Annotated in this window: 93 protein-coding genes, 5 pseudogenes and 1 riboswitch (2 of these 99 only partly in view); of the genes and pseudogenes, 33 read left to right on the forward strand and 65 right to left on the reverse strand. The window is 73.6% G+C overall.

The window, feature by feature from the left end; genetic code table 11:
- The 3 genes in view from FHS37_RS07235 to FHS37_RS07245 are tightly spaced (each overlapping or abutting the next) and all read left to right on the forward strand, a layout consistent with a single transcriptional unit that may run on beyond the window.
- Positions 1–165, forward strand: the final stretch of a protein-coding gene (locus FHS37_RS07235) for a carboxymuconolactone decarboxylase family protein (RefSeq protein WP_184818243.1). The gene continues 342 nt to the left of window position 1, outside the view; the window shows 165 of its 507 coding nt (coding positions 343–507); its start codon lies off the left edge, out of view; its stop codon occupies positions 163–165.
- Positions 162–608: a carboxymuconolactone decarboxylase family protein gene (locus FHS37_RS07240; RefSeq protein ID WP_184818245.1), complete on the forward strand. Its 447-nt coding sequence runs from the start codon at positions 162–164 to the stop codon at positions 606–608. The genes FHS37_RS07235 and FHS37_RS07240 overlap by 4 nt, the downstream gene beginning before the upstream one ends.
- Entirely contained in the window at positions 605–1,327 is a 723-nt protein-coding gene (locus tag FHS37_RS07245) for an isocitrate lyase/PEP mutase family protein (protein WP_184818247.1), read from the forward strand. The genes FHS37_RS07240 and FHS37_RS07245 overlap by 4 nt, the downstream gene beginning before the upstream one ends.
- A gap of 3 nt (positions 1,328–1,330) precedes the next feature.
- On the opposite strand, the gene FHS37_RS07250 is transcribed toward FHS37_RS07245, so the two are convergent.
- The 12 genes from FHS37_RS07250 to FHS37_RS07305 all read right to left on the reverse strand — a co-directional run bounded on the left by FHS37_RS07250 (position 1,331) and on the right by FHS37_RS07305 (position 17,147).
- Positions 1,331–2,287, reverse strand: a complete 957-nt coding sequence (locus FHS37_RS07250; RefSeq protein ID WP_184818249.1) for an ABC transporter substrate-binding protein — start codon at positions 2,285–2,287, stop codon at positions 1,331–1,333.
- 1 nt (position 2,288) lies between these two features.
- The gene (locus FHS37_RS07255) at positions 2,289–4,238 is read right to left on the reverse strand and encodes an ABC transporter permease (RefSeq protein ID WP_184818251.1); all 1,950 of its coding nucleotides are present in this window, start codon (positions 4,236–4,238) and stop codon (positions 2,289–2,291) included.
- Positions 4,238–5,389: a quaternary amine ABC transporter ATP-binding protein gene (locus FHS37_RS07260; protein ID WP_184818252.1), complete on the reverse strand. Its 1,152-nt coding sequence runs from the start codon at positions 5,387–5,389 to the stop codon at positions 4,238–4,240. Before FHS37_RS07260 ends, FHS37_RS07255 begins: the two co-directional genes overlap by 1 nt.
- Positions 5,386–6,918 (reverse strand): GMC family oxidoreductase, encoded by a 1,533-nt coding sequence (locus tag FHS37_RS07265; protein WP_184818254.1) that lies wholly within the window; start codon positions 6,916–6,918, stop codon positions 5,386–5,388. The genes FHS37_RS07260 and FHS37_RS07265 overlap by 4 nt, the downstream gene beginning before the upstream one ends.
- A 145-nt stretch (positions 6,919–7,063) precedes the next feature.
- Positions 7,064–8,584, reverse strand: a complete 1,521-nt coding sequence (locus tag FHS37_RS07270) for an aldehyde dehydrogenase family protein (RefSeq protein WP_184818256.1) — start codon at positions 8,582–8,584, stop codon at positions 7,064–7,066.
- Positions 8,585–8,825: 241 nt separating this feature from the next.
- Positions 8,826–9,749 (reverse strand): serine/threonine kinase C-terminal domain-containing protein, encoded by a 924-nt coding sequence (locus FHS37_RS07275; protein ID WP_229889794.1) that lies wholly within the window; start codon positions 9,747–9,749, stop codon positions 8,826–8,828.
- A 451-nt stretch (positions 9,750–10,200) separates the two neighbouring features.
- Positions 10,201–10,554, reverse strand: a complete 354-nt coding sequence (locus FHS37_RS07280; RefSeq protein ID WP_184818258.1) for a hypothetical protein — start codon at positions 10,552–10,554, stop codon at positions 10,201–10,203.
- Complete coding sequence (locus FHS37_RS07285) at positions 10,541–12,310, reverse strand: AbeC-like domain-containing protein (RefSeq protein WP_184818260.1); 1,770 nt, start codon at positions 12,308–12,310, stop codon at positions 10,541–10,543. The genes FHS37_RS07280 and FHS37_RS07285 overlap by 14 nt, the downstream gene beginning before the upstream one ends.
- 271 nt (positions 12,311–12,581) lie before the next feature.
- Positions 12,582–13,571 (reverse strand): malate dehydrogenase, encoded by a 990-nt coding sequence (locus tag FHS37_RS07290; protein WP_184818262.1) that lies wholly within the window; start codon positions 13,569–13,571, stop codon positions 12,582–12,584.
- A gap of 512 nt (positions 13,572–14,083) precedes the next feature.
- Positions 14,084–15,247 (reverse strand): helix-turn-helix domain-containing protein, encoded by a 1,164-nt coding sequence (locus FHS37_RS07295; protein WP_184818264.1) that lies wholly within the window; start codon positions 15,245–15,247, stop codon positions 14,084–14,086.
- A 558-nt stretch (positions 15,248–15,805) separates the two neighbouring features.
- Complete coding sequence (locus FHS37_RS07300) at positions 15,806–16,303, reverse strand: DUF3017 domain-containing protein (RefSeq protein ID WP_184818266.1); 498 nt, start codon at positions 16,301–16,303, stop codon at positions 15,806–15,808.
- The gene (locus tag FHS37_RS07305) at positions 16,293–17,147 is read right to left on the reverse strand and encodes a bifunctional methylenetetrahydrofolate dehydrogenase/methenyltetrahydrofolate cyclohydrolase (RefSeq protein WP_184818268.1); all 855 of its coding nucleotides are present in this window, start codon (positions 17,145–17,147) and stop codon (positions 16,293–16,295) included. Before FHS37_RS07305 ends, FHS37_RS07300 begins: the two co-directional genes overlap by 11 nt.
- 297 nt (positions 17,148–17,444) lie before the next feature.
- On the opposite strand from FHS37_RS07305, the gene FHS37_RS07310 reads away from it, so the two are divergent.
- Both FHS37_RS07310 and FHS37_RS39175 read left to right on the forward strand, forming a co-directional pair.
- Positions 17,445–18,041, forward strand: coding sequence for a hypothetical protein (locus FHS37_RS07310; protein ID WP_184818270.1), 597 nt, complete (start codon positions 17,445–17,447; stop codon positions 18,039–18,041).
- Between the two features lie 257 nt (positions 18,042–18,298).
- A pseudogene (locus FHS37_RS39175) lies at positions 18,299–19,033 on the forward strand (protein kinase family protein).
- A gap of 94 nt (positions 19,034–19,127) precedes the next feature.
- Here the strand turns inward: FHS37_RS39175 and FHS37_RS07320 are convergent.
- Positions 19,128–20,072: a phosphotransferase family protein gene (locus FHS37_RS07320; RefSeq protein WP_184818272.1), complete on the reverse strand. Its 945-nt coding sequence runs from the start codon at positions 20,070–20,072 to the stop codon at positions 19,128–19,130.
- Positions 20,073–20,099: 27 nt separating this feature from the next.
- Here FHS37_RS07320 and FHS37_RS07325 point away from each other — a divergent pair, with 27 nt between their 5' ends.
- Positions 20,100–20,252, forward strand: a complete 153-nt coding sequence (locus FHS37_RS07325) for a hypothetical protein (RefSeq protein ID WP_184818274.1) — start codon at positions 20,100–20,102, stop codon at positions 20,250–20,252.
- Between the two features lie 7 nt (positions 20,253–20,259).
- Here FHS37_RS07325 and purH read toward each other — a convergent pair whose 3' ends face one another.
- Positions 20,260–21,819 carry a bifunctional phosphoribosylaminoimidazolecarboxamide formyltransferase/IMP cyclohydrolase gene (gene purH / locus FHS37_RS07330; RefSeq protein WP_184818276.1) on the reverse strand — a complete coding sequence of 520 codons (1,560 nt, stop codon included), beginning with the start codon at positions 21,817–21,819 and terminating at the stop codon, positions 20,260–20,262.
- Positions 21,816–22,454 (reverse strand): phosphoribosylglycinamide formyltransferase, encoded by a 639-nt coding sequence (gene purN, locus FHS37_RS07335; protein ID WP_184818278.1) that lies wholly within the window; start codon positions 22,452–22,454, stop codon positions 21,816–21,818. The genes purH and purN overlap by 4 nt, the downstream gene beginning before the upstream one ends.
- Positions 22,455–22,826: 372 nt before the next feature.
- Between purN and FHS37_RS07340 the strand changes: the two genes are divergently transcribed.
- Entirely contained in the window at positions 22,827–23,633 is an 807-nt protein-coding gene (locus tag FHS37_RS07340) for a hypothetical protein (protein WP_184818280.1), read from the forward strand.
- Positions 23,634–23,888: 255 nt separating this feature from the next.
- Here the strand turns inward: FHS37_RS07340 and FHS37_RS07345 are convergent, their stop codons facing one another.
- Entirely contained in the window at positions 23,889–25,436 is a 1,548-nt protein-coding gene (locus tag FHS37_RS07345) for a cell division protein PerM (RefSeq protein WP_221499413.1), read from the reverse strand.
- A 96-nt stretch (positions 25,437–25,532) separates the two neighbouring features.
- Here FHS37_RS07345 and FHS37_RS07350 point away from each other — a divergent pair, with 96 nt between their 5' ends.
- Complete coding sequence (locus tag FHS37_RS07350) at positions 25,533–26,750, forward strand: helix-turn-helix domain-containing protein (RefSeq protein WP_184818282.1); 1,218 nt, start codon at positions 25,533–25,535, stop codon at positions 26,748–26,750.
- Positions 26,751–26,835: 85 nt separating this feature from the next.
- Here FHS37_RS07350 and sucD read toward each other — a convergent pair whose 3' ends face one another.
- The 6 genes from sucD to FHS37_RS07380 all read right to left on the reverse strand — a co-directional run bounded on the left by sucD (position 26,836) and on the right by FHS37_RS07380 (position 35,756).
- A complete protein-coding gene (gene sucD, locus FHS37_RS07355) occupies positions 26,836–27,720 on the reverse strand; it encodes a succinate--CoA ligase subunit alpha (protein ID WP_184818284.1) in 885 nt (294 codons plus the stop codon).
- 21 nt (positions 27,721–27,741) lie between these two features.
- The gene (sucC, locus tag FHS37_RS07360; protein WP_184818286.1) at positions 27,742–28,923 is read right to left on the reverse strand and encodes an ADP-forming succinate--CoA ligase subunit beta; all 1,182 of its coding nucleotides are present in this window, start codon (positions 28,921–28,923) and stop codon (positions 27,742–27,744) included.
- A gap of 770 nt (positions 28,924–29,693) precedes the next feature.
- A complete protein-coding gene (locus tag FHS37_RS07365) occupies positions 29,694–30,671 on the reverse strand; it encodes a hypothetical protein (protein WP_184818288.1) in 978 nt (325 codons plus the stop codon).
- A gap of 182 nt (positions 30,672–30,853) precedes the next feature.
- A complete protein-coding gene (locus FHS37_RS07370) occupies positions 30,854–32,020 on the reverse strand; it encodes a VWA domain-containing protein (RefSeq protein ID WP_184818290.1) in 1,167 nt (388 codons plus the stop codon).
- A 64-nt stretch (positions 32,021–32,084) separates the two neighbouring features.
- Complete coding sequence (locus FHS37_RS07375; protein WP_184818292.1) at positions 32,085–34,457, reverse strand: DUF5682 family protein; 2,373 nt, start codon at positions 34,455–34,457, stop codon at positions 32,085–32,087.
- Positions 34,458–34,586: 129 nt separating this feature from the next.
- A complete protein-coding gene (locus tag FHS37_RS07380) occupies positions 34,587–35,756 on the reverse strand; it encodes an ATP-binding protein (RefSeq protein ID WP_184818294.1) in 1,170 nt (389 codons plus the stop codon).
- Between the two features lie 132 nt (positions 35,757–35,888).
- Between FHS37_RS07380 and FHS37_RS07385 the strand changes: the two genes are divergently transcribed.
- Complete coding sequence (locus FHS37_RS07385) at positions 35,889–37,244, forward strand: SWIM zinc finger family protein (protein ID WP_184818296.1); 1,356 nt, start codon at positions 35,889–35,891, stop codon at positions 37,242–37,244.
- Between the two features lie 112 nt (positions 37,245–37,356).
- A complete protein-coding gene (locus tag FHS37_RS07390) occupies positions 37,357–39,009 on the forward strand; it encodes a DUF5691 domain-containing protein (protein ID WP_184818298.1) in 1,653 nt (550 codons plus the stop codon).
- A 422-nt stretch (positions 39,010–39,431) separates the two neighbouring features.
- Here FHS37_RS07390 and icmB read toward each other — a convergent pair whose 3' ends face one another.
- Entirely contained in the window at positions 39,432–39,848 is a 417-nt protein-coding gene (gene icmB, locus FHS37_RS07395; protein WP_159535384.1) for a coenzyme B12-dependent isobutyryl CoA mutase small subunit, read from the reverse strand.
- A 422-nt stretch (positions 39,849–40,270) separates the two neighbouring features.
- On the opposite strand from icmB, the gene FHS37_RS07400 reads away from it, so the two are divergent.
- The gene (locus tag FHS37_RS07400) at positions 40,271–41,137 is read left to right on the forward strand and encodes an esterase/lipase family protein (protein ID WP_184818300.1); all 867 of its coding nucleotides are present in this window, start codon (positions 40,271–40,273) and stop codon (positions 41,135–41,137) included.
- Between the two features lie 298 nt (positions 41,138–41,435).
- Positions 41,436–42,998, forward strand: coding sequence for a M23 family metallopeptidase (locus FHS37_RS07405; RefSeq protein WP_229889793.1), 1,563 nt, complete (start codon positions 41,436–41,438; stop codon positions 42,996–42,998).
- Between the two features lie 117 nt (positions 42,999–43,115).
- On the opposite strand, the gene pcrA is transcribed toward FHS37_RS07405, so the two are convergent.
- On the reverse strand, positions 43,116–45,599 hold the full coding sequence (pcrA, locus tag FHS37_RS07410) for a DNA helicase PcrA (RefSeq protein WP_184818304.1): 2,484 nt from the start codon (positions 45,597–45,599) through the stop codon (positions 43,116–43,118).
- Between the two features lie 276 nt (positions 45,600–45,875).
- Positions 45,876–46,033: riboswitch (cyclic di-AMP (ydaO/yuaA leader) on the forward strand.
- Positions 46,034–46,040: 7 nt separating this feature from the next.
- Here pcrA and FHS37_RS07415 point away from each other — a divergent pair.
- Both FHS37_RS07415 and FHS37_RS07420 read left to right on the forward strand, forming a co-directional pair.
- On the forward strand, positions 46,041–47,237 hold the full coding sequence (locus FHS37_RS07415; RefSeq protein ID WP_184818306.1) for a C40 family peptidase: 1,197 nt from the start codon (positions 46,041–46,043) through the stop codon (positions 47,235–47,237).
- Between the two features lie 45 nt (positions 47,238–47,282).
- Positions 47,283–48,293, forward strand: a pseudogene (locus FHS37_RS07420) (tellurite resistance/C4-dicarboxylate transporter family protein).
- Here FHS37_RS07420 and FHS37_RS07425 read toward each other — a convergent pair.
- On the reverse strand, positions 48,271–48,624 hold the full coding sequence (locus FHS37_RS07425; RefSeq protein WP_184818308.1) for a hypothetical protein: 354 nt from the start codon (positions 48,622–48,624) through the stop codon (positions 48,271–48,273). The pseudogene FHS37_RS07420 and the gene FHS37_RS07425 overlap by 23 nt on opposite strands.
- Before the next feature lie 404 nt (positions 48,625–49,028).
- On the opposite strand from FHS37_RS07425, the gene FHS37_RS07430 reads away from it, so the two are divergent.
- The gene (locus tag FHS37_RS07430) at positions 49,029–50,090 is read left to right on the forward strand and encodes a C40 family peptidase (protein ID WP_184818310.1); all 1,062 of its coding nucleotides are present in this window, start codon (positions 49,029–49,031) and stop codon (positions 50,088–50,090) included.
- Between the two features lie 12 nt (positions 50,091–50,102).
- Here FHS37_RS07430 and FHS37_RS07435 read toward each other — a convergent pair whose 3' ends face one another.
- Together FHS37_RS07435 and FHS37_RS07440 are read right to left on the reverse strand one after the other, a co-directional pair.
- Positions 50,103–50,846, reverse strand: coding sequence for a LuxR C-terminal-related transcriptional regulator (locus FHS37_RS07435; protein WP_184818311.1), 744 nt, complete (start codon positions 50,844–50,846; stop codon positions 50,103–50,105).
- Positions 50,843–52,135 carry an ATP-binding protein gene (locus tag FHS37_RS07440; protein WP_229889792.1) on the reverse strand — a complete coding sequence of 431 codons (1,293 nt, stop codon included), beginning with the start codon at positions 52,133–52,135 and terminating at the stop codon, positions 50,843–50,845. Before FHS37_RS07440 ends, FHS37_RS07435 begins: the two co-directional genes overlap by 4 nt.
- A 179-nt stretch (positions 52,136–52,314) precedes the next feature.
- Here FHS37_RS07440 and FHS37_RS07445 point away from each other — a divergent pair, with 179 nt between their 5' ends.
- Together FHS37_RS07445 and FHS37_RS07450 are read left to right on the forward strand one after the other, a co-directional pair.
- Positions 52,315–53,793 (forward strand): PspC domain-containing protein, encoded by a 1,479-nt coding sequence (locus tag FHS37_RS07445; RefSeq protein ID WP_184818315.1) that lies wholly within the window; start codon positions 52,315–52,317, stop codon positions 53,791–53,793.
- Positions 53,780–54,007, forward strand: a complete 228-nt coding sequence (locus FHS37_RS07450; protein WP_184818317.1) for a hypothetical protein — start codon at positions 53,780–53,782, stop codon at positions 54,005–54,007. Before FHS37_RS07445 ends, FHS37_RS07450 begins: the two co-directional genes overlap by 14 nt.
- Before the next feature lie 2 nt (positions 54,008–54,009).
- Here the strand turns inward: FHS37_RS07450 and FHS37_RS07455 are convergent, their stop codons facing one another.
- Both FHS37_RS07455 and FHS37_RS07460 read right to left on the reverse strand, forming a co-directional pair.
- Positions 54,010–54,540, reverse strand: coding sequence for a DoxX family membrane protein (locus tag FHS37_RS07455; RefSeq protein WP_184818319.1), 531 nt, complete (start codon positions 54,538–54,540; stop codon positions 54,010–54,012).
- A gap of 204 nt (positions 54,541–54,744) precedes the next feature.
- Positions 54,745–56,025, reverse strand: a complete 1,281-nt coding sequence (locus tag FHS37_RS07460; RefSeq protein WP_184818321.1) for a hypothetical protein — start codon at positions 56,023–56,025, stop codon at positions 54,745–54,747.
- 231 nt (positions 56,026–56,256) lie between these two features.
- Here FHS37_RS07460 and FHS37_RS07465 point away from each other — a divergent pair, with 231 nt between their 5' ends.
- Positions 56,257–56,730, forward strand: a complete 474-nt coding sequence (locus FHS37_RS07465) for a pyridoxamine 5'-phosphate oxidase family protein (protein WP_184818323.1) — start codon at positions 56,257–56,259, stop codon at positions 56,728–56,730.
- Positions 56,731–56,739: 9 nt separating this feature from the next.
- Here the strand turns inward: FHS37_RS07465 and guaA are convergent, their stop codons facing one another.
- The gene (guaA, locus tag FHS37_RS07470; RefSeq protein ID WP_184818325.1) at positions 56,740–58,320 is read right to left on the reverse strand and encodes a glutamine-hydrolyzing GMP synthase; all 1,581 of its coding nucleotides are present in this window, start codon (positions 58,318–58,320) and stop codon (positions 56,740–56,742) included.
- Between the two features lie 369 nt (positions 58,321–58,689).
- Here guaA and FHS37_RS07475 point away from each other — a divergent pair, with 369 nt between their 5' ends.
- The gene (locus FHS37_RS07475) at positions 58,690–59,007 is read left to right on the forward strand and encodes a chorismate mutase (RefSeq protein ID WP_184818327.1); all 318 of its coding nucleotides are present in this window, start codon (positions 58,690–58,692) and stop codon (positions 59,005–59,007) included.
- A gap of 504 nt (positions 59,008–59,511) precedes the next feature.
- Here the strand turns inward: FHS37_RS07475 and FHS37_RS07480 are convergent.
- A complete protein-coding gene (locus FHS37_RS07480) occupies positions 59,512–60,741 on the reverse strand; it encodes a hypothetical protein (RefSeq protein WP_229889791.1) in 1,230 nt (409 codons plus the stop codon).
- A gap of 231 nt (positions 60,742–60,972) precedes the next feature.
- Between FHS37_RS07480 and FHS37_RS07485 the strand changes: the two genes are divergently transcribed.
- Complete coding sequence (locus FHS37_RS07485) at positions 60,973–61,977, forward strand: LAETG motif-containing sortase-dependent surface protein (RefSeq protein ID WP_184818329.1); 1,005 nt, start codon at positions 60,973–60,975, stop codon at positions 61,975–61,977.
- A 106-nt stretch (positions 61,978–62,083) separates the two neighbouring features.
- Here FHS37_RS07485 and FHS37_RS07490 read toward each other — a convergent pair whose 3' ends face one another.
- From FHS37_RS07490 to FHS37_RS07520, 7 genes are all read right to left on the reverse strand, one after another.
- Positions 62,084–63,901, reverse strand: a complete 1,818-nt coding sequence (locus tag FHS37_RS07490) for a GMC family oxidoreductase (RefSeq protein ID WP_184818331.1) — start codon at positions 63,899–63,901, stop codon at positions 62,084–62,086.
- Positions 63,902–63,945: 44 nt separating this feature from the next.
- Entirely contained in the window at positions 63,946–65,559 is a 1,614-nt protein-coding gene (locus FHS37_RS07495) for a succinic semialdehyde dehydrogenase (RefSeq protein ID WP_184818333.1), read from the reverse strand.
- A 1,250-nt stretch (positions 65,560–66,809) separates the two neighbouring features.
- Positions 66,810–68,486 (reverse strand): serine/threonine-protein kinase, encoded by a 1,677-nt coding sequence (locus tag FHS37_RS07500; RefSeq protein WP_184818338.1) that lies wholly within the window; start codon positions 68,484–68,486, stop codon positions 66,810–66,812.
- Positions 68,487–68,598: 112 nt separating this feature from the next.
- Positions 68,599–69,822: a serine/threonine-protein kinase gene (locus FHS37_RS07505; protein WP_184818340.1), complete on the reverse strand. Its 1,224-nt coding sequence runs from the start codon at positions 69,820–69,822 to the stop codon at positions 68,599–68,601.
- Between the two features lie 130 nt (positions 69,823–69,952).
- Positions 69,953–71,617, reverse strand: coding sequence for a serine/threonine-protein kinase (locus FHS37_RS07510; protein ID WP_184818816.1), 1,665 nt, complete (start codon positions 71,615–71,617; stop codon positions 69,953–69,955).
- 180 nt (positions 71,618–71,797) lie between these two features.
- Positions 71,798–74,467 carry a serine/threonine kinase C-terminal domain-containing protein gene (locus tag FHS37_RS07515; protein ID WP_184818342.1) on the reverse strand — a complete coding sequence of 890 codons (2,670 nt, stop codon included), beginning with the start codon at positions 74,465–74,467 and terminating at the stop codon, positions 71,798–71,800.
- A 153-nt stretch (positions 74,468–74,620) separates the two neighbouring features.
- A complete protein-coding gene (locus FHS37_RS07520; protein WP_184818344.1) occupies positions 74,621–76,705 on the reverse strand; it encodes a serine/threonine-protein kinase in 2,085 nt (694 codons plus the stop codon).
- A 171-nt stretch (positions 76,706–76,876) separates the two neighbouring features.
- Between FHS37_RS07520 and FHS37_RS07525 the strand changes: the two genes are divergently transcribed.
- Complete coding sequence (locus FHS37_RS07525) at positions 76,877–77,920, forward strand: serine hydrolase domain-containing protein (RefSeq protein WP_184818346.1); 1,044 nt, start codon at positions 76,877–76,879, stop codon at positions 77,918–77,920.
- A 70-nt stretch (positions 77,921–77,990) separates the two neighbouring features.
- On the opposite strand, the gene FHS37_RS07530 is transcribed toward FHS37_RS07525, so the two are convergent.
- Positions 77,991–79,697, reverse strand: a complete 1,707-nt coding sequence (locus FHS37_RS07530; RefSeq protein ID WP_184818348.1) for a glycerol-3-phosphate dehydrogenase/oxidase — start codon at positions 79,695–79,697, stop codon at positions 77,991–77,993.
- 272 nt (positions 79,698–79,969) lie between these two features.
- Between FHS37_RS07530 and FHS37_RS07535 the strand changes: the two genes are divergently transcribed.
- The gene (locus tag FHS37_RS07535; RefSeq protein ID WP_184818350.1) at positions 79,970–81,178 is read left to right on the forward strand and encodes a nucleotide sugar dehydrogenase; all 1,209 of its coding nucleotides are present in this window, start codon (positions 79,970–79,972) and stop codon (positions 81,176–81,178) included.
- Positions 81,179–81,716: 538 nt separating this feature from the next.
- Here the strand turns inward: FHS37_RS07535 and FHS37_RS07540 are convergent.
- The 4 genes from FHS37_RS07540 to FHS37_RS07555 all read right to left on the reverse strand — a co-directional run bounded on the left by FHS37_RS07540 (position 81,717) and on the right by FHS37_RS07555 (position 86,386).
- On the reverse strand, positions 81,717–82,841 hold the full coding sequence (locus tag FHS37_RS07540) for a GuaB3 family IMP dehydrogenase-related protein (protein WP_184818352.1): 1,125 nt from the start codon (positions 82,839–82,841) through the stop codon (positions 81,717–81,719).
- A 140-nt stretch (positions 82,842–82,981) separates the two neighbouring features.
- A complete protein-coding gene (gene guaB / locus FHS37_RS07545) occupies positions 82,982–84,484 on the reverse strand; it encodes an IMP dehydrogenase (protein WP_184818354.1) in 1,503 nt (500 codons plus the stop codon).
- Positions 84,485–84,643: 159 nt separating this feature from the next.
- The gene (locus FHS37_RS07550; protein WP_184818356.1) at positions 84,644–85,231 is read right to left on the reverse strand and encodes a sigma-70 family RNA polymerase sigma factor; all 588 of its coding nucleotides are present in this window, start codon (positions 85,229–85,231) and stop codon (positions 84,644–84,646) included.
- A gap of 543 nt (positions 85,232–85,774) precedes the next feature.
- On the reverse strand, positions 85,775–86,386 hold the full coding sequence (locus FHS37_RS07555) for a response regulator transcription factor (protein WP_003948568.1): 612 nt from the start codon (positions 86,384–86,386) through the stop codon (positions 85,775–85,777).
- A 380-nt stretch (positions 86,387–86,766) separates the two neighbouring features.
- Here FHS37_RS07555 and FHS37_RS07560 point away from each other — a divergent pair, with 380 nt between their 5' ends.
- Positions 86,767–87,096, forward strand: a complete 330-nt coding sequence (locus FHS37_RS07560) for a WhiB family transcriptional regulator (protein WP_184818358.1) — start codon at positions 86,767–86,769, stop codon at positions 87,094–87,096.
- A gap of 118 nt (positions 87,097–87,214) precedes the next feature.
- On the opposite strand, the gene FHS37_RS07565 is transcribed toward FHS37_RS07560, so the two are convergent.
- Complete coding sequence (locus tag FHS37_RS07565; RefSeq protein WP_184818359.1) at positions 87,215–88,111, reverse strand: LysR family transcriptional regulator; 897 nt, start codon at positions 88,109–88,111, stop codon at positions 87,215–87,217.
- 80 nt (positions 88,112–88,191) lie between these two features.
- On the opposite strand from FHS37_RS07565, the gene FHS37_RS07570 reads away from it, so the two are divergent.
- The 4 genes and pseudogenes from FHS37_RS07570 to FHS37_RS07585 all read left to right on the forward strand — a co-directional run bounded on the left by FHS37_RS07570 (position 88,192) and on the right by FHS37_RS07585 (position 92,274).
- Positions 88,192–88,872 carry an MOSC domain-containing protein gene (locus FHS37_RS07570; protein ID WP_184818361.1) on the forward strand — a complete coding sequence of 227 codons (681 nt, stop codon included), beginning with the start codon at positions 88,192–88,194 and terminating at the stop codon, positions 88,870–88,872.
- 126 nt (positions 88,873–88,998) lie between these two features.
- Positions 88,999–90,627, forward strand: a complete 1,629-nt coding sequence (locus FHS37_RS07575; protein WP_184818363.1) for a multicopper oxidase family protein — start codon at positions 88,999–89,001, stop codon at positions 90,625–90,627.
- A gap of 79 nt (positions 90,628–90,706) precedes the next feature.
- Positions 90,707–91,480 (forward strand): SDR family NAD(P)-dependent oxidoreductase, encoded by a 774-nt coding sequence (locus FHS37_RS07580; RefSeq protein ID WP_184818365.1) that lies wholly within the window; start codon positions 90,707–90,709, stop codon positions 91,478–91,480.
- 91 nt (positions 91,481–91,571) lie between these two features.
- A pseudogene (locus tag FHS37_RS07585) lies at positions 91,572–92,274 on the forward strand (ester cyclase).
- A 113-nt stretch (positions 92,275–92,387) separates the two neighbouring features.
- Here the strand turns inward: FHS37_RS07585 and FHS37_RS07590 are convergent.
- From FHS37_RS07590 to FHS37_RS07615, 6 genes are all read right to left on the reverse strand, one after another.
- Positions 92,388–92,642 (reverse strand): hypothetical protein, encoded by a 255-nt coding sequence (locus FHS37_RS07590; RefSeq protein WP_184818367.1) that lies wholly within the window; start codon positions 92,640–92,642, stop codon positions 92,388–92,390.
- 29 nt (positions 92,643–92,671) lie between these two features.
- Entirely contained in the window at positions 92,672–93,481 is an 810-nt protein-coding gene (locus tag FHS37_RS07595; RefSeq protein WP_184818382.1) for a hypothetical protein, read from the reverse strand.
- A gap of 89 nt (positions 93,482–93,570) precedes the next feature.
- Positions 93,571–93,894 carry a DUF397 domain-containing protein gene (locus FHS37_RS40965; protein ID WP_184818384.1) on the reverse strand — a complete coding sequence of 108 codons (324 nt, stop codon included), beginning with the start codon at positions 93,892–93,894 and terminating at the stop codon, positions 93,571–93,573.
- Positions 93,891–94,091, reverse strand: a complete 201-nt coding sequence (locus FHS37_RS07605) for a hypothetical protein (protein WP_229889790.1) — start codon at positions 94,089–94,091, stop codon at positions 93,891–93,893. Before FHS37_RS07605 ends, FHS37_RS40965 begins: the two co-directional genes overlap by 4 nt.
- A gap of 61 nt (positions 94,092–94,152) precedes the next feature.
- Positions 94,153–94,428 (reverse strand): hypothetical protein, encoded by a 276-nt coding sequence (locus FHS37_RS07610; RefSeq protein ID WP_184818386.1) that lies wholly within the window; start codon positions 94,426–94,428, stop codon positions 94,153–94,155.
- A gap of 454 nt (positions 94,429–94,882) precedes the next feature.
- Positions 94,883–95,275, reverse strand: coding sequence for a hypothetical protein (locus tag FHS37_RS07615; RefSeq protein ID WP_184818388.1), 393 nt, complete (start codon positions 95,273–95,275; stop codon positions 94,883–94,885).
- A gap of 162 nt (positions 95,276–95,437) precedes the next feature.
- Between FHS37_RS07615 and FHS37_RS07620 the strand changes: the two genes are divergently transcribed.
- From FHS37_RS07620 to FHS37_RS39185, 3 genes and pseudogenes are all read left to right on the forward strand, one after another.
- Positions 95,438–95,806: a hypothetical protein gene (locus tag FHS37_RS07620; RefSeq protein WP_229889789.1), complete on the forward strand. Its 369-nt coding sequence runs from the start codon at positions 95,438–95,440 to the stop codon at positions 95,804–95,806.
- A 431-nt stretch (positions 95,807–96,237) separates the two neighbouring features.
- Positions 96,238–96,615 (forward strand): annotated as a pseudogene (locus tag FHS37_RS39180) (RICIN domain-containing protein); the annotation flags it as partial.
- 45 nt (positions 96,616–96,660) lie between these two features.
- Positions 96,661–97,485, forward strand: a complete 825-nt coding sequence (locus FHS37_RS39185) for a pectate lyase (RefSeq protein ID WP_375372293.1) — start codon at positions 96,661–96,663, stop codon at positions 97,483–97,485.
- Between the two features lie 98 nt (positions 97,486–97,583).
- Here FHS37_RS39185 and groL read toward each other — a convergent pair whose 3' ends face one another.
- From groL to FHS37_RS07645, 4 genes and pseudogenes are all read right to left on the reverse strand, one after another.
- Entirely contained in the window at positions 97,584–99,209 is a 1,626-nt protein-coding gene (gene groL / locus FHS37_RS07630; RefSeq protein ID WP_184818390.1) for a chaperonin GroEL, read from the reverse strand.
- A 114-nt stretch (positions 99,210–99,323) separates the two neighbouring features.
- Positions 99,324–99,632, reverse strand: coding sequence for a co-chaperone GroES (gene groES / locus FHS37_RS07635; protein WP_037939482.1), 309 nt, complete (start codon positions 99,630–99,632; stop codon positions 99,324–99,326).
- 346 nt (positions 99,633–99,978) lie between these two features.
- Positions 99,979–100,749: pseudogene (locus FHS37_RS07640) on the reverse strand (polysaccharide deacetylase family protein); the annotation flags it as partial.
- Complete coding sequence (locus tag FHS37_RS07645) at positions 100,746–101,633, reverse strand: polysaccharide deacetylase family protein (RefSeq protein ID WP_229889786.1); 888 nt, start codon at positions 101,631–101,633, stop codon at positions 100,746–100,748. The gene FHS37_RS07645 and the pseudogene FHS37_RS07640, both read right to left, overlap by 4 nt.
- Positions 101,634–101,771: 138 nt before the next feature.
- Here FHS37_RS07645 and FHS37_RS07650 point away from each other — a divergent pair, with 138 nt between their 5' ends.
- Positions 101,772–102,956 carry a class I SAM-dependent methyltransferase gene (locus tag FHS37_RS07650; protein WP_184818393.1) on the forward strand — a complete coding sequence of 395 codons (1,185 nt, stop codon included), beginning with the start codon at positions 101,772–101,774 and terminating at the stop codon, positions 102,954–102,956.
- Between the two features lie 22 nt (positions 102,957–102,978).
- Here FHS37_RS07650 and FHS37_RS07655 read toward each other — a convergent pair whose 3' ends face one another.
- The 3 genes from FHS37_RS07655 to FHS37_RS07665 all read right to left on the reverse strand — a co-directional run bounded on the left by FHS37_RS07655 (position 102,979) and on the right by FHS37_RS07665 (position 106,039).
- On the reverse strand, positions 102,979–103,614 hold the full coding sequence (locus FHS37_RS07655; RefSeq protein WP_184818395.1) for a Uma2 family endonuclease: 636 nt from the start codon (positions 103,612–103,614) through the stop codon (positions 102,979–102,981).
- 135 nt (positions 103,615–103,749) lie between these two features.
- On the reverse strand, positions 103,750–104,871 hold the full coding sequence (locus FHS37_RS07660; RefSeq protein ID WP_221499534.1) for an LCP family protein: 1,122 nt from the start codon (positions 104,869–104,871) through the stop codon (positions 103,750–103,752).
- 115 nt (positions 104,872–104,986) lie between these two features.
- Positions 104,987–106,039: a LacI family DNA-binding transcriptional regulator gene (locus tag FHS37_RS07665; RefSeq protein ID WP_184818399.1), complete on the reverse strand. Its 1,053-nt coding sequence runs from the start codon at positions 106,037–106,039 to the stop codon at positions 104,987–104,989.
- A 137-nt stretch (positions 106,040–106,176) separates the two neighbouring features.
- On the opposite strand from FHS37_RS07665, the gene FHS37_RS07670 reads away from it, so the two are divergent.
- Positions 106,177–108,519 (forward strand): beta-xylosidase/alpha-l-arabinosidase, encoded by a 2,343-nt coding sequence (locus FHS37_RS07670; RefSeq protein WP_184818401.1) that lies wholly within the window; start codon positions 106,177–106,179, stop codon positions 108,517–108,519.
- A 577-nt stretch (positions 108,520–109,096) separates the two neighbouring features.
- Here FHS37_RS07670 and FHS37_RS07675 read toward each other — a convergent pair.
- The 4 genes from FHS37_RS07675 to tsaB form a co-directional block, all read right to left on the reverse strand.
- Positions 109,097–109,354, reverse strand: coding sequence for a hypothetical protein (locus tag FHS37_RS07675; RefSeq protein ID WP_184818403.1), 258 nt, complete (start codon positions 109,352–109,354; stop codon positions 109,097–109,099).
- A complete protein-coding gene (tsaD, locus tag FHS37_RS07680) occupies positions 109,351–110,451 on the reverse strand; it encodes a tRNA (adenosine(37)-N6)-threonylcarbamoyltransferase complex transferase subunit TsaD (protein ID WP_184818405.1) in 1,101 nt (366 codons plus the stop codon). The genes FHS37_RS07675 and tsaD overlap by 4 nt, the downstream gene beginning before the upstream one ends.
- Before the next feature lie 78 nt (positions 110,452–110,529).
- Positions 110,530–111,045: a ribosomal protein S18-alanine N-acetyltransferase gene (gene rimI, locus FHS37_RS07685; RefSeq protein ID WP_193473576.1), complete on the reverse strand. Its 516-nt coding sequence runs from the start codon at positions 111,043–111,045 to the stop codon at positions 110,530–110,532.
- Positions 111,042–111,695 (reverse strand): tRNA (adenosine(37)-N6)-threonylcarbamoyltransferase complex dimerization subunit type 1 TsaB, encoded by a 654-nt coding sequence (gene tsaB / locus FHS37_RS07690; RefSeq protein WP_184818407.1) that lies wholly within the window; start codon positions 111,693–111,695, stop codon positions 111,042–111,044. Before tsaB ends, rimI begins: the two co-directional genes overlap by 4 nt.
- Positions 111,696–111,814: 119 nt before the next feature.
- Between tsaB and FHS37_RS07695 the strand changes: the two genes are divergently transcribed.
- Positions 111,815–112,363 carry a hypothetical protein gene (locus tag FHS37_RS07695; RefSeq protein ID WP_184818409.1) on the forward strand — a complete coding sequence of 183 codons (549 nt, stop codon included), beginning with the start codon at positions 111,815–111,817 and terminating at the stop codon, positions 112,361–112,363.
- A gap of 150 nt (positions 112,364–112,513) precedes the next feature.
- On the opposite strand, the gene FHS37_RS07700 is transcribed toward FHS37_RS07695, so the two are convergent.
- The 4 genes from FHS37_RS07700 to alr all read right to left on the reverse strand — a co-directional run.
- Positions 112,514–112,735, reverse strand: a complete 222-nt coding sequence (locus FHS37_RS07700; RefSeq protein ID WP_184818411.1) for a hypothetical protein — start codon at positions 112,733–112,735, stop codon at positions 112,514–112,516.
- A 175-nt stretch (positions 112,736–112,910) separates the two neighbouring features.
- Positions 112,911–113,453 carry a tRNA (adenosine(37)-N6)-threonylcarbamoyltransferase complex ATPase subunit type 1 TsaE gene (gene tsaE / locus FHS37_RS07705; protein ID WP_184818413.1) on the reverse strand — a complete coding sequence of 181 codons (543 nt, stop codon included), beginning with the start codon at positions 113,451–113,453 and terminating at the stop codon, positions 112,911–112,913.
- Positions 113,419–114,675, reverse strand: a complete 1,257-nt coding sequence (locus tag FHS37_RS07710; protein WP_184818415.1) for an alpha/beta fold hydrolase — start codon at positions 114,673–114,675, stop codon at positions 113,419–113,421. The genes tsaE and FHS37_RS07710 overlap by 35 nt, the downstream gene beginning before the upstream one ends.
- A 120-nt stretch (positions 114,676–114,795) precedes the next feature.
- Positions 114,796–115,343: the final stretch of an alanine racemase gene (alr, locus tag FHS37_RS07715; RefSeq protein ID WP_184818416.1), read on the reverse strand. It continues 625 nt past the right edge of the window; 548 of the gene's 1,173 nt are visible here — the last part of the coding sequence; the start codon falls outside the window, past its right edge — the gene reads right to left on this strand; its stop codon occupies positions 114,796–114,798.

Genomic DNA, 115,343 nt, shown 5'->3' on the forward strand with positions numbered 1-115,343 from the left:
GACGGCTTCGTGCCGGACGAGGTGTACGGGAAGGCCGCCGAGCACTTCGAGGAGGCCGAGCTCGCTCAGCTGCTCGCCGCGATCACCGTGATCAACGCGTGGAACCGGTTCGGGGTGACCTGCCGCATGACCGCCGGCCACTACCAGCCGGGGCAGCACGCATGACGGCACGGACGACCCGTCTCGACGACGGGGTCCGCTCCGCCCTCCAGACGTTGAGCGCCGTCGCCAAGAAGGGTTTCGGCGACCCCGCGCTCGCCGAGCTGGTCCAGATCCGCGCCTCGCAGCTCAACCACTGCGCGTTCTGCCTGGACATGCATCTGGAGATCGCCCGCAAGCAGGGGGTGAGCGAGAGGCAGCTCGATCTGCTGGCCGCCTGGGAGGAGGCCGGGGACGTCTTCGACGAGCGGGAGCGGGCCGCGCTGGCGCTGACGGAGGCGGTGACGGTGCTGACGGAGGGGTTCGTGCCGGACGAGGTGTACGAGCGGGCCGCCCGGCACTTCGACGGCACCGAGCTCGCCCATCTCATCGCGCTGATCACCGTCATCAACGGCTGGAACCGGCTGATGGTCGGCCGGAGGATTCCCCCGGGGAGCATCGAGTGGTGAGCAGGGCCGACACCTTCCGCGCGCTGCACCACCGCCGCGCGCCGGGGGATCCCCTGGTCCTGCCCGGCCCGTGGGACGCGGCGAGCGCCCGGGCGTGCGTCGAGGCCGGTTTCCCGGCGCTCGCGACGCCCAGCGCCGGGGTGGCGGCCTCGCTCGGGTACGAGGACGGCGAGACGCCCGCCGACGAGATGTTCGCGGCGGTCGCGCGGATCGTCCGGGCGGTGGACGTGCCGGTGTCGGCGGACCTCGAGGGAGGGTACGGGCTCGCGCCGCGGGAACTGGTGGAGCGGCTGCTGGAGACGGGCGCCGTGGGCTGCAACCTCGAGGACTCCGCGGACGGTGTCCTCAAGGACCCGCACGAGCACGCCGCGTGGCTGGCCGAGGTGCGGGCCGCCGCGGGCGACCGGCTCTTCGTCAACGCCCGCGTGGACACCTTCGTCCGCGGGGTCACCGACCCCGACCAGGCAGTCCTCCGGGCGAGGCTGTACGTCGCGGCCGGTGCCGACTGCGTGTACCCGATCGGCGCCCCGGCGGACGTGCTGCCGCTGCTGCGGGCCGGGATCGAGGGGCCCGTCAACGTGTTCGCGCGGCTGGACGGCGAGGGCCCCTCGCCCACCGCTCTCGGTGAACTCGGGGCCACCCGCGTCACGTTCGGGCCGGGTCTGCAGCGCCGTGCCGTGCGGGCGCTGCGCGACATCGCGGCCGGCCTGGCGAAGTGAGGGTCAGGGCAGCCACTTCCTCCAGGTGGACTCGTGGCTGCCCACCCACTTCCTCGCCGCCTCCTCGGGTGACAGCTTCTGCTCGGCGATCATGAGGGAGACCTCGTTCTGGTCCTCGGTCGTCCACGTGAACCTCTTCAGGAAGTCCGCCGCCTCGCCGCCGTTCTCCGCGAAGTCCGCGTTGAGGTACTTCTGCAGCGGGGTGTGCGGGTAGGCGCAGGCGACCTTCTCCGGATCGGCGTCGCAGCCCTCCTCGTACGGGGGCAGCTTCACCTCGGTCATCGGGACCTTCTCGAACAGCCACTGGGGTGTGTACCAGTAGGTGAGGAAGGGCTTCTCCTCCTTGGCGAACTGCTGGATCTGGGTGATCTGCGCGGCCTCGGAGCCGGCGAACACCACCTTGTAGTCCAGCTCCAGGTTCTTCACCAGCGCCTTGTCGTTGGTGACGTAGGACGGTGAGCCGTCCATCAGCTGGCCCTTGCCGCCGCTCTCCGGGGTGCGGAACCGCTCGGCGTACTTGTTCAGGTTCTTCCAGTCCGTGACGTCCGGGTGCCGCTCCGCGAAGTACGTCGGCACGAACCAGCCGATGTGCCCGGTGACGCCGAGGTCGCCGCCGTTCACGATCGTCTTCTTGTCCTCGACGTAGCGCTGTTCCTGCTCGGGGTGGCCCCAGTCCTCCAGGATGGCGTCGACCCGGCCCTGGCTGAGCGCGTCCCAGGCGGGCACCTCGTCGACCTGGACGGTGTCGACGCGGTAGCCGAGCTCGTGCTCCAGCAGGTACCGGGCGACGGCCACGTTGGCCTGGGCGCCGACCCAGGACTGCACGGACAGGGTGACCGTCTTCGCTCCCCGGGCGTTCGCGAAGGGGGACGCCTGCTTGGTCATGTCGGCGGCACCGCAGCCGGTCAGCAGCAGGAGCGCGGAGCCTGCGGCCACCGCCGGGATCGTACGGAATCGCATGTCACGCTCCCTTCTTCGCGCGGCGTTCGGTGGGCTGGGTCACCCGGTCGAGCATCAGGCCCAGGCAGACGATCGCGGCCCCGGCCACCAGGCCGGTCGCCAGGTCGCCCTGGGCGAGGCCGAAGACGACGTCGTAGCCGAGCGCGCCGCCACCGACCAGGCCGCCGATGATGACGACGGCGAGGACCAGGACCACGCCCTGGTTGACGGCGAGCAGCAGGGCCGGGCGGGCCAGCGGGAGCTGGACCTGGCGCAGCTGCTGGCCGCTGGTCGCGCCGAGCGAGCGGGCGGACTCCAGGGCGGCCGGGTCGACCTGGCGCAGGCCCTGGGCGGTGATGCGGACGACGGCCGGCAGCGCGTAGACGACCGCGGCGGCGACGGCCGGGGCGCGCCCGACGCCGAACAGGGCGACGACCGGGATCAGGTACACGAACTGCGGCATCGTCTGGAACACGTCCAGGACCGGCCGCAGCAGCCGCTCGACGCGGTCGCTGCGGGCGGCCGCGATCCCGGTCGCGAAGCCGACGACGAGGGTGACGGCGACGGCCGCGAGGACCTGCGACAGCGTGTCCAGCGACGGCTTCCACACACCGAGCACCCCGATCGCGGCCATGGCGAGGACGGCGGTGAGCGCGGTGCGCCAGGTGCCGATCAGCCAGGCCAGGGCGGCGACGACCAGGAGCACCGACCACCAGGGCAGCCACTGCAGGCCGTCCCGGAGGGGGTCGAGCACCCAGGTGGTGAAGTGGCCCGCCCAGTCGGCGGTGCCGCCGACGACGGGGACGCCCGAGTAGAGGTGGTCGGTCATCCAGCCGACGGCCCGGTTGACCGGCTCGGCGATGCCGACGACCCAGCCGTCGGGCCACTCCAGGCGGTCCGTGAGACGTCCCGCGACCGCGACGGCCACGGCGGCGATCAGGGCGTACGCCCACAGCGCGCGGGCGTGCGGCGCGGGTGCCTCGCCGAGCCGGGCGCCGGCCGCGCCGGTCACCCGGTCGAGGACGACGGCGAGCAGCACGATCGGGATGCCCGCGGCGAGCGCGGCGCCCACGTCGACCGAGGCCAGCGCCTGGTAGACGCGGTCGCCGAGCCCGCCGGCGCCGATCACGGAGGCGATGACGGCCATGGACAGCGCCATCATGATCGTCTGGTTGAGGCCGAGCAGGAGTTCCCTGCGGGCCAGCGGGATCCGGGCGGTCAGCAGCCGCTGGCGGGCGGTGGCGCCGAGCGACTCGACCGCCTCCAGCACCTCCTCGTCGGCGCCGCGCAGACCGAGCGCGGTGAGGCGGGCCATGGGCGGGGCGGCGTAGACGACGGTGGCCAGCACGGCCGCCGGGACGCCGATGCCGAAGACCAGCACGACCGGCAGGAGGTAGGCGAAGGCCGGGAGCACCTGCATGGTGTCCAGGACCGGGCGCAGCGCGCGGTGCATCCGGTCGGACAGTCCGGCGGCGAGCCCGAGCAGCACGCCGACGGCGACCGACGCGGCGACCGCGACGACCATCAGGGCGAGCGTCTGCAGGGTCGGCACCCACATGCCGAGCAGACCGCAGGCGAGGAACGCGGCGCCCGTGCCCAGGGCGAGCCTCGAACCCGCGGCCCGCCAGGCGACGAGCGCCGCGACGGCGGTCACCCCCGCCCAGCCGACGGCGAGGAGGGCGAGGTAGACGGCGCGTACGGCGATGACGACGACGTTGCTGACGTGGCCGAAGAAGTACAGGAAGAGGGGGTGGGAGTCGCGGTTGTCGATGATCCAGTCGCTGGCCTCGCCGAGGGGCTCGGAGACGTCGACGGTCAGGGCCTCGGGCCAGGTGCCGCTCGCCCAGCGGGCGGCGGCGAGGGGGACGAGGACCGCGGCGACGAGGGCGAGCGTCAGGAGCTTGCGGAGGGCCGGGCTGGTGAGCGGGCCCGGCGGCGAATCCTTCCGGGCGGTTGCCGTGATCGTGGCCATCACACCGGCTCCTCGCTGACGGCGGCGGGGGTGGGGGTCGGCTCGCGGCGCCGGGCCGGTGCCGCTGCGCCGGCCACGCCTGTCATGCCTGCCACGCCTGCCACCACGTCCAGCAGCGCGGCCGAGTCGACCACTCCCAGGCAGCGGCCCTGCTCCATCACCCGGGCCGGGCCGCCCGCGCGGGCGACGGCCTCGATGGCCTCCGACACCGTGGCGTCGGGACGCACCGCCGGGCCGCCGTCGGCCTCCTCTGCGGAGGCGGCGGGGCGCATGGCGGTACGGACGGTCATGACCTGCTCTCGCGGGACGTCCCGGACGAAGGCGCGGACGTAGTCGTCGGCGGGCGAGCCCACGATCTCCTCGGGGGTGCCGAGCTGGACCACGCGGCCGTCGCGCATCAGGGCGATGCGGTCGCCGAGCTTCAGGGCTTCCTGGAGGTCATGGGTGATGAAGACCATCGTGCGGCCCTCCTCGCGGTGCAGCCGGACCACCTCCTCCTGCATGTCGCGCCGGATGAGCGGGTCGAGCGCGCTGAACGGCTCGTCGAACAGCAGGACCTCGGGGTCGACGGCGAGCGCGCGGGCGAGGCCCACGCGCTGCCGCTGGCCGCCGGACAGCTGGGCGGGCCTGCGCTGTTCCATGCCCTCCAGGCCGACCTTGGCGACGACCTCGGCGGCCCGCTCGCGGCGTTCCGCCTTGCCGACGCCCTGGATCTGGAGGCCGTAGGCCACGTTGTCGAGGACGGTGCGGTGCGGCAGCAGGCCGAAGTGCTGGAAGACCATGGCGGCGCGGTGGCGGCGCAGCTCGCGCAGTCGTGCCCCGTCCATGGCGCGGACGTCCTCGCCGTCGATGGCGATGGTGCCCGCGGTCGGCTCGATCAGCCGGGTCAGACAGCGCACCAGGGTGGACTTGCCGGAGCCGGACAGCCCCATGACGACGAAGACCTCGCCCTTGCGGACGTCGAAGCTCACGTCCCGGACGGCGGCGGTGCAGCCGGTGCGGGAACGCAGCTCGGCCGGGCCGAGGGCGGTGAGCTCCGGGTCGCCGGGGACGCGGTCGGCCTTCGGACCGAAGACCTTCCACAGGCCGCCGACGGAGAAGACGGGGGTGTCCCCCGCGGTGCCGGCGGTGGTCGTGGCGGCGGTACTCATCGCGCACCACCCCCGATCAGGTCGACGGCCCGCTCACCGACCATCAGCACCCCGATCATCGGGTTCACGGCGGTCATGGTCGGGAAGACGGACGCGTCGGCGATCCGGATGCCCTCCAGGCCCCGGATGCGCAACTCGGGGTCGACCACGGCCTGTTCGTCGTCCGCGGCGCCCATCCTGCAGGTGCCCGCCGGGTGGTAGACGGTGTGGGCGACCCTGCGGGCGTACTCGCTCAGCTCCTCGTCGCCGGTGACGTCCGGGCCGGGGGCCACCTCGCGCTTGAGCCAGCCGGCCAGCGGCTCGGTCCCCGCGATCTCCCGGGCGATCCTGATGCCGTCGACGAGGGTGCGGCCGTCGTAGTCGTCCTCGTCGGTGAAGTAGCGGAAGTCGAGGGCGGGCTTGACCCCGGGGTCGGCGCTGGTGAGGTAGAGGCGGCCGCGGGACTTCGGCTTGGGGATGTTCGGGGTCATGGAGACGCCGAACTCCGGGCGCTCGTAGCCCAGTCGCTCCGGGTTGTCCGTGAACGGGATCTGGTAGAAGTGGAACATCAGGTCGGGACCCGCGTGTTCGGGGTCGCGGCGCACGAACAGGCCGGCGTCGGAGTCCATCGCGGAGTTCTCCGGGATGGGTCCGTTCGTCTCCCAGACGATCACCGACTCGGGGTGGTCGAGCAGGTTCTCGCCGACGCCGGGCAGGTCGTGCGCCACGGGTATGCCGAGCGCCTCCAGGTCGGCCTTCGGGCCGATGCCGGAGTGCAGCAGCAGCCGGGGCGAGTCGACGGCGCCGGCGCACAGGACGACCTCGCGCCGGGCCCTGACGTGGATCTCCTCGCCGTCCTTGGTGCGGACGCGGACGCCCTCGGCACGGGTGCCGTTCAGCTCCAGCCGGTACGCCCAGGTCTCCAGCATCAGCGTCAGGTTGGGGCGCTCGCCCATCACCGGGTGGAGGTACGCCACCGACGCGGACGAACGCTTGTTGTTCTCCGGGTGGTAGGCGAGGTCGAAGAAGCCGACGCCGTCGTTGAACGGCTTCTTGTTGAAGCCCTCGACGCGCGGCACGCCGAGCGCGGCCTGGGCGGCGTCGACGAAGTCCCGGGCGATGGCGTTCCGGTCCCGCTCGTCGACCGGGACGATGTTGTTCTTCAGGCGGGCGTAGTACGCCTCCATCTGCACGGCGCCCCAGCCCTTGGCGCCGGCCGCCTCCCACTCGTCCCAGTCGGACGGCAGCGGCTTGAACGCGATGAGCGTGTTGTGCGAGGAGCAGCCGCCGAGGACGCGGGCGCGGCTGTGCCGGATGTGCGAGTTGCCGCGCGGCTGCTCGGTGGTGGGGTAGTCGTAGTCCAGCTCGCCGCCGAGCAGGCCCATCCAGCGGCGCAGGGTCAGCACGTCGTCGCGGCCGACGTCGCTGGGACCGCCCTCGATGACGGCGACGGTGACGTCCGGGTTCTCGGTCAGCCGGGAGGCGATGACGGAACCGGCGGTTCCGCCGCCGATGACGACGTAGTCGAATTCCTGGGTGTGATCGGACATGGGGGTGGTACTCCTCCGGGGACTCGGGACGGGTGGGTGGGTCGCCGCCCGACGCGAAGCCTCGAAGCGGGACGAGACAGGAGGGCGGGCGGAACGACGGGCGGAACGACGCGGCAGGACGCCGAAGCGGTACGTCGGTCGCGGCTCAGCCGGCGAACCAGCGCACCGGCTTCGGCGCCAGGTTCTGGTAGACGTGCTTGGTCTCGCGGTACTCGGCGAGACCGGCCGGGCCGAGCTCGCGGCCCACTCCGCTCTTGCCGAAGCCGCCCCACTCCGCCTGCGGGAGGTAGGGGTGGAAGTCGTTGATCCACACGGTGCCGTGGCGCAGCCGTCCGGCCACCCGGCGGGCGCGGCCCGCGTCGGCGGTCCAGACCGCGCCGGCCAGCCCGTACTCGGTGTCGTTGGCGAGGGCGACGGCCTCGTCCTCGGTGCGGAAGGTCTCGACGGTGAGCACCGGCCCGAAGACCTCCTCGCGCACGACCCGCATCCCGCGGTGGCAGCGGTCGAGGACGGTCGGCTCGTAGAAGTAGCCCTCCGGGGGGCGGACGTCCGACGGTTCGGGGCGCTTGCCGCCGCAGCGCAGCACCGCGCCCTCGGCGAGCGCGGAGGCGACGTACGCCTCGACCTTCGCGCGCTGCTGCTCGGAGACCAGCGGTCCGCACTCGACGCCCTCCCCGGTGCCCCGGCCGAGCCTGATCCGCTCGGCACGGCGGGCGAGTTCGGCGACGAAGCGGTCCCTGACCGGCTCCTCGACGATGAGCCGGGCACCGGCCGAGCAGACCTGTCCGCTGTGGATGAAGGCGGCGTTGAGGGCCTGGTCGACGGCGGTGTCGAAGCCCTCCTCGGTGGCGCAGGCGTCGGCGAACACGACGTTGGGGTTCTTGCCGCCGAGTTCGAGGGCGACCTTCTTCACGCCCGGCGCGGCGGCCTGGGCGACCTTGGTGCCGCTGGCCAGCCCGCCGGTGAAGGAGACCAGGTCGACGTCGGGGTGTTCGGCGAGCCGGGCGCCGACGGTGTGGCCGGGTCCGGTGACGAGGTTGGCGACCCCGGCGGGCAGCCCCGCCTCGACGAGCAGCCCGATGAGCGCGACGGTGGTCAGCGGGGTGATCTCGCTGGGCTTGACGACGAAGGTGTTGCCCGCCGCGAGAGCCGGGGCGATCTTCCAACTGGCCTGGAGGAGCGGGTAGTTCCAGGGGGTGATCAGCGTGCAGACGCCGACCGGCTCGTGCACGACGACGCTGTGGACGTCGGGCGAGCCCGCGTCGACGACCCGGCCGGGCGCCTCGGCGGCGACCAGGTCGGCGAAGTAGCGGAAGGCGTCGGCGACGCAGTCGACGTCGACGCGCCCCTCCTCGACGGTCTTGCCCGCGTCCCTGCTCTCCAGCAGGCCGAGTTCCTCCCGGTCCCGGACGAGCAGTTCGGCGACGCGGCGCAGCAGCGCGGCCCGCTCGGCGACGGGCGTGTGCGGCCACGGGCCCTCGTCGAAGGCGCGCCGGGCGGCGGTCACCGCGAGGTCGGCGTCCTTCTCGTCGCCCTCGGCGACGACGGCGAACGGCAGGGCGTCCGCGGGGTCGAGGATCTCGCGCGTGGCCCCCGAGACGGCCGCCCGCCACTCGCCCCCCGCGTGGACGGTGTCGCGCGCCTGAAGTTCCGTACTGTCCGCCATGATCGGTTACTTGCCTTCCGTTCCTGTTCGGCGCCCATGAGTCACACGGATGTCGCCCATGGGACCGGGTGCTCCTGCCCTTGGGCCCCGAAGGCATGCGCGATCCACGGCCGAAAGTGCGCTGTGTCACCGGACGCGGGGAGGAATCGGGAGGAATCGCCCACCCTGTGAGCGGTCAGTCACAGGTGCCGCGCGGGGCCGGAAGCCGCCCGGACCGCGGACCCGGCCGGTGCCCGCGGACTCAGCCGATGCCCGCGTCCGTACCGCAGGTCGTGTACGGCGGGCAGAAGTGGCCGAGGGCCGTCCGCAGCAACTCGCGCTCGTCCTCGCGGCCGTCCGCCTCGGCTCCGTAGGCGGCGACGGCGTAGAGCCTGCCGTCGGCGGCCACGAAGCGCTCGTCGACGACGTGCCAGGTGCCGACGTCGGGCTCCCCCTCGATGGAGTCGACGAGGTACTCCAGCCGGGAGCCGGTGAAGTCGCCGTCGTCCAGGCTCTCCAGGGAGAGCTCCGTGAACCCCGGGGCCTTCGCGACGGCGTCGGAGAGGAACAGCCCGTGCGACTCGCCGGGGGTCGCCTCCGACACCTCGAAGACCTGCAGCCGGCGCTCACCGTCCGGGCTGCGGTAGTGGACCACGTCGATGCCGTACTTGGAGGGCACGGTGGTGCGCGTCCACCCCGTGGGGCGGGCGATGGTGAAGCCCTCGGGGTCGGCGTACGACTCGTGGCCGGCGGGGAGGCCGCCGGTCGGGGTGGACGGCGGAGCGGCCCCCTCGGCGGGGGACCTCTCGACGGGGGACCCCGGGGTGGAGGGCCCCTGCGGGCCGGGGGCCGACGGCCCGGGTGTCTGCGACGCGCTCGTCGAGGCCGCCTTGTCGTCCGCACGGCCGTCCGGGTCCTCGCCGTCCCTCAGCACCAGGGTCAGGACGAGCCCCGCGATCACCCCGACGGCGGTGGCCCCGCCCACCACGGACCAGACGCGCCGACGGCCCGCCCCGCGCGGGTCGGCCCCTGCGGGCACCGGGACGCCGGGCGGGTGGGAGGGACCGTGGGGCGGCTCGGGGACGGACCAGGGGACGGGCGAGGGCCGCTGCGCGGGCGCCGGCCCGGCCCCCGGCCACTGGATCCCCGTGAGGGTCGGCGCGGAGTGCGAGACGTCGGGGGGCACCGGGCGTACGGGGGCGGCCGGGAGGGCCTCACCGACGGGCGGAGGAGCGCCGGGACCGGACCCGCCGGCGGGCGGCCAGGCGGCCGACGCGCCTCCGTCCGCAGCCGACGGGGCTCCCGGACCGGCTCCTCCCGCGGCCGGAGAGCCGCCCGAAGCAGGCCCGACCGCGGTCGGCGAGCCGTCCGAACCGGACCCGACCGCGGTCGGCGAGGCGACCGCTCCGGTCCCGTCCGGCCCCGGAACGGCATCCACCGGGCCCGGACGAGCACCGCCCGGGTCCGGAACGGCGCCGCCCGGACCCGAGGAAGCACCGGCCGGAGGCACGACGGCGGCGGGTGCCGTGCCCGCGTCGGCCGCGGTCTCCTCGCCCTCCTCCCAGCGCTGGGACTCCTCGTTCCAGTAGCGCGGTCCTCCGGTCATCGCATCCCCCTCGTCCCGGTCCCCGTCGGCCTCACATGCCGAGCAGCCCCGCCACGGTCCCGGCCGAGGCGAGCACCGCGGTGACGGCCTGGGCGTCCGCGAGCAGCTCCCGCACCCGCCGGAGGCGGCTCTCACCGGCCGCGCCGGTCCGGCTGATCTCGTCCTCGGTGTCCGCGAGCGCCTCGTCCAGTCGTGCCGTCTGTTCACTCTGCCGCACCCGGGACAGATCCGCCCGCAGTTCGCGCACCGCCTTCAGCAGCTCCTCGGCGGCCGCGTCGCGCTGCGCCGGGACCCCGTGGTGGCCCTCGGCCCGCGCGTGGCGGCCGATCGCGAAGGTGCTGTGCGAGACGTCGCCGATCCGGACGTCCGGCTCATCGTGTGCCATGGTCGGGGTCTCCCTTCCGCGGTGCGGCACCGCCGGAGGCGCTCGCGTGCTCGCCGATGGCGAAGGTCGAGCCCTCGACCCGGTCGATGTGCACGGCGCCGTTGCTGATGTTCACGATCTTCTGCGCGAACTCGCCGGTCTCGTAACCGGCGTCGGCCAGGGCCTGCCGCACCCCGCGTCCGATGCGGTCCTGGATGCTCCGCAGGTAGCGGGCGACGTCCATCTCCTGGAACGTGGACCCGCCGTCCGCCGCGGCCAGTTCCCGTACGGAGAGGGCGGGACCGTCGGGCAGCGCGGCCGCGTACCCGCCGGTCAGCAGCCGCCACGCGAAGACGCCGCCCCGGACCAGGGCGGCCAGGGAGCGGCCCGCCGAGCCGGGCACCAGGGCGAGGGCCCCGGCGGCCTTGCCGAGGACGTTGTCGTGGAGCAGCCGGTGGGAGGTGCGGTCGGCCTCCCTGAACTCGGCGCGCACCGGGTTCAGGACGTGCGGGGCGACCTCCAGCATGAGCATGCGGCCCTGCGTGTGGACGCGCACGAAGACCGTGACGACCAGTTCCTCGTCCCAGCCGCCGACCCGGATGCGCAGGAAGTGCCGCCGCTTCTCGCCGCCCTCCTCGACGGCCCGCGCCCGGTGCTGCTCGAACTCCTGGACCGAGTAGGGGGCGTGGTCACGGTCGGCCAGTCCCTCGACGGGGAGGAACACGCACTCGTCGATCTCGAGCCGGCGCAGCCGGTCGCGCACGGCGGGGCCCGCGTGCTCGGCGGGCACCCGCAGCTGTTCGAGCAGGGGGCGGATCCGTTCGAGGATCGCCCGGTTGCCGAGCGGCTGCTGCTCGGCGCCCTCGTCCGGCCGGAGTTCGACGGCGAGCACCCAGGTGTCGCACGGCGTTCCCGCGCCGCAGAACGGGCGGGCCTCGTCGTACATGATCAGCGGGGCGTGCTGTTCCCGCCGGACGCGCCGCACCAGGCGGGAGAGGCGCTCCCCCGCGGCCTGCTCGGCGGGGTCGTTCGCGAGGTCCGGGAAGCGCTTCGGGGACAGCTCCGCGGCGAACGCCCGGGCGAACCGGTCGCGCCGGGCGGCGGCGCACAGCGCGATGAGCACGAGCACGCCGATCCCGAACCAGGCCTGCCACGGCTCGGTCGACTCCAGCAGCGCTCCGCCGGGGGAGTCCGGGCCTCCCGAACTCCCGGCGCCCGACGAGCCGGAGCCGTACGAGTCGTAGGGGTCGTAGGAGCCGTACGACGAGCCGGAACCGGACTCGTCGTCGGGGCCGGCCCCGAACGCGGCGGCGACCATGAGGACCAGGACGCCGGCGAAGAGGAGGCGCCCCTGCCAGCGCACGACGAAGGCGGCGAAGAGGCGGTGGAGGGGCGGCTGTTCGGCGCCGCCCCTGAGCCAGGGGGCGAGGGCGAGCAGCAGGCCGGCCGGCACCAGAAGGCCCAGCAGCCATCCGCTGACCGCCAGGCCCACCGCCCAGAGCCCGATGACGGCGGCGGACCACAGCAGTTCCTGCCGCCGGGCCCGCAGCGCGTGCGCGAGGACGCGGGCCGCGTCGAAACCGGGCGACGGGGCGACGATGCGCTGTTCGTCGAGGTACAGCTGCTCGATGACGAGGTCCCGGTACTCCGCGTCCTGGTAGGTCCCCGCGCACAGCAGCCGGGTGGCCTCGCTGGCGTGCGGCGGGGTGGGCGGCGCTTCCGGGGGCGCCGGGGCGTCCGTGTGGTGCTGTTGCCGCGGCACGTATGCGGTGCTCATGCCGATCCCCCGTGTGGGTGGGTCAGTGGTGACCGTCGAGTTGAAGGCCCGTCAGCATAGGGGATGGCGCGGAACGCGGGAAATCAGAATGTCAATAGCTTAATCATGTGATATGCGTCAAGTTTTGGCCTTCGCTCCGGCTCCGGCCCGGCGGACACGCGGCTCGACGACGTGCGGGCCCGCCGCTCCCGAGGCCGTGCTCCGGGCCGAAAGCCTCGGGCCCCGCACCGGTCGGAACCGGTGCGGGGCCCGAGGCCCTGAGCGGGTCGGATCAGATGAGGCCGAGGCCGCGGACCGCCTCGCGCTCCTCCTCGAGCTCCTTGACGGAGGCGTCGATGCGGGCGCGGGAGAACTCGTTGATCTCCAGGCCCTGGACGATCTCGTACTTGCCGTCCTTCACGGTGACCGGGAAGGAGGAGATGAGGCCCTCGGGGACGCCGTAGGAACCGTCGGACGGGATGCCCATGGAGACCCAGTCGCCCTCCGGGGTGCCGTTGACCCAGGAGTAGATGTGGTCGATGGCGGCGTTGGCGGCGGATGCGGCCGACGAGGCGCCGCGGGCCTCGATGATGGCGGCACCGCGCTTGGCGACGGTCGGGATGAAGTCCTCGGCCAGCCACTTCTCGTCGTTGACGACCTCGGCGGCGTTCTTGCCGGCGACGGTGGCGTGGAAGATGTCCGGGTACTGGGTGGCGGAGTGGTTGCCCCAGATCGTCAGCTTCTTGATCTCGGAGACCGGGACGCCGGTCTTCTTCGCCAGCTGGGTCAGCGCGCGGTTGTGGTCCAGGCGGGTCATGGCGGTGAACCGCTCGGCCGGGACGTCCGGTGCTGCGGCCTGGGCGATCAGCGCGTTGGTGTTGGCCGGGTTGCCGACGACCAGGACGCGGATGTCGTCCGCGGCGTGGGCGTTGATGGCCTGGCCCTGCGGCTTGAAGATGCCGCCGTTGGCCTCGAGGAGGTCACCGCGCTCCATGCCCTTGGTCCGCGGGCGGGCGCCGACGAGGAGGGCGACGTTGGCGCCGTCGAAGGCCACGTTCGGGTCGTCCGTGATGTCGATGCCCTGCAGGAGCGGGAACGCGCAGTCGTCCAGCTCCATGGCCGTGCCCTCGGCGGCCTTCAGCGCCGGGGTGATCTCCAGCAGGCGCAGCTTGACCGGCACGTCCGCGCCGAGCAGCTGGCCGGAGGCGATGCGGAAGAGCAGGGCGTAACCGATCTGGCCGGCCGCGCCGGTGACGGTGACGTTCACGGGAGTGCGGGTCATGGCGTTCTCCGTATGACAGCTGGCGGTGGGGCGGTCCCTGCCCCGGGGTGTGGGACCCCCGAGACCGGTTCGCGGTGACCGGTCGCCGGAACGGTGGTCCGGCGCCGTCCGCCGCGATGATCGATCACGGGTACGAATGATCGATCTCTTGGCGTCAAGAGAGATCCACCGGCCAGGCTATCGCGGCATCCCCGATCGTGGACGGCAGGGCTCCCTGTGGCCCGCCCCACAGAGCGCCCTCCCGGCACGCGACGCGGACGGACGCGCTCCGGACGCGGAAAGGCGGCCGCCCGTCCGGGAGAGGCAGGGGACTGAGGCGGCCGCCGTCGGGGACCGATCGCGCCGGACTCCCGTGGGGGTACGTTCCGCGTGCCCGACTTTCATCGGGTCATACCTACTCGTCACGAATTCCCCACACATTCCGCCGGAGAACCCCGCGAGATGACGGAACACGCTCCCCCGACCGGGTGAGCGTTCCGTTCGTCCGTCCGGTCCGCGTCACTTCGTGCGGATCACTCCGTGCAGCCCTCCTCGCCGGAGGCGAGCACCGCGCAGGCCTTCGCCTGGGTCGCGTTCTCGACCGCCACCATCATGGTGTACGTGACCGTGTCACCGGCCGCGGCGATGGTGTCGGACTGCTTCGCCTTGCCCGCGGTGATCTCGACCTTGTCGCCCTGCGCGGCCTGGGTGATGCGCCCCCACGCCGCGCCGCAGGTCTCGCTGTAGCGGACCTCCACGGTGGTGGCGCCGACGGTCGCGGTCCCGGCGGTGGTCACGAGGTCACCGCTGCACCCCATGGCCTCGGCGTCCTTGCCCGCGCAGCTGTCGCCGCTGCACTTCACGCCGGGGGGCAGGTTCGCGTCGGTGGTGGCGGTGGGCGACGGGGACGTGGCGGCGTCCCCCTTCTTGTCGCCCTCGGTCCCGGTGACGTAGAGCGCGGCGGCGACCACCACCAGCGCTCCCACGGCGCCGGCGATGAACGTCGACATGCGGCGCCTGCCGCCGGAGGCGCCGGAGCGGCCGCGGCCGCCCGTGCCCCGGGGCGGTGCGCCCTGCGCTCCCGCCGTCCGCCCGTGCCCGGCGGGCGCCGTCGCGGCGCCGGGGCCGCGGCGGCCCGGCTGCGGCGACCCGGCGCGTCCGTCGACGCCCCACGAGCCCGCTCCGGACGAGCCGTCCCGCCCGGCGCCCTCCCGGACACCGCCGGAGGCGTCGCGGACGTCGGCGGCGGTCGGCTGCGGCGGCACGGTCGGGGAGACCCCGGCCGGTCCCGCGACCCCCGGCCGGACCGCTGCGCCGCCCTTGCGCGTCTTGCCGCCCGCGCCCGTCGAGGGACCGGCGAGCTCGCTGAGCGCGGCGCGCGCCTGCGAGATCCGGATCGCCTCCATCGTCATGTCGTGACGCATCTCCGAGCGGCTCCAGGCGCGCTCGGCGAGCTCCCACATGGTGGTGAGGTGCATCGGGTTGGTCCCGGTGACCTCGGCCAGGGCCACGATCGCGCGCTTGGGCGCGAGCAGCCGGCCGTTCAGGTAACGCTCCCAGGACGTCTTGCTGTAGCCCGTGCGGTCGGCGACCGACGCGACGCTCAGGCCGCTGCGGTCCACCACCCGCCTGAGCTGGCTCGTGAACTCCCTGATCTGCGGATCGAGTTCATCCGGCAAGGCCTTCCAACGAGGCATTGCTTCCCCCCTCTTCCCCCCGGTTCGTGCTGGTGTTTCCCTCGCGCATGGTGCCCTCTGCCGAGTCCCGTTCTGGCTACCCACAGGGATGCCGCCAGCCAGGATCTCAGTTCCCGGGGTGGGGGCGCACGGGAGCATCAGGCCGCGGGCGTGCGCCGTCGCACGCCCGCTCGCACTCGCTTGCGGTCCAGTGTCCCACCGGTCACCCCCTCGACCGAACGGAACCCGGCACAAGCCCGTCGCACGGACGGTGCGAGCCCTCCCCGGCGCTCGGGACGTCCCGGACCGTCCCGATCGCCCACGCTAGCCCCACCGTCCCACCACTTGTACGCAGTTGCGCGAACTTGTCAAGACACCGACACACGATGCCCACGGAGGAGAAGTTCCCGGAGCGGTCAGGGGATTCCGGGGCGCGTAGCGGAACGGTCACTTCCGTGCCACAGCGGCCGGACAGCCGTTGAACAGGCGCTTCGCCGTGCAGGAAGGTTGTTCCCGGCGGCGGCCCGTCCTCTCACGGGGGTGAGGACGGGCCGCCGTACGCGGTGATCCGCCCTCCGGCTAACCGTCGACCGTGAAGTGCAGCATGTCCTGCAGGAACGGGATCTCCAGCACCGGATTCGGCTGCACCATCAGCGCCAGCAGCACGATCACCAGGCCCAGCACGCCGTACGTGACGATGTCCGTGAAGCGGGAGCGCACCGCGAGCATGCCGACGTCCGGCACCAGCCACCGCAGCACGGCCCCGGCCAGCAGCGCCACGCCGATCAGCAGCGTGCCGAGCCGGAACAGGTCGAGCGCGGTCAGCAGCAGTCCCAGCCCGACCGTGAGCAGCACGGCGAGGATCGGCCACTGGCGGGCGGGCGCGGGGGCGTCACCGGGAGCGGCCCGGCCACCGCCCTCGGGGCGCGCGGTGTCCCGCGTGAACAGCGGGAACCGGCGGGTGGTGCGGCGCGGCCGGCCCTCGGCGTCCGGCGCGCTGACCGGGTCGCGGACGGTGATCTCCTCGTCCCGCTCGGCCGTGTCCGGGGCGCCCCGTCCGTGCTGCTCAGCCGACACTGCGCTCCGCCGCCTCGACCACGTTGACCAGCAACTGGGCCCGGGTCATCGGGCCGACGCCGCCGGGGTTCGGGGAGATCCAGCCGGCCACCTCGGCCACGTCCGGGTGCACGTCGCCCACGATCTTGCCCTCGGCGCTGCGGGAGACGCCGACGTCGAGGACGGCCGCGCCGGGCTTGACGTCCTCGGCGCGGATGAGGTGGGCGGAACCGGCGGCGGCCACGATGATGTCCGCGCGCTTGAGGTGGGCCGACAGGTCGCGGGTGCCGGTGTGGCACTGGGTCACGGTGGCGTTCTCGCTGCGGCGGGTCAGCAGCAGCGGCATCGGCCGGCCGATGGTCACGCCGCGGCCGACGACCACGACCTCGGCGCCCTTGATCTCGACGCCGTGGCGGCGCAGCAGGGTGAGGACGCCGTTGGGGGTGCAGGGCAGCGGTGCCGGCTCGTTCAGGACGAGGCGGCCGAGGTTCATCGGGTGGAGGCCGTCGGCGTCCTTGGCCGGGTCCATCAGCTCGAGGACGCGGTTCTCGTCGATGCCCCTGGGAAGCGGCAGCTGGACGATGTAACCGGTGCACGCCGGGTCCTCGTTCAGCTCGCGGACGACCGCCTCGATCTCCTCCTGCGTGGCCGTGGCCGGCAGCTCGCGCTGGATGGAGGCGATGCCGACCTGGGCGCAGTCCCGGTGCTTCCCGGCGACGTACTTCTGGCTGCCGGGGTCGTCCCCGACGAGGATCGTGCCGAGGCCGGGCGTGACGCCCTTCTCCTTCAGCGCCGCCACGCGGGCGGTCAGATCGGACTTGATCTCGGCTGCGGTGGCCTTGCCATCGAGAATCTGGGCGGTCATGGTCCCCATCCTCGCGGATGACCGGCCCCTGGTTCCAATCCGCCCGCATGACGGGCGGCCGCGGCGTCCCCGACCTCGTCCCGGTCACGTATCGCTCGTTTCCGACCAAGATCAGTGATGTTGCACTTGCACAACACATATGGAATGCGGCTGGACAAGGAAGAGACCGGTCAAGAACGATTGAGTCGCACAGTGCCGCGGGCAGAACCGGGGGGACGGACCGCATCTGTAGAACTTCCTCCGCGCCGCGCCTCGCGCCGTCCCCGCACGTGAATGACACACGGAGGAAGAACCGCCATGAGTTTCGGCGACCCGAACAACCCCTACGGCGCCCCTCAGGGTCAGCCGCCCGGTTACGGCTATCCGCAGCAGCCCGGTCAGCCCGGTCAGCCCGGTTACGGCTACCCCTCCGCCCCGCCGCTCCAGTCCTACGGCCACCCCGCCGCCCCGGCGGTCATGCCCGGCAGCGTCAAGGCCGCGCGCGTGATGCTGTTCGTGCTCGGCGGCTTCCAGGCGCTCGGCGGCGTGCTGATGGTGATCGCCAGCGCCTGGTTCGCGGACTACTTCGAGGACATGGTCTCCTCCGACCCGAGCATCTCCTCGGAGGACGCGGACACCGTCGCCAGCATCGGCGCGGGCGTCATGATCGTGTTCGGTGTGATCGTGCTGGCGTTCGCGTTCTGGGCGATCTTCACAGCCGCCAAGTTCGCCACGGGCCGCGGCGGCGTGCGCGTCTCCGCGATCGTCTACGCCTCGCTGGTCACGCTGTTCAGCGTGCTCAGCCTGCTCGGCGCCAACATATTCGCGTTGGTCAGCCTGGTGCTCGGCATCCTGATCATCGTGTTCTGCGCCAACAAGAACGGCGGGTACTGGTTCAACCGCCCGCGGTACTGAGCCGGACCGGGCCGGTTCCGGCCGCGGGCCCCGCTCCCGCCCCTCACCCCGCAGGGCCGTGTCTCACCCGGACGAGGGAGACACGGCCCTGGTGCGTCGCCCTGGTCCGGCGGACGGGCAGCCGTCGGAGCAGGGGGGAGACGCGCCTTGTCCAGCACCATCGCCGTGCCTCCGCCGGCCACGGAGGACGCGGAACGCCGTGCCCTGCTCCGGGCCGCCTCCGGTGGACGCCGCACCTGCGTCCGGTGGGCGGCCCGGTGACCGGGGCGTACGCCGTGCCGGTGCCCGAGGGGTACCGGGTGGGCGTGTGGGAGGTGCGCGAGCCGATCGCCACCGGCGCCTTCGGCAGCGTCCACGCCGCCCGGCGCACCGGGGACCCGGCGGACCCGCCCGGGGGGCGCCCCGAAGTTCCCGCCCACCGGCACGGGCACCCCGCGCCGGACGGCGCCACCGTGCTCGTCCTGGAGAAGGCGGAGGGCTCCCTGTCCGCCCCGCTCACCGCCTCCCCGGCCCGACGCGGGCCCGGTGCTGCTCGCGCGGACCTGCGAGAGGCCGGCCCAGCCGCACCGCGCGGGCTGGGTGCACGGCGACCTGAAACCGGCCAACGTACTGCTGACGGCGGACGGCTAAGCCCGCCTCGCCGACTTCGCCCCGGACCTCGCCGGCCCGGTGAAGGACGAGTGCGGCATCGCCCGCTGGACCCCGAGGGTGCCGCGCTGGTGGATGAACGAGGACGGCGCCCCCGGGGAGACCGTCCCCGGACCGCCGTTCCCGCCCGCCGGGTCCGTTCCCGCGGTGGGCCGCTGCCTGTGCTGGATCGCACCGCGCCTGGACTCCGGCCTCCCGGGCGACCACCGGGTCCTGCTCGCCGCCGCCCACCGGACGTCGTACCGCGAGGTGGACGACGCGGGCGGTGTTCCCCGGAGTACCGCGATCACGCCGCCCGCGCCGCGCACCACCTCGAGGAGTACGCGCCTCCCGGCGAGGAGTGACCCCGCCGGCCGTCAGGCCCCGCAGGACCCCGTCCGCGCGGAGAGCCCGGACGTCGTCCGGGCGACCCGCCCGTGGCGCGGCGCGGACTCCCCCTCACGGCACCCGGGCGCTGAACACGGTGTTGCGGCGCAGGTGCCGGGCGCACCACCGAAAGTGCCCGTCGTCGTCGGCCATGCCGAAGAGGTCGTAGGTGACGAGGGCGTACGCGGCCTGGTAGGCGGTGAGGGCGGCGGGCGCGTAGCCGAGTTCCCGCGCGAAGAACCGGGTGAGTTCCGCGGCGTGCTCCTCGGCGTGCGGACCGTACATGTCCCAGACGGCCGCGGTGACGGCCGCCTCGAAGGCCGGGTCGCCCGCGGTCGTGCAGAAGCCGAAGTCGAGCACGGCGACGGGGCGGCCGGCGGCGTCGGTGTGGATGTTGGGCGGGACGAGGTCGCCGTGGATCACCGTGACCGGGGCGTCGGGAAGCGACCGCAGCGCGTTCAGGGTGCGTTCGACCCCCGCGCCGAAGTCCGGCACGTGCGCGGCGAGGGCGGCGCCGTGCCGGGCCGCGGCCCGGGCGACCAGGGCCGCGAGCGCGTCCTGGAAGCGGTCGTGGCCCTGCCACAGCGGGCGGTCGTCGCCCTGGACGGTCAGCCGGCGCATCGCGTCCGTGCCCGGCACCGAGGCGAGGCCCCGCAGGACGACGAGCAGCGCGTTCCTGTGCCGGACGGGCAGCTCGCGCTCGTAGTCCTCGTGCGCGGAGTCACCCCGCAGCGGGACGCCGGGCAACTCGCGCTCGTACGTCACCACCACGCCCTCGTGCTCCTGGACCTCGAAGACCTCCGGGGTGGCGAAGGGCGGTCGGTGGCGTGCGATGTCCGCGTACACCCGGCGGGTGAGCTCGGTCGGCGGCCGGCCGGTCCACACCTTGGCGACACGGCCGCCGCCCAGTCCGTAGACGACGCCCTCGGCGCCGGCGCCGATGCGGCGGGCTCCCGGGTGGCCCCGGTCGGCGAAGTATCCGGGCCACGGGTCGGCTGCGGGGGCCGTTTCGGCCATCGGGGAGATCTCCCTCCGCTCGGCGGGGTGCCGGAGCAGCCTAATCGCCGGGGCGCGGCGGCCGAGGGGGGCGTCGACGGTACGTCCGAGGAGCGGCGGTGCTTCCCGGAGGGCGTCCGGTACGAGGTGGACGGCCAGGGGTTCCGCCCGTCCGCCCGGGCGGACGAACGGGCGTCCTGACGAACCGTCAGTGGAAGAAGTGGCGCGTCCCGGTGAAGTACATCGTGACGCCGGCCTTCTTCGCGGCCTCGACGACCAGCTCGTCGCGGACCGAACCGCCGGGCTGGACCACGGCCTTCACGCCGGCCCCGGTGAGGATCTCCAGGCCGTCGGGGAAGGGGAAGAACGCGTCGGATGCGGCGTACGCCCCCTGCGCGCGCTCGGCGCCCGCGCGCTCCACCGCGAGCTTCGCGGAGTCGACGCGGTTGACCTGGCCCATGCCGACGCCGACCGAGGCACCGTCCTTGGCGAGCAGGATGGCGTTGGACTTCACCGCGCGGCAGGCCTTCCAGGCGAACGCCAGCTCGGCCAGCTCCGCCTCGCCCAGCGCCTCGCCGGTCGCCAGCGTCCAGTTCGCCGGGTCGTCGCCCTCGGCCTGGAAGACGTCCTTGACCTGGGCCAGGCCGCCGCCGTCGATCGGGCGGAACTCGGCGGGCGCCTGCGGGGCCTCGGGGCAGCGCAGCACGCGGATGTTCTTCTTCTTGGTGAGGGCTTCGACGGCGCCCTCCTCGTAGTCCGGCGCCACGATGACCTCGGTGAAGATCTCCGCGACCTGCTCGGCCATCTCCCTGGAGACCGGGCGGTTGACCGCGATCACGCCGCCGTACGCGGAGACCGGGTCGCAGGCGTGCGCCTTGCGGTGCGCCTCGGCGACGTCCGCGCCGACCGCGATGCCGCACGGGTTGGCGTGCTTGATGATCGCGACGCACGGCTCGTCGTGGTCGTACGCGGCACGGCGGGCGGCGTCCGTGTCGACGTAGTTGTTGTACGACATCTCCTTGCCGTGCAGCTGCTCCGCCTCGGCCAGGCCGCCGCAGCCGCCCGTGTACAGCGCGGCGGGCTGGTGCGGGTTCTCGCCGTAGCGCAGGACGTTCTCGCGCCGGTACGTCACCCCGATGAACTCCGGGAACTCCTCGCCGTCACCGGCGTAGTCCCCGGCGAACCAGCCGGCGACCGCCACGTCGTACTCGGCGGTGTGGCGGAACGCCTCGGCGGCGAGCCGCTTGCGGGCGGCGAGGTCGAAGCCGCCGTCGCGGACGGCGGCCAGCACGTCCGCGTACCGGGCCGGGCTGGTGACCACGGCGACGGACGGGTGGTTCTTGGCGGCGGCGCGGACCATGGAGGGGCCGCCGATGTCGATCTGCTCGACGCACTCGTCGGGCGAGGCGCCGGAGGCGACGGTCTGCTCGAACGGGTAGAGGTTGACCACGACCAGGTCGAAGGGCTCCACGCCCAGCTCGGCCAGCTGCCGCCGGTGGTCCTCCAGGCGCAGGTCGGCGAGGATGCCGGCGTGGACCTTCGGGTGCAGGGTCTTGACCCGGCCGTCCAGGCACTCGGGGAAGCCGGTGAGCTCCTCGACCTTGGTGACCGGGACGCCGGCGGCGGCGATCTTCGCGGCGGTGGACCCGGTGGAGACGAGCTCCACGCCGGCCTCGTGCAGGCCGCGCGCGAGGTCCTCGAGGCCGGTCTTGTCGTAGACGCTGACGAGCGCCCGTCGGACGGCCCGCTTGTTGCTCTCGGCGGTCACTGGATAACTACCTTTCGTCCCTCAATGCGATAGCCGTTGCGGGCGAGGAGCCCCACGACCTCGACGAGCAGCCTTCGCTCGACTTCCTTGATGCGCTCGTGCAGAGCGCTCTCGTCGTCCTCGTCCCGGACCTCCACCACGCCCTGCGCGATGATCGGCCCGGTGTCGACGCCGTCGTCGACGAAGTGGACGGTGCAACCGGTGACCTTGGCGCCGTACGCGAGCGCGTCCCGCACGCCGTGGGCCCCGGGGAAACTGGGCAGCAGGGCGGGGTGGGTGTTGACGAACCGCCCGCCGAAGCGCGCGAGGAACTCCTTCCCCACGATCTTCATGAACCCGGCGGACACCACGAGGTCCGGCTCGTGGGCGGCCACGGCCTCGGCGAGCGCGGCGTCCCACTCCTCACGGGTCGCGTAGTCCTTGACCCTGCGGACGAAGGTCGGCAGTCCGGCGCGCTCGGCGCGGGCCAGCCCCTCGATGCCCTCGCGGTCGGCGCCGACGGCCACGACCTCGGCTCCGTACGCCTCGGCGCCGGTGGCGGCGATCTCGTCGAGGAGCGCCTGCAGATTGGTGCCGGATCCGGAGACCAGCACGACGAGACGCCTGGCGCGCTCGGCCACGGGCTTGGCGGCCACGGTGGGGCCCTTTCTCGGGGAGCGTCTGTACGGTCGGCGGCACAGCGCTTTGTACATTCATACGAATGCTTCGCGCCCCCTGATACGGGGAAGCCTACGAAGCGGCCGACCGTCAGCAACGATACCGGCACACCGGGCGGCCCCCGCGGGACGGGGGCACGGCCGGGAGGTAGCGTCTGGGAGGAGCCGGTTCGGGAACGTCCGGGGTGCCGGGAACGCCACCTGTGCGCCGGGCGTTCCCACGATGACGGACCCGGGCTCCAGAGCTGACGGGAACGCGTCGGCTCAACCAGCTCAGTCGTAGTCGATACGTCGTGCGAGGCGGTAGCGCCGGACCACGCCGTGCTTCATTAAGGGGAAGACGCTCACTTGATGTCGGACCGCAGCCTGCGATTCCTCACGTTCCCCCAGCAGTCGGCCCGGGGAGGGGAGCGGGGTGCCGTGCTGCTGCGGGAGCGCCCCTCCTCGCGGCCCGACGCGCCCCAGGGCGAGGGCGGTGGCGACGACCGGCGCCGTGACTCCCAGGCTCCGCAGGACCCCCGGTCCTCCCAGGACGACAATCCGTTCGCACCGCCGCCGGAGGGCACTCCCGACCGGCCCTGGCAGCCGCGGCACCCGTCCGGCGGCGAGGGCGGTGACGGTTCCCGGGGAGACGGCGGCCGCTCCCCCTGGGGCCGCAACTGGAGCGACCGGCAGCCCGGCCGCTCCCCCGGCGGTTTCGGCGAGCGCCCGCGCGGTTCCGAGGGCCCCGGCGGCTCCCAGGGCCTCGGCGGCCCGCGCTGGGACCCCACGGACCCGGCCCAGCGCCGGGCGCGCTACGCCCTGCTGGCCGGCATGTGGGCCTTCTTCTTCGCCCTCTTCAGCTGGCCCTACGTCGCGCTGCTGCTGGGCGCGTTCGCCCTGTACTGGAGCATCAACGCCCTGCGCGCCAAGCCGCGCACGCCCGACCCGGACTCCGCGGCGCCCCGGCCGACGGGCCGCCCGCAGACCACGGCCGCGGTGAGCGGCCTGGTGACGGCCTCCCTGGCCCTCGCCCTGGTCGCCGCGTCCTTCACGGCCCAGCTGGTCTACCGCGACTACTACACGTGCACCAGCGACGCGCTCACCAAGGAGGCCAGACAGTCCTGCAGCGACCTCCTGCCGGAGCAACTGCGCGACCTCCTGGGCACGACCGACTGACGCCCGCGGTCACACCGCGGCGCCCGGCCACGGCACAGGCGGCCGGACGCGGCCGGGCACGGCGGCGGCATGGAACGCGATCGTCCGCGGTCGTGGCACCGGCATCCGGACGCGGCCGGGCACGGCGGCGGCGGCCGGGCCCGGGCGGGCACAGCAACGCCGCGGGCCTCCGGGCGCGCCCGGGCACGGCGTCGGCGACCGGGCGCGGTCGGGTGCGGGCGCGGCAGCGGGGCGCCGCGTCGTAGTCGGTCCCGGTCACGGACGGTAGCGGTCCCCGGTCGTGGCCGACCGCTCCTTCGCGGCTCGTGCCGGACGGGCGCCCACGGCCCGAGCCGGGTGCCGGAACACCCGGAGCCGTCGGCCGTCCGTGGCGCCCGGGGGGCCGCCGTCCTTCGGCCCGCCCCTGTGCGGTTGCTCCCCCCGCGGCCTGCCGACCCGCCCCGCCCGTCCTTCCCGTCCCGACCGCTCGCCGCGCGGCGTGCGGCACCGCCAGTCCCGTACCGCCAGGGCCGTCACGACCGCCACCAGGCCGATCCAGACCAGCGTCGCGCCCCCCACCTGCCACCACACCGGCCCGAACCGGGAGAGCACGGCCACCCCCAGCGGTCCGCCCGCGAGCGCCGCGAGCACCGTCAGCAGGGCCGCGCACAGCACGGCCGCCAGTGCCGCCGCGCCGGCGGTCCGGCCGCGTGCCCAGGGCCCGGCTGACGCCCGCCCGGGTCGTGCGCCCCCCGGTCTCCCGCTCCCTCCGCCCACCGTGGCGCCCCGCCCCACGCACCACCCCGTCACCGCTCCGGCCAGCACCGGCACCGCCCCGGCCGCCCAGTTCACCGGTGTCCCCGCCCCCGCGTCCGGTACCGCCGCGAGCAGCGGGAACGGCGGCAGCAGCGGGGCCGGCGCGGAGGAGAACGGGGTCACGAGGGTGCCGGTGCCGAGGAGGAAACCGGGGCCGAGGGCGTACGCCGCCGCCCACACCGCGGCGTTCGGCACCAGCGTGACGCCGAGCAGCAGCACCGCCAGCCGCCCCGACCAGCCCTCCGTGAGCCGGAGGAAGGCCCGCTGGGTCTCCCCGCCGTGCCAGCCCAGCGAGGCCACCACCAGCAGGGCTCCGCCCCCGACCAGGACCGCCGCACCGGCCCCCGCCGCCCGCGCCGCGACCCCGGGGCGGCCGTCCGGACCGAGGACCAGATGGCGTACCCCCCTCGGCAGCACCCTGCCCAGCGCCCGCTCCAGCGGCCCGCTCGGGCGGCCGTACGCCGTCCACACCCCCGCCCCGGCGGCCGTCACGGCGACCAGCGGCACGCACACCCCGGCCGACGCCCACGCCGGCCGCAGCACACCGCCCGCGGCGTAGAGCGCGGCGGGCGCGCCGACGGCGAGGTAGCCGAGGACGACGCCCGCCCACGCGGTCCGGCCGGGGACGAGCGGGGCGCCGCCGACCGCGTCCGCGGCGTCGCGGGCCGCCCGGTGCAGCAGCCACACCGGCAGCGCGAGGAGCAGCAGCGGCGGGACGCCCAGGGGCGCGGGGACGCCGGAGAGCGTGTCGGTGCGGACCAGTTCGGCGCCGTGCGCCAGCAGCCACAGCGCCGCCGCGATGTGCAGCGCGCCGCCCGCCCCGCTGTCGGGGTAGGGCGAACTGATCCACAGCAGGATCACGAGCATGGCGAACGCCGCGAGCCCCAGCCCGGCCGCGAGGGCACCGCCGAGGAGACCGGCGGCCAGTCCGGGCGAGCGGTCGCGCACCCGGGTGAGCAGGGGGGCCGGCGTCGATCGGCGGGCGGTCGTCTGGATCACGCCCGCCATGCTCCCAACGACACGCGCTTCTCCGGTGTAACAGGCGAAGCATCGTTGTGTCGCCCAATATACGTTTATGTTCTTTTCTGTACGGAGGGGTGACCAGTGACGCGGAGGCCCACCCCCCTCCCCCCGCCCGAGGAACGCCGACGCCTGCGCGAGGCGGGCGCACTGACGCCCGCTCAGCTCGCCGCACGCGTGGGCGTCAGCACCACGACGGTGCGGTCCTGGGAGTCCGGCCGGGCCGTACCGCGCGGCCGGAGGCGGGAGGCGTACGCGAAGCTGTTGGCCACCTTGGCGGAGTCCGCGGCGCACACCGGGGTGCAGGAGTCCGCCCCGGCCGGGCGCCGGGGGGAACCGGACGCGGCCGTGGTGACGGTGCGTCTGAAGGAGCCGGCACCCGGCGGACGTCACGGTCCGGTGGCGCCGGAACCGTCGGCGTTCACACAGGCGCCCCCGCCGTCCTCGCCGAGGGCCCCCACACCGGTCCCGCTCGAGGAGCAGGACCTCCCCGACCCGGCACCCCGCCTGACGCCCGCTCAGGCCTTCGACGCGCTGTACGCGTTCTGCGCCCCCGTCCTCGTCCGGCAGACGTACCTGCTGACCGGCCGTCGCGACCTGGCGCGCGAGTCCGTGGAGCGGGCGTTCCAACGGGCCTGGGAGCGCTGGCCCGAGGTGGCCCGCGACCCGTACCCGGCCGGCTGGGTACGCGCGGCGGCGCACGAGTGGGCGCTCTCCCCCTGGCACCGGTTCCGCCCCCGCTACCGGCATCCCGAACCACCGCTCTCCGACGCCTCCGACCGGGCCCTGCTGGAGGTCCTGCTGCAGCTCCCGCCGTCGTACCGCCGCACGCTCCTGCTGTACGACGGGATCGGCCTCGACCTGCCCGACACGGCCGCGGAGACGGAGGCCAGCACCCCGGCGACCGCCGGCCGGCTGCTGCACGCGCGCGAGACCGTCGCCGGCCGGCTGCCGGAACTGTCGGATCCGCGGGTGTTGCACCAGCGGCTGGCCGAACTGGCCTCCGTCGGAGGGCTGCGGGCGGCCAGAGCGCCGGCGGTGCGCGACGGCAGCGAGCGCCGGGCCCGCTTCTGGACCCGGTCCGCCATCGCCTTCACGGTCGCCCTGATCGGCGCCACGGCACTCGCCCTGAGCACCGCCCCCGCCGGCTACGAGCCGCCGGTGCCACCGGGTGAGACGGTCCGGGGGGTGCCGCCGCGGGTGGCTCCCGGTCCCCTGTCGGAGGATCAGCGGGAACTGCGCTCCAAGCTCCGGGAGGAGCTGCTGCACGGGCCGGAACGGCTGGCACCGCAGCCGCGGTGAGACTCCGCGCCGGGGCGCGGAACGCGGGCGGGCCCGTCCCCTTCAGGGGACGGGCCCGCCCGCGCCGTGCGGAGCCGTGCGGGGCTCAGCCCGCGAGGATCTCCCGCGCCAGCTTCGCCGTCTCGGTCGGCGTCTTGCCGACCTTGACGCCGGCGGCCTCGAGGGCCTCCTTCTTGGCCTGGGCCGTGCCGGAGGAGCCGGAGACGATGGCGCCGGCGTGGCCCATGGTCTTGCCCTCGGGCGCGGTGAAGCCGGCGACGTAGCCGACGACCGGCTTGGTCACGTTCTCCTTGATGAAGGCCGCGGCCCGCTCCTCGGCGTCGCCGCCGATCTCGCCGATCATGACGATCAGGTCGGTGTCGGGGTCGTCCTGGAAGGCCTTCAGGGCGTCGATGTGGGTGGTGCCGATGATCGGGTCACCGCCGATGCCGACGCAGGTCGAGAAGCCGATGTCCCGCAGCTCGTACATCATCTGGTACGTCAGCGTGCCGGACTTCGAGACCAGGCCGATGCGGCCCGGCTTGGTGATGTCGGCCGGGATGATGCCGGCGTTCGACTGGCCGGGGGTGATCAGGCCGGGGCAGTTCGGGCCGATGATGCGGGTCTTGTTGCCCTTCTTGCCGGCGTACGCCCAGAAGGCGGCCGTGTCGTGCACCGCGATGCCCTCGGTGATGACGACCGCGAGCGGGATCTCGGCGTCGATGGCCTCGATGACCGCGTCCTTGGTGAACTTCTCCGGGACGAAGATGACCGTGGCGTCGGCGCCGGTCTTCTCGATGGCCTCCTTGACGCTGCCGAAGACCGGTACCTCGGTGCCGTCGAAGTCGACGCTGGTGCCCGCCTTGCGCGGGTTCACGCCGCCGACGATGTTGGTGCCGGAGGCCAGCATGCGCCGGGTGTGCTTCTGGCCCTCGGAGCCGGTCATGCCCTGGACGATGACCTTGGATTCCTTGGTGAGGAAGATAGCCATGGTGTTCTGTGACCTCGTCCCTTACTTCGCGGCAGCAGCCAGCTCGGCGGCCTTGTCGGCCGCGCCGTCCATGGTGTCCACCTGCTGAACGAGCGGGTGGTTCGCGTCCGTCAGGATCTTGCGACCCAGCTCGGCGTTGTTGCCGTCGAGGCGCACGACCAGCGGCTTGTTGACCTCTTCGCCCTTGCTCTTGAGCAGCTCCAGGGCCTGCACGATGCCGTTGGCCACGGCGTCGCACGCGGTGATGCCACCGAAGACGTTGACGAAGACGGACTTGACGTCCGGGTCGCCCAGGATGATCTCCAGGCCGTTCGCCATGACCTCGGCGGAGGCGCCGCCGCCGATGTCGAGGAAGTTGGCGGGCTTGACGCCCTTGTGGGCCTCACCGGCGTAGGCGACGACGTCCAGGGTGCTCATGACGAGACCCGCGCCGTTGCCGATGATGCCGACCTCGCCGTCGAGCTTGACGTAGTTGAGGTTCTTCTCCTTGGCGGCGGCCTCGAGCGGGTTGGCCGCGGCCTTGTCCTGGAGCTCCTCGAACTCGGGGTGGCGGAACTCGGCGTTGTCGTCCAGGGACACCTTGCCGTCGAGGGCGATGACGTCACCGGAGACGACCTTGGCCAGCGGGTTCACCTCGACCAGGAGGGCGTCCTCCTTGACGAAGACCTCCCACAGCTTGACGAGGACGTTCACGACCTGGTCGGCGACCTCGGCCGGGAACTTGGCGGCCTCGACGATCTCGCGGGCCTTGGCCTCGTCCACACCGTCGATGGCGTCGATCGCGATCTTGGCGACGGCCTCGGGGCGGGTGGCCGCGACCTCCTCGATCTCCATGCCGCCCTCGACGGAGGCGATGGAGAGGAAGGTGCGGTTGGCGCGGTCGAGGAGGAAGGAGACGTAGTACTCCTCGACGATCTCCGGAGCGGTCTCGGCGATCATCACCTTGTGGACCGTGTGGCCCTTGATGTCCATGCCGAGGATGTCCGTCGCGCGGGCGACGGCCTCGTCCGGGGTGGCGGCCAGCTTCACGCCGCCGGCCTTGCCGCGACCACCGACCTTCACCTGGGCCTTGACGACCGACTTGCCGCCCAGCCGCTCGGTGATCTCGCGCGCCGCCTCAGGCGTGTCGATGACTTCACCGGCCAGCACCGGTACACCGTGCTTGGCGAAGAGGTCCCTCGCCTGGTACTCGAACAGGTCCACGCGCTTCCGTCCCTATCAGTGATCTCGCGGTTCGTTGGATGCGTGGGCGTGCCGCGAAGGGCAACGTGACGTCCGCTGTGTCACAAGGGAGGCGCACACGGTGTCCGAGCGCGCGGCATGTCCATCTCGCAGGTTATCGCCGCACGGCGGACCTCTCTAAATCACGAGTCACACGTGAGCGGTGATACCTGTCACATGATGCCGCCCTCCCTGGCACGGCGTGCCGACGGTGAGGGGCCTCACCGGGCTGGGGTTGACCCGGTGAGGCCGTGGGACACCCCGGAGGAGCGGCGAACGCCCTGCTCCCCCGGGGTGCGGGGAAACGACCCCCACCCCAATGGGGGCCGGTCCCCCTCCACGGGGTCTCGACCGAACGCACCGATGGCTTTCGGCCGTCCGGGGTCTGATGCCCCGCGGAGTCATGGGTTACCCGTGAGTCAGATGCGGTTCACATGCGGTTCACGCCGGACGCACCCGGGGTAACGCACGGGAGTCACGCACGGGTGACCGACTCGGCGAGGCCCTCGGCCCCGGTGACACCGGCGGCTACGGCGGCTACGGCGGCTACGGCGGCTACGGCGAGGGAACGGCGGATGTCCTTGTTCATGGGTGGCAGATCCTTGGATCCTGAGGTTCCGAGGCCCGGACGTGCATCGGGCGCGCTCGGAGGCCGGGGACGTCTTCCGGTCGTCGGGACACGGGGTGTCCGGGCGGGTGTGCCTGCTGCGCCCTCGCGCGTACGCACGCACGGCGAGGGAAGCGGCCGTCCCCTAAGCGGGTGGGACGGGAACGTCCCGGTGCCGGTCCCGCGTCCCGGTCGCCTCGGCGTGCTCGGTGGCGCCGGGCACCAGGCGGAGCGGCGGGCGGGGACACGGGGTCACGGCGTGTGCGTCACCGTGCCGCGGCGCGCCGTTGTCCGCGGTCGAACGGTGGCCCACCGCCCCGTCCGGCTGGTCGGCGGGGGCGTGGGGTGCCGGGGCCGGCTCGGTGTGCGCGGCGCCCCGCGGGGCGCCGTGTCCCTCGCCGCCGCGCGTCGTGCCGTCGGCGTCGACGGTGTCGACGGAGGCGGAGGCGTCCGGGCCGAACGCGACGGGCGCCACGGCTCCGGCCCGTCCCTGCGGGACGGACGACGCGTCGGCCGACGGCGGCGGCGGAGCGGTCGGGGTTTCCGGCCGCGGCGCGGGCGCCTCCGGCTCCGGGCCGGGCGTGATCGGCGCGGGGAGGGCGTGCCCCGGAACGGCGGGCGGCCCCGGGAGGTACGGCAGCGGAGCGGGCCGCGTCAGGCCGGGCAGCGCGGGCAGTTCCTCCGGCGACACGGCCGACCGGCCCGTCACCGCGCCCACCAGCTCCCCGACCGGCCGTACGACCCGCTCCCCCACGGACCGGCCCAGGGTGCCGAGCGGCAGAGGGACCGGGTCGGCCGCCGGCGTCCCCACGGCCTCGCTCTTCCGGGAGTCGGCCGGCGGGGTCCGGCCGGCGACCGGCCGGGCCCCGCCGTTCAGCTTCGCCGTCCGGGCGCTGTTCACCGGATCGGGCACCGCGGTCCCGACCGTCCCGGCGGTTCCAGTGGAGGGAGAGACCGGGGCCGTCTCCCCCGGCATGCCGTCCGCCGCCTGTGCCCGCTCCCCGCACAGCATCCCGAGCACGAACACCGCACCCACCAGCAGCGCCACTTCGAGCGCACGCCGCCCGACCGCCGTGCGCATCGTGCGCAGAGCGGCACCGGACAACGCTGCTGACCAGGTCAAGAGGGGGCGGTTCCTCCCGGGCGGCGGGACGGGCGGGGGGGACGCCTCACCCGCCGGAATCGAACGGCGCCGATCCTCGCACGCGGCTCCGGAGGGTGCGCAAGTCCTCCGTCACCGATGGCTGGTCATGTCCGTTTTCGCCGGCCCACCGCGTCCGACGGCCCCTCCAGGAAGGGAACCGCTCACGCCGCGTCCGGTATCGGCAACGGCCGCTTCTCGATCGCCGCCGCCATCACCTCCGGGAACAGATCGGGCGTGCAGGCGAACGCCGGCGCGCCCAGCCCGGCCAACGCCGCCGCGTGTTCGCGGTCGTACGCGGGCGCACCCTCGTCGGACAGCGCGAGCAACGCCACGAACTGCACCCCCGAGGCCTTCATCGCCGCGACCCGCTTGAGCATCTCGTCGCGTATCCCCCCCTCGTAGAGGTCGCTGATCAGCACGACCACCGTCTCCGCGGGCCGGGTGATCTGCGACTGGCAGTACGCCAGTGCCCGGTTGATGTCCGTACCGCCGCCGAGCTGCGTGCCGAACAGCACGTCCACCGGGTCGTCGAGCTGGTCGGTGAGGTCGACGACCGCCGTGTCGAAGACGACGAGCCGCGTGCTGATCGACCGCATGGACGCGAGCACCGCCCCGAACACCGACGCGTGGACGACGGACGCCGCCATCGACCCGGACTGGTCGATGCACAGGACGACCTCCTTCTTCACCGACTGCGAGGCACGCCCGTAGCCGACCAGCCGCTCCGGCACGACCGTCCGGTGCTCCGGGAGGTAGTGCTTGAGGTTGGCCGCGATCGTGCGGTTCCAGTCGATGTCGTGGTGGCGCGGCCGGCCGGTGCGGGCGCTGCGGTCGAGGGCGCCGGTGAGGGTGGCCCGGGTGCGGGTGGCGAGCCGCCGCTCCAGGTCCTCGACGACCTTGCGCACGACCGCCCGTGCCGTCTCCCTGGTCGTCTCCGGCATCACCTTGTTGAGCGACAGCAGCGTGCCGACGAGATGGACGTCGGCCTCGACCGCCTCGAGCATCTCGGGTTCCAGCAGGAGGGTGGACAGTCCGAGCCGGTCGATGGCGTCACGCTGCATGACCTGGACGACGGAGGAGGGGAAGTAGGTCCGGATGTCCCCGAGCCAGCGCGCCACCGACGGCGCCGACGCCCCGAGGCCCGCCGAACGCTCACGCCCCCCTTGCCCCTGTGGTCTGTCCCCCTTGCCGTAGAGCGCGGAGAGGGCACCGTCCATCGCGGCGTCCCGCCCGGACAGCGCGCACCCGGTCCCGTCGGCCGCGTCCCCTCCGAGCACGAGCCGCCACCGCCGCAGCCGTTCCCCCGCCGGGTCCGTCGTGGTCGTCATGCGCTCCTCCCCCTGTCGTCGCCGGTGTCACCGGTGTCGTGGTGTCGCCGTGGTCGTGGGTCCGTCATCGCGCCGCCTCCGCCAGGCCGGCACGCGCTTCCCCGTCGCCCCCGTCCAGCCCCAGCAGCAGCCGCACGACCGGCAGCACGGCGTCCGCGCGCGCGTCGTCCAGGCCGGGCGCGAAGCCGGGTGTGCCGGAACCGGCGGCCGCCGCGCTCCCCCGCCTCCCGGGTCCGCGCCGGACCAGTTCGCCGAGGGTGCGCCGCACCCCTGGCTCGTACGCCGAGAACGTCCGCCGCAGCAGCGGCAGTACGTCCGTGAACGCCTCCGCCGGGACCCCCGTCAGCCACGCGTCGACCAGCCCGAGCAGCCGCTCGTCGTGGACCAGCAGCATCCCGCCCCCGGAACCGCCGCCGACGAAGCCCTCGATCCACGCGGCCGCGTCCGCCGGCGGCGTGCCCGGTGACAGCACCAGGCCCATCAGCCGCGCCGCCTCGTCCTGTGCCAGTTCCCCGTCGTCCAGCAGCAGCCGTACGGACCGCCCCCGCAGGACGCCGGGCACGGTGTCCCTCGCGGTGAGCGTCCGCAGCACCGACTGCCAGCGGGCGCGCAGGTTCCCGTGGCCGGGGGCGGGGGCGTCGCCGAGGAGGCCCACCGCCCCGTGCACCGCGTCGAGATGGCGCCGCATCTCCTCGGCGGCGTCCGCGTCCAGCCCGGCGCAGGCCGGAGGCAGCCCGACGAAGACCCGCTCGGCGAGGCCGGCGGCGACCTCGGCCAGCGCCGCGGTGTCCGTGCCGCGCACGTCGCCGTAGCGCAGCGAGCGGACCAGGGCGGGCAGCGCCTGGGCGAGGTGCCCGACGTCCGTGTCCAGGGCGGCGCGGTCGGCGAGGATCCGCATCACCGTCGGCAGCGCGTCGGACAGCTCGGCCAGCAGGCAGCGCTCGGCGAGCCCGGTGACCTCGGCGAGGCCCTGCGCGGCGACGGCGTCCGCCTCGGCCCTGGCCGTCGCGGCGGCCAGCACGGTCGTCCCCCACACCCCGGCCTCGGCGATCCGTACGGACAGCTCCGGCTCCCAGCGCAGCCGCCAGGTCTCCCGGAAGGTGCCCGTGCTCCCGCGCGAGGCGGCCGGCTCGCCCCAGGCGACGCCGAGCAACCGCAGCCGGTGCAGCAGTCTGCTGCGCCCGGCGTCGGTCTCCTTGCGCAGGTCGAGCTCCAGTTCCCGCTCCGCGGCCTCCGGTTTCAGCCGCAGCCGGCGCTGGATCCGCGCGAGGTCCCGCTGCAGCGGCACGGCGGGCGCCGTCGCCGGCACCTCCCCCAGCACGTCCCCGACGACCAGCCGGTCGTGCACCAGCGCCAGCGGCACGTCGGAGCCCTCGCACATCACCGCCCGTACCGCGTCGGTCGTCTCGCCCAGCCCGGGCAGCGGACGGCCCCGCAGCGCGGCCAGTGTCCCCGCCAGCCGTACGGCCTCGATGACGTGCGCGGACGACACGATCCGGTCCTCGTCCCGCAGCAGCCCCGCCACCTTGGTCATCCACCGCTCGACCGGCCGGTCCGGGGCGCCGAACAGGTGCCCGTACCAGCCCGGGGAGTCGATGCCCGCCCCGTACCCGCTCACCCGGGACAGCCTGCGGTTGGTCCAGGGCACCCAGGTCATGTCCGTCTTGACCTTGGGCAGCCCCTTCAGCAGGGCCCGGTCGGCGGCGACGGTGGCCTTCCGCCGCAGCGCGGGCACGTGCCAGGCCCCGCACACCACGGCCACGCCGTCCTCGAACTCCCGCCGGGCCGCCCGGACCTGGAGCCGCATGTACGCCTCGCGCACCGGGTCCCGGTCGTGCCCCCCGCTGCCGTACGTCTCCCGCAGCGCCGTCATGGCCTCTTCCAGCGCGGTGAACGGCGCGAGCGCGTCGCCCTCTCCCACGCCCCGGTGCTCGACGACGTCCTCCCACCACCGCTCGGGATCGTCGTACCCGGCGGCGCCGGCGAGCACCCCGAGCGGATCGACCCGTGCGTCGGCGCCCGGTCCGGCGTCCCCGGAACCGGGGACGGGGCCGTCCCCGTCCTCCGCCCCGTCCTTCCTCCACGCCAGCGTGTGGGCGGCCGGCAGGTCGATGAAGCGGGCCGGGACTCCGTGCTCCAGCGCCCAGCGGATCGCGACCCACTCCGGGGAGAACCCGGCCAGCGGCCAGAAGGCCGAGCGGCCGGGCTCGTCCACGGCGTGGGCGAGCAGGGCGACCGGCGGCCGCATGTCCTCCTCGGCGGCGAGCGGGATCAGCGGGTCGGCCTCGGGCGGGCCCTCGATCAGCACGATCCCCGGCCGGACCTCCTCCAGCGCCGCCCGCACCGCCCGTGCCGACCCCGGCCCGTGGTGCCGTACGCCGAGCAGATGCGACCCCGCGGGGGACGCGCTCCCCTCCGTGCGGTCAACGCCCGTCACAGGGTCCCCCTCGCCGCCGGGCCCGACCGGCGTCCTCGGCCCCGCCCGCACGCCGGTCCGCCCCGGTCCCGCGGGCCTGTGCACCCGGGGCCGCTGCTCTCCTGCGCTTTCCGCCCCACATCGAGGTGTTCACGCGCTCACCTCCCGGCAGGCCCGGTAGAAGTCCTTCCAGTCGTCGCGCTCGCGGACGACGGTCTCCAGGTACTCCTGCCAGACGACGCGGTCCGCCGCCGGGTCTCGGACGACCGCGCCGAGGATGCCCGCGGCGACGTCCCCGGCCCGCAGCACGCCGTCGCCGAAGTGGGCGGCGAGCGCCAGCCCGTTGGTGACGACGGAGATCGCCTCGGCGGTCGACAGCGTGCCGCTGGGCGACTTCAGCTTCGTCCGGCCGTCGGTGGTGATCCCGTCGCGCAGCTCCCGGAAGACGGTGACGACACGGCGGATCTCGTCGATGCCGTCGGGCACGGCCGGCAGGTCGAGGGAGCGGCCGATCTGGTCCACCCGGCGCGAGACGATGTCGACCTCCGCCTCGGGGGTCTCCGGCAGCGGTAGCACCACGGTGTTGAAGCGGCGGCGCAGGGCGCTGGACAGGTCGTTGACCCCGCGGTCGCGGTCGTTGGCCGTGGCGATCAGGTTGAAACCGCGGACCGCCTGCACCTCCTGGCCCAGCTCCGGTATCGGCAGGGTCTTCTCCGACAGGATGGTGATGAGCGTGTCCTGGACGTCGGCCGGGATGCGGGTCAGCTCCTCGACGCGGGCCGTCATCCCCTCCGCCATGGCCCGCATCACCGGACTGGGCACCAGGGCGTCGCGGCTGGGGCCGTGGGCGAGCAGCCGGGCGTAGTTCCAGCCGTAGCGGATGGCCTCTTCCGGGGTGCCGGCCGTGCCCTGCACCAGCAGGGTCGAGTCGCCGCTGACCGCCGCGGCCAGGTGCTCGGACACCCACGTCTTCGCGGTGCCGGGCACGCCGAGCAGCAGCAGGGCGCGGTCGGTGGCGAGGGTGGTCACGGCGACCTCGACGATGCGGCGCGGACCGACGTACTTCGGCGTGATCACCGTGCCGTCCGGCAGCGTGCCGCCGAGCAGGTAGGTCGCCACGGCCCACGGCGAGAGCCGCCAGCGGGCCGGGCGCGGACGGTCGTCCTGCGCCGCCAGCGCGGCGAGTTCGGCGGCGTAGGCGTCCTCCGCGTGCGGGCGCAGCGCCTCCGCCGTGCGGGTGGGACGGGTGGCGCCCGTGTTCGCGGGCGCGGAGCCGCTCTGACTCGGGTCGACGGACGTCGGTTCAACGGACGCGGACATGGCTGAGTCCCCCTCCAGCTCGGCTGGCTCGGATCTGCCACCCACCGTGCACCACACCACTGACAATCGCTCTGACCTGCCATTACGTGTCCGCCGGAGCGATTGTCAGTGCCGGGGCATACCTTCGACGGCATGACTCAGCAGGGGGTGCGCTGGACCGCGGACCAGGTGCTGGCACTGGCGCCTGACACCGCGTCACGCAAAGCGGGAAGCGAACTCGGCGCGGCCGGTCCGTGGTCGGAGGCCGGCAGTTCCGACGAGGGGGCGGTGTGGGGGCTGTGCAAGGGCAGCGGCAGCGAGCCGTACCGGACGGTCGTCGACGTCGCGGACGCCTCCGGGCCCGCGTACACGTGCAGTTGCCCGAGTCGTAAGTTCCCGTGCAAGCACGCGCTCGGTCTGCTGCTGCTCTGGGCGGGCGGGGACGGGGTGGTGCCGCGGGCGGGGGCTCCGGAGTGGGCGGAGCAGTGGCTCGCGGGCCGACGCGGGCGCGCGGAGCGGAAACGGACCGCGGACTCCTCGGGTTCCCCGTCCGGGTCCGCCGACCCGGAGGCGGCACGGCGCAGGGCGGAGCGCCGGGCCGAGCGGGTCACCGCGGGCGCGGCGGAGCTGGAGCAGCGCCTGGCGGACCTGCTCCGCGGTGGTCTGGCCGCGGCGGAGCAGCCCGGGTACGGCCTGTGGGAGGAGACGGCGGCCCGCATGGTCGACGCCCAGGCGCAGGGGCTGGCCGCCCGGGTGCGGGAGTTGGGGGCGATCCCGGGCACCGGGCCGGGCTGGCCGGTGCGGCTGCTGGAGGAGTGCGCGCTGCTCCACCTCCTCGACCAGGGCTGGCTGCGCCGCGAGCGGCTGCCGGAGGGCCTCGCCGCGACGGTCCGCTCCCGCGTCGGCCTGCCCTCCTCGGCGGACGGCCCGCCGGTGCGGGACCGCTGGCTGGTACTCGCCCAGTACGACACGGCGGACTCCCGCCTGACGACCCGCCGCGTCTGGCTGTACGGCACCGACTCGCGGCGCACGGCGCTGCTCCTCTCCTACGGGGCCGCGGGCCGTGCCCCCGAGATCGCGCTGCCGGTCGGACTGGCCCTGGACGCGGAGCTGTCCGCGTATCCGGGCGCGGGACAGCCGAGGGCGGCCCTGGGCGAGCGGTTCGCACCCCCCGTGCCGACGGCGGCGCGGCCACCGGGGACGACGACGGCCCGGGCGGTCGCCCGCTACGGCGAGGCGCTGCGTGACGACCCCTGGCTGGACTCGGTCCCGGTGACGCTGGACCGGGTGGTGCCGGTCCCGGACGGCGACGGCTGGCAGCTGGCGGACGCCGACGGGGACACGGCCCTGCCGGTCACCCCGGCCGCGCGGTCCCGCCCCGGCCTGTGGCGGCTGGTCGCCCTGTCGGGCGGCGTCCCGGTCAAGGTCTTCGGCGAGTGCGGCCACCAGGGGTTCACCCCCTTGGCGGCATGGCCGGAGGGACCCGGTGAGGCGGTGTCGCTGTGCTGAACCGCGCGTTCCCTCCCGGTCCCACCCACCTCATGAATTTTTCGTACATCACTGGACACCCGGTACACCCGGGTCCTCGACCGCTCCGGGACGTCCGACGGAAAGGAAGCTCATGAGCAGGACCACCGCCGCCGTGGGCCCGTCCCTCCCGGACACCGCGGGCCCGTCCCTCCCGGACACCTGGGAGGACCTGGTCACCGCGGCCCTGCTGGGTACGGACCGGCGCACACCGGCGGGCTGCGCGCCCGGCCCCGGGGCACCGGTGGCGCTGCTGGACGCGGCGGCCGCGGCGACCGTACGGCGACGCGCCGGGCTGCGTCCGGCCCGGGCGGCACGGCGCCCGCAGCCCGCCCCCGAGGACCCGCGCCCACCGCTGCCGCCCGCCGCCGCCCGCCGGCTCGCACTGCTGCTCTCCGACCGCCCCGGCGGCTCCGGCGGTGGCCGCCGGGGCACGGCACCGGATCTCATGGAATTGCTGCCCCAGTGGCTGGCGGCGGCGAACGCCCGCGGTTTCGCGGCGCCCCCCGCCGCGCTGCCCGCCCTGCTCGACGCCGCGCGGGGACGTACGGACCTGCGTCCGGCGGCCCTGCGGTTCGCGGGACCGCGCGCCCTGTGGCTGGCCCGGTTCAACCCGGACTGGCGGTTCGCCCTGCGCTCGGCACCGGGCGAGAGCACGTCCGTGCCCGGTCCCGGCGACCCGGAGGGGATCGACCGGCTCTGGCAGGAAGGACTCTTCGCCGAGCGGGTCGCGCTCCTCACCTCCCTGCGCTCCCGCGAGCCCTCCGCCGCACGCGGTCTCCTCGCGGCGACCTGGGCGGTGGAGCGTGCGGAGGACCGGCTCATGTTCCTGGACTCCCTGCGCACCGGCCTCGGTCCGGACGACGAGCCCTTCCTGGAACGGGCCCTGGCCGACCGCAGCCGCAACGTGCGGGCGACGGCCGCGGAGCTGCTGTCGGCGCTGCCCGATTCGGCGCTCGCGGGACGGATGGCGGTCAGGGCCGGGGCGTGCGTGGCCGTCGACCACACGAAGGACACCCCGACGATCACCGTCGAGGCACCGCACGAGTGCGACGCGGGAATGGAACGCGACGGCGTGGTGGCCAAGGCCCCCGCAGGGCGGGGTGAACGGTCGTGGTGGCTGGGCCAGTTGGTGGAGGCGGCACCGCTCGACAGCTGGCCGCGGCGGCTCGGCGGGCGTACGCCCCGGGAGATCGTCGCCCTGCCGGTGGCGGACGACTGGCAGGGCGAACTGCACGCGGCATGGTGCCGGGCGGCGGTGCGGCAGCGGAACGCCCGGTGGTCCCGGGCGCTGCTCGGCGAGCCCTCCGCACCGGAGGCCGGCGGCCCGGGAGCGGTGTCCCTGGCCGAACGCGCCGAGCTGCTCGGCACGCTGGACGCCGCCGATCGGGCCGAGTGGGTGGCCGGGTTCATCGAGACACACGGCCTGTCCGAGGCCTTTCAGCTGCTCGGAGTGTGCGCGGTGCCGTGGGCCGCGCCGCTCGGCCGGGCAGTGGTCGACGCGCTCAACATCGCGCGGGACGCGGGGAGTTATCCATGGAGTTTCAGCGGAGTCATGGGCCTGGCCGAACGCTGCCTCGACCCCTCCGAGGCAAGTCGGCTCGACGCGCTCCTGGCGGTGCCGGACGAGCCGGAGGACGCCTCACCGGGAGCCGGAAGCTACTGGGCGGAAGCCTTCCAGCGCCTGGTCACGACGCTGCGCCTGCGCGCGGCCATGCTGGAGGAGCTGACCCCGGCAGAAGCTTGAACGCCACGGCGCCGAACACTCCGGGCGCCGCGGGCCCGGGCGACCCGGACGCGGACCCTGCGGGTCCGAGCACCGCGAGCCTGAGGCCCGGAGCCCCGGCGAGCCGGTCCCGCCCCGCCGTCCCGGCGGGTGGACCCCGTCCCGCCGCCCCGGCCGGCCGTCCCGGCCCCTGCCCCCTGACCGGCCGCCTCGGCCGCGCGGCCCCGTCCGGCGCGTCCAGCCCTGTGACACCGGCCGACCCGTCCGGCCTCGGGGACCTGCCCCACCGGATCGGCCCCGGGACACCGGCCGGTCCCCTCGGGCCGACCGACCGGTCCGGTTCCTCCGCCCCGGTCGGCGCCGCCCGCTCCGCACCGCCGAAGCGGTGGCCTGCGGCGACCGCGCGCCTCCCACGTCCCGGCCCGGGCGCCGGGGGCCGCCGGCTACGCCTGCGCGGGCTGGCGCACGTTCGCGCGGACCCAGTCCACGATGGACGCCGTGGTCGCACCCGGGGTGAAGATCTCCGCGACGCCCTTCTCCTTCAGCGGGGCGATGTCCGCCTCGGGGATGATCCCGCCGCCGAAGACCAGGATGTCCGCGGCGTCCCGCTCCTCGAGCAGGTCGATCACCGCCGCGAAGAGCGTGTTGTGCGCGCCGGAGAGGATGGACAGGCCGATCGCGTCGGCGTCCTCCTGGATCGCGGTGTCGACGATCTGCTCGGGGGTCTGGTGGAGCCCGGTGTAGATGACCTCCATACCGGCGTCGCGCAGCGCCCGCGCGATCACCTTGGCCCCGCGATCGTGGCCGTCGAGCCCCGGCTTGGCCACCACCACGCGGATCGGACCGGCTGCCACACCCATCACTGCCTCCATGAAGCGACTACATCCATCCGTACCGACAAGTACCGCACATTCCGCCGCCCACTGCGCCGGGCGTGCCACCGCGGCACGGACCCCTCGGCCCGGACCGACCGGGGAAGTGAACGAACGTTATCTCCAGCATCCCGCAACCGGCAGTTTCGCGGTGCGGAGGGAGGGGCAAATCACACGGTGGGACACGTTCGCCGCGCAGCGTCCCGGGGCCCCACGGCCCCCGCACCGGGTGCCCGTGCGACACGCGGGCAACGGTGGGACCATGCGCACAAGGAATCCGCAACGAGGCCGCACCACCGCACACCCTCCACGCGCCGCACACGCGCACCGTCGACCGCTCTCGTCGCGATTCCCCATGAGGGCACACGGGGGACGGAGCCATCCTCCCGCGTGCCGACAGGAGGTCGGCCATGAAGGTCACCCAGGCAGCTCTTCCCCTCCTGCCGCTCTGTCGGCGTCTTCTGCCGAACCGGCTGGCGGATCTCTCCCTGGCCCTGCTGAAGGCCACCGCCCTGGAGCTCGCGATCCTGGCGGGCCACCTCCTGCTCTATCCCGCCGGCATCGTCCAGGAGCGACGGGGCCCGGTTCCCGCACCGTCCGCACCGGGCGGCACCGCGCGGCTGCCGAGGGAGGCCAAGCCCCCGGTCGTGCTGCTGCACGGCTTCATCGACAACCGCTCCGTCTTCGTCCTGCTGCGCCGCAGCCTCGTCCAGCACGGCAGGCAGCAGATCGAATCGCTCAACTACTCGCCCCTGACCTGCGACATCCGCATCGCGGCCGAACTGCTCGGCCGGCACATAGAGCAGGTCTGCGAGCGCACGGGCAGCAGCCGGGTCGACGTGGTCGGGCACAGCCTCGGAGGACTGATCGCGCGGTACTACGTGCAGCGACTGGGCGGTGACGCCCGCGTGCGGACACTCGTCACGCTCGGCACCCCGCACTCGGGCACCCGCGTCGCGCCGCTGGCCAACGCGCACCCCATCGTCCGCCAGATGCGCCCCGGGTCGCCGGTGCTCGAGGAACTCGCCCTGCCCTCACCCGGCTGCCGTACGTACTTCGTCGCCTTCTGGAGCGACCTCGACCACATCATGGAGCCGCTGGAGACGGCCTGCATCGAGCACCCGGACCTGATGGTGCAGAACGTGCAGGTGAGCGGCGTCGGCCACCTCGCACTGCCCGTGCACCCGGCCGTGGCGACCGGCATACGGCAGGCGCTGGACACGGCGCACCCCGGCGAGCCGTCCTCGGGCCGTGCGGAGGGCCTGACGGTCGCCTGACGGCGGGGCGGCGCACGACACGCCCGGAGCCGGCGACACGCCCGCGACCGGATCGGCGCGGCTCCCTCACCCGAACAACGGCCGTCCGGTCCGGCCCACTTAAGCCGTCGCCCCGTACACCACCTCGAACAAACATCGAACACAGGGCCAAGACCACGCCCGCAGTCCGCCAAAAGACGACCGATTGCCCGTTTCCTGCGCGCGTGAAACCTGCCGAAGATTGTCGCGCCCGCGTACCGCCGGGTACAGTCGCCGCACTGCTCTGGCAGCCCCTGTTGTCGAGGCGAAAGAGAAGTTGGTGAACGACCGTCACCCGTCGGGGACCATGGCCCCGGCCCCGGCTTCCGACGCCGCCTCGGCGCCCTACGCGTCGTACGGCACCCAGGAAGCCCAGTACGGCGACTTCACCCCGTACGGCGGCCACGACACCGCCGGCCTCGGCCCCACCGGCTTCGGCACCGGCGGCCACACCCTCGCGGGCTTCGCCACCGACCCCCTCTTCGGCGACCTCCCGGGCGACGGCCACGACACGGGTGCGTACGGCACCGTGCACTGGTCCACGGGCAGCCACGCCGCCGCACAGTACGACGCGTACGCGGCCCAGCAGCACGCCGGCTACGACACCGGCGCCTACGACGCGACGGCGTGGACCACCGGTCAGCAGCACGTGCCGCTGATCCCGCAGCAGGGCACCGCACCCGATGTCAGCGGCCAGTGGGACGCGGGTGCCTGGCTCCAGCCCGACCAGTCCGGGAACCCCGCCGACCAGACCCAGCACTGGGACTGGGGCACCCAGGCCTTCGACACCGGCGCCTACGACGCCACGCAGTGGAACTCCGACGGCGGTGCCGCCGCCCCGGCCCCCGACGCCCACGGGCCGCAGGCCGAGCCCTTCGACCAGCAGGCCACCGCCGCGTTCGAGCGGTTCGAGGACCCGCAGTCGTCCCCGGCCCTCCCTCCCCAGGACTCCGACTCCCCGGCCTCGGAGGACCAGGACCCCTACGACGACCCCGCTCGCGGGGACTCGGGCGACACGGGTGAGCTGCCGGCGGTGTCCCTGCTCGAGGAGCAGGAGGAGGCCGCTGCCGTCCCGTCGCCGCGCGCGGCCTCGCGCGGCGGATCACGCTCCCGCCGCCGTACGCCCCCCAAGCGCTCCGCGCTGCTGACGGTGGCCGTGCCCTCCGCGTGCGTGATGGGGGTCGCCGGGATCGCCGCCGCCTCCGTCGGCGACCTGACCGACGGCGGCGGGGAGAAGACGGCGGCGACCGCGGCGGACGCACAGCCGGTGGAACCGTCCGTCGCCAACATCAAACTGGACACCCAGCTCGAGAGCCTCGCCGCCGGAGCGGACGACTTCGCCGACCGGGCCAGCCGCACCCAGGAGCGCATCGACCTCGAGGCCCAGCAGGAGGCCGAGCGCAAGCGGGCGGCGCAGGAGGCGGCCCGCAAGGAGCGGTTGCGCCCGAAGTTCGCGCTCCCGGTCGCGCAGCACGGCCTCAGCGCCTACTACGGCCAGTCCGGCATCAACTGGATGTCGGTGCACAGCGGCATCGACTTCCCCGTGTCCTACGGCACGCCGGTGCTGGCCGCGACCGACGGCACGGTCCGCACGCAGTACAACAGCGCGTACGGCAACATGATGATCGTGACCGCGAAGGACGGCACGGAGACGTGGTACTGCCACCTCTCCACCTACCAGGTCCCCTCGGGTACGACCGTGAAGGCCGGCGACCCGATCGCGTTCTCCGGCAATTCCGGCAACTCGACCGGCCCGCACCTGCACTTCGAGGTCCGCCCGAGCGGCGGCTCGGCGATCGACCCGCTCGCGTGGCTGCGCAGCCACGGCCTGGACCCGGCCTGAGGGCCCACCCCGCCGACCCGACGCGGGAGCTCCCGTCGTGGCGCTCCGGGTCGCGGACCGCCCGGCGGGCCCGGCCCGGCGCACCCCGCCGCCCGCCCGGCGGGGCCCCGCGTCCGACTACAGCTTCTCCACCGGCGCGTACCGCAGCAGCAGCCGCTTCGGCTTGGTGTCCCCGAAGTCGATGGTCGCCTCCGCGTTCGCGCCCGTGCCCTTCACCGCGACCACGGTGCCGAGGCCGAACTGGTCGTGTGTGACCCGGTCCCCGACCGCCAGCGACACGGCGGGCCTGTCCCCGGTCCGGCGGGTGGCGAAGCCGGAGGCGCCCGACGCCGACGAACGGGAGCGGGACGACGACAGCGAGGCCGCCACCCCGGAGACCGGCCCGGAGGGCGAGGGTGAGCCGCCGCCCGTCCGCTTCCACTCCAGGTGCGCGGCCGGGATCTCCTCCAGGAAGCGCGAGGGCGGGTTGTACGACGGCTGTCCCCACGCGCTGCGCATCGCCGACCGGGTGAGGTACAGCCGCTCACGCGCGCGCGTGATGCCGACGTACGCCAGGCGGCGCTCCTCCTCCAGCTCCTTGGTCTGGCCGAGGGCGCGCATGTGCGGGAAGACGCCGTCCTCCATGCCGGTCAGGAAGACGACCGGGAACTCCAGGCCCTTGGCGGTGTGCAGGGTCATCAGGGTGATGACGCCGGAGCCGTCCTCGTCCTCGTCGGGGATCTGGTCGGAGTCGGCGACCAGGGCGACCTGCTCCAGGAAGTCGGCCAGGGTGCCGGTCTCGCCCTCGCCGCGCTCCTGCTCGAACTCCAGGGCCACGGCCGCGAGTTCCTGCAGGTTCTCGATCCGGGTCTCGTCCTGCGGGTCGGTGGAGGCCTGCAGCTCGGCGAGGTAGCCGGTGCGCTCGAGGATCGCCTCCAGGACGGTGGCCGGGCCCGCGCCGGACTCGGCGATCGTCCGGAGGTCCTCCATCAGCGTGTTGAACCGCTTCACGGCGTTCACCGACCGCGCGGCCATGCCGTACGCCTCGTCGACGCGCCTCAGCGCCTGCGAGAAGCTGATCCGCTCGCGCTGGGCGAGGGCGTCGATCATGGCCTCCGCGCGGTCGCCGATGCCCCGCTTGGGGACGTTGAGGATGCGGCGCAGCGGCACCGAGTCCTCGGGGTTGGCGAGCACCCGCAGGTAGGCCAGGACGTCCCGGACCTCCTTGCGCTCGTAGAAGCGGACGCCGCCGACGACCTTGTAGGGGAGGCCGACGCGGATGAAGACCTCCTCGAAGACGCGGGACTGGGCGTTGGTGCGGTAGAAGACGGCGACGTCGCCCGCCTTGGCCTTGCCCGCGTCCGTGAGGCGGTCTATCTCGTCGGCGACGAACTGCGCCTCGTCGTGCTCGGTGTCCGCCACGTACCCGGTGATCAGCGCGCCGGCGCCGGCGTTGGTCCACAGGTTCTTGGGGCGGCGGGACTCGTTGCGCTCGATGACGGCGTTGGCCGCGCTCAGGATGGTCTGCGTGGAGCGGTAGTTCTGCTCGAGCAGGATCGTCGTCGCGTCCGGGTAGTCCTCCTCGAACTGGAGGATGTTGCGGATCGTCGCGCCGCGGAAGGCGTAGATCGACTGGTCGGCGTCACCCACCACGCACAGCTCGGCGGGCGCCGCCTCGCCCGCGCCCGGCAGCGCGTCGGCGGACTGCCCGGAGGTTCCGACGAGCTCCCTGACCAGGGCGTACTGGGCGTGGTTGGTGTCCTGGTACTCGTCGACGAGGACGTGGCGGAAGCGGCGGCGGTAGTGCTCGGCGACGTCCGGGAAGGCGCGGAGCAGGTTGACCGTCGTCATGATCAGGTCGTCGAAGTCGAGGGCGTTCGCCTCGCGCAGCCGTGACTGGTACAGGGCGTAGGCCTGGGCGAGGGTCTTCTCGAAGCCGTCCGCGGCCTGGGCGGCGAAGTCCTCCTCGTCGATCAGCTCGTTCTTCAGGTTGCTGATCTTGGCGCTGAAGGACTTGGGCGGGAAGCGCTTGGGGTCGAGGTCCAGGTCGCGGCAGACCAGGGCCATCAGGCGCTTGGAGTCGGCGGCGTCGTAGATCGAGAACGACGACGTGAAGCCGAGCTTCTTGCTCTCGCGGCGCAGGATGCGCACGCACGCGCTGTGGAAGGTCATCACCCACATCGCGTTCGCGCGCGGCCCGACGAGCTGCTCGACACGCTCCTTCATCTCACCGGCGGCCTTGTTGGTGAAGGTGATCGCGAGGATCTGGCCGGGGTGGACGCCCCGCTCGGCGAGCAGGTGGGCGATGCGGTGCGTGAGCACGCGGGTCTTGCCGGAGCCGGCGCCGGCCACGATGAGCAGCGGGGAGCCGGAGTGGACGACGGCGGCGCGCTGGTTGTCGTTCAGCCCCTCCAGGAGGGCGGCGGAGTCGATCACCGGGCGCGGGGCACCGTCGCGGTAATAGGCGTCCCGGTCCGGCGGCACGTCGAACTTCCCGCCGAACAGATCGTCCGGAACCGGCTCCGGCACGTGATCGTCCTCGGGCGGCGGTGGGGGCTCGTCCGCGGGGCCCTGCTGGGCCTGGAGGTCCGCCAGGAAGCTTTCGTCAAAGAGGCTGCTCATCGCTCTCCGAGTCTAGGCCGCTCCACCGACAGCCCGCGGCCACCCGGAGAACATCCCCCGGGATTCCGGGGCCGTCCGGTGCCCCGCCCCGGCCGCCGCCCCCGCGCACCCGTCGGCACCGCCGTCTCACCCTGCGTGACACGCCGCACGAGGTCACGAAAATGTATCGGGCATATCACCCGTCAACCTTCACAGGCGCCACACGAGTTGGCTACGGTGCGGGCGGGCCGCTCGACCCCCACCGGCGAACCCCGCCGGGCCGTGCGGCCTCCGCCGAGTCCGTCACCGCCGCCGCGGCGGCCGGAGCCGGGGACCCAACCGAGACCCTGGGGTGAATCGGCCCACTCCCTCGCGGAGCGGCCGTAGGGCAACCCTTCCGAACCACCCGCCCGAACCCGACAGCTAACCCGGTAGGCGGACCGTTGGAAGGAGTCGCCTCCCTTGGCGTCGCACCGCAAGTCGCGCACCCCCGGCACGCGCGTGGCCGGCATACGGCCCCCCGCCCTCGCCACGGCGGCCCTGACCTCCGTGGCCCTGCTGTCCCAGACGGCGAACGCCGCCCCCTCGGACGACGGGAAGCCGAGCCTGGAGGAGGTCGAGAAGAAGGTCGACGACCTCTACCGCCAGGCGGAGTCGGCAACCGAGAAGTACAACGCGGCCAAGGAGAGGACCGCGAAACAGCGCAAGCGCGTCGACACCCTCCTCGACGACGTGGCCAAGCGCACCCAGAGGCTCAACGAGGCGCGGGAGGAACTGGGGTCCTTCGCCGCCGCCCAGTACCGGACCGGCGCCGGCGTCCCCGACACCGCGACCTTCCTGCTCGCGGACTCGCCGCAGGACTTCTTCGACCAGAACCAGCTGATGGACCGGATGACCGGCCGCCAGAAGGAAGCGGTCGACGAGTACGTCACGCAGCAGTCCGAGACGATGGAGAAGCGCCGGGAGGCCACCGAGAGCCTCGGGACGCTGACCGAGTCGCAGAGCGACCTGAAGACGGCCAAGGCGACCGTCCAGAAGAAGCTCGCGGACGCGCGCGAGCTGTTGTCGCAGCTGACCGCCGAGGAGAAGGCACGGCTCGCGGCGATCGAGGAGAAGAAGCAGGAGGAGGCCGCCCGCAAGGCCGCCGAACTGGCCCGGCAGCAGGCGGAGCAGCAGAAGGCCCAGGAGGAGGCCCGGGAGGAGGAGGCGCAGCAGGAGGGCGGCGCGTCGGGCACGTCGGACGCCTCCGGGTCCTCCGGTTCGGCCGTCCCGCCCTCGTCGTCGGCCGACTCCTCGTACGCCGCCAAGGCCGAGAAGGCCCTCGCCTTCGCCCGCGCGCAGATCGGCAAGCCGTACGTCTGGGGCGCCACCGGCCCCGGGTCCTACGACTGTTCCGGCCTCACCCAGGCCGCCTGGAAGGCCGCCGGCGTCACCCTCCCCCGCACGACGTACGACCAGGTGGACGCCGGCACGACGGTCCCCGTGTCCCAGGCGCGACCCGGTGACCTCGTCTTCTTCTACGACGACGTCACCCATGTGGGCGTCTACGTCGGCAACGGCAAGATGATCCACGCCCCCAAGCCCGGCACGTACGTCCGCGAGGAGTCGATCTACTACGACGGCGAGTCCTCGATCCACAGCGTCGTGCGCCCCGCCTGACCCGCGCGGGGAACGGAGCCCGGCGTGCTCTTCCAGCATCGGGACATGCCCGGCTCCTCCCCCTTGTCCTCCCTCCCCGTCCCTTTCCGCGCCCGGTGGGCGCGGCGTTCACCGGCGGCCGGCACAGCCGTGACGGCGGCCGGCACCGTGTCGGTGGCCCTGCGTCTGGCGGGGCGCGAGACCCTCTCGCGGATCCTCCTCCTGCTCGCCTGAGCCGCCCGGCTGGGGCCGGCCGCGGGGTTCGTCCTGCGGCTGCTGCGGGAGCGGTGGCCGGCGGAGGCGGAGACGCCGGGCGCGCTCACCGCGGTCGCCGCCACGACCGTGCTCGGCACGCGGGTGTCCGCGCTCGGCCGGAACACCCCCGCCCGGGCGCTGCTCGCACGGACCGCCGTGCTCTGGCCGACGCTGCTCGTCCTCGTCCTCGTCCTCGCCGTACGGCGCCGGCTGCCGCGCATGCCCGGATCCGTGTTCCTGTGCTGCGTGGCCCCGCAGGGACCCGCCGTCCTGGGCGTCACGCCGGCGGCGACCGAGTCGGCGGCCTGGCTCGCGCGCGTGGCGCCGGTGCTGTTCCGGCTCGGGCTGCCGCTCCACGGTCTCGCCCTGTTCCGCCTCGACCTGCGGCAGGTGACGGAGGGGACCGGGGACCACCGGGTCGCGGGCGGTGCGACCGCCGTCTCGTCGCTCGCCGGATCGGAGCTGCTCGCCGCCGGCGGCGCACACCTGCGCCTGTGGAACGAGGACGGAGGCGACGTCCTCCGCTTCATGACCGTCGTTCTGCTCGTGCTCGACCTGGCCTGGTACGGAGTGCCGCTGGTCGCCGGGATCGCGCGGCCGCAGCCGTGCTACGACACGCGGCGCTGGGCGACCGTGTTCCCCCTGGGCATGACCGCGGCGGCGGCGCTGTCCGCGGCCACCGCCGTCGGCCTGCCGTGGCTCGACGGCCTGGGGCGTGTGCTGGTGTGGGTCGCGGTCGCCGCCGGGACGGTCGCCTCCGCGCGGGCCGCGATCACGTCCGTGCCCGTACGGGACGGTGTCAGGTCCACAGCACGGCGATGAAGATGTTCGCCGTGGTCAGCAGCCCGACGAGGCCGAACAGGCCCTTGTCCACCTTCTCCTCGTCCCGCTTCACGTAGACCAGGCCGAGGATCACGATCAGCAGGGCCAGCTTCACCCCGATCTTGATGTTGTCCACGGAGTAGTCCTGGGCCTGGTTGAGGCCGACCAGGACCACACCGGTGACCAGCATCGTCAGCGCACCGTGCAGCATCGCCGGGCTGAAACGGGCGGTGCCCTCGCCCATCGCCTTCATCTGGGTGAGGAAGCCGCCGAGCAGCGACGCGATGCCGATGATGTGCAGGCCGACGAAGAGGTGGATGAGTACGTCCATGAGGCCGGAGCCTAGCCAGGCCCGCCGCTCCGTCCGCCACCGGCCCGGCGCGGTGCGTCGGGACGACGGCCTGCCTCATGCGTGCACCGCATAGCACCACGGCCCGCCCGCCCTTCCCGCATCCGGCACATCGGTCATCGCTCTGCGTGAAGAGGGCGGCGCCGGGAGGGGAGCACGGTCACTTACGGTCACCTGCCGGTCCGCTCCCGCCACTTCCGCACAACCCGTCACCGGAGCCGTGCGGCCGGGTCTAACGTCCTCGACCAGGTGACCGGCTCCCACCGCCGTCCGGACCAGGGGCGGCGACCGGGCACCCGCGCCGAGAAGGTCCGGCGGCGGACTGCTCCCCCAGTGCGCCGCCGCGCCGCCGGACCAGGCGGTCGTCGGAGAGGACGGGATCCCAGGTGGCAGCGCACCGCAAGCCCGGACCGCGCTCGGCGGGCGGCACCACGGCCCGCACGGCCGCCGCCCTCGCTCTGGCCTGCGCGGCCACCGCGACCGGTCTGGAGGGGGCGGCGCACGCCGAGCCGCCGCCGGCTCCGGGTCAGGTCAAGGCCAAGGTGGACAAGCTGTACCAGGAGGCGGAGGTCGCCACCGAGAAGTACAACGGCGCGCGGGAGAAGGCCCGGTCGGCCAGGCAGCGGCTGCACGACCTGCAGGACGAGGCGGCCCGCGGACAGGACCGGCTCAACTCGGCCCGGGAAGCGCTGGGGTCGGTCGCGGCGGCGCAGTACCGCGGCGGCGGCCTCGACCCGGCCCTGCAACTCCTCCTCTCCACGGACCCCGACGGCTACCTGGACCGCGCCGCGGTCACCGAACGCGCGGGCAGCCGTCAGCATGCGGCGGTGGGGCGCGTGCGGACACAGCTCCGGGAGATCGAGCGGCTGCGCGGGGCCGCGCGCGTCGAGCTGGCGTCCCTGGCCTCCCGACAGGCCGAACTGGAACGGCACAGGAAGACGATCACCGGAAAACTGGACGCCGCACGCGACCTGTGGTCCCGGCTGACACCCGGGCAACGCGCGGCACTCACCGACGGGACGGACCGCGCCGCGCGCTCCTCGACGGGCACCCGGGACGGCCTGGCGGCCCCCGGTTCCGTCACCTCCCAGGCACCCGGTCCCCGCGCGGCCGAGGCCGTCTCCTACGCCTACCGGAAGATCGGCAGCCCCTACGTCTGGGGCGCGACCGGCCCGGACGCCTTCGACTGCTCGGGCCTCGTCCAGGCCGCCTACCGCTCCGCCGGCGTCTCCCTGCCGCGTACGACCTACGCGCAGATCACCACGGGCCGCCGCGTCTCCCGCTCGGAGCTCCGCCCCGGTGACCTGGTGTTCTTCTACTCCGGCATCAGCCACGTCGGCATCTACGTCGGCGACGGCCGCATGATCCACGCCCCGAACCCGTCGGCCCCGGTACGCCTGGATCCCGTCGACCGGATGCCGTTCGCGGGCGCGACGCGGGTGGTCTGAGGCGTCCGCCCGTCACACCAGCCGACGCGCCGTCGCCCAGCGGGTGAGTTCGTGCCGGTTGGACAGCTGGAGCTTCCGCAGCACCGCCGAGACATGGGACTCGACCGTCTTCACGGAGATGAACAGCTGCTTGGCGATCTCCTTGTAGGCGTACCCCCGGGCGATCAGCCGCAGCACCTCGCGCTCGCGCTGGGTGAGACGGTCGAGGTCCTCGTCGACCGGAGGGGCGTCGGTCGAGGCGAAGGCGTCCAGGACGAAGCCGGCCAGGCGCGGGGAGAAGACGGCGTCGCCCTCCTGGACCCGGAAGATCGAGTCGACCAGGTCGGTTCCGGTGATCGTCTTGGTCACGTATCCGCGGGCACCGCCCCGGATCACCCCGATCACGTCCTCCGCCGCGTCCGACACCGACAGGGCCAGGAAGCGCACCGGCTGCTCGGTGTCGCCCATCAACGGCGCACAACGGCGCAGCACTTCGACGCCGCCGCCACCGGGCAGGTGCACGTCGAGGAGGACCACCTCGGGCCGGGTCGCGGTGATGACCGTGACCGCCTGGTCGACGTCCGCGGCCTCGCCGACCACCTCGACACCCGTCTCCTCGGTCCGTCCTATCTCGGCCTGGACGCCCGTACGGAACATGCGGTGGTCGTCGACGAGGACGACGCGCACCCGACGCCCGCCGGCGCCGCCGGCCGACTCCGCGGACTCGGCCCCCTGTGCCGGTCCCGCCGTTCCGTTCGCCTCGGTCGGCTCGCTCATGACGTCTTCTCCGCCCTCTCCATCTCCAGCTCGACCTCCGTACCGCCGTCCGGCACCGCACGCAGCCGCGCCGTGCCGCCGTTGCGCTCCATGCGGCCGATGATCGATTCTCTAACGCCCATGCGGTCGGCGGGTATCGCGTCGAGGTCGAAGCCGGGGCCGCGGTCCCGGACGGACACGAACACCGTCTTCCCCTCGACTTCGGCGTAGACCTGAACGGCACCCCCCTCGCCACCGTACTTGGCGGCGTTCACCATCGCCTCGCGCGCGGCCTGCATCTGCGCGCCGATCCTCTCGTCGAGCGGACAGTCGCCGACGACGACGACCTCGATGGGGACGCCGTGCTTGTCCTCCACCTCGGCGGCGCTGCGCTTCACGGCCTCGGCGAGGGTGGTGGGCTCGTCGTCCTCGTCCTTGCCGTTGCCCTCCGGTTTGTAGAGCCAGGCGCGCAGGTCGCGCTCCTGGGCACGGGCGAGGCGGCGCACCTCGCCCGCGTTGTCCGCGTTGCGCTGGATCAGGGTGAGGGTGTGCAGCACCGAGTCGTGGACGTGTGCGGCGACCTCCGCCCGCTCCTGGGCACGGATGCGCATCAGGCGCTCCTCGGACAGGTCCTGGGTCATGCGCACGAGATAGGGGCCGGCGAGGAGGGTGACACCGACGAGGACCGCCAGGGCCGCCTGCAGCACGGAGCCGAGGTGGGCACCGGAGCCCTGGAGGACGAAGATGCCCGAGGCTCCCGCGGTCACCAGCAGCACACCGGCGACGGCCCGCAGCAGGGTGACCGTGCGCCGGCGGCGGCCGACCTCCATCCAGCGGGCCCGGCGGGCGTTGTCCGCCTGCCGCCAGACCAGGGCCACGCCCGCGCCGACGAGCACGGTCGGCCAGAGGTAGGCCCTGGTCCCGTTGCTGAGGTCCACACTGCCCACGAAGATCATGGCCACGACGACCATGAGGAGCAGGGCGACGATCTGTCCCTTGTCCGGTCTGCGGGTGACGAGTCTGCGCCGGCCGTCCGGCGAGGTCTCGGCGGTGACCAGCGAGGGCGGCCTCTGTGCGTCCACACCGCCGACACCGAGCGGGACGAAGAACCAGAACGCGGCGTACAGCAGCGCGCCGAGACCGTCGGCCATGAACAGGCCGATGAAGACGAGCCGTAGCCAGGTCACGGGCAGCCCGAGGTGTCCGGCGAGCCCCCGCGCCACACCACCGAGCCAGCGTCCGTCACTGCTGCGGTAGAGCTTGCGCGGCGGCCGCGGCTCGGCGATGGGCGCTGCTGCGGCTTCCGACATGCCAATGATGGTCACACGCCCGGCCTGCCGGAGCATCAGGGTCCGTCCCGGAGACTCCCCTGATCTCCGCGGGCCGGCTCCCTCGAACATCTCCCGGTCCCGGCCTCAGGGGCGATATCAGGGTCCGGCCAGGGTCGTACCGACTGCCGCCGCGGCGGCTCTCCCGTCACCATGGACGCATGACAGATCACCAGCACGCCGCCACGGGTCCGGGACCCGGCTCCGGCCCGCGCCCGGCTCCGGGCACCGGGCCGGAGGACGCCGCGCCGGCCGCGGACCCGGCACGCGGCGCCGCGGCCCACGCGCGCGCGCACGAGCACGCGGGCGCGCGTGGAAAGGAAGGGGGGACCGCACCGCGGGATCCGGCCGGGGAGGCCGCGGCCGAACCTCCCCTGCGTTTCCGGCGCGACCGCCGGCACAAGCTGCTCGGCGGGGTCTGCGCCGGGCTCGGCCGGCAGTGCGACATGGACCCGGTGATCTTCCGGATCACCCTCGCGGTGCTCTCCGCCACCGGCGGCATCGGCCTGATCTTCTACGGCTTCGCCTGGCTCCTCGTCCCCTACGACGACGAGGAGGAGAACGAGATCCGCAGGCTGCTGACCGGCCGGGTCGACGGCCACACGCTGACGGCCGTGCTGTTCGCGCTGGTCGGCTGCGGCGTCTTCCTCACGATGCTGAACAACGGCGGCGTGCTGAGTTTCGCCGTCATACTCTCCCTGCTGCTCGCCGGCGCCGGCTACTGGTCCCGGCGGCGCGGCGCCCCCGACCCCGACCCCATCGCCGCCCAGGCCGCCGCGGACGCCCCGCCGGAGCCCCAGGCCCCGCCGGTCCCCACCGCCTTCCCCTCCTGGTGGCGCGACCCCATCGTCAAGGACGGCACCCACGTCGGCGGCACGGGTTATCTGTGGGGTCCCCGGGACTCCCGCGAGCTGGACGTGGCGGCCGCCGTCAACATCGGCCTCGGCGCCCGTGCCGACGCCCGCGACGACGCACACCTCCCGCATCGCCGGCCGCCCAAGCCGCGCGGTCCTCGCCGGATCGGCGGCTGGATCTTCCTGCTCGCCCTCCTCGCGGCCGGCCTCGGCACCCGCCTGGCCTGGGAGGAACACCCCCTCGGCACCAGCCTGCAGACCGGCCTGGCCTGCGCGCTCGCCGTGTTCGGCATCGGTGTGGCGGTCAGCGCGTTCCTGGGCCGCACCGGGGCCGGATCCATCGTCCTGGCGGTCATCACGGCGGGCCTGCTCGCCGGCTCGGCCGCGATCCCCAAGGACATCGGCACCGAGTGGATGCGCACGACCTGGGAGCCCGCCTCGGTCGCGCAGATACGCCCGGCCTACGACGTGGGCACCGGCGCCGGCACCCTGGACCTGTCCGGGGTCCAGGTGCCCGCGGGAGAGACCGTGTCCACACGCGCGGACGTCGGGCTGGGCCGGATCCGTGTGATCGTCCCCGAGGACGTCACCGTGAAGCTGAGCATCCAGGTGGGAGTCGGCGACATCCAGTTGCCCGGCGACGGGAAGAAGGACGTGGACGTGGCACCGGGCAAGCACAAGGAGCTGACCCTGACCCCACCCGCGGGCGTCGAGAAGGCGGGCACGCTCGTCCTGGACCTCCAGGTCGGCGCGGGACAGGCGGAGGTGAGCCGTGCTGCGTCATGAGTTCCAGCCCGGCAGGCTGGTCGCGGGCGCCTTCCTCACCCTCGCCGCCGTGCTCTACGCCGGTGACGCGGGCGGCGCCTGGGAGACCCCGTGGTTCGTCATGATCCCCGTCGTCACGGGCGGCCTGTGCCTGGCCGGCACGGTGGCCTTCCTGACGAGCCTCGTACGCCGACGCCGAACGCCGGACCCCCGTGACCCGGACACGCCGGCCTGACCCTAGCGGTACGTCCCCGTCCGCTGCCGCCGCCGCGCGCGCAGGGCCGCGTCCACGGACAGCAGGGGTGCGCCCGCCAGCACGAGCGGGATCCAGGCCATGAGGTACGGGAGGTCGTTCCCGTAGTAATAGGGATCGGCGGACCAGCTCACGGTCAGCCACAGGCTCAGGGAGATCAGCGCACCGCCGAGGGCGGCCAGACGGGTGAGCAGTCCGAGCAGGGTGCCGATCCCCACGGCCAGCTCCCCGAGGGCAATGGCGTAACCGAACGCGACGGGACTCTCCAGCGCCACGTCGACCAGGGCGGGGACGGCGGACGCGTCCCGAGCGGCCCTCATCATGTCACCGACGGAGCCGGCACCGGCCTCCTTCATGAACGCGCTGTCGGTGAGTTTGTCCAGGCCGGCGTAGACGAAGGTGACCCCGAGAAAGATCCGGAGAGGGACCAGGGCATAGCGGGTCGCGGTGTCCCGCCAGTCCCCGCCCCCGCCGACACGAGGGCCGTACGTGTCCGTTCCCGTACTCTGAGTCATCGCCACCTGCCGCCTCTCACCGCCGTACCGAGACCGCCTCGACAGACCATACGTACGACGTTCAGACCCGGCTCAACCCTGAGGAACGGTTTTTCCTCGAATCGCCCGGCAGCCGCCCGCACCGGACCGGGGACGGACGCCCCGACGCGGCCCCGGTCCGCCCACCGGACCGCACACGCGCAGCAGGCACTCCACCTGCTCCGCCTACTCCGCCACGTCGATCGCGTACCGGTTCGTCTCCACCCCCGCTGCCGTCACGACCTGTACCTCCACCCGTCCCGGCTCCACCTCCGCCGGTACCGGCACCGTCAGCAACGTGTCCGTCGGGTTGTCGAACCCGCCCGTCACCGGCACCAGCGGTACGTGCACGTTCACCGCCCCCACCCGGACGACCATCCGCGACAACCGATCGGCCCCCTGCGCACCCGCCGGCACGAACCCCGCCCCGCGGATCTCGATGTCGTCGCCGGTCCGGATCGGCGCGTCCAGATCGCCGGCCTCCCGCGCCCGCACCACCGACAGGATCACCGGCCGCCCGCCCTCCGCGTACTTCCCCGCGAGATACGTCGCCGCCGACACGAGCACCACCACCGCGAGCCCCCACGGCAGATCCGGCAACTGGTCCGGCCGCCGGGCCAGCCGCACCGCCGCGAACACCAGGGCGACGGCGCTGATCACGACGTACTGGATGTCGGCGAACGTCCCCCGCCCCGCGTCGTCGGTCAGCAGGTCCGCCGCCCGGGGCCGGTCCGCACGCACCTTCTGCAGGCGCTGCCCCAGCACCCTCAGCCCGACCACCCGCCGCACCAGCACGGCGATCCCGCACACCACGGCGAGGACGGTCACCACCCCCGCGCCCCGGGCCAGTTCGAGCCCGTTGATCAGCGCGTCACGCTCACGGTGCCCGGAGGCCAGCGCCAGCCGCCCCGCCAGGACCAGCACCGCGTACGCCAGGAACAGCACCCAGGCGGCAGCCACCGCACGGGACGTGGAGAGGCGGTTGTCCTCCCCGATCACCGGTGCGAGCACCCCACCGCGCGTCCGGTGGAACCACGACGCCGCGGTCAGCGCACCCGCGACGACCAGCGCGGCCGTCAGTCCCGCGGTGCGCGCGGCGGTCCACCCCGCGCCGACCGCCGTGAGCGCCTGCCCCAGGAGCAGCAGCACGACCCCCGCCCACACGACCACCGCGGTCCGGCGCCACAGTCGGGCCAGCCACGACGCGCCCTCGGCACGCCCGCGTTCGGCGACGGCCTCAGCGGCCTGCGCCAGCTCCTCCGAGACCCACTGCCGGGAGGCGGAGGCCGAGTGGGCCACCGCGGCCGGGAGCCCTTGCCCCGCCGCGTACTCGTCCCGCTTCAGCAGGAACGCGGCGACCGCGCGCCGATGCCCCTCACGCGCCCCGTGCGGGCAGTCCCCGCAGGTGCAGCCGCCCTCGTGCGTGGCCGCGTCCCCGCCGCCCCGTCTCGCCTCCTGCACCGCCACGCCCGAAGCCCGCCTTCCCCGCACACTCGACCAGGACCACAACCATGTGCACGCCCCCGGGGCGCACACCCACACGTCGACAACTCCCCCGTGACGACAGCGAATTGTGCCCTACACCACGCCCTCCCCGTTCGGCAGGTCCGGTCGGACGGGTGAACTTCGACATGTCGTGTTGACGCGGCCGTGGATACCCGACACAAGGTGTCCGGTATCCACGCCACACTCGCCTCCATGAACACGAACTGGGAGGCCTTCGCCACCGCCGAACCCGATCTCGCGAAGAGGGTCGAGGCCCGCTTCGGCGCGTACACCCACCACGTCCTCGCGACCCTGCGCAGGGACGGCTCGCCGCGTACCACCGGCCTGGAGGTCCGCTTCCTGAACGGGGAGCTCTGGCTCGGCATGATGCCGAACTCGCTCAAGGCCCTCGACCTGCGCCGCGACCCGCGCTTCGCACTCCAGGCGAACCCCGGGGAGGGCACGGGCATGGGCGGCGGCGACGTCCGGATCAGCGGTCGGGCGATCGAGGTCGAGGACGCGGAGACCCGGGCCGAGTACGCCGAAGAGGTGGAACCGCCGGAGCCGTTCCACCTCTTCCGCACCGAGCTGACGGAGGTCGTACGGACCTTCGTCGAGGACGAGAAGTACCTCGTCGTCCAGGTCTGGAAGCCCGGAGAGCCGGTGCGGACCCTCAGGCGGACGTGACCGTCGGGACTACTCCCACTCGATGGTGCCCGGCGGCTTGGAGGTGACGTCGAGGACGACCCGGTTGACGTCGCGCACCTCGTTGGTGATGCGGGTCGAGATCTTCGCGAGGACGTCGTACGGCAGCCGCGACCAGTCGGCGGTCATGGCGTCCTCGCTGGAGACCGGACGCAGGACGATCGGGTGGCCGTAGGTCCGGCCGTCGCCCTGGACGCCGACGGACCGCACGTCCGCGAGCAGGACCACCGGGCACTGCCAGATGTCCCGGTCGAGACCGGCCGCGGTCAGCTCCTCGCGGGCGATGGCGTCGGCCTCGCGGAGCAGGTCGAGCCGCTCCTTGGTCACCTCGCCGACGATGCGGATGCCGAGCCCCGGGCCGGGGAACGGCTGGCGCTGGACGATCTCCTCCGGCAGGCCGAGCTCCTGGCCGACCATCCGGACCTCGTCCTTGAACAGCTTGCGCAGCGGCTCGATCAGCTTGAACTCGAGGTCCTCGGGGAGGCCGCCGACGTTGTGGTGGGACTTGATGTTGGCCGTGCCGGTGCCGCCGCCGGACTCGACGACGTCCGGGTAGAGGGTGCCCTGGACGAGGAACTCCACGGCCGGGCCCTCGTCCGCGATGATCTCGGCCTGGGCCTGCTCGAAGACCCGGATGAACTCCCGGCCGATGATCTTCCGCTTCTCCTCGGGGTCACTGACCCCCTTGAGCGCGTCCAGGAACCGCTCGCTCGCGTCCACGACCTTCAGCTGCACGCCGGTCGCGGCCACGAAGTCCTTCTCGACCTGCTCGGTCTCGCCCTTGCGCATCAGTCCGTGGTCGACGTACACGCAGGTCAGCTGGGAGCCGATGGCCTTCTGGACGAGGGCCGCCGCGACGGCGGAGTCCACGCCGCCGGACAGGCCGCAGATGGCGCGCTTGTCGCCGACCAGTTCGCGGATGGCGGCGACCTGCTCGTCGATGACGTTGCCGGTGGTCCAGTTCGGGCTGAGGCCCGCACCCCGGTACAGGAAGTGCTCGAGCACCTGCTGTCCGTGCGTGGAGTGCATCACCTCGGGGTGGTACTGGACGCCGTAGAGCTTCTTGTCGTCGTTCTCGAACGCGGCGACCGGGACGACGTCCGTCGAGGCGGTGACGGTGAAGCCCTCGGGGGCGGCGGAGCAGGCGTCGCCGTGCGACATCCAGACGTCCTGCTCGTCCGGGGTGCCCTCGAAGAGGGTGGAGGACGTCCTGGAGACGTGCAGATCCGTACGGCCGTACTCACGGGCGCCGGTGTTGTCCACCTGGCCGCCCAGGCTCTGCGCCATGAGCTGGAAGCCGTAGCACATGCCGAAGACGGGGACGCCCGCCTCGAAGATCTCGCGGTCGAGGCGGGGGGCGCCCTCCTCGTACACGGACGAGGGACCGCCGGACAGGATGATCGCCGCCGGGTTCTTGGCGAGCATGTCCGCGACCGGCATGGTGCTCGGCACGATCTCGCTGTAGACCCGCGCCTCGCGGACGCGACGGGCGATGAGCTGGGCGTACTGTGCGCCGAAGTCGACGACCAGGACGGTGTCGGGCGCGTTGGCAGCGGGATTCGCTGATGACACGAGATGCCTTCCGGCGGTGGGGCGGGGGGGTCTTGTGTCTTCCGATTCTACCGGGGTGGGCGTGGACACCTGCTCTCGCTCCCCGAGCGTCACCGCACGGCGCCGCACGGCCCCGCGCAGATGTGTGTCTCACCATGCGATCCGTGTTGGACACTCCGGGGACGCGCGGCATACTGGGCCCCATGCTCACGCACCCGACCTTCCTCTTTACCTATGGCGACCGGCCCGCCGGCTGCCATGGTCGTGCTGCTTGAGCAACTGACAAGCGACTTCCCAGGCGCCCCGGGCCGACAAGGTCCGGGGCGCCTGGCGTTTCCCGGGTCCTGTCGCTCCGGGGCACCCCGCACCCACCGATCGAGGAGCCCCGACATGACCGTCACCGCCGCCACGCCGCAGTCCACGACGCCGCAGCCCACCGAGAAGACCGGCGCCCGCACCGCCGAGGCCGCCGAGGTGATCACCGGCGCCCGTGAGCGGATCGACGCGCTCGACGACCGGATCATCGGCCTCGTGCAGGAACGGATGGCCGTGTCGGCCGTCATCCAGAAGGAGCGGATCGCCTCCGGCGGCCGGCGCGTGAACCTCTCCCGCGAGATGGAGGTCCTCGCCCACTACAGGGACGCGCTGGGCAAGCCGGGCACCACGCTCGCGATGACCCTGCTGGAGCTGTGCCGGGGGAAGATCTGAGCCGGCGGGCGGCACGAGGGCCGCGTCCCCGTCTTCCCGTTCCCGGGACAGACGTACGCATCGCTTCTCACCCGTGCGGCGCGTGACCGGCGCCGGAACCCTTCGTTGGTACCGGTGTCCGTGCCAGCCAGGGGCGGGCCCGAGAGAACCACGCGTGGCTCGCCGGAGCGATGAGACGTGCGGATCGTGCCGTACGTCGTGGGACCTCGCTCCGGAAGAGTGACCGGACGGCAGGGGACAGCAGCCCGGTCACCCAAGAGAACGGCCGGCTCCGGGGACGCCCGGGGCCGGCCGGCCAGAACCGCACCCGCCCGGACCCGACGGTCACGAAAGGGGTGCGGCGGAGACTCGCGGCGCTTCCCCCCGGCGCCGCTCCCGGGCACCGATGCCGCCCTGACGTCGGTGCTGACGAGGGAAGGGCCCCGCGGTTCCACCCGCGGGGCCCTTCGCGCGCCGTACGGACGTCCATGCCGTACGGACGCTCATGCCGTACGGACGTCGGCGTCAGGTGCGGGTGGCGACGCCGCACCCCCCGTCGGCCCGGGCCACCCCCTTGCTGCGGTCGTACGGGGCGCGGGCCTCTCCGGTCGGCCGGGGAGCGGTCCGCAGGTCGGTGGAGAAGTACGGGCGGATCACGCCGTCGCCGTCCCGGCAGTCGTCGTTGGATGTCTCGCCGTCGACGGCGAGGACCCAGAGGTGTCCCTCGGTGCTCCGGTACCGGGCGGGGTCCGCGACGTCCACCTCGACCACCCGGCGGACGACGACCCGGGTCGCCTCGTCGCCGCCGTCGGCGCGGGCCACCCCGTACACGAAGGTGTAGTCGGCCTCGATCACGGCCTTTCCGGCGGCTCCCCGCTCGGGCTTCACCGTCATACGGCCGCGGACCCGCACGTCGCCCGCGAGGTCGACCTCTTCGGGGCCGAAACGGGTGAACGTCCCCACCGGGTCGTTCTCCTCGGTGGGCTTGCGCAGCGCGGCGCGCAGATCGGAGAGGTACTCCTTCTCCAAGGGGTCCACGAGGGCCAGCGCCTTCTTCGGTTCGCCGCCCCTCAGCACCTCGGGGTCGAGGTTCGAGGCGACCAGGAACTCCTTCGTCCGCCGCAGGGCCTCCTCGATCCGGCCGGCGGGGACCCCGTTGACGGCCTTCGCCTCCGGCAGCCGGACGGCGTCCGCCCCCGACTCCCAGCGGGCGGCCGGGGACCCGGCGAAGGGCCGCTCACGGGTGGGGGTGCCGGCGGGGGCCGCGGAGGGCGCACCGCCGGGGCGGGCCGTCCCGGGGGCGAGCGGCGCCGGGGACGCCGGGCCGGCCGCGTCCGTGCCGCCGGAACCGTCGCCGAGTCCGCCGGGCAGCCAGGACAGCGCGGCGGACGGGTTGACGGCGACGACGGCCAGTGCGGCGGCGACCAGCACACCCACGGCGCTCCAGACCTTGCGGCGGCGCGAGGTCCGGCCGTCCGTCTCCTGCCGGGCGGGACCGGTGCGCCGGCCCTCCGGCCGGGCGGGCGGAGGAGCGGCCTTCTTCTTCCTGCCCCGGCGGCGTCCACCGCCGCCCGTCCTGGCCTGCGCCTCGTCCATGGCCCGCAGCCGCTCGGTGACCATGCGGGCCCGGGCGGAGGGTTCCTTGGAGGCGGAGGAACGGATGTCGCGCTCGCTGTCCCGGACGAACTTCTCCCACACGTCGTCCGGGAGGGAGGAGGACTCCGGCCCGGGCTCTTCGGACGGCTGCTCGGCCACGGGGTCGGGGACTTTCTCCCGGCGGCCGGTAGGCGGCCGAGCGTACGTCAACGATCACCGCCCCCAGGGGTGACCCACCTCACATAAGAATTCCGTGAGGGCCAGGACAACCATCCGCGGACGTCGTCGATCGAACTCACTGAAAACTCACGGACCACACCCGTGCGCCCCGCACGGAGGCGCCTTCCACCCGTGCCGCACTCGCGGCACACCGAACTTCCCGAGGTCTTCATGAAGCTTCGCCGCGCCATGGCCGCAGCGGCCGCGACGGCAGTGATAGCCCCGGTCGCCCTTCTCGCCGCCCCGGCCGCGTACGCGACCGACCCCGCGCCCGCGTCGAGCGCCTCCGCGACCGCCTCCGCGACCGAGTCCTCGACCACCGACGAGACGACCGAGACGTCCCCCTCGCCGTCCGCGAGCGAGTCGACGGGGTCGACCGACGAGACCGGCGAGCCCAAGCCCAGCTCCTCCACGAGCGAGTCGGCCCCGGCGCCGAGCACGTCCTCCTCCGCCACCAGCCCGGCCCCGAGCACGTCGGCGCCGGAGGAGACGGAGTCCCCGGACCCCGAGCCGTCCGTGTGCGCGGACACCAAGGTCGACGTCAGCATCACCGGCCTGCCCGGCAAGATCTCCGCGGGCAGCGGCTGGCACAAGTTCTCGCTGAACGTGCTGAACGACTCCGACTCCACGCTCCAGGACCTGGACTTCTTCGCCGGGGCCTCCTCCGACGCGGACGGCCTGGACCTGTTCACGAGCAAGCAGGTCCGGCTCCAGGCCTGGAACCCCGACGCCAAGGTCTGGGAGGACCTCAGCGAGGACGGCTACGCGGTGGGTTACGTCGGCTACACCGACGAGCTCGAGCCGGGCTACGAGGTCGGCATCCCGATGCGCCTCAACGTGAAGGCCTCCGCCCCGGTCGGTGCGGGCTTCTCGCTCGGCGCGACGATCTACGGCGACGCCGACGGCGAGTGCACCGGCTTCGGCGACGTGTCGTACAGGTTCCAGATCGTGTCCGCCGGCACGGACACCGACGGCACCAAGCCGCAGGTGGGCGGCAAGGCGCCCGTGACGGACAAGAAGCCGGCCTCCAACACTCCGGAGGTCACCGGCAGCCTCGCCGAGACCGGCTCCAGCTCCGCTCTTCCGATGATCGGCCTGGTCGGCGGTGCCGCCGTCGTGGCCGGTGCCGGAGCGGTGTTCGTGGTGCGTCGGCGCAAGGCCGGCACGGAGGCGTAGGAACGCCTGACGGCGCTTCGCGCGAGGCGCCGCACAGGACAAGGGAGAAGGACCTGGGCTCGGAGGGGGGCCCAGGTCCTTCTCCCTTGTCCTCCGTCGTTCTCCGTCACTTCTTCGGCGGCACCGCCGGCATCCCCAGGAACGGCAGCCTCAGCGCGCCGAACGCGTCCGCCGGGACCGCCGGGGACTTCGGCTCGACCGCCCGGAGGCGCCGGTAGGGGGCGCCCTGCTCCGGACGCGGATCGGCCTCGCCCTTGTTGGGCCAGTACGACATCGCCCGCTCGGCCTGGGCCGTGATGGTCAGGGAGGGGTTCACCCCCAGGTTCGCCGACACCGCCGCACCGTCCACGACCGAGATGCCGGGGTGGCCGTAGAGGCGGTGGTAGGGGTCGATCACGCCGGTCTCGCGGGAGGCGCCGATCGGGCAGCCGCCCAGGAAGTGGGCGGTCAGCGGCATCCCGGTCAGTTCACCGACGTTGGAGCCCGCGAAGCCGTTGATCTCGGCCGCCAGGACGGACGCGCCGTCCGTGGCCGCCTTGATCTGCTTGGGGTTGGGCGCGCCGTGCCCCTGCCGGGCGGTGAGCAGGCCGCGGCCGACCCCGGACGGCTTCAGGTAGGTCGTCAGGGAGTTGTCCAGCGACTGCATCACCAGGCCGATGATGGTCCGCTCGGACCAGCGCCGGTTGGACAGGGAACGCAGCAGCAGCCAGGGGTGCCGGGCGACGTTGCCCAGCCAGCCCAGGACCCTGGCCGCGCCGGAACCGCCGCCCGCGTACGGGACCTGGAGGACGGACAGGCCGCCCATCGAGTTGGAGCCGCGGCCGTAGCGGACCGGCTCGATGTGGGTGTTCTCGTCCGGGTGGATGGAGGACGTGATGGCCACACCGCGGGTGAAGTCGACCTTCGGCGAGCCGGTCACCTTGCGGTAGCGGCGGTCGTCGGTCTGGGCGCCGACGAGCGCCTCGGAGTTGGTGCGGGTCAGCTCGCCCAGTCTGTCCGACAGGTGCGGCAGCTGTCCGTTCGCCTTCATGCGGTGCAGCAGCGTCTGGGTGCCGTACGTACCGGCGGCCAGGACGACCCGGCGGGCCCGGAAGGTACGGCCCCTGCCCTTGCGGCGGTCGTCGGTGGGGAGCGTGGCGACGGCGTATCCGCCCTGCGAGTCCTCCGTCACCGACACCACCGTCGTCATGGGGTGGACGACCGCGCCCGCCTTCTCGGCGAGGTGGAGGTAGTTCTCGTTGAGGGTGTTCTTCGCACCGTGCCGGCAGCCGGTCATGCACTCGCCGCACTCGGCACAGGCCCGCCGCGACGGTCCCGCCCCGCCGAAGTACGGGTCGGGCACCTCCTGCCCGGGCTCGGCCCTCACCTTCCCGTCGGCGTCCTCCCCGTCGCCGAAGAAGACGCCGACCGGGGCCAGGTGGAAGGTGTCGCCGACGCCCATCCGCTCGGCCGCCGCCTTCAGGTGCACGTCCGAGGGGGTCATCGTCGGGTTGAGCCGCACACCGAGCATGCGCCGCGCCTGGTCGTAGTACGGCTTCAGCTCCTCCTGCCAGTCGGTGATGTCCCGCCACTGCGGGTCGTCGAAGAAGGGCTCGGGCGGTACGTACAGGGTGTTGGCGTAGTTGAGGGAGCCGCCGCCGACGCCCGCGCCGGCCAGGACCATGACGTTGCCCAGCAGGTGGATGCGCTGGATGCCGTACATGCCGAGTTTCGGGGCCCAGAGGTAGTTCTTCAGGTCCCAGGAGTTCTTCGGCAGGGACTCCCGGGTGAAGCGGCGGCCCGCCTCCAGGACGCCGACGCGGTAGCCCTTCTCGGTCAGGCGGAGCGCCGAGACCGAGCCGCCGAAGCCGGAGCCGACGACGACGACGTCGTAGTCGTACGCGGAGTCGGCGTCCGGTTCGTGGACGGAGTTCTCCTGTGACACGTGCTCTCCTCGTTGAAAGCCCCGGTGCTGGGGGGCCGGGCGGTCTAGCGGAAACGGAATGCCTTCATCAGGCGCAGGCTCCGGCTCATGAACGCCGCGTACCTCTCGTCGTCCATGCCGAGCGAGGGGGCCATCGGCAGCAGCCGCTGGTGGGCGACGGTCTGGGCCTCGGTGTACTTGAGGATGCCCTCGGAGCCGTGCCGGCGGCCGAGTCCGGAGTCCTTCATGCCGCCCATGGGCGACTGGACGCTGCCGTACGCGGGCGCGTAGCCCTCGTTGATGTTCACGGTGCCGGTGCGCAGCCGGGCGGCCACCTCGCGGCCGCGCCGGGCGTCCTTCGTCCAGACGGAGGAGTTCAGTCCGTACGGGGTGGAGTTGGCGCGTTCGACCGCCTCCTCGTCGGTCGAGAAGCGGTAGACCGACACGACCGGGCCGAAGGTCTCCTCCGTGCAGACGGCCATGGGGTCCTCGACGCCGTCGAGGATGGTCGGCTCGTAGAAGTACGGGCCGATGTCCGGACGGGCCGTGCCGCCCGCGAGCACCTTGGCGCCCTTGGCGACGGCGTCCTCGACGTGCCGTGTGACGGCGTCCAGCTGGCGTTCGCCGACCAGGGAGCCCATGTCTGCGCCGTAGGCGAGGGACGTGCCGAGGCGGATCGCCTTGGTGCGGGCGGTGAAGCGCTCCAGGAAGGCGTCGGCGATCGACTCGTGGACGTAGAGCCGCTCGATGGAGATGCACAGCTGGCCGGCGGAGGAGAAGCAGGCGCGCACGGCGCCCGCGGCGGCCTTGTCGAGGTCGGCGTCCTGGAGCACCAGCATGGCGTTCTTGCCGCCGAGTTCGAGGGAGACGCCGACCAGCCGGGCGGCGGCGCCCTGGGCGACCTCGCGGCCGGTGCGGGTGGAGCCGGTGAAGGAGACGTAGTCGGCGTGCTTGACGACCTCGGGGCCGACGACCGGCCCCTCGCCGAGGACGACCTGGAAGACGTCGGCCGGCAGTCCGGCCTCGACGAGGAGGTCACGGGCCCACAGCGCGGTGAGGCAGGTCTCCGTGTCCGGCTTCATCACGACCGCGTTGCCCGCGACGAACGCCGGGAGCGCGTCGCCGACGGAGAGTTCGAGGGGGTAGTTCCAGGGGGCGATCTGGCCGACGACGCCGCGCGGGTGGCGCAGTTCGGTGACCTTCGTGAGGGCCGGCACGGCGCCCGCGTGCCGCTTGGGCCTCAGGTACGCGGCGGCCCGGCGGCCGTAGTGGCGGGCCGCGACGGCGACGGCCTGGACCTCCTCGTGGGCGTGCAGACGGGCCTTGCCGGTCTCCAGCTGGATCAGGTCGAGCACCTCGGCCTGGCGCTCGAGCACGAGGTCGTGGAAGCGGAGCAGGACGGCGGCGCGCTCCCGTACCGGGATCTGCGCCCACACGGCCTGGGCGGCGCGGGCCGCCTCGAAGGCCTTCGCCACGTCCTCGGGCGTCGACTCGGGCAGGTCGGCCAGCTTCTCGCCGGTGAACGGCGTGTGGTTGGCGGTGCGCCCGGAGCCGACGACCCCCTTGGTGAGCTGGGCCACCAGTTCGGGGGTGACCACGTCGGCGGCGGTGCGGGCGCCCTCCGGGGCGGGGGCGAGGGGATTGGTGCCGGTCGTTTCCCGGGTCTGCGCGTCCGTCATGAGCCGCAGGGTATGCCCGGGAGCACGCTTTGTGTACCCGTCGGTAACAGATTCACCGACCGCTCGTACCACGCCAGTGAACACTGGCAACAAATGCCCTGATCAGGGCGTTGACGAGGAGACGGCCCCGGATCACCGTCTTCCGACCTCGAGTCGGTCACGGACGCCCTCGAACACCGCCGCCCCTCCTCCTCCCGGGGCGCGCCCCGGGGCACGTCGCCGCGGAGTCCGTACGTGCGGCCGTCGTCGGTGCGGACCACCGGGTGCGTGACGCACGTGGGCCTCTCGTCCGGACCGTAGGTCGTGTCGGCCGGGACGGCCTCGTGGTCCTGGACGCCGGTGCGCGCGTACCGCGTGCACGCGTCCCCGTCGTGGCCGTCCCGGCCCGCGTGCGCGTCCCGTGCCCGCGCCACCGGGGAGCGGGGTGCGCTGTCCCCGTGGGTGAGACGGACCCGGATGCCGCCGTCGCCCTCGTGGGCCACGGACCTGGGCCGGTGGCGCGCGCTGCCCTCGCGGGCGGACTCCCGGTACCCGGGCGGGAGGAAGAGGACCGCGTCCATGGCGGTCTCGCGGTGGGCGGTCCGACCGGTGACCCCCGGGCCCGCGGTGGCCCCCGAACCAGCGGCGGGGGTGGCGCGGGCGGTCCGCCCGGCGGCCGTTCCGGTGTCCGGACCGCGGCCCGGGCGGTCCCGGAGTCGGTGAGGACCACTCGCCGGTGCGGTCCGGGCAGGACGTCGACGGGCCTCACCTCGCGGCGCACGATGCCGGCGGAGTGCGCGGCGCGCAGGGCGCCGGGGACCGCGGGACCGGTCCGGGCCGCCTCGGCGGGCGGCAGGGGACCTCGCTCGAGCACTCGCTGCGGGGATTCGCCGCGGACCGGTTCCATGACGACCCGCGGGAGCCCGCCGGTTCCTCGGGCCCGTCCGGTCCGTCCCCCTCGACGGCGTCGTGGAGGGAGACGGCGGCGGGGTGGTCGACGCGAGCGGCGGCCCGGGCCTCCCGGTGGGGCCGGCGGGTCGCCTTCCGGTTGCGCTCGTCCCCCGGTTCGCCGGGCGACCGGGGCTGTTCGACGGCGACCTCGCGCTCCACGCGTTCGTCGAACGCCCGCCAGGGCGGTGCCCGTCCCGCCGGAGCCGATGCGTTCGATCAGCCGGTGCCGTCCACCGACCGGTCGGCCCCGGGCGCCCCTCGCGCCACCGTCGTCGCTCACGTCCCGTCACCACCTGCGGGACACGCCGCTGTCGACGCGCTCAGAGCTTGTCGACCTCCCAGTTGGCGATCACCGTACGGGCGATCTCGCGTCCCTCGTCGGCGAAGTAGCCCTTGCCCGGGTACACGATCCAGAGCCGGTACATGTCACCGTCCTTGTTCCGGTAGTACATGACCTGCGCCTCGCGCACCAGCGCCGGCGTGGTGGTCGTCGTGTAGACGATGGTGTTCGTGGCCGCCTCGCGGTCCTTGTACTTGGTCTCGCGCGGCCGGCCCTCGGGCGCCGGGGTGCCGGCGATGCCCCAGCTGTACTCGCCGTCCTTGAGCTCGTTCCAGTGCGCGAACGCCCGTTCCGACGCCGAGGCCTCGAGCTCGCCCTCCTCGTCCTCGGCCTTGAGGTCGCGGTCGGTCTCGACCCTCACCAGCCCGCTCGGGTCGGTGAAGGAGACGACCGTCCCGTCCGAGTCGTCGGCGGGCTTGTCCTTCACGAAGTCCTCCGGCACCGCGAGGGTGATGCCCGCCCGGTCTCCGAGCTCGTGCTTCTTCCAGCCCTCCGGCAGCGGCCCCGCGAACGGGTCCGCGATCACGAGGTAGGCCGCCACCGCTCCCGCCACGACCGCCGCGCCCAGGCCGATCAGCGTCCTGCGGCCGAGCCGGATGCCCCCGCCGCCGGAGCCGGGGACGGGGGACTGCACGACCTGCGTGGGCTGCGGCTCGGGCGGGTTCGCGGTCGCCTCCAGCAGGGCACGGACCCGGGCGGCGTCCGGACGGTGCGCCGGGTCCTTCTGCAGCAGGCCGGTGATGACCTCGGCCAGCGGCCCCTGCGCGGAGGCGGGCGGTGCGGGCGTGGCGTTGAGCACCGACTGGAGCGTGGCGGGGGTGTTGCTGCGGCGGAACGGCGAGACGCCTTCCGTGGCCGTGTACAGCACCACCCCGAGCGACCACAGGTCGGAGGCGGGACCGGGGCGCCGGCCCAGCACCCGCTCGGGCGCGATGTACTCGGGGGAACCGACGAAGCCGCCGGTGTCGGTCAGGTTGGTCTCGCCCTCGATCTGGGCGATGCCGAAGTCGGTGAGGACGACCCGGTCGTACCGGCCGAGCAGCACGTTGTCCGGCTTCACGTCCCGGTGCAGGACGCCCGCCGCGTGCGCCGCCTCGAGCGCGCCGAGCACCTCGAGGCCGACCCGGGCGGCCTCGCGCGCGGAGAGGGTGCCCTCCTCCTGCAGGACGGCGCCCAGCGAACGGCCCTGGACCAGCTCCATCACGATCCACGGCTGGCCGTCCACGATCGCGACGTCGTGCACCTCGACCACCGCCGGGTGGTCGAGCCGGGCGGCGGCACGGGCCTCGCGGCGCATCCGCTCGAAGGTGTTGGACCGTTCGCGTTCGGGAAGGTGGTCCGGGACGCGGGGCTCCTTGACGGCGACCTCGCGGTCCACCGTCTCGTCCTTGGCCCGCCACACCGTGCCCATGCCGCCGTGCCCGAGCTTGGCGAGCAGCCGGTAGCGGCCGGCGATGAGCCGCCCGGCGCCGGGGTCGTGCGCGGGCGGCACCTGGTTCCGGTTCTGGTTCTGCGCCTGCTGCGGGACCACCTGCGTGGGTGCCGCGTACGGGTTGCCGGGGTGCGGCACGGCCGCGGGCGGGTTCGGGTTCGGCGGTCGCAGACCAAAACTGGTTGGCTCGTCGGCCCCGTGGCGGGCTCCCCCGTCGTCGCTCATGGTTCATCCATATCGCGCGCGCCACCGCGTATCCACTCGGAACGCGGACCGGTCACAGACCCGTGACGCCCACCGGGACTTATCTCCCTTTTATTCAGCTATGCGTACGCGGCTATGCGGCCGGGGGCGGGGAGCCGGTCGCCGTGGGGGTGCCCGACGGATCCGGGGACGGGGTCCGGGACACGGAGGGCGATTCGCTCACGGGTGTCCCGGGCGCCGTGCTCGTCGGCGTGCCGCCTCCGTCGCCGTCCCGCTCCTGCACGAGCAGCGCCGCCGCGGAGATGCCCGCCCCCGCCATCGCGGCGACCGCCAGCGCGGCCACGAGCACGCTCCTCGTGGGCTGCCGCCGCACGGCGCGCTCCTCGGCCTCGGGGAGGGCCGGTGGGTGCCCGTCCCCCTCCCCCCGCCGCGCCGGGGGCCGCCGCCGGGACGGGCCCCGCGCGGTCGGCAGCAGGACGAGCGGCGCGGACTCCGGCGTACGGCCCGTCTCGAGGAAGGCCCGCAGCATCCGTTCGGCCCGGTCCGCGTCCAGCCGCCGTGCGGGGTCGCGCTCCAGCAGGCCGCGGACGACGGGCAGGATCGGCCCGGCCTCGGCGGGCGGCCGGATCTCGTCGGCCACGACCGCGTGCAGGACACCGCCGAGCGAGTCGCGCCGGAACGGCGACTCGCCGCTGAGCGCCGTGCACAGCAGCGCGCCCAGCGACCACAGGTCGGACTCCGGTCCCGTCCGGGCGCCGGACATCCGCTCGGGGGCGGTGTACTCGGGCGAGCCGACGAAGGAGCCGGTCTCGGTGAGCGTCGTGGAGCCCGAGAGCCGGGCGATGCCGAAGTCGGTGAGGACGACCCGGCCGGTGCCGTTCTCCAGCAGGACGTTGGCGGGCTTGAGGTCACGGTGCAGGACGCCGGCCGTGTGGGCGGCCCGCAACGCGCCGAGCAGGTCGATGCCGATCCGTGCGGCCTCGGCGGCGTCCACCGGGCCGTACGCGGCGACGCGGTCGGCGAGCGAGCCGCCGTCGATCAGCTCCAGGACGATGTACGGGTGTTCGCCGTCCTCGACGACGTCGTGGACGACGATGATGTGCGGGTGGCTCAACTGCGCGAGGGCACGGGCCTCGCGCAGGGTGCGGTCCCGCTGCCGCCGGGCCTCCGCCGCGGAGAGCGTCTCGTCCAGGGGGAGTTCCTTGACGGCGACGCCGCGTCCGAGCAGTTGGTCGGTGGCCCGCCAGACCACGCCCATGCCACCGCGCCCGAGCCTCGCCTCCAGGCGGTAACGGCCCGCGATGACACGGGCGTCGGGCCGCGCGGTCCCGTTCTCGGTGTCCCCCTCGGTCCCCATGTGCTCATCATGCCCCACCGGACGTGTCCCCTCCGGTACGGTGATTCGGCCAAGCGGCGCGTGCCCGCGCACGCCAGGCCGCCGGGCGGGTCAGGCGCGTCAGGCCACCGGGGGCGGGCGCCCGGGCGCCTCAGGGTTCGCGCCAGCCCCGCAGCACCGTCTCGAACTGCCGGCTGGTCGTGGCCCAGTCCTCGGCCGGCCCGGCCATGTAGAGCGCGTACTCGACCCCGTCCCGCGAGAGGTACATCTGGTCCACCGCCCGGTACGGCCCCGGGAATTCGGTGTCCTTGGCCAGCGCCGTCCAGGTGTACTCCAGCCGGGCGCTCTCCCGGTCGCGGTAGACGCGGCGCTCCAGGCCCACCCGCCGGTAGTCGACCAGGCGCCGCCCTATCTGCTGGTCCAGATCGCTCAGGTGCTCGTACGGGTCGTCGAAGTCGGGCGAGTCGTCGGCGGCGATGCGGAGGAAGTGCTTGCCCCCGTCGGGCGTGTAGTCGACCTGCCGGGTCTCCTCGTCGAAGACGACGCGTTCCCAGTGCTCGCCGGGCAGGACGACGCTGAAGCCGTAGGGGTCGGTGCGGCGCACCCAGCCCGCCGGGAGGCCGCCCGCGGACTCGGTCTCCCCGCTCATCGTGGGGTTGGGCGCGGGCGCCGGGGCGTCGGGAGAGGGCGCCGGGGTGCCGGAAGCGGTCGCGGAGGGGCCGGCCTTCCCCGTGCCCTCGTCGCTCTGCTGCAGCACCACCGCGGTCCCCCCGCCGACGATCGCGGCCAGGGCGGCGACCAGGGCGATCAGGCGCCCCCGCCGGCGGGGCGCGGCGACGGGCGCGTGCGGCGGGTGCACGGCCGTGGGGCCGGTCGCCGACGGGACCTGCGGGGGCAGGACGGTGTCCGGCCGGGTCGCGTGCGGCAGCGGCACGTGAGCGGTGGCGGGCTGCGCCGGCACGTACGCCCGCGTCGGCACGTACGCCTGCGCCGCGGCCGGCCGACGCCCCTCCGCCGCCTCGGCGAGCATCTGCTCGGCCTCGGCCGCGCCGGGCCGGGTGGCCGGATCCTTCCGCAGGAGCGCGCCGATGACGGGCGCGAGGGGGCCGGCGTGCTGCGGCTCGGTGGCCTCCTCCTCGACGACCGCCTGCATGGTGGTCAGCGGGGAGGTGCGGCGGAACGGCGACCTGCCCTCCACCGCCGTGTACAGCGTCGCGCCGAGCGCCCACAGGTCGGAGGAGGGGCCGGGGTCGTGGCCGCGGACCCGCTCGGGCGCCAGGTAGTCGACCGAGCCGACGACCTCCCCGGTGCGGGTGATGGCCGTGTCGCCGTCGATCTGCGCGATGCCGAAGTCGGTGAGCAGCACGCGGCCGTCCCCGCCGAGGAGGACGTTGCCGGGCTTGACGTCGCGGTGCAGGACTCCGGCGGTGTGCGCGGCGCGCAGCGCGCGCAGCACCCACAGGCCGATGCGCGCGGCCTCCCGGGGCTCGACGCGTCCCCGGTCCTTGACCGCGTCGGCCAGCGAACGGCCCTCGACCAGCTCCATCACGATCCACGGCCGGCCGTCGTGCTCCAGTACGTCGTGCACCGTGACGACCGCGGAGTGGTTGATCCGGGCGGCGGCCCGGGCCTCCGCCCGGGTGCGGGCCAGCAGCACGGCCTGCTCGCTGTCGGAGACGTAGAGCGCGGCGGTCAACTCCTTGATGGCGACGGACCGGTGCAGCACCTCGTCGTGCGCACGCCACACCCGGCCCATGCCGCCGCTGCCGATGGATTCGCCGAGCCGGTAGCGGCCCGCGACGAGCAGGCCCTGCATCTGATTCACGTTGCCCCGCAATGGTCTTGACAGGGCCAGGGTAAGTACCCGGTCCCCTCCTGGGAACCGATGAGGCGTCGTGGAGACCGCACTGTGATGGTTGTCGCTCTGCGGGACGGGAGGCAACCACAGCGCGTACAAAGGCGTACGGGACCGTGCGGGGCCCGCGCTACGGTGCCGTCAGCCGGTGAACCGGTAGGTGGCCGCCGCCTGTTCGAACAGCCGGGTCACCTCGTCCCGTTCGGCCTCCGGCCCGCGCACCTGCACCACGTGGTACCGGCCGTCGATCAGCGCCGCGAGGTTGCGGACGTACAGCTCGTCCCCGTCGCCGCCGGTCCAGGTGAACTGCCCCTCGGCCATGGTCCGTCCGCCCACCTCGATGGTCTTCAGGCCGGTGGAGGTGGCCCAGCTGGAGTCGCGGTACGGCTGGAGCTCGCGCTCGTCGTCCCTCTGGTAGGCCATGGGGTCGCTGCCGTACCGCTCCGCACTGTCCCGGCCGGGCACGACGACGAGCTCGAAGTCACCCCGGGAGTAGACCACCTGCCCGCTGCCGTTCTTCGCGGTGCGCTCCCAGTCCTCGGCGACGGCGACCCGGAAGCCCTCGGGGTCCTCGCGCAGGGTGAAGCCCTCGGCGACCTCGGGTCCGGTGGTCTGCGTCCCGGTGGAGGCGGCCGACTCCTCGGGGCTGCCCCCGGAGGTCTCCTTCGCACCGCCCTCGGGACCGTCGTCCGCGTCCGGTGAGGTCCGGCCGTCCCCCGCCCCGCCTCCGGTGCCCGGCGAACGCGGCGCCTCGCCGACCTCGCCGGCCGCTCCGGTGCGGTCGGTGGACCCCGCGCCCGAGGTCCCCTCGCCGGCCTTCGGCATGAAGAGCACGGCGTACGCGATCGCCGCGGCCAGGGCGAGCAGCACCAGCAGGAGCAGGGTGCGGCCCAGCCGGCGCGGCGAGCCGGTCTGCCGTCTGGCCCGCTTGTGCCGTCCGTGGTGCGCGGGCAGGGCGGCGCGCCGCTTGCGCACCAGCTCGCCCCGCCGCCGTACGACCGGCAGCCGGCTCGCGTCGGCCGGCGGAGCCGCTATCACGTGGACGCCGGCCTCCGGCTCGGGCGCCGACCGCACCAGCGAACGCAGCCAGCCGCGCAGCTCCTCGAAGTCCGGGCGCTCGGTGGGGTCCTGACGCAGCAGCGACTCCACGACCGGCCTGAGCGGCCCGCACTCCTCGGCGAACGCGGGCGGCTCGGCGCACACCATCTGCACCAACTCGGCCGTGGACTCCTCCGGATAGGGGGCGTGTCCCTGGACGGCCCGGAACAGCAGGGCGCCCAGCGCCCACAGGTCGGTCGCGGGTCCGATCGGCGCGGCCAGCTGCCAGTTCTCGTGCACGGGCCCGGCCTGCTCCGGCGCCCACCGCTCCGTCACAGGTCCGACGACGGCCATCCGCGCCTGCCGTGCCCGCTCGGCGGCCAACGCGGTGGTCGGGCCACGGCGCGCGGGCGTGTGCGCCACCAGGCCGTCCCAACGGGCGGGCGGGGCGGCTCCACCGGACTCCGGCGCGTCGACCGGTGCGCCGAGAGCACGGCCGGCCGCGGCGCTGCCGGCCGTCGGCGCACCACCGGTGCCGGTACCGATACCGGTGCCGGTACGGGGTGCGGCACCGGGCCGGCCGGTGGCGCCCACGCCGTAGGGGTCGGCTATCCGCCCCGGCGGGACCGCACCGGCCGCCGTGCCCGTGCCCCCGCCCTGCTCCGGGAGGTACGGCGGGTGCGCGGAGCCGCTGCCGTACGGGGCGGGGACCGGTGCGTCGCCCTCGGGGGCGGGCCGGGCTCCGGGCAGGGCGGCACGGGCGCTCTGCTGGGCCTCCTGCATCCGGGCGGCGGCACGGGCGCCCGCCCGGTACGCGGCGATCGCGCCCGCGCGCGCCGCCCGCACGTCTCCCGCGCCGCCCAGGGCCCGGGGGGCCGCCGCGGCGGAGACCCCGCCTGCCGTGTCCACCCCGCCCGAAGGCAGTCGGCCGGCCCGTGCCTCGATGGCGGCCCGTCGTGCGGCGTCGGGATCGCGGGACGAGGTGGCGTCCCTGGCCGCGGCGGGGGCGGCGGTGGACCCGGGGGGCCAGGACGGGCCGCGCTCCGGCTCCGGCGTTCCCACGGGCGCCGCCGGGCCCAGGGCCTCGATCGCCCCGGCTCGCTCCCCTCCTCGTTCTCCGGTGCCTCCCCCCGGTTCCCCGTCCGGAGCCGGTACCGGGTCGTAGCCGCACAGCGCCTCCTCCGCCGCGCCGACCGCGAGACCGGTCAGCATCACCCGGCCGTCGTCGCAGACGAGCACGGTGCGCGCGGTGATGTTGCGGTGCACCCAGCCGTGGGAGTGCAGCACGCGCAAGGCCGTCAGGACGTCGGAGGCGACCTCCGCCGCCCGGTACGGGGACAGCGGTTTCTCGGCGAGCAGGGCCGCCAGCGGCCGCGCGGCCACCAGTTCGCTGACGATCCACAGCGAACCGCCCTCCGCGAACACGTCGAAGACCTGGTCCAGCCGCGGGTGGTCGGGAATGGCGGCCGCCGCCTGCGCGGCCTCGACCGCACGCCGCACCACCGGATCGGTGGGCCGCCGCGTGCCCCCGCGCGCGGACGCGGGCCCGGAGCCGCGCCGCGCACCCCCGTCACGGGCCGTGAATCCGTCGGGCAGCCCCTCCGCGTCGAGCACCTCGGCCTCGACGACCTCCGGCAGGGGTACCTGCCTGACCAGGACCTCCTGGCCGCTGTAGGTGTCGAAGGCACGGGTCTCGGTGAGCTCGTACTCGTCGGAGGGCGGCAGCGGCAGGCGGTAGCGGTCGGCGAGAACCCGTCCCGCGTAGTCCTCCACGTTGCCTCCCCCGGCCGTACGGTCGGTCAGTTCCGTTCGTCCAGCGGGCCGTTCCGGCTTCGTACGGTCCGCAAGCACTCACGATACGTGCCGGAGGCAACCCGCAGAGAGGGGATGCCACATCTCACTCCCCATTCCGGGGCCCGTTCATGCTCAGGACTTGGGTTCGAACGACTTCGTCAGCGTCCGCCAGGTCTCCCGGCGCTGCTCGTCGCCCCACTGCGCGGCCTTGGCCGTGTACATCAGTGCGTAACCGAGCCGGTCGTCGACGACGAACCCGCGGTCGACGGTCCGGTACTTGGTCCCGTTCTCCACGTAGGTGAACTCCCAGTCGGCCGCGTTCCACCCCCGGTAGCCCACCTCCTCGATACGGATCCTCTTGTACTGCGAACGCACCATGTAGCGTTCCTGGTTCTTCCAGTCCGCCACGGGGTCGTCCTTCGGCGTGGACGTCCAGGCGACGAGCAGCTTCTGCCCGTCGGGCCCGGTGAAGCGGTCCCCGGCGCTCCCCGTCGACTGGTACTTCCAGCCCTCGGGCAGCCCGATCGAGTACCCCTGGTTCCCCTCGTACGTCTCCTCCGCCGAGGTACCGCCCTCGTCCTCGGCCGGGTCGTCCGAACCGTCCGGGTCGTCCGAACCGCCGTCACCGGTCCCCGGGGTGCCCGCCGCCGAACCGGCTCCCGCGTCCGCCGATCCGGTCGCCGTGCCGTCGGTGCGGGTGCCGTCGCTCTCGTCGCCCCTGGTGTCCGCGCTCGGCGTCCCGCTGGCGACGGCCTTGTCGCCGCCGCTCCCCTTCGCCCCCTGGCCGCTCTCGTCGTCGCCGCCGAGCACGAAGGCCAGCACGGCGCCGAGGACGGCGAGCACCACGACCACCGCGATGATCACCAGCGTCCGGCGCGGTACGACATCGGTGAGCGGCGCCCTCGGCGCCGGCCTCGCCGGCAGGTCCGGCGGCGTCATCACCGGCCACCCCGAACTCCGCCCGCCCGCGGCCGGCATGCCCTGAGCGGCCGTCTGCGTCCCGGACCGGCCCCCGGAGCCCGCGCCCGGGCCGGAGGCCGGTCCCGGGTCCGTGGCCGGAGTGGACGGGGACGACGCCGTGCCCGCCCGCGTCCCGGACGCGCCCGGTCCCGTCACCCGGGAGCCGGCTGCTCCGCCGGTCCCCGAAGGCGCGGTTCCGCTGCCGGACCTGGCGCGTGCCGCGGCCGCGGCTCCGGCCGATCCGGCGGCCACCGCCGCCTTCCGCACGGAACGCAACGCGCCCCGCAGCTTCTCCCCGGCCTCCTCGCCCCGCTTGCTCCCGGCGTCGCCCTGTCCACCGGGCTGCTCGGGCAGCGGCACGACCTTCGTCGCGTCCGCGGGCTCCGCCTCGGCCGCCTTGGCCTCCGGCGCGTGGATGACCGTGTTGAGCATCGCCCGGGCCCCGGCGTCGTCGAGCCGCTGGGCGGGGTCCTTGGTGAGCAGCCCGTGGATGACGTCCCGGAGCGGTCCCGCGTTCTTCGGCTCCTCGAGCGGCTCGGTCATCACCGCCGTGAGCGTCGCGATCGCGGATCCCTTGTCGTACGGCGGCGAACCCTCCACCGCCGCGTACAGCAGACCGCCGAGCGACCACAGGTCGGCCGCCGGCCCCGGCTTGTGCCCGCGGGCCCGCTCCGGGGAGATGTAGGAAGGGGCGCCGACCAGCATGCCGGTCGAGGTGATGGACGGGTCGCCCTCGACCTGGGCGATGCCGAAGTCGGTGAGCACCACCCGGCCGTCATCGGCGATCAGCACGTTCGACGGCTTCACGTCACGGTGCAGGATGCCCTCACGGTGCGCGGAGCGCAGCACGTCGAGCACGGCCAGCCCGACCTCGGCGGCACGCCTCGGCTCCAGCAGGCCGTCCTCCCGGATGACCTCGGCGAGCGACTTGCCCTCGACGAGTTCCATTACGATCCAGGGCCGGTCGTCCTCCTGGACCACGTCGAAGACGGTCACGGCACTGTTGTTGCGGATCCGTGCGATCGCCTTGGCCTCGCGCAGCGTCCGCGTGATCAGCCGCCGCTTCTCCTCCTCGTCGATGTTCGACGGGAAGCGGAGCTCCTTGACGGCGACGGTACGCCCCAGGGTCTCGTCCTCGGCCCGCCACACCGTCCCCATGCCGCCGCGGCCGAGCACGTCTCCCAGCCGGTACCGCCCGGCGAGGAGACGTGCGCTCTTGTCCTGACGGGATGTCCCCGCCCGCTCCGCCTCCGACATGCGTCCCCTCATGCAACCCGCCCTGACAGAGCCTTCATTGTCCCTCACCCGACAAGCGGCCGACGCCCAGGGTGCCCCTGGCGGCGTGCCGGGCCCCAGGCACGCGGAGCCCGGGTGAAGCAACCGTTCCGCCACCCTGCATGATGGGCCTCCGACAAGGAAGGAGCCAGGATGCCGCCGCTGCGGACCCTACTGGCCGTTCCTGTGTCCCTGGCCCTGCTCGCCCTGGCCCCGATCGCCTCGTCGGCCCCGTCGGCCTTTCCTGCGGACACGCTCCTCCCCCTGTTGGTCACACGGGGTGGGGCCCCGGCAGCGGCCCTGCTGGCCCTGGACGGGAACGACTCCCGCTACGCCCACGCCGGCGAGGGCATGACGCGTGCCGATCACTTCCGTGCCGGGAGCATCACGAAGACGTTCATCGCGACCCTCTTCCTGCAACTGGCCGACGAGCAGCGGCTGTCGCTGTCCGACACCGTGGAGGAGCACCTGCCCGGCCTGGTGCGGGGAGCGGGCAACGACGGCCGCGCGCTGACCCTGCGTTCCCTGCTCACCCACACCAGCGGCCTGTACGACTTCTCCGCGGACACGCGGGGCACCGTCCCGGTCACGCCTCTTCAGGCCGTACGCATCGCACTCACCCACCCCCCGGCCGACCGCGGCCGCTTCTCCTACTCGAACACCAACTACGTCCTGCTCGGCCTGGTCGTCGAACAGGTCACCGGCCGCTCCTACGCCACCGAGGCCGAACGCCGCATCATCACTCCCCTGCGCCTGACGGGCACCTCCTTCCCGGGCTCCCGCACGTCGCTGCCACGGCCGCACGGCCGCGCCTACTCCGCCGACGGAACCGACGTCACCCTGCTCGACCCGCGGGTGGCCGGCGCCGCGGGCGAGGCGGTGACCACGCTGGCCGATCTGAACCGCTTCTACGCGGCCCTGCTCGGCGGTGAGCTGCTGCCCCCGCGCCGGCTGCGCGAGATGCTCGACACCCGTGCCGCACACGGCGCGTACGGCATGGGCCTGTTTCCCGTGGAACTTCCGTGCGGCACCACCGTGTGGGGGCACAACGGACGGATCTCCGGCAGCTACGTGCGCATCGCGGCCACCGTCGACGGTCGTCACGTCCTCACCTTCCGGGTGAACACGGACGCGATGGCGGATCCCGGCCTCGAATCCGCGGTCCTCGCGGCCGAGTTCTGCCCCCGCACCTCGTAGAACGACCGGGTTCCGAACGAAGATCCCGGTTTGCGCCACCCGTTCGGGTGATCCGAGTCGGGCCCGGCCCCTACAACGGCACGATGTCCGGGGCACCCAGCCGCGCCGCGTCCGCCGTCAGGTCGTCGGGCTGCCGCTGCGACTCCCGTTCGGCCTCCACCCGCTTCTCGTAGTGCTGCACCTCGCGGTCGATCTGGTCCTCGTCCCAGCCCAGCACCGGAGCCATCAGCTCGGCGGCCTCCCGTGCGCTGCGCGTCCCCCGGTCGAACGTCTCGATCGAGATGCGGGTGCGCCGCGTCAGCACGTCGTCCAGGTGCCGCGCCCCCTCGTGCGAGGCGGCGTAGGCGATCTCGGCGCGCAGATAGTCGTCGGCCGCCTGCAGCGGCTCGCCCAGCGAAGGGTCCGAGGCGATGAGGTCCAGGACCTCCTCCGCCATCGCCCCGTACCGGTGCAGCAGGTGCTCCACCCGCACCGTGTGCAGTCCGGTGCGTGCGGCGATCCGCGCCCGCGCGTTCCACAGCGCCCGGTACCCCTCGGCTCCCACCAGCGGCGTCTCCTCGGTGACGCAGTCGGCGACGCGCACGTCGAGTCCGTGCACCGCCGCGTCCACCGCGTCCTTGGCCATGACCCGGTACGTCGTGTACTTGCCGCCCGCCACCACCACGAGGCCGGGCACCGGATGGGCCACGGTGTGCTCGCGCGACAGCTTGCTGGTGGCGTCCGACTCGCCGGCGAGCAACGGCCTCAGACCGGCGTACACGCCCTCGACGTCGTCCCGCGTGAGCGGGACCGCGAGCACCGAGTTGACGTGTTCCAGCAGGTAGTCGATGTCCGCGCTGGACGCGGCCGGGTGCGCCTTGTCGAGGTCCCAGTCGGTGTCCGTGGTCCCGACGATCCAGTGCCGGCCCCAGGGTATGACGAACAGCACGGACTTCTCGGTGCGCAGGATGAGCCCGGTCGTGGAGTGGATGCGGTCCTTGGGGACGACCAGGTGGATGCCCTTGGAGGCCCGGACGTGGAACTGCCCCCGCTCCCCGACCATCGCCTGGGTGTCGTCGGTCCACACGCCGGTGGCGTTGACGACCTGCCGGGCGCGGACCTCGTACTCCCCGCCGCCCTCGACGTCCTGCACCCGGGCGCCGACGACCCGCTCGCCCTCGCGCAGGAACCCGGTCACCCGTGCCCGGTTGGCGACCTTCGCGCCGTACGCCGCGGCCGTGCGGACGAGCGTCGCCACGAACCGGGCGTCGTCCATCTGGGCGTCGTAGTACTGCAACGCCCCGACCAGCGCGTCCTTCTTCAAGCAGGGCGCGACGCGCAGCGCGTGGCGGCGGCTCAGGTGACGGTGCAGGGGCAGGCCCCGCCCGTGCCCGCGGGCCATCGCCATGGCGTCGTAGAGCGCGACGCCCGACCCCGCGTACAGCCGCTCCCAGCCCTTGTGCTGCAACGGGTACAGGAACGGCACCGGCCTCACCAGGTGCGGAGCGAGCCTCTCCAGCAGCAGGCCGCGCTCCTTCAGCGCCTCCCGCACGAGCGCGAAGTCGAGCATCTCCAGGTAGCGCAGGCCGCCGTGGATCAGCTTGCTGGACCGGCTGGAGGTGCCCGACGCCCAGTCACGCGCCTCGACCAGCCCCGTGGACAGGCCACGGGTCGCGGCGTCGAGCGCGGTGCCCGCTCCGACCACGCCGCCGCCCACCACCAACACGTCCAGCTCGCGCTCGGCCATGGATGCGAGTGACTCGGCACGCTGTGCCGGCCCCAGTGTCGCTGTCCTCACCGCTGCCTCCCGCTCATCGGTCGCGTAGGCCGCACCCGTCGGGCGAAGCCCGGTTCCCCTCCCTCATGCCCAAATTCTGACCGTCTTGCCCGACTTCAGCCACCACGCGCCCCAGCCTGTGGACGACCTCGCGGAACGACTCACCGAAACTCGGCCGACCAATCCCACATATCGGTCATATTTACTCCTAGTCTGACATTGCGCTCGCCCATCCTGTCCACAGGGTTTGCGCACCTGTCCCACTTCGGCTACTGGGAAGGACGGCCCACGCCATGCCCGCAGATCTCGCCGTCATCGGACTCGGACCGTACGGCCTGCCCCTGGCCCAGGCCGCCGTCGCCGCCGGCATCCCCACCGTCGGTTACCGGACCGGCCCCGAGGCGGGCTCCCTCAGCCCCGCCGAACAGCGCCGCATGCTCGCCCAGGGCTTCCGCACGACGACCAACGCCGCCGAGCTCGGCCGGGTGCGCACCGCGGTCATCTGCGCGCCGGCCCCGCGCGGCGCGGACGGCGGGCTGGACCTGGGCCAGGTCGAGACGGCCGCCCGCACGCTCGCCGCCCGGCTGCGTCCGCACACCACGGTGATCCTCGAGTCCCCCGCGCTCCCCGGCACGACGGAAGGCCCCCTCCTGCGCCTGCTCGAGTCGGGATCGGGACTCCGCGCGGGCCGCGACTTCCACCTCGCCTACTCCCCCAGCCGCGTCGACCCCGGCAACCGCGACTTCACCCCCGCCAACACCCCCAAGGTCATCGGCGGCCTCACCCCGGCCTGCACCGAGTCGGCCGCCGCCTTCTACGGACGGCTCACCGACAAGGTGGTCCGCGCGCGGGGGCCCCGCGAGGCGGAGACCGTGCAGCTCCTGGAGGCCAACTTCCGGCACGTCAACATCGCCCTGGTCAACGAGATGGCCGTCCTCTGCCACGACCTGGGCGTCGATCTGTGGGACGTCATCCGCTGCGCGGAGACCAAGCCCTTCGGCTTCCAGGCGTTCCGCCCCGGCCCCGGCGTGGGCGGTCACTCCGTGCCCCAGGACCTGACCGCCCACGCGGGCCGCACCCTGCGCATGGCGGAACTCGCCCAGCAGGTCAACGGCCGGATGCCGCACTACGTCGTCCAGCGCGCCGCCGCGCTCCTCAACGAGCACGGCAAGTCCGCGCGCGGCGCCCGCGTGCTCCTCCTCGGCGTCACCTACAAGCCCGACCTCGCCGACCAGCAGGGCTCCCCCGCCCAGGAGATCGCGGTCCGGCTGATGGAGCTCGGCGCGTCCGTCAGCTACCACGACCCGCACGTGCCGTCCTGGAACGTCCTCGACCGCCCCGTCCCCCGCGCCGACTCCCTCTACGAGGCCGCCGCCGACGCCGACCTGACGATCCTGCTCCAGCCGCACCGCACGTACGACCTCCAGGGCCTGTCGGTGAAGGCCCAGCTGCTGCTGGACACGCGGGGGGCCACCCCCACGGGGGCGGCGCACCGGTTGTGAGCGGGGGCGCCCGGAGCGGGGCCGTGCCCCCGGGGCCGGTGGTGACCGAGCCGCGGCGCCGGTACCGTCGGGCAACAGGTGGAGCCCGCCGCAGCGGGCACCGCGGCAGGCTCCGGGACGATGCACGGGCGTCCGCCCCCAGGTCCCATAGGGGCGGCCGCTCTCCATCCGAGAATCCGCAGGATCCGCCTCCTCCGGCACTCCACCGTCCGAAGACGGATCCGATCCCAGCGAGTGGGCTCGCGGTGGCGTCCCCTGGGCGCCCCCTCCACGACACCGCCCAGTGGCCCGGTGGACGGTCCGTCGGAATCGGGCCGGTCCCCGAGGGCGGGGTCCGGACCAGGTCCTCGGAAGGGGGCTCCCAGGAGAACCGGGGCGCCGTCGCCGGCGGTAGCGGCCTCACACGGGTGGACCAGCGCGCTTTCGGCCCGAAAGCAACCGCGCGCCCCTCCACCACCACGAGCGCCCCCGTCCCCCCGCACGCGGAGGGGCCGGTCACCCGTCCGGGTGACCGGCCCCTCCGTGTGGCGCGGGAGGACTACCGCCGGTGCTGCGAGTCCGCCACCGTCACCTCGACGCGCTGGAACTCCTTCAGCTCGCTGTAGCCCGTGGTGGACATCGCGCGGCGCAGGGCGCCGAAGAGGTTCATCGAGCCGTCGGGGGTGTGGGACGGGCCGGTGAGGATCTCCTCCAGGGTGCCGACCGTGCCGAGGTCGACCTTCTGGCCGCGCGGCAGCTCCTCGTTCACCGCCTCCATGCCCCAGTGGTTGCCCCGGCCCGGACCGTCGGTCGCGCGGGCGAGCGGGGAGCCCATCATCACCGCGTCGGCGCCGCAGGCGATCGCCTTGGGCAGGTCGCCGGACCAGCCGACGCCGCCGTCCGCGATCACGTGCACGTACCGGCCGCCGGACTCGTCCATGTAGTCGCGGCGGGCGGCGGCCACGTCGGCGACCGCGGTGGCCATCGGGACCTGGATGCCGAGCACGTTGCGCGTGGTGTGCGCGGCGCCGCCGCCGAAGCCGACCAGCACGCCGGCCGCGCCGGTGCGCATCAGGTGCAGGGCGGCGGTGTAGGTGGCGCAGCCGCCGACGATCACCGGGACGTCGAGCTCGTAGATGAACTGCTTCAGGTTCAGCGGCTCGTGCGAGGAGGAGACGTGCTCCGCCGAGACCGTCGTGCCGCGGATGACGAAGATGTCCACGCCCGCGTCGACGACGGCCTTGGAGAACTGGGCGGTGCGCTGCGGGGAGAGCGCGGCGGCGGTGACCACGCCCGAGTCGCGCACCTCCTTGATGCGCTGCCCGATCAGCTCCTCCTTGACGGGAGCCGCGTAGATCTCCTGGAGGCGGCGGGTGGCCGTCTCGGCGGGCAGGCCGACGATCTCGTCCAGCAGCGGCTGCGGGTCCTCGTAGCGCGTCCACAGGCCCTCGAGGTTCAGCACGCCGAGACCACCGAGCTCGCCGATGCGGATCGCCGTGGCCGGCGAGACCACCGAGTCCATGGGGGCGGCCAGGAAGGGCAGCTCGAAGCGGTAGGCGTCGATCTGCCAGGCGATCGAGACCTCCTTCGGGTCCCGCGTACGGCGGCTGGGGACGACGGCGATGTCGTCGAAGGCGTACGCCCGGCGGCCGCGCTTGCCGCGCCCGATCTCGATCTCAGTCACGTCTGTGGCCTTTCCCTGATGCGTTGCAGCGCCTTCCAGTATCCCCGACGGCCGTGCCGGACACCGCCCCGGACGTACGACGGGGGCGGCCCCGGATGCTCCGGAGCCGCCCTCGGGAAGCCCGCCGACCGTGCGGCTGCCTACTTGCGGCTGTAGTTCGGCGCCTCGACCGTCATCTGGATGTCGTGCGGGTGGCTCTCCTTCAGGCCGGCGGAGGTGATCCGCACGAACCGGCCCTTGGACTCCATCTCCTCGATGGTGGCGGCACCCACGTACCCCATGGTCTGGCGCAGACCGCCGACGAGCTGGTGCAGCACGTTGGCCAGCGGGCCGCGGTAGGGCACCTGGCCCTCGATGCCCTCGGGGACGAGCTTGTCGTCGGAGGCCACCTCGGCCTGGAAGTAGCGGTCCTTCGAGTACGACCTGCCCTGGCCGCGGGACTGCATCGCGCCGAGCGAGCCCATGCCGCGGTACGACTTGAACTGCTTGCCGTTGATGAACTGCAGCTCGCCGGGCGACTCCTCGCAGCCCGCGAGGAGGCTGCCGAGCATCACCGTGTCGGCACCGGCGGCCAGCGCCTTGCCGATGTCGCCGGAGTACTGCAGGCCGCCGTCGCCGATCAGCGGGACGCCGGCCGGGCGGGCCGCGAGGGAGGCCTCGTAGATGGCGGTGACCTGCGGGACGCCGATGCCGGCGACCACACGGGTGGTGCAGATCGAGCCGGGGCCGATGCCCACCTTGATCCCGTCGACACCGGCGTCGATCAGCGCCTGGGCGCCGTCACGCGTGGCGACGTTGCCGCCGATCACGTCGACGCCGACGCTCGACTTGATCTTCGCCATCCAGCTGAGGGCGTTGCTGTTGTGGCCGTGCGAGGTGTCGACGACCAGGAAGTCCACCCCGGCCTCGGCGAGCGCCTGGGCACGCTCGAGCGCCTCGGGGCTGGCGCCCACGGCGGCGCCGACGATCAGGCGGCCCTCCGAGTCCTTCGCGGCGTGGGGGTACTGCTCGGCCTTCACGAAGTCCTTGACCGTGATGAGGCCCTTGAGGACGCCCGCCTCGTCGACCAGGGGAAGCTTCTCGATCTTGTGACGGCGCAGCAGCTCCATGGCGTCGGCGCGGGAGATGCCGACCTGGCCGGTGACCAGCGGCATCGGGGTCATGACCTCGTGCACCTGCCGCGTGCGGTCCGACTCGAAGGCCATGTCACGGTTGGTGACGATGCCGAGGAGCTTCTTGTTGCCGTCGGTGACCGGGACGCCGCTGATGCGGAACTTGGCGCACAGGGCGTCGGCCTCGGCGAGCGTGGCTTCCGGGTGGATGGTGATCGGGTCGGTGACCATGCCGGACTCGGAGCGCTTCACCAGGTCGACCTGGTTGGCCTGGTCCTCGATGGACAGGTTGCGGTGCAGCACGCCGACGCCGCCCTGGCGGGCCATCGCGATCGCCATCCGGGACTCGGTCACCTTGTCCATCGCCGCCGAGAGCAGCGGGATGTTGACCCGCACGTTGCGGGAGATGCGGGACGAGGTGTCGACCGCGTTGGGGAGCACTTCCGATGCGCCCGGCAGCAGCAGCACGTCGTCGTAGGTCAGCCCGAGTGTCGCGAATTTACCGGGCACTCCGTCGACGTTGGCAGTCATGACACCTTCCCCAAATGGCCTTGATCGGTGCGGATGTCCATGCTAACGGGAAGCGGAGGTGTCTCATTCCACGATCTTGCACGGCTCCGGGCTTCGTATGTTCGTACGGGCACGCCTGTGTGTCCGTTCATGCGCCGAGGGACGGCGCACCGGCGGTGGTCACTGTTCCGCCAGCGCGCGCAGTCGGCTCAGCGCGCGGTGCTGGGCCACCCGGACCGCCCCGGGTGACATTCCCAACATCTGTCCAGTCTCCTCCGCCGTGAGGCCCACGGCGATGCGCAGCAGCAGCAGCTCGCGCTGGTTCTCGGGCAGGCTGGCCAGCAGCTTCTTGGCCCACTCGGCGTCGCTGCTGAGCAGCGCGCGCTCCTCCGGGCCGAGGGAGTCGTCGGGGCGCTCGGGCATCTCGTCGGACGGCACCGCCGTCGAGCCGGGATGCCGCATCGCCGCGCGCTGCAGGTCGGCGACCTTGTGGGAGGCGATGGCGAAGACGAACGCCTCGAAGGGCCGGCCGGTGTCCCGGTAGCGGGGCAGTGCGAGGAGCACCGCGACGCAGACCTCCTGGGCGAGGTCCTCGACGAAGTGCCGGGCGTCGCCCGGGAGCCGGGACAGGCGGGTGCGGCAGTAGCGCAGTGCCAGCGGGTGGACATGGGCCAGCAGGTCGTGCGTGGCCTGCTCGTCCCCGTCGACGGCGCGGTGGACGAGCGCACCGATCGCCCCCTGGGCCGTGCCCGCCTCGTCGTCGCGCATCGGTCCATGGTGCCTTGCGGACGCCGGGTCCGCGGCACCGCGTCCTTCGTTGTGCACCGAAGCGTTATGAGCAGGTGCGCCGGAACCCATCCCCTGCGCCCTCCCCTTCCGCTCGACCGACTCGTCCCCGAGGAACTCCACACCTCAAGGATGCGGCATCCGCCGCGAAACGAGCAGTGGGCGGCCTTCGGTCACCGCCGAGACCCTGGTGGGTCCGGTTCTCGGGGCTCTCCCCGCGGCGCACGTGGCCGGTCCCGGGGCCTGTCGTCCGGATCGGTCCGGGTCCGCGCGGCCGGGTGCTCGCCCCGCCGGGCCGCGGCCCCCGCCCGGGCGGGGAGTGGGTCTCACCGACGGCGCCGTCCCCCGCCGGCATCGCCACGCGTGCGGGCGACCGGGGTGGGAGCAGCGTCACACGCGCGTGCGGCCCGGGCAGTGACGTCGTCCGGTGTGCGTCCGGCCCGGGCGGGGGCATCCGCGTGCCCCCGCTCGCCGGCTGCCGTGTGACGCCACGCGCCGCGTCCGGCCCGACTCGGAGGACAGGCCCTAGCGCACCAGGCCCCACCGGAAGCCGAGCGCCACCGCGTGGGCCCGGTCCGAGGCGCCGAGCTTCTTGAAGAGCCGCCGCGCGTGCGTCTTGACGGTGTCCTCGGAGAGGAACAGTTCGCGGCCGATCTCGGCGTTGGAGCGGCCGTGGCTCATGCCCTCGAGGACCTGGATCTCACGCGCGGTGAGCGTGGGCGCGGCCCCCATCTCGGCGGAGCGCAGCCGGCGCGGGGCGAGCCGCCAGGTCGGGTCGGCGAGAGCCTGTGTGACCGTGGCGCGCAGTTCCGCGCGGGACGCGTCCTTGTGCAGATAGCCGCGGGCGCCGGCGGCCACCGCGAGCGCCACACCGTCGAGGTCCTCGGCGACGGTGAGCATGATGATGCGTGCTCCGGGGTCGGCGGACAGCAGCCGCCGGACGGTCTCGACGCCGCCCAGTCCGGGCATGCGCACGTCCATCAGAATCAGATCCGAGCGGTCGGCCCCCCAGCGGCGGAGGACTTCCTCGCCGTTGGCAGCCGTCGTCACGCGCTCGACGCCGGGCACGGTCGCGACCGCGCGGCGGAGCGCCTCTCGGGCGAGCGGGGAGTCGTCGCAGACGAGGACGGAAGTCATGGCCGCCCTCCGCAGCTGATGCGCGTCACCTTGAGCCTCCAGGCTGGTACGAAATCGTCACCTGTGCGGTCGACCGTCTCGGACGCCTGCCCGAGCGCTTGTTCCTTCAACCGCCTCGCACTCTCAACGACGGTCACTCGAAAGAGTTACGGGGCCGTCTGCCATCTTCGGCACTCTACGTGAGGAGGCGGACACGATGCAGACATGCGCGGCGGACCCTCGAACTTTCACCACAACCCATGCCCCGTTTAGCCCCTTTTCTTCCCGTTTGCTGGTGTCCGGGGCTAGATTCGCAATGAGTCATATTTTCATCTCCTTGGATCGTAGTTGTACGGTCGTGGACACCGGATCCGCCCAGAACGGCTACAAGGGGTCACGCAATGGCAGATTTCTCCCGCCTTCCCGGACCGAACGCGGACCTGTGGGACTGGCAGCTCCTGGCTGCGTGCCGCGGGGTGGACAGCTCGCTCTTCTTTCACCCGGAAGGCGAGCGGGGCGCGGCTCGAAGCGCCCGTGAGAACTCGGCCAAAGAGGTCTGCATGAGGTGCCCGGTGCGCGCCGAGTGCGCCGCCCACGCGCTGGCGGTACGCGAGCCGTACGGCGTGTGGGGCGGTCTGACCGAGGACGAGCGCGAGGAACTGATGGGACGGGCGCGCAACCGCCTGGTGTCGGCGTCGGCAGCCGGCGGGCACGCCACTTCGAACACCTGAAGGAACGTTTCTGCAAAAACCGGGGCACGCGTCCGTGCCCTTGTTCTCCCCCGGTCGGTCACCGACCGTCACGTCATCACGCGGGGGCGGACCCGTCGGCCCGTGACCCCGGCCCGAGCTACCGAGCCGCCGCCCGCGCCAGCTGGTCCAGCGTCGCGGCGACCGCCGGCACCTGTGCGAGGTCGGGAAGGGTGAGCGCGACGATCTCCCGCCGCACGGCGGGCTCCAGGGCGACGGTGCGCACCCTCCTGGGCCGGACGGACTCGACGGCCAGCTGGGGCAGGACGGCGACCCCGAGCCCGGCGCCGACCAGGCCGGCGACCGCCGGGTAGTCATCGGTCGCGAAGTCGATGCGCGGGGTGAACCCGGCCGCCTCGCACACCTCGACCAACTGCCCCCGACAGCGGGGACAGCCGGCGATCCACGGGTCCTCGGCGAGTTCGCCGATGGCGACGGACTCCGCGTGCGCGAGCCGGTGCCGCTCGGGCACGAGTCCCACGAGCCGGTCCGTCAGCAGCGGCCGCACGACGAGGTCGTCCCACTCCTCGGCGCCCGCCGCCCCCTCGTAGCGGAAGGCGAGGGCCACGTCGCAGTCGCCCTCGCGCAGCATCCCGACGGAGCGGGGCGGCTCGGCCTCCTCCAGGGAGACCCGGGTACCGGGGTGGGCGCCGCGCAGGGCGGCGAGGGCCGTCGGGACGAGCGTGGAACTGCCGCTGGGGAAGGAGACGAGCCGGACCCGGCCCGCGCGCAGCCCGGCGATGGCGGCGACCTCCTCCTCGGCGGCGGTGAGCCCGGCGAGGATCCCGGCCGCGTGCCGCACCAGCGCCTCACCGGCCTGCGTCAGACGCATCTCGCGGCCGCTGCGGATGAGCAGGGGCGTGCCGACGGACGCCTCCAGGGCTTTCATCTGCTGGCTGACGGCGGGCTGGGTGCAGCCCAGCTCCCGGGCCGCGGCGGAGAAGGAACCGGTGGTGGCCACGGCGCGCAGCACACGCAGATGACGGGCTTCGATCACACTCCAAGGATAAGCGGCCCTTTGACGTCGAGGCCAATAATGCGTCGACGCTTTGGCCCTCGTCGCCTACCGTGCGTCCCATGAAGCTTCTGTCTGTGAACCTGGGGCGCCCCCGGGCCGTGCCGTACACGGACCACCCCGAGGGTCTGACCGGCATCGACAAGCGGCCCGTCGACGGGCCGGTGCGGGTGGCCGCGCCGGGGTCGAAGGGGATCGGCGCGAGCGGACTGGCCGGGGACGCCGTGTGCGAGACGCGGCACCACGGCGGAGACGACCAGGCCGTGTACGCCATGGCCCGTGAGGACCTCGACGAGTGGGAGCGCACGCTGGGGCGCCCGCTGCGCAACGGCTCGTTCGGCGAGAACCTCACCACCGAGGGCGTCGACGTGTCCGGTGCCCTGATCGGCGAGCGCTGGGCCGTCGGGTCCGAGGTGGTGCTGGAGGTCACCTCCGGGCGCATCCCCTGCCGCACCTTCCAGGGCCACATGGGTGAGGAGCGCTGGGTGAAGCGGTTCACGGAGCGGGGTGCCCCGGGCGCGTACCTGCGGGTGATCCGGCCCGGTGAGATACGGGCGGGCGACACGGTGCGGATCGTGCACCGGCCGGACCACGACGTGACGGTCGCGCTGCAGTTCCGGGCGGTCACGACCGAGCGCGCGCTGCTGCCCCGGCTGCCGGCGGCGGGTGGGGCACTGCACCCGGAGGCGCTGGCGATGGCGCGGGCGTACGTGGAGAAGTACGGGGCGGGAACCGAGGCCTGACGGGCCGTCGGCCCGTCCGGCGCGGCTCCTAGGGGGAGAACCCGGACTCCGGGCGGGGGTCGGATCAGGGTCCGGCCGGGGCGGTTCCCCGATGTCCGGTGCGTCATGGTCCAGGACGCTCGACGCATGTCTCGTCACGCGTCTCGCAGCGCGGCACCGGACGGGGGGAGCCCGCCCCGCGGCACCCGTCGTGCCTTCCGTTGGAAGCGGCTCGCCGTCGTGCTCGGCTCACTGGTCACCGCGGTCGCCGTGGCCGTCGGCGGCCTGTTCGCCTGGCTGTGGACCGACGCGAAGGTCAGCACGGTGGGCAAGGCACCGTTCGACAACGCCCTGGCGATACCGCCACTGGCCGAGTCGACCGTCGAGAAGGACGGCACCCGGGTCTTCGACCTGCGCATGCGGGCGGGCGAGACGGAGTTCCAGGACGGGGTGAGGACTCCCACCTGGGGGTTCAACGGCTCCTACCTCGGTCCGACGCTGCGGGCACAGCGCGGTGAGAAGGTGCGCGTGCGGATCAGCAACGGTCTGCGGGAGGCGTCCTCCGTGCACTGGCACGGCATGCACCTGCCGGCCCGCATGGACGGCGGCCCGCACCAGACGATCGGCCCGGGCTCCACCTGGGCACCGCACTGGACGGTGGACCAGCCCGCGGCGACGCTCTGGTACCACCCGCACCCGCACGGCAGGACCGAGGCACACGTCCGGCGCGGCCTGGCGGGCCTGTTCCTCCTCGACGACGAGAAGTCGGCGCGCCTCCCCCTGCCGAAGCGGTACGGCGTCGACGACCTGCCCGTCGTCGTGCAGGACGTCCGTTTCGACGGCTCGCGACTGGCCGGCGACCGCAAGCTGATGCAGAACGTGGGCTTCCTCGGCGACCGGACCATGGTCAACGGCACCCTGCGCCCTCACCGGCGGGTTCACGACGAGCTGATACGGCTGCGGCTGCTCAACGCCTCCACCGCGCGCACCTACGCCTTCGGGTTCCCCGACGACCGCGACTTCTCGCTGGTGGGCACGGACGGCGGTCTGCTGGAGCGGCCCGCGGTCATGGACCGGGTGCAGCTGTCACCGGGTGAGCGCGCCGAGATCGTCGTGCGGGTGCGGGCGGGCGAGCGAGTGATGCTCCGCAGCTTTCCGCAGGGCAACTACGGGGACGCCTGGCAGGAGCGGTTCGGCGGGGGCGACGACTCCTTCGACGTACTGGAGTTGCGTGCGGCCGAGCGGCTGCGGCCGTCGCCCGGACCTCCCGCCGAGCTCGCCGAGCCGGAGCTGCCGAGCGGGGAAGAGGCCGTGCGCGGACGGCACTTCGACCTGAAGCGGTCCGGGATCAATGGCCGGTCGATGGACATGGGGCGCATCGACGGGACCGTCACGCGCGGGACGACGGAGGTGTGGACGATACGCAACACGAACGGCATGCCGCACAACTTCCACGTGCACGACGTGCAGTTCCGCGTGGTGGAGGTGGACGGTTCGGCTCCGCCGCCGGCCCTGCGGGGGCCGAAGGACACGGTGTTCGTGCCGCACGGCACGACGATGAAGCTGGCGCTGCGCTTCACGGGGCCGGCCGACCCGGACACTCCGTACATGTACCACTGCCATCTGCTGTACCACGAGGACGAAGGGATAATGGGCCAGTTCGTGGTGGTCGAGAAGGGCCAGTCGGCCGGGACGCCCCCGGGACACGCGGGCCATGCGGGCCATACGGGTCCCGCAGGTCACGCGGGCCAGGGACGCGGACACGGGGACGACTGAACCAGCCGGTCCGCGGTGCGTCCGACGGAAGCGAGGCCACAGAGCGGACTCCTCCGCTCCGGGTAACTACTCTTGCGCCATGACAACGGCTCTGATTACGGGATCGACGGCGGGGATCGGCGCCGCGTTCGCGCGGCGGCTGGCGGCCGACGGACACGACCTGGTGCTGGTGGCCCGCGACACCGGCCGGCTGCGGGAACAGGCGACCGAGCTGCACGACCGCCACGGCATCGAGGCGGAGGTGCTGACGGCCGACCTGGCTCAGGACCGGGACATCGAGGCGGTGGCAGCCCGGCTGGGCGACCGCAAGAACCCCGTCGACCTACTGATCAACAACGCCGGCTTCGGCAACAAGGGCCGTTACCTCGACGTCCCCATGGCCGACGAGCTGAGGATGCTCAAGGTGCACTGCGAGGCGGTGCTCAGGCTGACCTCGGCGGCGGCGGAGGCGATGCGGGAGCGCGGGCGCGGAGGCGTCGTGAACGTCGCCTCGACCGCCGCGTTCCTCCCGCGCGGGACCTACGGGGCGTCCAAGGCGTGGGTCGTGCAGTTCACCCAGGGCGCGGCGCTGGACCTGGCGGGCAACGGCGTACGCCTGATGGCGCTGTGCCCGGGGTTCGTGCGCACCGAGTTCCACGAGCGGGCCGGGATGGGCACGGACAACATCCCGAACTGGATGTGGCTGGACGCGGACAAGGTCGCGGCGGCGGCCCTCGCGGACCTGGCCCGGGGCAAGACGGTGTCGGTCCCGGACCCCCGGTACAAGGCGCTGCTGGGAGCGGCGAAGCTGCTCCCCCGGGGCGTGCTGGGCGGGATCTCCTCGCGGACGGGGCGGAAGTACGGGCCACGGTAGCGGGGCGCGGTCACGGCGGGCCGGAGTCCGTGCCCGGGGAGAAACTGGGGGCTGACGGGCCCGGACCCGGGGGACGTCGGAGGTGGACGGCGTGACCTTCGTGCAGCTCATCTACTGCAGGACGAACCGGTTCGAGGAGATGGGCCGGCTCATGGACCGGTGGGTCGAGCAGACCGGGGGGAAACGGACGGCGACGCACGCGGTGGTCGGCAAGGACCGCTCGGACACGGCGCACGTCGTCGAGATCGTGGAGTTCCCGTCGTACGAGGAGGCGATGCGGAACTCGCAGCTTCCGGAGACCGACCGGATCTTCCGGGAGACGGTGGCGCGACGGGATGCCCACGTTCACGGACCTGGACGTGGTGCGGGACGCACAGCTGAACACGGACTCCGCGCGGCGGTTCTTCGAGGTGCTGACCACCGGGGACGACCTGTCGTCGATGACGGGCCTGGTCGAGGAGCACTACCACGCCCACGATCCGGCGAACGAGCAGGACGTCATCGGCCTCGACCACTTCCGGCGGGACATGGACATGTGGCGCGGCGGCTTCGACTTCTCGTTCCGGATCGAGGACCGGATCGCCCAGGGGGGCCGTGTGTGCACGCGGTGGAGCTGGTAGGGGACCCGCAAGGGCGACTTCCTCGGGATCCCGGCCACCGGGAGGAGGGTCTCCACGACGGGCACGACCGTCTTCCGCTTCGGCGGCAGCGGAAAGATCGTCGAGGGCTGGTGGCAGTACGACCGGCTCGGGCTGACGGTGCAGCTGGGAGCGGTGGAACCGACGGAGACGTGAGCCCGACCGGGAACGGCAGAAGAGCGGCGGAGGCCCGACCGGAGGGCGGTCCGTGGAGGGCGACGCCTCACGGACCGCCCTCCGGCGTCATCCGCGGCCGGAACGGCAGTTCGTCACAACGCCACGGCGAGCGAGAGAAGTCCGCTGAGTGCGGCGCATCCCAGGCCGATCCTGACCGTCATCACGTGAACGCCCGGATTACCGGGGTCGCGATCCTTGCCCAGGACTCCCGCCACGACGGCGCATCCCGACAGGAACGGCGTGATCCACTGCGGCATCATGGTCATGAGGTGAATCGCCAGGTTCGTCACGGCGAGCATGCACAGGATCGCGCTGACCGCCGTCCACCGCGTGTATGTCTTGGTCACGCCGGTTCCTTCCCCAGAGACCTGCACGGTCAGCCCTTCTTGAAGGTGCCCTTCCACGTACCGTCCCAGGCAGCGGAGAGATGCTGGACCTTGTCGAGCTGAACGGACCCGAAGGAAGCGGTGATCTTCCCCTCCCAGACGGTCTCGGCATGGGCCCGGTTCCCACCGACCCACGGCCGGGCATTGTCGGCGTCGATCAGGACGGCGAAATTGTAGTTCTGCTTGGACGAACCACTGTTGAGGGCCTTCAGAACCCTCGCCCCGCTGCGGGTTGCCTCGTAACGGACCCACACGGTCAACTTCGTGACGGTGATACCGAAGGCCTTTATCTTCTTGGTGTAGGTGGCCTTGTCGGTCCAGGAAGCGTCACGCGCCTGTACGACCCCCTTCGCCTTCGACGTCTCCCTCTCCACCGTGGCACCGCTGACGAACGAGACGTCCTCGTTGTACTTCGTCACCACGTCACCGGTGGTCCGCGGCGACGCGTCCCTGGCGGCCGGGGCCGCGCTCGCACCGGGACCGCCGCTGATCTCCTCGTCCGAGTCGAAGAAGCTCTGCCACAGCTTCGGGTCGTTCAGATAACCGAGGTACTTCTCCTGGTCCTCAGGAGAAAGGGCCTTGTACTGCTCCAGAGTCCGCCGGTCGTCGGTCGTGTCCTTGCCGGCCTCGGCGTTCTTGGCCATCTCCGACGTCAGGTGGTCGACATAGGCGGCGGGGGTCTGTATCGCCCCGGTTCCGTGCGGCGCCGCATCCGCAGCAACGGCGTTCACGGATCCGGTACCGATCAGTGCCGCCGCAAGGACGGTGACGACTCCTCTGCGGGCAAGAGAATTCCGCATGCTTTGTTCCCCCTTGAATCAGGTCATGCCGTCACCTGGTCAGGATGACGGGGTCACCTCATCCAAGCACCCGTTGATGATCTTGGTACTCAGATCTTCCTCAAGCTTTGTTCAACACCGAATGGTTCAAGGGGGAATGACATCCTTCCCCCGCCCGCGGGGACCACATGGAAAGGCGGTGGGGAGCACGACCCGCCCTCCACCGCCTCCCGTTCGCGCCAACCGCGTACGGCCGTCCGCACGAACGCCGTCCACTGGCCGGCGGGGACGTTCAGGACCGCTGCGTCCGGGTGCTCCGGGTCACGGGCCAGGACGGCCGTACCGGCGTCCGCGACCTCGGCGCGAGCTCCGCCCCGTGCCGACCACGCCGAGAACCGAACAGGTCGCGCCGGAAGAGCGAGCGAGCAGGTCACCCCGTCCCGGGTGCCGCCTGCGCCCAGCGGTTGAGCATCTCGCTCCTGTCGTCGTGGGGGAGCCGGGTTCCGCCACCGAGCGGGCGGACGTCGCCGTCGACGGGGCCCGTCGGGTACGCGACCACCCCGCGTGCGCGCAGGGTGCGGGCGTCGAGCAGCCAGTGGCGGGCCCGCTCCCCCAGGCGTGGCCGCCCCACTCCCCTCGCCCCTCCCCACCACGGCGGGGGAGGCGAACGCCGTGCCCGTGGTGCCCGGCCCTCACCTGAGGGCCTCGTACTCGGCCGGCGGACCGACCAGTTCGGGATGCTCCACCACGTACCAGTCACCGTGGATCGTCAGCATCGCCCAGTGCCAGGCCTCGTCGTGGAAGACGAGTCCGCGGCAGGGGTGGCCGGCCGGCTCGTACGGGTAGCACTCCAGGGCTTCCTCCCAGGCCTTCGCCGGCGTCAGGCCGCCGTAGCGCCGCATCACCCACGCGAAGGCACGCCGCTCGGACTCCAGGTACTCGAGGTACTCCGCCTCGCTCCACGTCATGCCTGACATCTCAGGAGTCCCCCCGGAGAAAAGCCGTCCGCACCTTCGGCCACGGCAACGCGGGTCCGCCGGTCGACGCGCAGCGGGAGTGCCCCAGGGCCCTCCCGTCCCCCGCTGCGGGCACCCCGGGTACGACCTTCACGGCCCGCCGCCGGCCGGACACGAAGGCGGCCGGAACCGGAAGAAGGCCGCGAACGCCGCCGACGCACGGCGGTCGCCGGCCAGGAGGACGCCTGGGCGCGCTTCCACGACACGACCGTGGCCGACGGCCTGCTGCACCACGCGCGCACCTGGCGGACACCTGCTCCGCCGGGACGTCCTGGACGGATGCCGCAGCCGGGGGCGAACCCCGTCCGGGCGAGCACGGCCCGACCGGCCGCCCCGTCGGGCCGGAAGGGAGGGAAGACCCTGGTCACCCCTGCCGCCGTCGCCGCCCCGGGAGCCCCCGGCCGCATCACTGCGACACCGCGTCCTCGCAGCTCTCCGAAACCCTCACCACGTCGAGGACCACCGGGTAATCGGTGATCTGCTGGTTCGGTCCCGGCCGGGAGGCACAGATCCTCCACTCGGCCGGGTCGTCCACGGGACGGCCCCGGCCGCTCGCGTCCTTGAAGGCCACGTCGGTCCCGGAGCCCATCTGCTCGTGCGCGCGCCCGGCGTTGCCGCCGATGACGTCCGGCATGGTGGCGGCGACCGGCTCGGGGTTCGCCGAACGGGGTGTCTCGGCGGCCCTCGAGCCTGCCGGGGTGTCCGCCGAGGCGTCCGGTTCGGACGACGCGCCGCAGGCGGTGGCCGAGGCCAGGAGCGCGGCGGCGAGGACGGGTATCAGAAGCCTGGTGACGGACATGCACTTCCTCACGTGTCGACAGGCCCGAAACAGTACCCACGGTGAAATCCGGAACGGTACCCACGGTGGGAGCCGACGGCCCTCCCCCTCGCGCGGGACGACGAGATGCCGGGGAGCCCGTGACGGGCACCGTTGTCGGAGGCACCTGGCAGGATGCCGGCCGTGGCACCGCGAGACGACAGCGACGAGGACCGGGTCACCGACGCCTTCCGCGCCTGGCTGCTCGCCGAGGGCTGGACCCCGGTCGAGCCCACGGACCGCTGGACCGACCTCGAAGCCGTGCGGGGCGGGGAGCGGCTGATCTGCGAGGCCACGGGCCGCACCAGCGAGAAGGGCGTCGACGCCGACATCGCCTACGGCCAACTGCTGCGCCGCATGACGAGCCGGGACGCCCGGACGCGGTACGCCCTCGTCGTGCCGTCCTCCTCCGTGGAGGCGGCCGAGCGCGTCCCGGCCCACGTCCGCGCACTGCTGCGGATCGACGTGTACGAGGTGACGGACGACGACGGGGTGCGCCGGCCGCCCGCCTGACCGCCTCCCCTCCTCCGCCGCCTCCGCCGTCGCCGCTCCGCGTGGAGGTCAGTGACGCGCGCGGGAACGGCATCCCGCGCCCGCTCCGGGTGGTCTGTCCGACGACGGGGACGGACGCGGTCTCGTCCTCGTCACGGCACCGGCGGAACCGGTCCGGTTCCCGGTGCGGCGGGACGGCCGACCGGGCGGGGCCCCCGGTTCCACGGCTTCGGAAGAAGATCGCGACGCACGGCAACCCCCCGGCGTGCGGCGGCGACATCAGGGCGGTGGGCACCGAGGGCCCTCCTCCATCGAACGAAAGCCGTGACATGCGCAGTACGAACACCGCCCCGCGCACGGGGCACCGGAGAAAGAACGGCCGACGCCGCACCGTCCTGGTCGGCGCGCTCACCACGTCCCTCGTGGGCGGCGCCGTGGTCGGCGGCGTGCTGATGTCGGCGTCCGCCGCGGAGCCGGGCGCGGGCACCTACCGGCTGGTGAACGCGGTGAGCGACGCCTGCTTGGAGGTCCCGTCGGGCAGTACGCGGAGCGGGGTGCAGCTGGCCCTGGCGGCCTGCGACGGGGGCGCGGACCAGAGCTGGGAACTGGCCGGATCCGGCGACGGCTTCACCCTGAAGTCCTCCGCCACCGGCCTGTGCGTGGGCGTCAAGGACGACGCGACCTCCGCCGGGAAGGCCGTGCAGCAGCAGGGCTGCGGCACGGGCTCCTCCCAGGTCTGGAAGGTGAGTTCCCTCGGTGACGCCGTCCACCACCTGGTCAACGCGCACAGCGAGAAGTGCCTGAACCCCAAGAGCGGTCTGCTGCAGCAGAACTCCTGTGACAAGGCCGCCGGCAAGAGCTGGACCCTGCGGGAGGTGAACGGCTCGACGCCCCCGGCGGCGACCCCGACGGCGAGCGCCCCCGCCTCCCCCTCCGCGCCCGCCTCTCCCTCCGCCCCCGCCGGTACCACCGCGCCCGCGGACGACGAGCCGTCCGGCGGCACCGGCTTCGCCTCCTGGCCCACCGCCACCGACGAGCAGCCCGTCTCCTCGACCATCGAGGTGAAGGGCGAGTACGACGGCTCCCTCAAGCGCTTCCACGGCTCGGGCGAGCTCGGCGGCAGCGGCCAGGACGAGGGCCAGGACCCGCTGTTCAAGCTCGCCGACGGCGCGACGCTGAAGAACGTCGTCCTCGGTACGCCCGCCGCCGACGGAGTGCACTGCTCGGGCAGCTGCACCCTGATCAACGTGTGGTGGGAGGACGTCGGCGAGGACGCCGCCAGCTTCAAGGGCACGTCGTCGTCGGCGCGGTACGAGGTGATCGGCGGCGGCGCCCGCAAGGCCGACGACAAGGTCTTCCAGCACAACGGCGCCGGCACCCTGACCATCAGGGACTTCCAGGTGTCCGAGTTCGGCAAGCTCTACCGCTCGTGCGGCAACTGCGGCACCCAGTACCAGCGCCACGTCGTGGTCGACAACGTCCTGGTCACGAGCCCCGGCAAGGTCCTCGCCGGCGTCAACGCCAACTACGGCGACACCGCGACCCTCTCGGGCGTGACGATCGTCGGCGACGGCAAGAAGAAGATCGCCGTCTGCGAGCGCTTCCAGGGCAACGACAGCGGTGACGAACCGACCAAGCTCGGCAGCGGCCCCGACGGCAAGGCCTGCGTCTACGAGGAATCCGACGTGACGTACCAGTAGGCGTGACGCACCAGTAGGCGCGCCGCGCACGGGCGAGGGCCCGGCACCGCTGAACGGCAGCGGTGCCGGGCCCTCGTGGTGCTCTGCGAGCGGGTCGCTCAGTGGGCGTGGCCGTGGCCGTGGCCCGCGGCGGCCGGCTCCTCCTCTTCCTTCTTCTCGACGACCAGGGTCTCGGTCGTGAGGAGGAGGGAGGCGATGGAGGCGGCGTTCTCCAGGGCGGAGCGGGTCACCTTGACCGGGTCGATGACGCCGGCCTTGACCAGGTCGCCGTACTCGCCGGTGGCGGCGTTGTAACCGCTGCCCTTCTCGAGCTCGGCGACCTTGGAGACGATGACGTAGCCCTCGAGGCCGGCGTTCTCGGCGATCCAGCGCAGCGGCTCGACGGCGGCGCGGCGGACGACCGCGACACCGGTGGCCTCGTCGCCGGTCTTGTCGAGGTTGCCCTCGAGGACCTTGACGGCGTGGACCAGCGCGGAGCCACCACCGGAGACGATGCCCTCCTCGACCGCGGCGCGGGTCGCGGAGATGGCGTCCTCCAGGCGGTGCTTCTTCTCCTTCAGCTCCACCTCGGTGGCGGCGCCGACCTTGATCACGCACACGCCGCCGGCCAGCTTCGCGAGGCGCTCCTGGAGCTTCTCGCGGTCCCAGTCGGAGTCGGTGGTCTCGATCTCGGCCTTGATCTGGCCGACGCGACCCTCGACGTCCTCCTTCTTGCCGGCGCCGTCGACGATCGTGGTGTCGTCCTTGGTGACGGTGACGCGGCGGGCGGAGCCGAGCACGTCCAGGCCGACCTGGTCGAGCTTGAGGCCGACCTCCTCGGAGACGACCGTGGCGCCGGTGAGGACGGCCATGTCCTGCAGCATCGCCTTGCGGCGGTCACCGAAGCCGGGCGCCTTGACGGCGACGGCGTTGAAGGTGCCGCGGATCTTGTTGACGACCAGGGTCGACAGGGCCTCGCCCTCGACGTCCTCGGCGATGATCAGCAGCGGCTTGGAGGCGTTGGCCTGGATGACCTTCTCCAGCAGCGGCAGCAGGTCCGCGATCGCGGAGATCTTGCCCTGGTGGATGAGGATGTACGGGTCGTCGAGGACGGCCTCCATGCGCTCCTGGTCCGTCACGAAGTACGGCGACAGGTAGCCCTTGTCGAAGGCCATGCCCTCGGTGAAGTCCAGCTCCAGACCGAAGGTGTTGGACTCCTCGACGGTGATGACGCCGTCCTTGCCGACCTTGTCCATCGCCTCGGCGATGAGCTCGCCGACCTGCTGGTCCTGGGCGGACAGCGCGGCGACGGCGGCGATGTCGGACTTCTCGTCGATCGGGCGGGCCGAGGCGAGCAGGTCCTCGGAGACCGCGGCGACGGCGGCGTCGATGCCCTTCTTCAGGGCGGCCGGGGAGGCGCCGGCGGCGACGTTCTTCAGGCCCTCGCGGACCAGGGCCTGGGCCAGGACGGTGGCGGTGGTGGTGCCGTCACCCGCGATGTCGTTGGTCTTGGTCGCCACCTCCTTCACCAGCTGGGCGCCGAGGTTCTCGTACGGGTCCTCGATCTCGACCTCGCGGGCGATCGTGACACCGTCGTTGGTGATGGTGGGGGCGCCGAACTTCTTGTCGATGACGACGTTGCGGCCCTTCGGACCGATCGTCACCTTGACCGTGTCGGCAAGCTTGTTGACGCCGCGCTCGAGGGCGCGACGGGCGTCCTCGTCGAACTTCAGGATCTTCGCCATGGCAGCGGGAGCCCTCTCGGAATCTGGGTGAAAACACTGCGCCCCGGGCGCCCGGATCGGTGAGCGTCGCGGGGACCAGGGGCGCAGTCAGGAGCAGATGTACTGCGAGGTGACTTACTTCTCGATGATCGCGAGGACGTCGCGGGCCGAGAGGACGAGGTACTCCTCGCCGTTGTACTTCACCTCGGTGCCGCCGTACTTGCTGTACAGAACGACGTCGCCGACCTTCACGTCGAGCTCGACGCGCTTGCCGTCCTCGATGCGGCCCGGACCGATGGCCAGGACGACGCCCTCCTGGGGCTTCTCCTTGGCGGTGTCCGGAATGACCAGGCCCGAAGCCGTGGTCTGCTCGGCGTCGAGCGGCTGGACCACGATGCGGTCCTCGAGCGGCTTGATGGCAACCTTGGAGCTGGCGGTCGTCACGATCCGACCTCCCCCTTCGGAGATCTCACGGGGTTAACTGTCTGAGGTGGCGACCAGGTCGATCCGTCGTCGCGGGTGCCGGACCTGCCCGTCGCGTTGTTGGCACTCTCCAGGGGGGAGTGCCAGACCTGAGACTATGACCGCGATTAGCACTCGGTCAAGCGGAGTGCCAATTGCCTGCGGCGCGTCGGCGATGCGGTGCGTTTTTCGTACGGGTGTGCGCAGCCGACCGGGGTCGCGGTGACCGCCTCTGGGCGGCTGCCGCCCCCAGACCCCCGCTTCGGCCTGAACGGCCTCGTCCCCGGACTCCCCCGGAGGGGGTACCCCCGGACGGGCTGACCTGCCGGACGTGGTCCTCCAGCCTGCCCACCCTCAGTCCTCGTTCCTCCAGTTCCCCCAGCAGGCGTGTCGTCCGTTCCGCCAGCGACAGGGACGGGGCCTCGCCCGACGGGACGGAGACGATGTCGCCGGGGGCCAGGCGGTGCGCTCCGCGCGTGTAGGTGAGGTGGCCGTCGCCCTCCAGCGTCACCCGCCAGAGCACGACCGCCGCGATGCCGCAGTCGGCGGCGGCGCGCAGGGTCGTGGTGTCGTACGTGCCGTAGGGCGGGCGGAAGAGGTGCGGGCGGACGCCGAAGCGGGCCTGGAGCTTGCGCTGCTGGCCGCAGATCTCGGCGCGCTGGCCGGCGTAGGGCAGGCCGCGCAGGGCGCGGTGGTCGAGGGTGTGGTTCTGCAGGCTCGCGCCGACCGCGCGCAGGCGGGCGAAGTGCGCGTACCCAGGGCCCACCACGCTGTCCGTGAGGAACATGCTGACGGGGAGGCGGCGTTCGCGCACCAGCTCGATGAAACGGGGGTCGCGTTCGGCGCCGTCGTCGTAGGTGAGGAAGACGACCTCGTCGTCGGTCGGGACGTGGTCGACGACGGGCGGCACGTCACCTCCAGGCGCGGGACCGCCCCCGGGCGGCCGGTCCCCGCCGCCTCCGGGTGACCGGCCCGCACCGCCTCCGGGTGGCTGTCCCGCACCGTCCCCCGGCCCCGCCGACGGGCCGCACCCGGCGAGCGCGGCCAGCAGGGCGGCGGCCGTGAGGAGGGCGGCCCGTGACGCCCCGCGGCGCCTCACAGGTAGTCCTCCAGCCGCCCCACCGCGTACCCCTCGGCCGTGACCTTGTCCAGGAAGCGGCGGACCATGTCCGGCATCGTGCCCTTCCAGTCCTCGCGGCCCCGGAAGTGGGTGAGGACGATGTCGCCCGGGTGCAGGGCGCGGTCCCCCTCGCGGTACTCCCAGTGGTCGGCGAAGACCTCCTCGTTCCAGAGGGGGACGTGCGTGATGCCGCAGGCCTTCGCGGCGCGCAGGGTGGCCTTGTCGTAGGTGCCGTAGGGCGGGCGGAAGAGGACGGGGCGCTCGCCGTAGCGCTCCTCGATGACCTTCTGCATGCCGCAGATCTCGCGCTTCTGCCGGGCGTAGGACAGGCCGCGCAGGGCGGGGTGGTGCAGGGTGTGGTTGTGCAGGGCGACGCCCCGGTCCCGCATCTCCTCGAAGTAGCCGTAGTCCTCCTCGACGAGGTAGTCGCTGAGGAAGGCGCTGTAGGGGACCTTCAGGTCGCTCATCATCCGCAGGAACGCCGGGTCCTTCTCGGCGCCGTCGTCGACGGTGAGGAAGACGACCTTCTCCTCGGTGGGGACGGTGGTGAAGACCGGGGGGAGGCCCAGCCGGCGGTGGCCGTCGACCTCGAAGCCCTCGCGGGTGGTGATCCGCGGCTTCTTCGCCGGGGGCGGGGGAGCGGTCAGGGGCACCCTCTTCAGCCCCCAGCGCTTCGCGGCGGCGACCCTCGCGGCGTGCGCCGCGCGCAGCTTCGCGGCGTAGGAGTCGAGTGCGCGGGCCGGGGGCGCGTGGAGGGGCTGCCGGCCGCCCGCCGGCCTCGCCTCGCCGCCGTCGCCCCCTCCGCAGCCCGGGGCGAGGGCGGCGAGCGTGAGCAGGGCGAGGCCGATCCGCGCACCGCCCATCGGTCGACGACCGGCCCGCTTTTTATCTTTTTGTCCTACTACTCGCATGTTGTCGGATCCTCGCAGTCCGCCGCCCGCGGTCCGGTCCGACACCGCGGCCGGAGGCGCACGGTCCACCGACTGGCCCACAATGAGCCGGTGAACGACCTCGCCCCCCTCCTCACCCCCGAAGGCCGCGCCCTCCTCGACGAGGTGCGCGACACCGACCCGGCGCACGAGCTCGCCGTCGCGACCCGGCTGCGCCGTGACCACCCCGCCGAGCTGGTGTCGGCGGCGCTCGGCCAGGCGCGGCTGCGGCAGCGGGCGGTGGCGAAGTTCGGGGCCGAGGACGCCGGGCGGATGTTCTTCACGCCGAACGGGGTGGAGCAGTCGACCCGGGCGAGCGTGGCGGCGTACCGGGCGCGGCGGTTCAGGGAGCTCGGCGTGACGTCCGTGGCGGACCTGTGCTGCGGGATCGGCGGGGACGCGATCGCGCTGGCCCGTGCCGGGATCCGGGTGCTGGCGGTGGACCGGGACCCGCTCACCGCGGCGGCGGCCCGGGCGAACGCCGACGCGCTGGGGCTCGCGGAGCTGATCGAGGTGCGGGAGGCGGACGTGACGGAGGTGGACACGGCCGGCTGCGACGCCGTCTTCGTCGATCCGGCCCGGCGCGGCGGCCGGGGCCGCATCTTCGACCCCGAGGCGTACTCGCCCCCGCTGTCCTGGGCGGTCGCGGCGGCCCGCACCGCGCCCCGCGCCGCCGCGCTGAAGGTCGCGCCGGGCATCCCGCACGAGGCCGTCCCGGCCGACGCGGAGGCCGAGTGGATCTCGGACGGCGGGGACGTGAAGGAGGCGGTGCTGTGGTTCGGCGCCGGCCGGGAGGCCCCTTCGGGCGCGGTCCGGGCGACCCTTCTCCCCGGTCCGCGCACCCTCCTCTCCCGCGGCCTGCCCGACCCCGCGGTCCGGCCGCCCGGCCGGTACCTGTACGAGCCCGACGGCGCCGTCGTCCGCGCGCACCTCGTCGCCGAGGTCGCACAGGAACTCGGCGGGGGACTGCTCGACGCGACCATCGCGTACGTCACCGCGGACGAGCACCGTCCGACGCCGTACGCCACCGCCTACGAGATCACCGACCGGCTCCCCTTCAACGCCAAGAGGCTGAAGGCGCTGCTGCGCGAGCGGCGGGTCGGCACCCTGACCGTCAAGAAGCGCGGCTCGGCGGTGGAACCGGAGGAGCTGCGGCGCAAGGTCCTGCCCAAACCGCACGGCACCGGATCCGTCACGGTGTTCCTGACCCGCGTCGCCGGCGCCCCGACGATGCTGCTCGGCCACCCGGTGCGGTGAGCCGCGCGGAAACCGGAACCCGTCAGGACGCGACGATCGCCTCACCGATCGCGAAGCCCTTGGCCGGTCCCTCCGGGATCACCGCGTCCGTGCCGTAGGGAACCCGGTGCTCGTCCGCGTACTTGGCCTTCTTCGGGTCGGGGGACGTCAGGACGAGCACGGCCCCGTCGTCGTCGAAGTCGTCGACGACCACGTACACCGGGATCCCCGCGCGGGCGTACTCGCGGCGCTTGCGGGCCCGGTCGCGCTGGAGGTTGCGGTGACCGGGCGAGGTGACCTCGACGACCATCCCGACTCCGGCGGCGTCGACGCCGAGGCCGTCCTCGTCCGGGATCTCGTCGAGGTCGAGAGGGGCCACGAACAGATCGGGAATCCAGACTTTCCGGTGGTGGATGACGTTGCCGTCGTGGTGTGCCGCGTAGCCACTGCCTGCCAGATGCGCGTCCAGCGCCCTGCGGAGACGGCCGATGAGCACGGTGTGACGACGGCGACCGGTAGGCGACACCTCGATGGCCCCTTCGATGATCTCGGCCCGGTAGCCCTCGGGGAGATCCATGGCCTTCCACGCCTGCCACAGGACCTCGTCCAGATCGGAACCCGGCTCGGAAACCGGCCTGTCAGCCACCACCGGGGCCACCTCTTCTGCGAGAGCGGTCATCGAGAAGCACCTCCTCCTTCAAGTGTGGGCGCGGGCGCCACTGCGGCACAAGCGACACCGCGACACCAGGAGCACGGGGGACGTCACGCACCGTAATCCGTGTCGATCAGCCGAACGGGTGATCAGCGGGGCCGCTCACCTCAGCGACGCCCACAACTCCTGCGCCTCCGGCTCGTCCGGCACCACCCGGTTGCCGTCCCAGGGCGCCGGCACCACCGGCATGGTGAGCGTCGTGACGTCGGCCGACGACAGGCCCCCCAGGCTCCGGCCGAATCCCGTCAGCTCGCCCAGCGAGTCCAGCCCCGTGTCGGTCGTGAGGCTGCCGGTGACCGCGTCGGCGACCTCGTACAGCTTCACCGGGTCGGTCAGCAGGTCCTGCTCCGCGATCCGCTCCAGCAGGGCCTCCACCAGCCGGTGCTGGAGCCCGATGCGGCCCAGGTCGCTGCCGTCGCCGATGCCGTACCGGGTGCGGGCCAGCGCGAGTGCGCCCGTGCCGTCGAGGTGGTGGGTGCCCGCCTCCAGGGTCAGACGGCTCCGGTCGTCGTCGATGTCCTCGTCCGTGGTGACGGTGACCCCGCCGAGCGCGTCGACCAGGCGGGCGAAACCCGCGAAGTCGATCTCGACGTAGTGGTCCATGCGGACGTCCGTGAGCGCCTCCGCGGTCTTCACCGCGCACACCGGCCCGCCCACCTCGTAGGCGCTGTTGAACATCGCGCCCGACACCGGTCGGGTCGCTCCCCCGTCCGGCAGCGGGCACGAGGGCCGGTCGACGAGGGTGTCGCGCGGGATGCTGACCACCGTCGCGCCGGTCCGGCCGGCGTCGAGGTGGACGACCATGGCGGTGTCGGAACGGGCACCGCCGCCGTCGCCGCCGCCGAGCGCCCGGTTCTCCGCGCCGCTGCGCGAGTCCGAGCCGAGGACCAGGATGTTCAGGGACCCGGTCGGCACGGGCGCGGCCGGGGCGGAGGGGTCCGGGGACGGGGTGGTCAGGGGTCTGGCGGGGCGGTCGTCGCCCAGGGCGCCGTCGATGTCGACGCCGCGTATGTTGTCGTTCAGCTGCCAGTACAGCCAGCCCGCCGCCCCGGCGCCCAGGACGAGCACGCCCGCCAGCGCGAGTCCGGCGATCCCCGGCACCCGCGTCCGCCGGGCCGGTCGTACGCCCGCCCGTATGCCCGCCCCCGCGCCCGAGCCCCCGGACTCGTCCCCGGCTCCGCCGTCACCGGTTCCGCCGCTCCCCTGATGTCCCGTCACGGGCAGGAACGTAAGTCCGAATTATGGCGAGCAACGACCCCCGGGGTGGTTTTCTTGGGAAATTCTCAGACTTCGAAGAGTCCGCGCCATCCCCCCTCTTCGAAAGTTTCGTCCGCAGGGCTCACGCCCCCGCCGGTGCCGCCGTGCTGCTGCGCACCACCAGGCTCGTCGCCAGCTCCACCCGGGTCGCCGCCGCCGGGTCCTCGTCCTTGCCGAGGTCGAGGACCAGCTTGGCCGCCGCCTCCGCCATCTCCGTCAGCGGCTGCCGTACGGTCGTCAGCGGCGGCCCCACCCAGCGGGCCACCGGCAGGTCGTCGAACCCGACCACGCTCAGGTCCTCGGGGATCCGCAGCCCCAGTTCGCGCGCGGCCTCGTACAGCCCGAGGGCCTGGAGGTCGTTGCCGGCGAAGACGGCGGTGGGCCGGTCGTCCCGGCGCAGCAGGGCGAGGCCCTGCCGGTAGCCGGCCTCGTGGTGGAAGTCGCCCGGCATGATCAGCCCGGGGTCCACCGGGAGCCCGGCGGTCTCCAGGGCGGCGCGGTAGCCGTCGACGCGGGCGCGGCTGCACATCATCTGCGAGGGTCCGCTGATCGCCCCGATCCTGGTGTGGCCCAGGTCGACCAGGTGCCGGGTGGCGGCGAGCCCGCCCTGCCAGTTGGTCGCACCGATGGAGGGCACGTCGGTGCCCGGGTCGCCGGCCGGATCCATCACCACGAACGGGATGGAGCGGCTGGTCAGCAGCGCCCGTCCGGACTCGTCGAGGCCGGACAGCACGAGGATCACGCCGTGCGGGCGGCGCGCGGCGACCTGGTCGGCCCAGGTGCGCCCGGGGGTGAGCCGCCCCGCGCTCTCGGAGAGCACGACGCTCAGGCCCGCGTCCCGGGCCACGTTCTCCACGCCCCGGATGACCTCCATCGCCCAGGCGCTCTCCAGCTCGTGGAAGACCAGGTCGATCAGGGGCGAGCGGGTGGCCTCGGCGCGCCGGCGCCGGTAGCCGTGGGCACGCAGCAGTCCTTCGACCCGGCTCCGGGTGGCGGGGGCGACATCGGCGCGGCCGTTGAGGACCTTCGAAACAGTCGGCGCGGAGACGCCGGCCTCGCGGGCGATCTCGGCGAGGGTCGCGGTCTGCGTACCGCGTCCTCGTGTCCGGGTTTCAGAGGGCTGCGGGGAAGTCATGGCGGCGATCGTATCCCTGGGGACCCTCTTGACGTACCCCTTCGGACACCATAGGTTCCCGGAACATTCGAAGTTGACTTCGAAACATTCGCACCACGTGCTCATGAAAGGGCCCTTCGTCCACCGACAGGAGCTTCATGACCCCCGTGCCCTGGCGTGACCCCGCCCTGCCCGCCGCCGCCCGCGTCGACGACCTGCTCTCCCGGATGACCCCGGAGGAGAAGGCCGCCCAGCTGTACGGCGTGTGGGTGGGCGCCGACACGGGCGGCGACGGCGTCGCCCCGCACCAGCACGACATGACCTCGGACTACGACTGGGACGAGCTGATCACCCTCGGCCTCGGCCAGATCACCCGCTCCTACGGCACGGCCCCCGTCGACCCGGACCTCGGCGCGCGGGCGCTGGCCCGCGCCCAGCGCCGGATCGCCGCGGCCGGCCGGTTCGGCGTCCCGGCGATCGCGCACGAGGAGTGCCTGGCCGGCTTCACCGCCTGGCAGGCCACCGCCTACCCCGTCCCGCTGGCCTGGGGCGCGAGCTTCGACCCCGAACTGGTGGAGGAGATGGCCCGGCACATCGGCCACGACCTGCGCGCGGCCGGCGTCCACCAGGGCCTCGCGCCCGTCCTGGACGTCGTGCGGGATCCGCGCTGGGGCCGGGTGGAGGAGACCATCGGCGAGGACCCGTACCTGGTCGGCACCGTCGGCGCCGCGTACGTGCGCGGCCTCGAGTCCGCCGGGGTCGTGGCCACGCTCAAGCACTTCGCCGGGTACGCCGCCTCGGCCGGGGCGCGCAACCTCGCGCCGGTGCGGGCCGGGGTCCGGGAGCTCGCCGACATCACCCTGCCGCCGTTCGAGATGGCGCTGCGCGAGGGCGGGGCGCGTTCGGTGATGGCCGCGTACACCGAGACCGACGGCGTGCCCGCGTCGGCCGACCCGGGGCTGCTCACCCGGCTCCTGCGCGAGGAGTGGGGGTTCACCGGCACGGTCGTCTCCGACTACTTCGGCATCGGCTTCCTGCAGACCCTGCACCGGGTGGCCGGCACCCCGGCCGAGGCGGCGCACGCGGCGCTGCTGGCCGGCGTCGACGTCGAGCTGCCCACCCTCAAGTGCTACGGCGCGCCCCTGCTGGAGGCGGTCCGGGCCGGCGAGGTCCCGCAGGAGCTGGTGGACCGGGCGGCCCGCCGGGTCCTGCTCCAGAAGTGCGAACTGGGCCTGCTGGACGAGGACTGGTCCCCGGAGCCCGCCGCCCCGCTCGACCTCGACTCCGCCGGGAACCGCGCCGTGGCCCGCCGCCTGGCCGAGGAGTCGGTCGTCCTGCTGGACAACCCCGACGGCCTGCTGCCGCTCTCCCCCGACACCCGGATCGCGGTCGTCGGCCCCCGCGCGGCCGACGCGCTGGCCATGCTGGGCTGCTACTCCTTCCCCTCCCACGTCCTCGCCCACCACCCCGGCGTCCCGACGGGCATCGACGTCCCGACCGTGCTGGAGGCGCTGCGCGCCGAACTGCCCGACGCCAAGGTGACGTTCGCGCAGGGCTGTGACACCTCCGCCCCCGGCACCGCGGGCTTCGAGGAGGCGGTGGCGCGCACCGCCGAGGCGGACGTGTGCGTGGCGGTGCTCGGCGACCGGGCGGGTCTGTTCGGCCGCGGCACCTCCGGCGAGGGCTGCGACGTGACCGACCTGGACCTGCCCGGCGTCCAGGGGGAGCTGCTGGACGCGCTGGTCGCCACGGGCGTGCCGGTCGTCCTGGTGCTGCTCACCGGGCGCCCGTACGCGCTCGGCCGCTGGCAGGGCCGCCTGGGCGCGGTCGTCCAGGCCTTCTTCCCGGGGGAGGAGGGCGGCCCGGCGGTGGCGGGAGTGCTGTCGGGCCGCGTCAACCCCTCCGGCCGGCTGCCGGTGAGCGTGCCGCGGCTGCCCGGCGGCCAGCCGTGGACCTACCTCCAGCCGCCGCTGGGCCTGGCGGGCGAGGTCAGCAACCTCGACCCGACCCCGCTGTACGCCTTCGGCCACGGCCGCTCGTACACGACGTTCGCCTGGGAGGACTTCACGGGCGGCGACGCACCGGCCCGGCTCGCGACGGACGGGTCGTACGACGTCTCCCTGACCGTGCGCAACACGGGCGACCGCGCGGGCGCCGAGGTCGTGCAGCTCTACCTGCACGATCCGGTGGCGTCGGTGACCCGCCCGGACGTCCGCCTGATCGGCTACCGGAGGGTCGGGCTGGCCCCGGGGGCGGCGGCACGGGTGACCTTCCGCTTCCACGCGGACCTGGCGGCGTTCACCGACCGCACGGGCGTCCGCGTCGTCGAACCGGGCGACCTGGAGCTGCGGTTGGCGGCGTCGAGCACGGACGTGCGCCACACCGCCCGGCTCACCCTCACGGGTCCGACGCGGACGCCGGGGACGGACCGGCGGCTGCGGTGCGGGACGGAGGTGTCCGGGGTGGAGGCGGCCGGAGCGGAGGCCGCCGGGGCCGAGTGATCCGGCCGGCTCCCGCCTCTCACCGGGCCCGGCCCCTCGCCGGGCCCCACCCCGCCGCCGGGCCCCGCTCCCCCGGCGCCCGGTACCGGTGGTGAGCAGGTGCCGTGTCCCCCTGCTCACCACCGGCGTCACGTCAGGAGGCCGGCGGCGGTCGTCCGCGGTGAGTCCTCCGGCAGCTCCTCCCGGGAGGACACCGGCGCCACGCCGTGGCCCGGTGCCGGCCGGCAGCGCGCTCGGCACCGTGTGCCGGCCCCCTCCCGCAGCGGACCGCCCGTAGGACCTGTTCGGCGTGGCCGGTGCGGCGCGGGCGTTCCCCGGGTCCGGCTCCGCCCCGGCCGGCCCGTGGAGCACTTCCGGGCGCAGCCGCCGCCACTCCTGCCGGCGGGCGAACGGCGCGGCAGACCGGCCGCGGCCACCTCGGTGAACCCGCGGCGCAGCAGGGCCGGGCACCGCTCCCGGGCGTCGTGGTGGTCGACGCGGACGCCGCCGGCGGCCGGCTACCGCGCCGACGAGGAGCCGGAGCGGGAGGAGGTCCTGCGGTGACGCCCGCCGTGCCCGCTCTCCGGCCGGCGCGGGGTCAGGCGCTCCCGAGCGACTCGAACCGCCACCGGTGCACCGCCCGCGTGACCAGCTCCCCGTCCGGCTCGGGCAGTTCGGGGAGTTCCGCGTCGTACGGGGCGTCCCACCAGGTGATGACCAGGACCCGGTCCTCGGGGGCGCGGAAGGTCTCCCGGCGCAGGGGCGTGCCGTCGAGCCGTTGCGCCCGTGCCCACTCCAGCAGCTCGCCGCCCCGGCCGGGCACCGCCCGCGCCTCCCACATCAGCGCGACCGTCACGGGTACAGGTTCTCCTTGCCGGCCTCGTGCACGTGGTCGTGCGTGTGCGCCGCCTCGCCGGGGACGTGCGGGTCGGTCACCGGCAGGGACGAGTCCGCCGACAGCTCCCAGTCGGAGGCCGGACGGTTGCGGGCGACCATCTCCGCGCCCAGCGCGGCGACCATCGCGCCGTTGTCCGTGCACAGCTTGGGGCGCGGCACGCGCAGCCGGATGCCGGCCGCCTCGCAGCGCTCCTGGGCCAGCGCCCGCAGCCGGGAGTTGGCGGCCACGCCACCGCCGATCATCAGGTGGTCCACGCCCTCGTCCTTGCAGGCGCGCACGGCCTTGCGGGTGAGCACGTCCACGACCGCCTCCTGGAAGGATGCCGCCACGTCGCGCACCGGCACCTCCTCCCCCGCCGCCCGCTTGGCCTCGATCCAGCGGGCCACGGCCGTCTTCAGCCCGGAGAAGGAGAAGTCGTACGCCGGGTCGCGCGGCCCGGTCAGACCGCGCGGGAACGCGATCGCGTCCGGGTCGCCCTCCTTCGCGTACCGGTCGATGACCGGGCCGCCGGGGAAGCCGAGGTTCAGCACGCGGGCGATCTTGTCGAAGGCCTCGCCGGCCGCGTCGTCGATGGTGGCGCCCATCGGGCGGACGTCGGAGGTGATGTCGCTCGACAGCAGCAGCGAGGAGTGCCCGCCGGACACCAGCAGCGCCATGGTCGGTTCGGGCAGCGCGCCGTGTTCGAGCTGGTCGACGCAGATGTGCGAGGCGAGGTGGTTGACGCCGTACAGGGGCTTGCCGAGGGCGTAGGCGTACGCCTTGGCCGCCGAGACGCCGACCAGCAGCGCACCGGCGAGGCCGGGACCGGCGGTGACGGCGATGCCGTCCAGGTCGCGGGCGCTCACCCCCGCCTCCTTCAGCGCGCGGTCGATCGTCGGCACCATCGCCTCCAGGTGCGCCCGGGAGGCGACCTCGGGGACGACGCCGCCGAAGCGGGCGTGCTCGTCGACGCTGGAGGCGACGGCGTCCGCCAGCAGGGTGGTGCCGCGGACGATGCCGACGCCGGTCTCGTCGCAGGAGGTCTCGATCCCCAGTACCAGGGGTTCGTCAGCCATGGGTCTCGGTTCCTTGTCCGCCGTTCACGGGGTTCACGGGGTGCGCGGGGTGCGCGGGGTGCGCGGGGTGCGCGGTCGTCACGGGTTCGCGGGGGTGGACGGGTCGGTCAGGCGCATCACCAGGGCGTCCACGTTCCCCGGCTGGTAGTAGCCGCGCCTGACCCCGATGATCTCGAAGCCGAAGCGCTCGTAGAGCTTCTGGGCGCGGACGTTGTCGACCCGGCACTCCAGCAGCACCTCGGAGCACTCGAAGGCGGTCGCCGCCCGCAGCAGTTCGGTCAGCAGCCGCGAGCCGAGGCCGGTGCCCCAGTGGTCGCGGGTGACGGCGATGGTCTGGATGTCCGCCCCCGCGGCGGAGCCGTCGTCGGAGTCCGTCCCGGAGGCGGCGAGGCCCGCGTACCCGACGATCCGGTCGTCCTCCTGGGCGACGACGTAGCACCGGGTCGCCCCGGGCCCGCGCGCATGGGCCAGCTCGGACCAGAACATCCCCCGCGACCAGGCGTCGTCGGGGAACAGCTCCCGTTCCAGCGCCAGTACGGGCTCGATGTCCCACCAGCGCATCTCGCGCAGCACGGCAGTCTCGGATCCGGTCACTTGGGGGTGACCACCTTGTAGTTCTTGGGGACCTGGGCATCGGGGCGGCGCAGGTACAGCGGCCGGGGCGCGGGCAGTTCCTCACCCGCCGCGAGCCTCTCGGCGGCCAGCCGGGCCAGGGCGGCGGCCGACACGTGCTCGGGCTCGTGCGCCCTGGGGAAGGTGCCGGGGTACAGCAGCGCGCCCGCACCGACCGCGGGCAGGCCCCTCACCTGCTCGGCGATGTCGGCGGGCCGGTCGACGGCCGGGTCGGTGAGGCGGGTGCGGGAGTCGGCGTAGCGGGCCCAGTAGACCTCCTTGCGGCGGGCGTCGGTCGCCACGACGAAGGGGTCCCGGAGATCGGCCGCGTAGGCGAGGCCGTCCAGCGTGCACACACCGTGCACGGGGACGCCGAGCGCGAGCCCGAAGGCGTCCGCGGTCATCAGACCGACGCGCAGCCCGGTGTACGGGCCCGGGCCGATGCCGACGACGATCCCGGTCACGGCGTCCAGCTTCAGTCCGACCTCGGCGAGCACCCGGTCGATCGCGGGGAGCAGCAGCTCGCCGTGCCGGCGGGCGTCCACCTGGCTCGACGAGGCGATGACGTCGTCGCCGTCGTGCAGCGCGACGGTGACGGCGGGGGTGGCGGTATCCAGAGCGAGCAAGAGCACGCAAACAGCCTACGGCTCCCGCGCCCCGGCCACGGCCGCGGCGGTCGGCCGGTCACTTACTGCTACGGTCGCGTCGGCATGCGCACAGGACCGGACAGAGCAGGACAGAGGTGACGGCGGTGGCAGGCACCAGCTCGGCGATCGTGGTGGGGCTCACCGCGGCGGCCCTCGCGACGATCGGCTTCCTCGGCCACGAGGCGTCGGTGAACGTCCCGGCCGAGCTGCGTCACCCGAGCGCCGACGGCGCACCGGCCGTCCGCGAGGCGCCCCGGGACGAGGGCCGCCCCGCGGCCCTGCCCGGCCGGTCCGGCCGGGGCGTCCGGGTCGTGTACTCCCTCGGCGAGGACCGGGTGTGGCTGGTCGGGGCCGACGGCGAGGTCAGGCGCACCTTCGGGGTCAGCCCCAGCACGGTGGACCCCGCGCCGGGCACCTACCGGGTCACCTCCCGCTCCAAGCGCATCACCGGATCGGACGGCGTCCCGGTCGAACACGTCGTCCGCTTCGCCTCCGTCGAGGGCACGGTGATCGGCTTCAGCGCGGCGGTCGACGGCTCGGCCCCGGCCCTCGACCCGAGGGAACGGACGGGCGGCGTCCGTGAGACCCGCGCCGACGGCGCGGCGATGTGGAAGTTCGCGACGATCGGCCGCACGGTCGTCGTCGTCCCGTGACCGACGGGACGACGGGACCGCCGTGACCGACGGGCCGGTCCGCCGGAACGGCCCGGAGGACGGTCCCGACGGACGGGTCCGGGCGGACCGGCCGGGGCGGACCGGCTCGACGGACGGGTCCGGCGGGCCGGTCCGGGCGGATCGCGTCGGCTACGCGGCCTCGCGGCGGTCCGGGTGACCGTGGTGGTCGTGGCGATCGCGGTGGTCGCGGCCCTTCGCCGGCTCGGAGTGCCGGGGCTCGGGGGCACGGGGCGGGGTGGAGATCGCGGCGGCCGCGGCGCAGGCGGCGAGCAGGTCGCGCATCGGCACCCCGGAGAGCGACTGCGACTGCGGCCGCACCTCGGGTCGACGGGTGCTCCGGTCGGCCGGCATGGACGCCTCCTGGGAGTCGGGGGCGGACGTAGTTAGGTACACCTAACTACGAGCTGGATACCATGTGACCACGCCCGGGACACCGAACGCAACACTTTGCCGACGTCTTGTCGGAACGTTCGTGCGCGGCGGCCCGGAACGCTCCGGAGCCGAGCCGGGAGCGCGTACGCGGACGTCAGGCCGACAGCGCGCTCAGGTCGGTGCCCCGCCAGCGCTCGCCCAGCCCGGTGAGCGTGACGTGCCGCACCTCGTCCGTGGTGTCGCCGACCGCGCGGTGGATGACGAGCTGGAGGCGGTCCTCGGTCAGCTCCTCGACCTTGCCCTCGCCCCACTCCACGACGATCACCGACTCGGGCAGCGAGACGTCGAGGTCGAGGTCCTCCATCTCGTCCAGTCCGCCGGACAGCCGGTACGCGTCGACGTGGACCAGCGGCGGACCGTCACCCAGGGACGGGTGCACCCGGGCGATCACGAACGTCGGGGAGGTGACCGCGCCCCGGACGCCGAGCCCCTCGCCGAGCCCCCGGGCCAGGGTCGTCTTGCCCGCGCCGAGCTCGCCCGAGAGCATCACGAGGTCGCCCGCGCCCAGCAGCTTGGCGAGCCGGCGGCCGAGCTCGCGCATCTGGTCGGGCGAGGTGACGGTCAGCTCGACGGTGTTCGTGGACGGCCGGGACGGCTGCGGCTCAGCCGGGCCGTGCGGTGTCGCTGGTGCTTCCATAACCCTTCACGGTAGTCCCTGCCGGCACCGCGCCCGCACGGGTGAGCAGGTCGGCGAGCCGGTCGGTGACCACTTCCGGGTGCTCCAGGATCACCAGGTGCCCGGCGTCCGGCACCAGCACCAGCTCCGCGTCCGGGAGCAGGTCGGCGATCGCCTCGCTGTGCTCGCTGGGCGTCACCAGGTCCTGCACGCCGGCCAGCACCAGCACCGGCAGGCCGGCGAAGTGGGCGAGGGCCTCGGTCTTGTCGTGGTCGTTGAACGCCGGGTAGTACTCGGCGACCACGTCGATCGGCGTGCTCTCGATCATCCGCTCGGCGAACCGGGCGACGGCCGGGTCCACGTCCCGGGACGCGAACGAGTACCGCTTGATGATCCCGGCGAACAGGTCCGCGGTGGCCCGGCGCCCCTTCTCCACCAGCTCGGCCCGCTGCCCGAGCGCCTTCAGCACCCCCGGCAGCACCCGCCGCACCGCGTTCACCCCGGCCACCGGCAGCCCGAAGTTGACCTCGCCGAGCCGCCCCGACGACGTACCGACCAGGGCCACGGCGACGACCCGCTCGCGGACCAGCTCGGGGTACCGGTCGGCGAAGGCCATCACGGTCATCCCGCCCATGGAGTGCCCGACCAGCACGATCGGCCCCTCGGGCGCCGCCGCGTCGACGACGGCCTTCAGGTCCTGCCCCAGCTGCTCGATGGTGACCGGCTCGCCCCGCTCCGTCTGGGCCACGCCCCGCCCCGAGCGGCCGTGGCTGCGCTGGTCCCAGTGCACGGTCCGGACGACGCCCCGCAGCGCGGCCCGCTGGAAGTGCCAGGAGTCCTGGTTGAGGCAGTAGCCGTGGCTGAAGACGACGGTGACCGGAGCCGGGGACCTGCGGCCGAACAGCCGGCGGCGCCGTGCGGGCGTGGTGGCGTCGGAGTCCGGACCGAGGTCGTCGACCTCGTAGTACAGCTCGGTGCCGTCGTCGGCGTACGCCTTGCCGGGCGTGCCGCGCAGCGCGCCGTACGGTCCCGCGGAGTCGAGGGCGAGCCGGGCCTTCCGGCGCATGCCCCGGCCGACCGTCATCCGCTCTATCGCGACACCGGCGGCGGCTCCGGTGGCGAGCACGCCTATCGCCGCACCTGCGATGCCGGTCGCCCGGCGCCAGCCCCCGGACGCTCCGGCGGCGGAGGCGGCGGCCGCCGCGGCAGCGGTCGTCACGGCCTCCGCACTGCTCTCGCTCACGTACCGCTCCTCCTCGCCGGGCCGCTGGTCGGGGTGGGGTCCGCCTCTCCGCGCGGGTCCCCCGTCCTGTTCCCCGCGCGCGTCAACGTGTTCATGCCGACGACTCGTCCACCGGCTCGCTCACGTCGCCGCGTTCACATAGACGCGCGGCACGCGGGTTCCGATCCGGGTGACGATCTCGTACGCGATGGTGCCCGCGGCCTGCGCCCAGTCCTCGGCGGTGGGCTCGCCGCGGTCACCGGGGCCGAAGAGGATCGCCTCGGCGCCCGGCTCCGGTTCGTCCCCGCCCAGGTCGACGACGAACTGGTCCATCGCGACCCGCCCCGCGACCGTGCGCCACTTGCCCCCGATCAGCACGGGACCGGCGGAGGAGGCGTGGCGCGGGATGCCGTCCGCGTAGCCGAGGGGGACGAGGCCCAGGGTGGTGGCGCCCGGGGTGACGTAGTGGTGGCCGTAGCTGACGCCGTGGCCGCCCGGGACGCGCTTCACCAGGGCCAGGGAGGCGGACAGGGTCATCGCCGGGCGCAGTCCGAAGTCGGCGGGGGCGCCGATCTCGGGGCTCGGTGAGACGCCGTACATCGCGATGCCGGGGCGGACGAGGTCGAAGTGGGTCTCGGGGAGGGTGAGGGTGGCGGGCGAGTTGGCGATGTGCCGCACCTCGGGGCGCA

Origin of the sequence: Streptomyces griseomycini (genome assembly GCF_014203535.1) — a bacterium.
In the GTDB taxonomy this organism is placed as follows: Bacteria; Actinomycetota; Actinomycetes; order Streptomycetales; family Streptomycetaceae; genus Streptomyces; species Streptomyces griseomycini.

Coding starts and splice junctions, on each gene's coding strand:
- FHS37_RS07580 (WP_184818365.1), top strand. CDS start 90,707: ATGACAACGGCTCTGATTACGGGATCGACGGCGGGGATCGGCGCCGCG.
- FHS37_RS07255 (WP_184818251.1), bottom strand. CDS start 4,238: ATGGCCACGATCACGGCAACCGCCCGGAAGGATTCGCCGCCGGGCCCG.
- FHS37_RS07485 (WP_184818329.1), top strand. CDS start 60,973: ATGAAGCTTCGCCGCGCCATGGCCGCAGCGGCCGCGACGGCAGTGATA.
- FHS37_RS07290 (WP_184818262.1), bottom strand. CDS start 13,571: ATGACCCGCACTCCCGTGAACGTCACCGTCACCGGCGCGGCCGGCCAG.
- FHS37_RS07285 (WP_184818260.1), bottom strand. CDS start 12,310: ATGAGCACCGCATACGTGCCGCGGCAACAGCACCACACGGACGCCCCG.
- FHS37_RS07700 (WP_184818411.1), bottom strand. CDS start 112,735: ATGCCGGCCGACCGGAGCACCCGTCGACCCGAGGTGCGGCCGCAGTCG.
- FHS37_RS07265 (WP_184818254.1), bottom strand. CDS start 6,918: ATGTCCGATCACACCCAGGAATTCGACTACGTCGTCATCGGCGGCGGA.
- FHS37_RS07425 (WP_184818308.1), bottom strand. CDS start 48,624: ATGGACGTACTCATCCACCTCTTCGTCGGCCTGCACATCATCGGCATC.
- FHS37_RS07645 (WP_229889786.1), bottom strand. CDS start 101,633: ATGGGCGGTGCGCGGATCGGCCTCGCCCTGCTCACGCTCGCCGCCCTC.
- FHS37_RS07570 (WP_184818361.1), top strand. CDS start 88,192: ATGAAGCTTCTGTCTGTGAACCTGGGGCGCCCCCGGGCCGTGCCGTAC.
- FHS37_RS07475 (WP_184818327.1), top strand. CDS start 58,690: ATGACCGTCACCGCCGCCACGCCGCAGTCCACGACGCCGCAGCCCACC.
- tsaE (WP_184818413.1), bottom strand. CDS start 113,453: ATGGAAGCACCAGCGACACCGCACGGCCCGGCTGAGCCGCAGCCGTCC.
- FHS37_RS07520 (WP_184818344.1), bottom strand. CDS start 76,705: ATGTCGGAGGCGGAGCGGGCGGGGACATCCCGTCAGGACAAGAGCGCA.
- FHS37_RS07510 (WP_184818816.1), bottom strand. CDS start 71,617: ATGCAGGGCCTGCTCGTCGCGGGCCGCTACCGGCTCGGCGAATCCATC.
- FHS37_RS07295 (WP_184818264.1), bottom strand. CDS start 15,247: ATGCCTCGTTGGAAGGCCTTGCCGGATGAACTCGATCCGCAGATCAGG.
- FHS37_RS07345 (WP_221499413.1), bottom strand. CDS start 25,436: ATGGCGGGCGTGATCCAGACGACCGCCCGCCGATCGACGCCGGCCCCC.
- icmB (WP_159535384.1), bottom strand. CDS start 39,848: ATGGGTGTGGCAGCCGGTCCGATCCGCGTGGTGGTGGCCAAGCCGGGG.
- FHS37_RS07505 (WP_184818340.1), bottom strand. CDS start 69,822: ATGGGGACCGAGGGGGACACCGAGAACGGGACCGCGCGGCCCGACGCC.
- FHS37_RS07240 (WP_184818245.1), top strand. CDS start 162: ATGACGGCACGGACGACCCGTCTCGACGACGGGGTCCGCTCCGCCCTC.
- FHS37_RS07465 (WP_184818323.1), top strand. CDS start 56,257: ATGAACACGAACTGGGAGGCCTTCGCCACCGCCGAACCCGATCTCGCG.
- FHS37_RS07560 (WP_184818358.1), top strand. CDS start 86,767: ATGGCAGATTTCTCCCGCCTTCCCGGACCGAACGCGGACCTGTGGGAC.
- FHS37_RS07400 (WP_184818300.1), top strand. CDS start 40,271: ATGAAGGTCACCCAGGCAGCTCTTCCCCTCCTGCCGCTCTGTCGGCGT.
- FHS37_RS07380 (WP_184818294.1), bottom strand. CDS start 35,756: ATGTCCGCGTCCGTTGAACCGACGTCCGTCGACCCGAGTCAGAGCGGC.
- FHS37_RS07535 (WP_184818350.1), top strand. CDS start 79,970: ATGCCCGCAGATCTCGCCGTCATCGGACTCGGACCGTACGGCCTGCCC.
- guaB (WP_184818354.1), bottom strand. CDS start 84,484: ATGACTGCCAACGTCGACGGAGTGCCCGGTAAATTCGCGACACTCGGG.
- FHS37_RS07435 (WP_184818311.1), bottom strand. CDS start 50,846: ATGAGCGAGCCGACCGAGGCGAACGGAACGGCGGGACCGGCACAGGGG.
- FHS37_RS07610 (WP_184818386.1), bottom strand. CDS start 94,428: ATGACGTGGAGCGAGGCGGAGTACCTCGAGTACCTGGAGTCCGAGCGG.
- FHS37_RS07385 (WP_184818296.1), top strand. CDS start 35,889: ATGACTCAGCAGGGGGTGCGCTGGACCGCGGACCAGGTGCTGGCACTG.
- pcrA (WP_184818304.1), bottom strand. CDS start 45,599: ATGAGCAGCCTCTTTGACGAAAGCTTCCTGGCGGACCTCCAGGCCCAG.
- FHS37_RS07670 (WP_184818401.1), top strand. CDS start 106,177: ATGACCCCCGTGCCCTGGCGTGACCCCGCCCTGCCCGCCGCCGCCCGC.
- groL (WP_184818390.1), bottom strand. CDS start 99,209: ATGGCGAAGATCCTGAAGTTCGACGAGGACGCCCGTCGCGCCCTCGAG.
- FHS37_RS07555 (WP_003948568.1), bottom strand. CDS start 86,386: ATGACTTCCGTCCTCGTCTGCGACGACTCCCCGCTCGCCCGAGAGGCG.
- FHS37_RS07280 (WP_184818258.1), bottom strand. CDS start 10,554: ATGGCACACGATGAGCCGGACGTCCGGATCGGCGACGTCTCGCACAGC.
- FHS37_RS07575 (WP_184818363.1), top strand. CDS start 88,999: ATGTCTCGTCACGCGTCTCGCAGCGCGGCACCGGACGGGGGGAGCCCG.
- FHS37_RS07305 (WP_184818268.1), bottom strand. CDS start 17,147: ATGACCGCCCAGATTCTCGATGGCAAGGCCACCGCAGCCGAGATCAAG.
- FHS37_RS07595 (WP_184818382.1), bottom strand. CDS start 93,481: ATGCGGAATTCTCTTGCCCGCAGAGGAGTCGTCACCGTCCTTGCGGCG.
- FHS37_RS07270 (WP_184818256.1), bottom strand. CDS start 8,584: ATGGCGGACAGTACGGAACTTCAGGCGCGCGACACCGTCCACGCGGGG.
- FHS37_RS07655 (WP_184818395.1), bottom strand. CDS start 103,614: ATGACCGCTCTCGCAGAAGAGGTGGCCCCGGTGGTGGCTGACAGGCCG.
- FHS37_RS07340 (WP_184818280.1), top strand. CDS start 22,827: ATGTCGGACCGCAGCCTGCGATTCCTCACGTTCCCCCAGCAGTCGGCC.
- FHS37_RS07500 (WP_184818338.1), bottom strand. CDS start 68,486: ATGAGCGACGACGGGGGAGCCCGCCACGGGGCCGACGAGCCAACCAGT.
- FHS37_RS07455 (WP_184818319.1), bottom strand. CDS start 54,540: ATGACTCAGAGTACGGGAACGGACACGTACGGCCCTCGTGTCGGCGGG.
- FHS37_RS07250 (WP_184818249.1), bottom strand. CDS start 2,287: ATGCGATTCCGTACGATCCCGGCGGTGGCCGCAGGCTCCGCGCTCCTG.
- FHS37_RS07320 (WP_184818272.1), bottom strand. CDS start 20,072: ATGGCCGAAACGGCCCCCGCAGCCGACCCGTGGCCCGGATACTTCGCC.
- FHS37_RS07390 (WP_184818298.1), top strand. CDS start 37,357: ATGAGCAGGACCACCGCCGCCGTGGGCCCGTCCCTCCCGGACACCGCG.
- FHS37_RS07665 (WP_184818399.1), bottom strand. CDS start 106,039: ATGACTTCCCCGCAGCCCTCTGAAACCCGGACACGAGGACGCGGTACG.
- FHS37_RS07260 (WP_184818252.1), bottom strand. CDS start 5,389: ATGAGTACCGCCGCCACGACCACCGCCGGCACCGCGGGGGACACCCCC.
- FHS37_RS07495 (WP_184818333.1), bottom strand. CDS start 65,559: ATGACGGACGCGCAGACCCGGGAAACGACCGGCACCAATCCCCTCGCC.
- tsaD (WP_184818405.1), bottom strand. CDS start 110,451: ATGGCTGACGAACCCCTGGTACTGGGGATCGAGACCTCCTGCGACGAG.
- FHS37_RS07440 (WP_229889792.1), bottom strand. CDS start 52,135: ATGTCGGAAGCCGCAGCAGCGCCCATCGCCGAGCCGCGGCCGCCGCGC.
- FHS37_RS07615 (WP_184818388.1), bottom strand. CDS start 95,275: ATGTCCGTCACCAGGCTTCTGATACCCGTCCTCGCCGCCGCGCTCCTG.
- FHS37_RS07370 (WP_184818290.1), bottom strand. CDS start 32,020: ATGACGACCACGACGGACCCGGCGGGGGAACGGCTGCGGCGGTGGCGG.
- FHS37_RS07310 (WP_184818270.1), top strand. CDS start 17,445: ATGAGTTTCGGCGACCCGAACAACCCCTACGGCGCCCCTCAGGGTCAG.
- FHS37_RS07445 (WP_184818315.1), top strand. CDS start 52,315: ATGACAGATCACCAGCACGCCGCCACGGGTCCGGGACCCGGCTCCGGC.
- FHS37_RS07550 (WP_184818356.1), bottom strand. CDS start 85,231: ATGCGCGACGACGAGGCGGGCACGGCCCAGGGGGCGATCGGTGCGCTC.
- sucD (WP_184818284.1), bottom strand. CDS start 27,720: ATGGCTATCTTCCTCACCAAGGAATCCAAGGTCATCGTCCAGGGCATG.
- FHS37_RS07525 (WP_184818346.1), top strand. CDS start 76,877: ATGCCGCCGCTGCGGACCCTACTGGCCGTTCCTGTGTCCCTGGCCCTG.